At 55.1% G+C, this 115,343-nt stretch carries 84 protein-coding genes, 1 pseudogene and 3 riboswitches (1 of these 88 running past the window's edge); of the genes and pseudogenes, 24 read left to right on the top strand and 61 right to left on the bottom strand.

What is annotated here, in order from left to right:
• The 8 genes from NBH13_RS00420 to NBH13_RS00385 all read right to left on the bottom strand — a co-directional run.
• Window positions 1-39: the start of an acetylornithine transaminase gene (locus NBH13_RS00420; protein WP_250778502.1), read on the bottom strand. It extends 1,257 nt beyond the left edge of the window; 39 of the gene's 1,296 nt are visible here — the first part of the coding sequence; its start codon is at window positions 37-39; the stop codon falls past the left edge of the window.
• Window positions 29-985, bottom strand: a complete 957-nt coding sequence (gene argB, locus NBH13_RS00415; protein WP_065435325.1) for an acetylglutamate kinase — start codon at window positions 983-985, stop codon at window positions 29-31. Before argB ends, NBH13_RS00420 begins: the two co-directional genes overlap by 11 nt.
• 10 nt (window positions 986-995) lie before the next feature.
• Window positions 996-2,168, bottom strand: coding sequence for a bifunctional glutamate N-acetyltransferase/amino-acid acetyltransferase ArgJ (gene argJ / locus NBH13_RS00410; protein WP_250778500.1), 1,173 nt, complete (start codon window positions 2,166-2,168; stop codon window positions 996-998).
• Entirely contained in the window at window positions 2,165-3,259 is a 1,095-nt protein-coding gene (gene argC / locus NBH13_RS00405) for an N-acetyl-gamma-glutamyl-phosphate reductase (RefSeq protein WP_099571199.1), read from the bottom strand. The genes argJ and argC overlap by 4 nt, the downstream gene beginning before the upstream one ends.
• 146 nt (window positions 3,260-3,405) lie before the next feature.
• Window positions 3,406-4,134: a DUF4190 domain-containing protein gene (locus NBH13_RS00400; protein ID WP_180753691.1), complete on the bottom strand. Its 729-nt coding sequence runs from the start codon at window positions 4,132-4,134 to the stop codon at window positions 3,406-3,408.
• Between the two features lie 24 nt (window positions 4,135-4,158).
• Window positions 4,159-6,768: a phenylalanine--tRNA ligase subunit beta gene (gene pheT, locus NBH13_RS00395; RefSeq protein ID WP_099571201.1), complete on the bottom strand. Its 2,610-nt coding sequence runs from the start codon at window positions 6,766-6,768 to the stop codon at window positions 4,159-4,161.
• A 7-nt stretch (window positions 6,769-6,775) separates the two neighbouring features.
• On the bottom strand, window positions 6,776-7,843 hold the full coding sequence (gene pheS / locus NBH13_RS00390) for a phenylalanine--tRNA ligase subunit alpha (RefSeq protein WP_004222372.1): 1,068 nt from the start codon (window positions 7,841-7,843) through the stop codon (window positions 6,776-6,778).
• Window positions 7,844-7,908: 65 nt separating this feature from the next.
• Window positions 7,909-8,781, bottom strand: coding sequence for a TrmH family RNA methyltransferase (locus NBH13_RS00385; RefSeq protein ID WP_144170969.1), 873 nt, complete (start codon window positions 8,779-8,781; stop codon window positions 7,909-7,911).
• Between the two features lie 53 nt (window positions 8,782-8,834).
• On the opposite strand from NBH13_RS00385, the gene NBH13_RS00380 reads away from it, so the two are divergent.
• Together NBH13_RS00380 and NBH13_RS00375 are read left to right on the top strand one after the other, a co-directional pair.
• Window positions 8,835-9,200: an FtsX-like permease family protein gene (locus tag NBH13_RS00380; protein WP_250778498.1), complete on the top strand. Its 366-nt coding sequence runs from the start codon at window positions 8,835-8,837 to the stop codon at window positions 9,198-9,200.
• Between the two features lie 68 nt (window positions 9,201-9,268).
• Window positions 9,269-9,811, top strand: coding sequence for an LOG family protein (locus tag NBH13_RS00375; RefSeq protein WP_099571203.1), 543 nt, complete (start codon window positions 9,269-9,271; stop codon window positions 9,809-9,811).
• A 595-nt stretch (window positions 9,812-10,406) separates the two neighbouring features.
• Here NBH13_RS00375 and NBH13_RS00370 read toward each other — a convergent pair.
• Entirely contained in the window at window positions 10,407-10,586 is a 180-nt protein-coding gene (locus tag NBH13_RS00370; RefSeq protein WP_143433385.1) for a DUF8602 domain-containing protein, read from the bottom strand.
• A 386-nt stretch (window positions 10,587-10,972) separates the two neighbouring features.
• Between NBH13_RS00370 and NBH13_RS00365 the strand changes: the two genes are divergently transcribed.
• Both NBH13_RS00365 and NBH13_RS00360 read left to right on the top strand, forming a co-directional pair.
• Window positions 10,973-11,566 carry a uracil-DNA glycosylase family protein gene (locus NBH13_RS00365; RefSeq protein ID WP_144164414.1) on the top strand — a complete coding sequence of 198 codons (594 nt, stop codon included), beginning with the start codon at window positions 10,973-10,975 and terminating at the stop codon, window positions 11,564-11,566.
• 123 nt (window positions 11,567-11,689) lie between these two features.
• Window positions 11,690-12,235, top strand: a complete 546-nt coding sequence (locus tag NBH13_RS00360; RefSeq protein ID WP_250778496.1) for a DNA methyltransferase — start codon at window positions 11,690-11,692, stop codon at window positions 12,233-12,235.
• A gap of 150 nt (window positions 12,236-12,385) precedes the next feature.
• On the opposite strand, the gene glnA is transcribed toward NBH13_RS00360, so the two are convergent.
• The 4 genes from glnA to NBH13_RS00340 form a co-directional block, all read right to left on the bottom strand.
• Window positions 12,386-13,822: a type I glutamate--ammonia ligase gene (glnA, locus tag NBH13_RS00355; protein ID WP_055063452.1), complete on the bottom strand. Its 1,437-nt coding sequence runs from the start codon at window positions 13,820-13,822 to the stop codon at window positions 12,386-12,388.
• A gap of 334 nt (window positions 13,823-14,156) precedes the next feature.
• Window positions 14,157-14,939, bottom strand: a complete 783-nt coding sequence (locus NBH13_RS00350; protein ID WP_099571207.1) for a DUF4191 domain-containing protein — start codon at window positions 14,937-14,939, stop codon at window positions 14,157-14,159.
• Between the two features lie 103 nt (window positions 14,940-15,042).
• Window positions 15,043-16,524, bottom strand: coding sequence for an FAD-dependent oxidoreductase (locus NBH13_RS00345; RefSeq protein ID WP_250778495.1), 1,482 nt, complete (start codon window positions 16,522-16,524; stop codon window positions 15,043-15,045).
• Between the two features lie 111 nt (window positions 16,525-16,635).
• Complete coding sequence (locus tag NBH13_RS00340) at window positions 16,636-17,238, bottom strand: DUF3043 domain-containing protein (RefSeq protein WP_144164916.1); 603 nt, start codon at window positions 17,236-17,238, stop codon at window positions 16,636-16,638.
• A gap of 150 nt (window positions 17,239-17,388) precedes the next feature.
• On the opposite strand from NBH13_RS00340, the gene NBH13_RS00335 reads away from it, so the two are divergent.
• Window positions 17,389-18,756, top strand: a complete 1,368-nt coding sequence (locus tag NBH13_RS00335; RefSeq protein WP_099571210.1) for a dipeptidase — start codon at window positions 17,389-17,391, stop codon at window positions 18,754-18,756.
• A 128-nt stretch (window positions 18,757-18,884) separates the two neighbouring features.
• On the opposite strand, the gene NBH13_RS00330 is transcribed toward NBH13_RS00335, so the two are convergent.
• From NBH13_RS00330 to NBH13_RS00305, 6 genes are all read right to left on the bottom strand, one after another.
• Entirely contained in the window at window positions 18,885-19,727 is an 843-nt protein-coding gene (locus NBH13_RS00330) for an energy-coupling factor transporter transmembrane component T family protein (RefSeq protein WP_099571211.1), read from the bottom strand.
• Between the two features lies 1 nt (window position 19,728).
• Window positions 19,729-21,234 (bottom strand): ABC transporter ATP-binding protein, encoded by a 1,506-nt coding sequence (locus tag NBH13_RS00325; RefSeq protein WP_099571212.1) that lies wholly within the window; start codon window positions 21,232-21,234, stop codon window positions 19,729-19,731.
• A gap of 95 nt (window positions 21,235-21,329) precedes the next feature.
• Window positions 21,330-21,941, bottom strand: coding sequence for an ECF transporter S component (locus NBH13_RS00320; protein ID WP_099595108.1), 612 nt, complete (start codon window positions 21,939-21,941; stop codon window positions 21,330-21,332).
• Window positions 21,942-21,966: 25 nt separating this feature from the next.
• Window positions 21,967-22,069, bottom strand: a riboswitch (TPP riboswitch).
• Window positions 22,070-22,219: 150 nt separating this feature from the next.
• Window positions 22,220-23,341 carry an Mrp/NBP35 family ATP-binding protein gene (locus tag NBH13_RS00315; RefSeq protein ID WP_039198599.1) on the bottom strand — a complete coding sequence of 374 codons (1,122 nt, stop codon included), beginning with the start codon at window positions 23,339-23,341 and terminating at the stop codon, window positions 22,220-22,222.
• Between the two features lie 93 nt (window positions 23,342-23,434).
• Window positions 23,435-26,110 carry an NAD-dependent DNA ligase LigA gene (gene ligA, locus NBH13_RS00310; RefSeq protein WP_250778493.1) on the bottom strand — a complete coding sequence of 892 codons (2,676 nt, stop codon included), beginning with the start codon at window positions 26,108-26,110 and terminating at the stop codon, window positions 23,435-23,437.
• A 129-nt stretch (window positions 26,111-26,239) separates the two neighbouring features.
• Window positions 26,240-29,545, bottom strand: a complete 3,306-nt coding sequence (locus NBH13_RS00305; RefSeq protein ID WP_250778851.1) for a tetratricopeptide repeat protein — start codon at window positions 29,543-29,545, stop codon at window positions 26,240-26,242.
• Window positions 29,546-29,638: 93 nt separating this feature from the next.
• Between NBH13_RS00305 and NBH13_RS00300 the strand changes: the two genes are divergently transcribed.
• From NBH13_RS00300 to NBH13_RS00290, 3 genes are all read left to right on the top strand, one after another.
• Window positions 29,639-31,858, top strand: coding sequence for a hypothetical protein (locus tag NBH13_RS00300; RefSeq protein WP_250778491.1), 2,220 nt, complete (start codon window positions 29,639-29,641; stop codon window positions 31,856-31,858).
• A gap of 138 nt (window positions 31,859-31,996) precedes the next feature.
• On the top strand, window positions 31,997-33,658 hold the full coding sequence (locus tag NBH13_RS00295; RefSeq protein WP_144171431.1) for an aryl-sulfate sulfotransferase: 1,662 nt from the start codon (window positions 31,997-31,999) through the stop codon (window positions 33,656-33,658).
• A gap of 114 nt (window positions 33,659-33,772) precedes the next feature.
• Window positions 33,773-34,573, top strand: a complete 801-nt coding sequence (locus NBH13_RS00290; protein ID WP_186291083.1) for an ATP-binding cassette domain-containing protein — start codon at window positions 33,773-33,775, stop codon at window positions 34,571-34,573.
• Window positions 34,574-34,652: 79 nt separating this feature from the next.
• On the opposite strand, the gene NBH13_RS00285 is transcribed toward NBH13_RS00290, so the two are convergent.
• From NBH13_RS00285 to NBH13_RS00275, 3 genes are all read right to left on the bottom strand, one after another.
• Window positions 34,653-35,816: a pyridoxal phosphate-dependent aminotransferase gene (locus tag NBH13_RS00285; RefSeq protein ID WP_250778849.1), complete on the bottom strand. Its 1,164-nt coding sequence runs from the start codon at window positions 35,814-35,816 to the stop codon at window positions 34,653-34,655.
• Window positions 35,817-35,974: 158 nt separating this feature from the next.
• On the bottom strand, window positions 35,975-36,742 hold the full coding sequence (ppgK, locus tag NBH13_RS00280; RefSeq protein WP_003834570.1) for a polyphosphate--glucose phosphotransferase: 768 nt from the start codon (window positions 36,740-36,742) through the stop codon (window positions 35,975-35,977).
• 243 nt (window positions 36,743-36,985) lie between these two features.
• A complete protein-coding gene (locus NBH13_RS00275; protein ID WP_250778489.1) occupies window positions 36,986-37,999 on the bottom strand; it encodes a glycosyltransferase family 2 protein in 1,014 nt (337 codons plus the stop codon).
• A 116-nt stretch (window positions 38,000-38,115) separates the two neighbouring features.
• Window positions 38,116-38,226, top strand: a riboswitch (TPP riboswitch).
• 85 nt (window positions 38,227-38,311) lie between these two features.
• Here NBH13_RS00275 and tenA point away from each other — a divergent pair.
• Entirely contained in the window at window positions 38,312-38,986 is a 675-nt protein-coding gene (gene tenA / locus NBH13_RS00270) for a thiaminase II (protein ID WP_250778847.1), read from the top strand.
• A 125-nt stretch (window positions 38,987-39,111) separates the two neighbouring features.
• On the opposite strand, the gene NBH13_RS00265 is transcribed toward tenA, so the two are convergent.
• The 16 genes from NBH13_RS00265 to NBH13_RS00195 form a co-directional block, all read right to left on the bottom strand.
• On the bottom strand, window positions 39,112-39,417 hold the full coding sequence (locus NBH13_RS00265) for a YhbY family RNA-binding protein (RefSeq protein WP_022245108.1): 306 nt from the start codon (window positions 39,415-39,417) through the stop codon (window positions 39,112-39,114).
• A 31-nt stretch (window positions 39,418-39,448) separates the two neighbouring features.
• The gene (locus NBH13_RS00260) at window positions 39,449-39,634 is read right to left on the bottom strand and encodes a hypothetical protein (RefSeq protein ID WP_250778488.1); all 186 of its coding nucleotides are present in this window, start codon (window positions 39,632-39,634) and stop codon (window positions 39,449-39,451) included.
• 79 nt (window positions 39,635-39,713) lie between these two features.
• Window positions 39,714-42,098 carry an energy-coupling factor transporter ATPase gene (locus NBH13_RS00255; RefSeq protein WP_250778486.1) on the bottom strand — a complete coding sequence of 795 codons (2,385 nt, stop codon included), beginning with the start codon at window positions 42,096-42,098 and terminating at the stop codon, window positions 39,714-39,716.
• A gap of 77 nt (window positions 42,099-42,175) precedes the next feature.
• A complete protein-coding gene (locus NBH13_RS00250; protein ID WP_154035195.1) occupies window positions 42,176-42,820 on the bottom strand; it encodes an ECF transporter S component in 645 nt (214 codons plus the stop codon).
• A riboswitch (FMN riboswitch) is annotated at window positions 42,805-42,957 on the bottom strand. It overlaps the preceding gene by 16 nt.
• 214 nt (window positions 42,958-43,171) lie before the next feature.
• Window positions 43,172-46,891, bottom strand: a complete 3,720-nt coding sequence (locus tag NBH13_RS00245; protein ID WP_250778845.1) for a DEAD/DEAH box helicase — start codon at window positions 46,889-46,891, stop codon at window positions 43,172-43,174.
• Between the two features lie 412 nt (window positions 46,892-47,303).
• Window positions 47,304-48,029 carry a potassium channel family protein gene (locus tag NBH13_RS00240; RefSeq protein ID WP_033524046.1) on the bottom strand — a complete coding sequence of 242 codons (726 nt, stop codon included), beginning with the start codon at window positions 48,027-48,029 and terminating at the stop codon, window positions 47,304-47,306.
• A 55-nt stretch (window positions 48,030-48,084) separates the two neighbouring features.
• On the bottom strand, window positions 48,085-49,077 hold the full coding sequence (locus NBH13_RS00235; RefSeq protein WP_117501732.1) for a D-2-hydroxyacid dehydrogenase: 993 nt from the start codon (window positions 49,075-49,077) through the stop codon (window positions 48,085-48,087).
• A 53-nt stretch (window positions 49,078-49,130) separates the two neighbouring features.
• Window positions 49,131-49,610 carry a D-aminoacyl-tRNA deacylase gene (dtd, locus tag NBH13_RS00230; RefSeq protein WP_250778484.1) on the bottom strand — a complete coding sequence of 160 codons (480 nt, stop codon included), beginning with the start codon at window positions 49,608-49,610 and terminating at the stop codon, window positions 49,131-49,133.
• Window positions 49,611-49,627: 17 nt separating this feature from the next.
• Entirely contained in the window at window positions 49,628-50,287 is a 660-nt protein-coding gene (locus NBH13_RS00225; protein WP_270199680.1) for an alpha/beta fold hydrolase, read from the bottom strand.
• A gap of 109 nt (window positions 50,288-50,396) precedes the next feature.
• Window positions 50,397-50,525 (bottom strand): hypothetical protein, encoded by a 129-nt coding sequence (locus tag NBH13_RS08650; RefSeq protein WP_284702936.1) that lies wholly within the window; start codon window positions 50,523-50,525, stop codon window positions 50,397-50,399.
• 43 nt (window positions 50,526-50,568) lie between these two features.
• The gene (locus tag NBH13_RS00220; RefSeq protein ID WP_250778480.1) at window positions 50,569-50,760 is read right to left on the bottom strand and encodes a hypothetical protein; all 192 of its coding nucleotides are present in this window, start codon (window positions 50,758-50,760) and stop codon (window positions 50,569-50,571) included.
• A gap of 188 nt (window positions 50,761-50,948) precedes the next feature.
• Window positions 50,949-52,976: a GmrSD restriction endonuclease domain-containing protein gene (locus NBH13_RS00215; protein WP_250778479.1), complete on the bottom strand. Its 2,028-nt coding sequence runs from the start codon at window positions 52,974-52,976 to the stop codon at window positions 50,949-50,951.
• A gap of 15 nt (window positions 52,977-52,991) precedes the next feature.
• A complete protein-coding gene (locus NBH13_RS00210; protein WP_250778477.1) occupies window positions 52,992-55,496 on the bottom strand; it encodes a UvrD-helicase domain-containing protein in 2,505 nt (834 codons plus the stop codon).
• Window positions 55,496-62,026, bottom strand: coding sequence for a DEAD/DEAH box helicase (locus tag NBH13_RS00205; RefSeq protein WP_250778475.1), 6,531 nt, complete (start codon window positions 62,024-62,026; stop codon window positions 55,496-55,498). The genes NBH13_RS00210 and NBH13_RS00205 overlap by 1 nt, the downstream gene beginning before the upstream one ends.
• On the bottom strand, window positions 62,023-66,807 hold the full coding sequence (locus NBH13_RS00200) for an Eco57I restriction-modification methylase domain-containing protein (protein WP_250778473.1): 4,785 nt from the start codon (window positions 66,805-66,807) through the stop codon (window positions 62,023-62,025). Before NBH13_RS00200 ends, NBH13_RS00205 begins: the two co-directional genes overlap by 4 nt.
• An 11-nt stretch (window positions 66,808-66,818) precedes the next feature.
• Entirely contained in the window at window positions 66,819-69,833 is a 3,015-nt protein-coding gene (locus NBH13_RS00195; RefSeq protein ID WP_250778471.1) for a DEAD/DEAH box helicase, read from the bottom strand.
• A 212-nt stretch (window positions 69,834-70,045) separates the two neighbouring features.
• Between NBH13_RS00195 and NBH13_RS00190 the strand changes: the two genes are divergently transcribed.
• From NBH13_RS00190 to NBH13_RS00175, 4 genes are read left to right on the top strand one after another with little or no spacing between them, the layout of a single operon-like run.
• Window positions 70,046-71,605, top strand: coding sequence for a hypothetical protein (locus NBH13_RS00190; RefSeq protein WP_250778470.1), 1,560 nt, complete (start codon window positions 70,046-70,048; stop codon window positions 71,603-71,605).
• A 2-nt stretch (window positions 71,606-71,607) separates the two neighbouring features.
• Window positions 71,608-73,731, top strand: a complete 2,124-nt coding sequence (locus NBH13_RS00185; protein WP_250778468.1) for a hypothetical protein — start codon at window positions 71,608-71,610, stop codon at window positions 73,729-73,731.
• Window positions 73,721-74,722 (top strand): Druantia-type antiviral defence protein DruD, encoded by a 1,002-nt coding sequence (gene druD / locus NBH13_RS00180; protein ID WP_250778467.1) that lies wholly within the window; start codon window positions 73,721-73,723, stop codon window positions 74,720-74,722. Before NBH13_RS00185 ends, druD begins: the two co-directional genes overlap by 11 nt.
• Window positions 74,707-79,944 carry a DEAD/DEAH box helicase family protein gene (locus tag NBH13_RS00175; protein ID WP_250778465.1) on the top strand — a complete coding sequence of 1,746 codons (5,238 nt, stop codon included), beginning with the start codon at window positions 74,707-74,709 and terminating at the stop codon, window positions 79,942-79,944. Before druD ends, NBH13_RS00175 begins: the two co-directional genes overlap by 16 nt.
• 75 nt (window positions 79,945-80,019) lie before the next feature.
• Here the strand turns inward: NBH13_RS00175 and NBH13_RS00170 are convergent, their stop codons facing one another.
• Both NBH13_RS00170 and NBH13_RS00165 read right to left on the bottom strand, forming a co-directional pair.
• Complete coding sequence (locus tag NBH13_RS00170; RefSeq protein WP_250778463.1) at window positions 80,020-81,192, bottom strand: EcsC family protein; 1,173 nt, start codon at window positions 81,190-81,192, stop codon at window positions 80,020-80,022.
• Between the two features lie 885 nt (window positions 81,193-82,077).
• Window positions 82,078-82,278 carry a hypothetical protein gene (locus NBH13_RS00165; protein ID WP_080788621.1) on the bottom strand — a complete coding sequence of 67 codons (201 nt, stop codon included), beginning with the start codon at window positions 82,276-82,278 and terminating at the stop codon, window positions 82,078-82,080.
• A gap of 269 nt (window positions 82,279-82,547) precedes the next feature.
• On the opposite strand from NBH13_RS00165, the gene NBH13_RS00160 reads away from it, so the two are divergent.
• A complete protein-coding gene (locus tag NBH13_RS00160) occupies window positions 82,548-83,432 on the top strand; it encodes an Abi family protein (protein WP_250778461.1) in 885 nt (294 codons plus the stop codon).
• Between the two features lie 91 nt (window positions 83,433-83,523).
• Here NBH13_RS00160 and NBH13_RS00155 read toward each other — a convergent pair whose 3' ends face one another.
• Entirely contained in the window at window positions 83,524-83,916 is a 393-nt protein-coding gene (locus tag NBH13_RS00155) for a nucleotidyltransferase family protein (protein ID WP_250778459.1), read from the bottom strand.
• A gap of 769 nt (window positions 83,917-84,685) precedes the next feature.
• On the opposite strand from NBH13_RS00155, the gene NBH13_RS00150 reads away from it, so the two are divergent.
• A complete protein-coding gene (locus NBH13_RS00150; protein WP_250778458.1) occupies window positions 84,686-85,441 on the top strand; it encodes a metallophosphoesterase in 756 nt (251 codons plus the stop codon).
• A gap of 17 nt (window positions 85,442-85,458) precedes the next feature.
• On the opposite strand, the gene NBH13_RS00145 is transcribed toward NBH13_RS00150, so the two are convergent.
• Together NBH13_RS00145 and NBH13_RS00140 are read right to left on the bottom strand one after the other, a co-directional pair.
• Window positions 85,459-85,962, bottom strand: coding sequence for an ECF transporter S component (locus NBH13_RS00145; RefSeq protein ID WP_250778456.1), 504 nt, complete (start codon window positions 85,960-85,962; stop codon window positions 85,459-85,461).
• Window positions 85,962-86,114, bottom strand: a complete 153-nt coding sequence (locus NBH13_RS00140) for a hypothetical protein (protein WP_250778454.1) — start codon at window positions 86,112-86,114, stop codon at window positions 85,962-85,964. Before NBH13_RS00140 ends, NBH13_RS00145 begins: the two co-directional genes overlap by 1 nt.
• 509 nt (window positions 86,115-86,623) lie before the next feature.
• On the opposite strand from NBH13_RS00140, the gene NBH13_RS00135 reads away from it, so the two are divergent.
• Entirely contained in the window at window positions 86,624-86,947 is a 324-nt protein-coding gene (locus NBH13_RS00135) for a YdcF family protein (RefSeq protein ID WP_250778452.1), read from the top strand.
• A gap of 289 nt (window positions 86,948-87,236) precedes the next feature.
• Here the strand turns inward: NBH13_RS00135 and NBH13_RS00130 are convergent, their stop codons facing one another.
• Window positions 87,237-87,950 (bottom strand): GNAT family N-acetyltransferase, encoded by a 714-nt coding sequence (locus tag NBH13_RS00130; protein WP_250778444.1) that lies wholly within the window; start codon window positions 87,948-87,950, stop codon window positions 87,237-87,239.
• A gap of 262 nt (window positions 87,951-88,212) precedes the next feature.
• Between NBH13_RS00130 and NBH13_RS00125 the strand changes: the two genes are divergently transcribed.
• A complete protein-coding gene (locus tag NBH13_RS00125) occupies window positions 88,213-88,884 on the top strand; it encodes an ElyC/SanA/YdcF family protein (protein ID WP_502801752.1) in 672 nt (223 codons plus the stop codon).
• Between the two features lie 141 nt (window positions 88,885-89,025).
• Here the strand turns inward: NBH13_RS00125 and tig are convergent, their stop codons facing one another.
• From tig to NBH13_RS00070, 11 genes are all read right to left on the bottom strand, one after another.
• Window positions 89,026-90,387, bottom strand: a complete 1,362-nt coding sequence (gene tig, locus NBH13_RS00120; RefSeq protein ID WP_144171439.1) for a trigger factor — start codon at window positions 90,385-90,387, stop codon at window positions 89,026-89,028.
• Between the two features lie 52 nt (window positions 90,388-90,439).
• Window positions 90,440-91,732: an HRDC domain-containing protein gene (locus tag NBH13_RS00115; RefSeq protein WP_186291087.1), complete on the bottom strand. Its 1,293-nt coding sequence runs from the start codon at window positions 91,730-91,732 to the stop codon at window positions 90,440-90,442.
• A complete protein-coding gene (locus NBH13_RS00110; protein ID WP_250778440.1) occupies window positions 91,725-92,357 on the bottom strand; it encodes a DUF3000 family protein in 633 nt (210 codons plus the stop codon). Before NBH13_RS00110 ends, NBH13_RS00115 begins: the two co-directional genes overlap by 8 nt.
• Window positions 92,358-92,556: 199 nt before the next feature.
• On the bottom strand, window positions 92,557-93,438 hold the full coding sequence (gene pflA, locus NBH13_RS00105) for a pyruvate formate-lyase-activating protein (protein WP_250778438.1): 882 nt from the start codon (window positions 93,436-93,438) through the stop codon (window positions 92,557-92,559).
• A 119-nt stretch (window positions 93,439-93,557) separates the two neighbouring features.
• Window positions 93,558-95,933, bottom strand: a complete 2,376-nt coding sequence (gene pflB / locus NBH13_RS00100; protein ID WP_065441090.1) for a formate C-acetyltransferase — start codon at window positions 95,931-95,933, stop codon at window positions 93,558-93,560.
• 187 nt (window positions 95,934-96,120) lie between these two features.
• Window positions 96,121-96,315, bottom strand: coding sequence for a hypothetical protein (locus NBH13_RS00095; RefSeq protein ID WP_003834504.1), 195 nt, complete (start codon window positions 96,313-96,315; stop codon window positions 96,121-96,123).
• Between the two features lie 46 nt (window positions 96,316-96,361).
• Window positions 96,362-98,059, bottom strand: coding sequence for an NAD+ synthase (locus tag NBH13_RS00090; RefSeq protein WP_195523982.1), 1,698 nt, complete (start codon window positions 98,057-98,059; stop codon window positions 96,362-96,364).
• 153 nt (window positions 98,060-98,212) lie between these two features.
• Window positions 98,213-99,361, bottom strand: a complete 1,149-nt coding sequence (locus NBH13_RS00085; protein WP_250778436.1) for a M20 metallopeptidase family protein — start codon at window positions 99,359-99,361, stop codon at window positions 98,213-98,215.
• Between the two features lie 62 nt (window positions 99,362-99,423).
• Complete coding sequence (locus tag NBH13_RS00080) at window positions 99,424-100,116, bottom strand: methionine ABC transporter permease (protein ID WP_055063478.1); 693 nt, start codon at window positions 100,114-100,116, stop codon at window positions 99,424-99,426.
• Entirely contained in the window at window positions 100,113-101,261 is a 1,149-nt protein-coding gene (locus NBH13_RS00075) for a methionine ABC transporter ATP-binding protein (RefSeq protein ID WP_250778434.1), read from the bottom strand. Before NBH13_RS00075 ends, NBH13_RS00080 begins: the two co-directional genes overlap by 4 nt.
• A 109-nt stretch (window positions 101,262-101,370) precedes the next feature.
• Window positions 101,371-102,342, bottom strand: a complete 972-nt coding sequence (locus NBH13_RS00070; protein WP_250778432.1) for a MetQ/NlpA family ABC transporter substrate-binding protein — start codon at window positions 102,340-102,342, stop codon at window positions 101,371-101,373.
• Between the two features lie 310 nt (window positions 102,343-102,652).
• Here NBH13_RS00070 and NBH13_RS00065 point away from each other — a divergent pair, with 310 nt between their 5' ends.
• Together NBH13_RS00065 and NBH13_RS00060 are read left to right on the top strand one after the other, a co-directional pair.
• Entirely contained in the window at window positions 102,653-103,456 is an 804-nt protein-coding gene (locus tag NBH13_RS00065; protein ID WP_250778430.1) for a Cof-type HAD-IIB family hydrolase, read from the top strand.
• 120 nt (window positions 103,457-103,576) lie between these two features.
• Window positions 103,577-104,572, top strand: a complete 996-nt coding sequence (locus tag NBH13_RS00060) for an alpha/beta hydrolase (RefSeq protein WP_416795256.1) — start codon at window positions 103,577-103,579, stop codon at window positions 104,570-104,572.
• A gap of 149 nt (window positions 104,573-104,721) precedes the next feature.
• Here NBH13_RS00060 and NBH13_RS00055 read toward each other — a convergent pair whose 3' ends face one another.
• From NBH13_RS00055 to NBH13_RS00045, 3 genes and pseudogenes are all read right to left on the bottom strand, one after another.
• Window positions 104,722-107,526 carry an InlB B-repeat-containing protein gene (locus NBH13_RS00055; RefSeq protein WP_250778428.1) on the bottom strand — a complete coding sequence of 935 codons (2,805 nt, stop codon included), beginning with the start codon at window positions 107,524-107,526 and terminating at the stop codon, window positions 104,722-104,724.
• Window positions 107,527-107,663: 137 nt separating this feature from the next.
• Window positions 107,664-107,990 (bottom strand): hypothetical protein, encoded by a 327-nt coding sequence (locus tag NBH13_RS00050; RefSeq protein WP_195523989.1) that lies wholly within the window; start codon window positions 107,988-107,990, stop codon window positions 107,664-107,666.
• 253 nt (window positions 107,991-108,243) lie between these two features.
• A pseudogene (locus NBH13_RS00045) lies at window positions 108,244-108,602 on the bottom strand (oleate hydratase); the annotation flags it as partial.
• Window positions 108,603-108,790: 188 nt separating this feature from the next.
• On the opposite strand from NBH13_RS00045, the gene NBH13_RS08710 reads away from it, so the two are divergent.
• Window positions 108,791-108,991 (top strand): LPXTG cell wall anchor domain-containing protein, encoded by a 201-nt coding sequence (locus tag NBH13_RS08710; RefSeq protein ID WP_250778425.1) that lies wholly within the window; start codon window positions 108,791-108,793, stop codon window positions 108,989-108,991.
• 152 nt (window positions 108,992-109,143) lie between these two features.
• Here NBH13_RS08710 and NBH13_RS00035 read toward each other — a convergent pair whose 3' ends face one another.
• From NBH13_RS00035 to NBH13_RS00025, 3 genes are all read right to left on the bottom strand, one after another.
• Entirely contained in the window at window positions 109,144-110,523 is a 1,380-nt protein-coding gene (locus NBH13_RS00035; protein WP_250778423.1) for an MATE family efflux transporter, read from the bottom strand.
• Between the two features lie 513 nt (window positions 110,524-111,036).
• Window positions 111,037-111,696 carry a response regulator transcription factor gene (locus NBH13_RS00030; RefSeq protein WP_250778421.1) on the bottom strand — a complete coding sequence of 220 codons (660 nt, stop codon included), beginning with the start codon at window positions 111,694-111,696 and terminating at the stop codon, window positions 111,037-111,039.
• Entirely contained in the window at window positions 111,689-112,831 is a 1,143-nt protein-coding gene (locus NBH13_RS00025; RefSeq protein WP_250778419.1) for a sensor histidine kinase, read from the bottom strand. Before NBH13_RS00025 ends, NBH13_RS00030 begins: the two co-directional genes overlap by 8 nt.
• Window positions 112,832-113,211: 380 nt before the next feature.
• Between NBH13_RS00025 and NBH13_RS00020 the strand changes: the two genes are divergently transcribed.
• The 4 genes from NBH13_RS00020 (at window position 113,212) to NBH13_RS00005 (ending at window position 115,163) form a co-directional block, all read left to right on the top strand.
• The gene (locus NBH13_RS00020) at window positions 113,212-113,937 is read left to right on the top strand and encodes a DUF2599 domain-containing protein (protein WP_144090580.1); all 726 of its coding nucleotides are present in this window, start codon (window positions 113,212-113,214) and stop codon (window positions 113,935-113,937) included.
• Between the two features lie 15 nt (window positions 113,938-113,952).
• Window positions 113,953-114,306, top strand: a complete 354-nt coding sequence (locus tag NBH13_RS00015; protein ID WP_065447231.1) for a hypothetical protein — start codon at window positions 113,953-113,955, stop codon at window positions 114,304-114,306.
• Window positions 114,307-114,331: 25 nt separating this feature from the next.
• A complete protein-coding gene (locus NBH13_RS00010) occupies window positions 114,332-114,508 on the top strand; it encodes a hypothetical protein (protein WP_171842430.1) in 177 nt (58 codons plus the stop codon).
• 115 nt (window positions 114,509-114,623) lie between these two features.
• Entirely contained in the window at window positions 114,624-115,163 is a 540-nt protein-coding gene (locus NBH13_RS00005; RefSeq protein WP_099571252.1) for a peptidylprolyl isomerase, read from the top strand.
• Window positions 115,164-115,343 lie beyond the last annotated feature (180 nt).

Below are 115,343 nucleotides of genomic sequence, written 5' to 3'. Positions count from 1 at the left end.
GTCCTCACTGCCGAGGTTTTCCAATTGTTCAGTTGCCATACGAGCTCCTCATTTCAATACCGTCTTCGGGAACGACCATGGTTCCAATGCCATCTGTGGTGAAAATCTCATTCAGGATGGAATGCGGCTTGCGTCCGTCGATGATATGGGCGCGAGGCACACCTCCGTCGATGGCCCTGACGCAGGCCTCCATCTTGGGACGCATGCCGCTTTCCAAATCCGGCAGCATATCGCGTAGGTTCTCCACGCCGATGCGTCCGATCAAAGAGTCCTTGTCTGGCCAATCGGCGTACAAGCCATCCACATCAGTCAACACGACCAGCTTGCTGGCTCCAAGGGCGGCCGCAAGCGCCGCAGCCGCGGAATCGGCGTTCACATTCAACACTTCGGTAGCATCATCCTCATTTGGAGCCACCGAGGAAACAACAGGAATGCGTCCGGCATTGATCAGATCCTCAACCGCGGATGCGTCGACGCTCACCACGTCGCCGACCAAACCAATATCGGTTGGAGAGCCATTGATGATCGGCTTGCGCTGCATGGCGGAAAAGAGCGCACCATCCTCGCCGGAAAGACCGACTGCGAACGGGCCATGGGCGTTGATCAATCCGACAAGTTCACGGGAAACCTTGCCCGTCAAAACCATACGCACCACATCCATGGCCTCCGGCGTGGTGACCCTCAGACCTCCCTTGAATTCCGACTTAATGCCCAAAGCCTTAAGCATGTGCGAGATCTGCGGGCCTCCGCCATGCACCACAACCGGATGCAAGCCGACCTGTCGCAGAAACACCATATCTTCAGCGAAACAGGCTTTGAGATGATCGTCGATCATCGCATTGCCGCCATATTTGATGACGATGCGCTGTCCGGCGAATTCCTCAAGCCATGGCAGTGCCTCAATCAGCACTTCCGCCTTTTGGTCGGCGCGCAAATCGGTATGCACGTCAAAATGGAATCCAGGTCCTTTGAGTTCCTTGGTCATTACCGTTCAATCAGCTTTCGTAATCTGCATTAATGTGTACGTATTCGTGGGTCAAATCGTCAGTCCAGACAGTTGCTTCCGCATTTCCCGCATGCAAATCTATGTCGATGTGCACCTCGCGCGGAGTCATGTCGACTTCGGATCGGTCGCGTCCGGCTCCGCCGTTCTCACAGATACGCACGCCATTGACATCAACCGTGACTTTATTGGAATCGTATGGCGCGACTTCCGGCGGCACGGTGCCCAACGAGCTGACGATACGTCCCCAATTCGGGTCATTGCCGGAAATGGCGCATTTAAGCAGGTTGGACGCGGCCACCGCACGACCGCAGGCAAGCGCCGCATCCTCCGTGGTGGCGCCGATCACCTTGACACGGATGTCGTGGCTCGCGCCTTCGCCATCGCCGATGATCTGGCGTGCCAGAGACGCCGTGGCCTGCGCAACGAGATCGTTGAATTCGTCCGGATCGGGTTCGATGCCCGAAGCGCCGGATGCGAGCAGGAGCACCGTATCGTTGGTGGACATGCATCCATCCACATCGATGCGGTTGAACGACATCTCCACTCCGGCATTCAATGCCGCCTGCAACTGGCCGGCGCTCACCACGGCATCCGTAGTGATGACGCACAGCATGGTGGCCAACTGCGGGGCAATCATGCCCGACCCCTTGACCATACCTCCGATATGGAAGCCGTTGGAGCCTTCCAACTCAACGGTTTTCGGCTTGGTGTCGGTGGTCATGATGGCATGGGACGCATCCGCACCGGCCTGAGCGGTATCGGCAAGGGCCGCGAACGCTTTGTCTGCGCCAGAAAGCACATGGTCAAGAGGCAGAAGCTCACCGATCAGGCCCGTGGAGCAGACCGCGATATCACTGTCTTTGGCACCTACAAGCGCCGCGACCTTTTGGGCCGTGGCCTTGGACTGCTCATATCCCGGCTGGCCGGTGCATGCGTTTGCGCCTCCGGAATTAAGGATGACGGCTTTCACATGACCGTCGGCCACGATCTTGCGCGTCCACTGCACGGGAGCTGCGCAGAAACGGTTCGAAGTGAACACTCCGGCAGCCATATCCAGCGGACCGTTATTGACCACAAGAGCCAGATCCTTCTTACCTTCGACTGCGGAAATACCGGCTTCCACGCCAGCCGCGGAAAAACCTTGCGCAAACGTTACGCTCATGGCGCCACTCCAATCTTTGTCAGTCCTGCATCTTCAGGAAGTCCCAGTGCTACATTCAACGACTGCACCGCTTGTCCGGCCGTGCCACGGTTGAGGTTGTCAATTGCCGCGAAGGCCAGCAAACGACTTGCCTTGCGGTCGACGGCCACCTGAATATGGGCCGCGTTCGATCCGATGATGTTGGCGGTGGCCGGCATAACGCCTTCAGGCAAAACAATCATGAAATCCTGATCCGCATATGCGTCAGCCCAAACCTGCCTGATTTCAGCATCCGACATGCTCAATGCTTTATCGGTTAGTTTAGCGGAAACCGAGGCAAGAATGCCACGGGCCATTGGCGCAAGAATAGGAGTGAATCCCAGCGTGAACTCATTTGCCGCAGCTGCGTTCTTTCCTGCAGCATGGGCGAAGTTCTGCAAAATCTCAGGAATATGACGATGAGTGCCGCCGACAGAATACGGTAATGCGGAACCGAATGCCTCAGCTGCAAGCAAATTGACGCGCTTCAGATTCTTCCCTGCGCCGGAGTAACCGACCACCAGATCGGCAACAATATCCGTCGGCTCAACAAGCCCTTGGGCAATGCCCGGCTGCAGCGCCAATGTGGTTGCGGTCACATTGCATCCCGGACCGGCAATACGCGTGGTTCCTGGAATCACTTCACGTTGGCGCCGGTAAGAACCATCTTCGGATATGCCGGTAATAAGCTCAGGCATGCCGTAAGTCCAGTGCTCATAGAAGTCACCGCCGTAGAACTCATCCCATGCGGTTTTTTCCTCAAGCCTATGGTCGGCCCCCAAGTCCACCACCACGGCATTCGGATCAAGCTGCGAGGCCAATGCGCCGGATGCCCCATGAGGCAGAGCAAGAATGATGACATCATGCCCATTAAGAACTTCCGGAGTGGTGTCTTCCACCACAAGGTCGGCAAGTTGCGGAATATGTGGCATATGCTTGCCAAGCTTGTCCCCAACGGACGAATGCCCGGTCACGCACGTCACTTCGAAATATGGATGGGCCGCGAGGATACGGAGGGCCTCGCCTCCCGCATATCCGGTCGCGCCGGCCACGGCTACTGTGTATTTGGCCATAGTCACGTCTCTTTTCATTGACTCACTGAAAACACATTCAGCATACACTTTATGCACTATATTGCATAATTATGCATTCGTTTCGTGTCGCATAGTGGTCATTGCGTGACTATGACGATTATCAGAAGACAAGGAAACACGCCGAATCAGGCGGTGATCGACTCGTCTCCTTGGCCTGATCCCGCACCGCCAAGCATGTACTGCAAGGTCTCGTTATACAGGTCGGCGACGGATAGTCCATGCATCGCCAACCAAATCACGGCCAAAGTATACAGCACGTTGATGATCACCGCGGCGAGAGCCAAGCCATGCCCTTTCATGTGGAGCTTCTTGGTGCGCCACATCGAGATTGCGCCGACCAACGCAGGAAGGACCGGCACCGGCATCAGCACGGCAAACACGAGAGACATGATCGCATAGGCATCCCAATGGCCGTATGCGGGATTCTGCCGGGGATCGTTGAGATCCAGATTCGGCAGATAGGGCATATTGCCCTGCTGTGGATATTGGTTCGGATCATACGGATTTGACCCATACGGATTGGCGCCGTATGGATTCTGTTGTCCGTTCGCATTGTACGGAGGCATTGGCTGCTGCCCGTTTGGAGGGTATTGCCCCGTTTGATATTGCATATTCTGCTGCTGGACGGCATCCACAGGTTGCGGTTCAGGTTCAGGCGCGCCATACACGTACGGATCGTAGCCGGCTGGCAGCTGACTGCTCATCGCGCCATATTCGGGTTGGTTGATTTGACCATACTCCGGCTGTGAAGGCGCAGCGGCACCAGAAGATGACGAAACCGGAGCAGCATCAGCCGTCTCCTGACGTTCGTCGGTGTTGTTCGGCTGATACTGTTCCGGTTCGTTCATAATCATCCTCTGTTCTTGGGAAGGTCGAGATCAGGCGCGCAGCTGCGCACCCAGTTTGGACGCTTCATCCACAATACGCTTGCGGATAGCTTCGCTGTCTTCGGAGGCGAGAGTCTTATCCGAAGCACGGAATGTGACCGCGTAGGCCAAGGACTTCTCTCCTTCGCCCAGCTGGTCGCCGGTGTACACATCGAACAGCTCAATGCTTTCAAGACTGTTTCCGGCGGCTTCGACGATGACCTGCTTGAGTTCAGCGGCCGTAACGTCGGTGGACACCGTGAAAGCCAGATCCTGTTTGACCGGCGGGAAGGTGGAAATCGGCTTGGCCTGCACCGGCTTGCCGCTCAACGTGGCGAACAGCGCGGTCAAATCCAATTCGAAGGCCGCGGAATGGGCAGGGAAGCCCAACGCCTCGTTGACATGCGGGTGAAGCTCGCCGACCATGCCGACGAATACGTCACCGGCCATCACGCGGGCTGCACGGCCCGGATGCCATTGTGCCGACACATCTTCAGCCTTCGGCTGATCCAGTGTGAGAGCTGCGCCAATACGGTCGGAGATGCGCTGCACCGCCTCGACGGCGTCAGACCAATCCACTGCGCGGCGGTCGCCCAGCCAACCGGAGTCAACGGCGTTGCCGGTCAGAATGCCAGCAACGTGCATCGGCTGTTCCGGAAGACCGGCATCAAGCGCGGCAAGCTGCTCGTCCGTCGGCTTGACGGCACCCGGCAGCGCCGGAATCGCCGGAGCGTTCGGATTCCACAGATACACGTGGCCAATCTCATACAGCGACACATTCTCCACACCGCGACGCAGATTGCGCTGAACGGTCTGTGCCAGCGTTGGAATAATGTCACGACGCAGGAACGGACGATCACCGGCGAGCGGGTTGGCGATCTCCACGCTGATGTTCTTCGTCTCAGCGGCGTCCAACGCGAAGTTCTTGTAATCCTCATCGCCGACGAATGGATAGCTCAACGTTTCCACCATGCCGTATTCGGCAAGTTCATCGGCAACCTGACGCTTACGCAGCTGCTCAGCAGTCAGACCGACCCTGCCTTCGACCGGTGCCGGCGGCACGGTGACGGGAATCTCGTCATATCCGACAAGACGTGCCACTTCCTCAACCAGATCGCACGGCTCGTTCAAGTCGGGGCGCCAACTCGGAGGCACCACGGAAAACTCGCCGTTGCCGCCTCCTGCGACAGAGCAACCGATATCGGTAAGAATGTCGCTGATGGTGTTCACGTCCGTATCAAGTCCTGCCACACGAGCCACTTCCGAAGCTTTGAACAGGATCGGACGGCGGTTAGAGACGGTATTGAAGTCGGTCGGGTGCTCGCTCGGCTCGCCATTGCCGTACTTGACCATCAGTTCGGCCGCCATCTGGGCGGCTGCCGGCTGCAGCTGGTCGTCCACACCGCGTTCGAAACGACGGGAGGCTTCGGACGGAATCTTGTGACGGCGTGCGGAACGCGCGATCGACACCTGATCGAAGTGCGCGGATTCCAGCAGGATGTTCTTGGTCTCAGCGGTAACCTCGCCGTACAGACCACCCATGACGCCGGCGATGCCGAGCACACGGGAACCGCGCTCACCGTTCGGGGAATCGGTGATCAGCAGATCTTCGATGCTCAGATCATGGTCCTTGCCATCCAGTGTGGTGAGTTTCTCACCCTCATTGGCGCGGCGCACCACAATCGGTCCTTCGATCTTATCCAAATCGTAGGCGTGCATCGGCTGTCCCAAGTCGAGCATCACATAGTTGGTGATGTCTACAGCCAAGGAGATGGAACGCATGCCTGCACGGGCCAGACGGCGACGCATCCAGTTCGGCGTATGGCTGGCCGGATCGAAGCCCTTGACCGCGCGAGCGTAATAGCGATCGCATCCAACCACACCGTGAATCGGATTATTGTCGTCGACGATCACTTCGATATCGGTCTTGGTGCCTTCCGGCAGACCCTTAGTGATCGGCGCCTTCTCATTCAGAGCGACAGCAGGATCAGTGTAGGCGGCACCGGTGGAATGATGGTATTCGCGAGACACGCCACGGTATGAGAACGCGTAGCCGCGATCCGGAGTGATGTTAATCTCCAGCAGCGGCTCATCCAAGTGCAGCAGGTGCATGGCGTCGTCGCCCGGCTGGAGCTTCTCATACTCTTCCGGGGTGAAGCCGTACTTGCGCAACAGGATGATGCCATCATGGTTATCGCCCAAACCAAGCTCACGCTCGGAAGCGCACATTCCGTTGGAGATATGACCGTAGGTCTTACGCGGCTCGATCTTAAAATCGCCCGGAAGCACAGCGCCGGGAAGCGTCACGACGACCTTCTCGCCTGCGGCCATGTTCGGAGCGCCGCAGATGATGCCGCGCGGCACCTTGTTGCCGTTCTCATCGGTTTCGTTGTATTCGTCACCGACGTCGACATGGCACCAGTTGATGATCTTGCCGTTCTTCTGCGGTTCCGGAGTGGCATCGACCACGTAGCCGACGACAATCGGACCAACCAGCTGGGAGGTGTGAATCTCTTCCTCTTCGAGACCGACCTTCACCAGATCCTTGGCAAGCTGTTCGTACGTAAGACCTTCCGGAACCTCGACGTGGTCCTTGAGCCAATCAATGTCAACCATTGGCATGGGTCAATCACTCCCCCATCACAAACTGTTCGCTGAATCGCACGTCGCCTTCGACCAGGTCGTGCATGTCGTTGATGTCATGGCGCAGCAGCAGGGTACGCTCCACGCCGACGCCGAAGGCGAAGCCGGTGTAGACCTCGGGATCGAGGCCTGCGGACTTCAGCACGTTCGGGTTGACCATGCCGCAGCCGCCCCATTCAAGCCAGCCTGCGCCACCCTTCTTATCGGGGAACCACAGGTCGAGTTCGGCGCTCGGCTCGGTGAACGGGAAATAGCTCGGGCGCAGACGGGTCTTGGCTTCCGGACCGAACATGGCCACGGCAAGCTTATCGAGCACGCCCTTCAGATCGGCCATGGTCAGATGCTTGTCGACCGCAAGAGCCTCCACCTGGTGGAACACCGGCGTATGGGTGGCGTCGAGCTCATCGGTGCGGAACACACGGCCTGGGCATGCGATGTACAGCGGCACGCCACGGGTGAGCAGACCACGCACCTGATCGGAGGAGGTCTGGGTGCGCAGCACCATGTTGGATCCGACGAAGCCTGCGGCATCCTTGGCCTGATTGCCCTTGACGTAGAAGGTATCCTGCATCTGACGTGCCGGATGATCGGGACCGAAGTTCAGCGCGTCGAAGTCGTACCATTCGGTTTCCACTTCAGGACCGTCGGAAATCTGCCAGCCCATGGAGATGAAGAAGTCTTCGACATCCTCCATCAGCTTCGGCAACGGATGGCGCGCGCCAAGCGGCTTACGATTGACCGGAAGGGTCATGTCCACGGTTTCGGCGGCAAGCGCACGGGCCTCTTCCTCGGCTTTGACCTGCTGTTCCTTGGTGCCATACGCACGACCGAAATCGGCGCGCAGCTTGCCCATAATCTTGCCGGCGTCTTTCTTCTGGTCCTTCGGCAACGCGCCGATGGCCTTGCTGGCCTGCGTCATCGCGGATTCCGCTCCGGCGTACTGCGTCTTGATGGCTTTCAATTCCTCCATGCTGGAGGCGTTTTCGATTTTCGCGATGCCCTCGGCAACCGCATCGGTTACCGCTTGGGCGTCGAATACCGCACCTTCTGCCACGAGATACCTTTCTCATTTCCCGTTTGTTTTACGCGAAAAACGCGCAATTTCAACGTTTTCCGACTTTACATTCTTTCAACATGACTCGACATAGCCAAGCTCAGCAGCATTACCGCCGAACTGGTACCGAGGTTCAAGGATTCCGCTTTGCCATAGAGCGGTATGGACACGATCCTATCGGTTCGTTCCAAAACTTCCTTGGTCAATCCACGCGCCTCATTGCCAAACAACACCGCTTTGGCTCCGGCAAGCGTTTCCGGCGCGGCGATTACATCCGTCAGGGATTCCGGCTGTCGGGAATCCGTGCCATATACATCGGCCGCATACACTGCCAGCTCGTGAGTATCGCACCATGCAAAGAAGTCGTCTGTTCCCATGGCCAGAATCGGAAGGTGGAACAGTGATCCCGCAGTGGAGCGGATCACTTTCGGATTGAACACGTCCACGCAGTCGTCGACCAATACCACGGCAGAGCAGCCGGCCGCATCGGCGGAACGGATCACGGTTCCAGCGTTACCGGGATCGCGGACCTGCCAAAACGCGGCGACCATCGCATGTCCGTCGAAATCGTCTGGAACAGCGGATGAATCAAGGAAAGCCTGCATGTCTGCGACGGCAAGCACGCCTTGCGCGTCGGCGCTCATACGGTGCATCACCGCATGAGTGACCTTGTGCACATACACGCCGGATTGCATGGCCTTGCCCGCCATCTGCGCGACGACAGGTGTCACAAACGAGGCATCGGGCTGTGCTGACTCGACCTCAACGTAAAGGTCCTCGACAATCCCAGGATGGTATGTCAGCAGCTCACGCACCGACTGCGGGCCTTCCACCATGAAATGGCCGGACCGTTTCCGCCCTTTTCGATCGGCAAGTTCGGACACGCGGTGGACGCGCTCCGACTTGGTGTTCGCAATGACTTCGGATTTTATAGGCATACGCGTTAGCCTAACACCATTGCCGCAACGAATGCCCCGTTCATGTCGTGTTTTTGATTCAGAAAAGTGGAGAATCGCGAATCCAACCTGGTACGCTCAACAACCTGTCGAAGTTCGCGTTGACGCTGCTCATTGTGGTGCTGGTGGTCATCACATTGCTGAACGTACGTGAACGTAAGTATGAGATCGGCGTACTTACCGCGATCGGTGCGAACAAAGTCAAGGTTGCGGCGCAGTTCGGTCGCGATATGCAGGGTGTCGATGGACGCTTCGCTCCCCTTATTTCGCCCCATATTCGGCATGTCATGAATTTGGCAGGCCGAGTATGGGGCTTTTGCACATCCATGAAAGATATGCACAGCTTGCGAGTGTGTCTCACCGCTTTCGATTGGTTTGCGAACATCGGTTCGTTACACTGATTGTCTGACTTATTGTCTGATTACGGTTGGGCGCGCGACATCATCCCATGAATGTTGGAGGTACAAGCATGAACGTCACGGTGTATTTAGGAGCTCACGAAGGCAACAACCCCGTATACAAGCAGGCCGTGGCGGAGCTGGCCATATGGATTGCCGAGAACGGGCACCGTTTGGTGTATGGCGGTTCCAACGAGGGGCTGATGGCAGTCATCGCCGACACTGTGCTTGAGCATGGCGGCAAGGTGACCGGTATCGAAGCGCAGATGTTCGTGGACAAGGGTGTCGCGCATAAGAATCTGACCCAACTCACCATCGTGCCGAACATCACCGAACGACGCACGCGCATGATCGAGCTTGGCGACGTATTCATTGCATTCCCCGGGGGCACGGGAACGTTGGAGGAGATCAGCGAGGTCGTGTCCAAAGTCTGTCTTGACCAGTTGGCACAGCCTTGCATTTTCTATAATCTCAACGGTTTCTACGATGATATGAAGGCGCTGCTGCATCGCATGATCGACGATGGCTTCTCCACAGGGGAACGCCAGCATGGTATCTATTTCGCTTCGGATCTTGCCGAGATAGAGCATATTATCGCCATGCACAAGGCATAGGCGGCTCAGTCAGGCCGTTTTTATTCGACAGGTCTTTTTCAAGAAAACGGGGACGCCCAAACGACCCTCATAATCGGCCGGAATATCCTTCAACCGGCCCATCACAACCGGCATGCACCCACATGCCCCGCAGCGCATCCGGTCAACTCCGGGATGCTTTGTTTGCCGAACCTGCTGATCGGATGGAACCCGTATCCGTCGGCCACGCGAAGAATGGATTTGCGTTTTTATTGTCTGCATGTTTTACAGTTTCGTTACCATGAACATCCCGTTTGTCCTGCTGTACATTTTCCTCGGCGGCGTGTTCCTGTTCTCCGCCTATTCGCTCTGGGAGAAAGACAAAAACAATCGGAGGTAATGCAGAATGGACAGCAAGACACTTCTTTCCTTGAACCATTTAAGCGTCTGGTACACCGCAGATCACCCCTTACTTTCTGATTTTTCACTGGATTTAGGGGCAGCGGAAGATCAGTCATTTCGGTATTTCACATTCCGGGAATATCTAACGTATGTGGCGGCGTCCTATGGTGTCCCGCTGCCAGATCTGTCTGGCCTCATAAGGGGATTTCACTTTGAGAACTATGCCAATGTTCTTCTATCGGTCGCGGATCTTCTTCCACTGCCTGCCATAGCGCTTGCCCGCGGAGTGGCCGCGCGTGAAATGCTCGTACTGCCGCTCAGCTTCCTTGCGATGCTTCTCACAGTATTGCTCGCCGTCCTCGCAAAGGTTCGGGCAGTCGGGGTGGCGGCAGGGGCGTCTTGGTTTTCTCGGCATGCGTGCCGCCTCCTTTCGGACAATAGAAAAGCCCCGAAAGGATTACTCCTTTAGAGGCTTGAAACAGGCCGTCCGGACCGCGTTCTCCTTCTTTCGGCTTGTTATCTACGATGGGCGCCATGGGTGCTTATAGAGAGCGGTTCGCGGTAACGCTACGCTTGCAGGACGGTTGAAACCTGAGTATTTATTTAATCCAGTTAGACGTAGTGCTTTGTGATACACATTGGCAATAAAAATCTTGAAAGACGCTAAGCGGCTATGCGGGAATTACTACATGAGGATAATTTCCTACGATATACCCTGCAGCGCAAAGGCAAGGTATATTTGTGGGAAACGAGCAATCAATATGCATGAACGGCGCATGTCGCCAAGGAGATGGTTTCGACATGGACAAGGATTTCCTTGCGATTTTTAATGCCATAAAGGCTGATGGGGCGAATGCAGACTATACCAAGCGCGGCATCGATCCGCTCTACTCCGTCGGGGCTGGCGCTCGCATCGTGATTATCGGGCAGGCACCAGGCGCGGTGGCGGAAGAGACGCGCATCCCCTGGAACGACAAGTCAGGAGAGCGTCTGCGCGATTGGCTGGGTGTTTCTCGCGAGACGTTTTATGATCCTGAGCGGGTGGCGCTTCTCCCCATGGACTTTTATTTTCCGGGACATGGCAGGTCGGGCGATCTACCGCCGCGCAAGGGATTCGCCGAGCAGTGGCATCCTGCACTCTTGGCGCTCATGCCCAATGTTCGGCTCACTGTGCTTGTGGGCGCATATGCCGTCCGCAGGTACCTGCATCTCAAGAATTCGGACAGCCTTACAACCGTGGTGCGCGATTATGATGCCTATATCGGCCGGGGATTCTTCCCTTTGGTACATCCGTCGCCGCGCAACCAGCTATGGATGAGCAGGAATCCTTGGTTCGAGGCCGAGACCTTGCCTGCACTCAAGGCACAGGTCAACGCGGCGCTTGAACAGAGGTAAGTGGTTACGAAATCATCTGTGACGATAACTTCCAGCCATACAAGGAGGTTCATTCATGCAGAGAAGGACGTTGGGGACTCGTGAGGCGCTTGAAGGCATCCTCGAAGATGCCGCGACGCCAAGGTGGCGAGAGCGTTCGCGAGTGACTATGGCTATGACCTCGTCAGTCTTCTGCTGACCGGTGATGAATGCTCGTATGTGATGGGAAACCCGCCGTTCATCGGCCATCAGCAGCACACGCAGCAGATCAAGGATGATATGGAACTGGTGTGCGGCAAGGCCGGAGGCTCGCTGGATTATGTGGCTGGATGGTATTTTAAAGCTATTGATTTCCTTGACGGGAATCCCTCCGCGCAATTCGCGTTCGTATCCCCGAATAGCATCACACAAAGCCAGCAAGTCGCCCCGCTATTCAAGCATGTGATCGAACGAGGGTGGCGTATCCGGTTCGCTCACCGTACGTTCTGCTGGGACGCTCAGACTACGGACAATGCGAACGTGCATGTCGTCATTGTCGGATTCGACAGAGGCACAAACGCTCCTGCGTTGTATGAATACGACGACATTAACGGTGAACCTGTGGAAGCACGTCCGGCTCATATCAACGGTTATTTATTGGATGCGTCTGATGTGTTCGTGGAGGCGAGGAGTCAGAAGACCGGTCCGTAAGGTCTTTGCCGTCCCAGATGGAAGAAATTCTGTAGGAATAAGGAGAGCCTCCCCAATTTGGAGAGGCTCTCCTTATAACCAATCTGGCTACCTTCTGATTACCCTTGGAGTCCAAAACAGCTTGATTTCAAGGGAAACTGGGTATAGGCCTCAGATGTGGAAATACAGCTCGTACTCCAGCGGGGTCGGAGCCAGACGAGCCTGGTCGATTTCGCCGCGCTTGATGCCGATCCAGGTTTCGATCAGGTCATCGGTGAAGACGTCGCCTGCGGTGAGGAAGTCGTGATCTTCCTCAAGGGCGTCCATGGCCTCGGCCAGGGAGCTCGGAACCTGCTTGATGCCTGCATGCTCTTCCGGCGGCAGCTCGTACAGATCCTTGTCGACCGGCTCCGGCGGTTCGATGTGGTTCAGGATGCCGTCCAGGCCTGCCATCAGCTGTGCGGAGAAGGCGAGGAACGGGTTGCAGGACGGATCCGGAGCGCGGAACTCGATGCGCTTTGCAGCCGGGGAGGTGCCGGCCAGCGGAATACGGATGGCGGCGGAACGGTTACGTGCGGAGTACACCAGGTTGACCGGCGCTTCGAAGCCCGGAACCAGACGGTGGTAGGAGTTCAGAGACGGGTTAGTGAAAGCAAGCACAGAGGAGGAGTGCTTGATCAAGCCGCCGATGTACCAGCGGGCGAGGTCGGACAGGCCACCGTAGTTCTTCTCATCGTAGAACAGCGGCTTGCCATCCTTCCACAGGGACTGGTGGCAGTGCATGCCAGTACCGTTGTCGCCTGCGATCGGCTTCGGCATGAAGGTTGCGGCCTTGCCTGCCAGAGCGGCGGTCTCGTGAACGACGTACTTGTACTTCATCAGGTCATCGCCTGCGTGCTGCAGGGAGTTGAAGCGGTAGTTGATCTCCTGCTGGCCAGCGCCGGCGACCTCGTGGTGGGAACGCTCGAGGATCAGGCCGACCTTCTGCAGGTTGGCGACCATGTCGTCGCGCAGATCCTGAGTGTGGTCGATCGGCGGAACCGGGAAGTAGCCGCGCTTGACGCGGTTCTTGAATGCGATGTTCGGGGTGCCGTCGTCTTCGGTGTCGATGCCGGAGTTCCACGGAGCTTCAATGGAGTCGACCTCGTAGAAGGAGCGCTGCATGCTGTTCTCGAAGCGCACCTTGTCGAAGATGAAGAACTCAGCTTCCGGAGCGAAGGAAGCGGTGTCGGCGATGCCGGTGGACTTCAGGTAGGCCTCGGCCTTGCCTGCGACCTGACGCGGATCGCGAGAGTACGGCTCGTCAGTCAGCGGGTCGACGATGGAGAAGGCCACGTCGAGGGTCTTGTGCTTGCGGAACGGATCGACGAATGCGGTGGAAACGTCCGGCACCAACTTCATATCGGACTCGTTGATGGCCTGGAAGCCTTCCACGGAGGAGCCATCGAACGGCATGCCGTCGGTGAAGGCATCCTTCAGGAATTCGCTTGCCGGCACGGTGAAGTGCTGCTGAACACCGATCAGATCAGTGAAGCGAACGGAGACATACTCGATGCCTTCCTTGTTGATAAGGGCCTCAGCATCAGCCTTGGTTTCAAGTGCAGTCACGGGACCGCTCCTTTCGAATAAGTAACTTACAGGCTCTTAGTCTAAGAACGCGCGTTTCGCTCACTCGCCAATTGGGTTACGAGAATGTTTCGTAATGACATATTCGAAGGATGATTTCGCGGAAAACTGGGATTCAATTGTTACGAACACGCATATTCGCCTGCGCAAAACCGTTCAATTTGCGGACACTCGTGTCGTCACACCGTCCGTAACGCCAGTTCTTTTCCAGGCAACACCCTTACGTAGGCTCGTGGAACGATGAAATAAAAAAGAACCTCGATTGACATGCCAATCGAGGTTCCTGCACGTTATATCGGATTATCAGTCCTAGGCATCAGCGGCCGCGCATGGCACGACGGCTGACACGCTGCGGATGCATCGGGTCGACACCCTTCGGAATGCCCATGCCGTTCTTCATCTGCAGAGTGCGCAGACGCTCGTTGAGAATGCTCAACTCGGTTTTGGTGAGCACGAAACGGCTCTTCGGATGGATGGCAGCCACCAGCTTGTTCTTGTGGTGGGTCGGCAGGTAGCTCTTGCAGTCGAGCACGGTCTTACGCAGGTTCTTCAGGCTCGTCTGGTTCTTGCCCTGGCCGACGTAGATGCGGTAAACAGGAATATCGGATCCGGCGGTCACGCCCTTGATGTTCTGTTCCTGACGATCCATGGCACGCTTGACACGGCCGTATTCGCCTTCACCCAACAGATAAATACCATTGTAGCCGGTACCGCGCCAGATGGCGTCCTTGGTCTTCGGATCAACCCACACCGGTTCCTGCGGAAAGTTGAAGCCAGCCTTGTTGACGTTGCCGAGCACGCTGATGGCAGCTCCATGACGGCCTTCAAGCTTGGCGTATCCAACCTTGTCGGCACGGTTGGTGAGCATCATGGTGGCGAACAGCAAGCCAAGCATGACGGCCAGGATCATGGACGTGACCCATCCGATCACCGACCACTTGAATACGATGCCAAGCACCACGAATACGATGATCGGCGCCACGAACACGCCTCCGCACAGCCACGGAAGAGCCTTGTCTTCGGCATGGGTGTACTTGAAGATCTGAATGACCTGTTTGATGGTGCTCTGCTTCTTCTTTGGCTCTTCTTTGTCTGCCATCGACTTCCTCACTTGGTTATGCGGTTACTCACACTGGAACGGTAGTTTATCAGGAACCATGCCATATCGCATGATTGCCGCCGTTTCCCTTGATTGACGGTGATTATCGGGTGTGCAAAGGCCTGCCATCCGCTTTGAGCAGCGCCTCTCCGAACGTTTCACTGAACGTGGGATGCGGGTGGATGAGCCTCGCCGCGTCGGCAAGCGGCACATGATTGCCGACCAGCTGTTCGGCTTCCGCGATCAGATCGCTGGCTATCGGACTAACGATGTGCACGCCAAGCACAAGAGGAATATCGGGAGCGTCAGCCATCGCACCGCTGACGATGGTCATGGATCCGCCCTCTCCACTCATGAGCATACGCGAGTTGGACAGCATCGGATATGCGGTTTCCTGCGGATCAACAATGGTATCACGGGCTTTCGCTTCGCCGAGCGTAAGCCCGACGCTTGCCGCCTCGGGGAAGGAAAACACGACTTGCGGCACGGTTTCGTCGGCAACAGGTTTAGGATCAAGTCCCGCGATGGTTTCGGCGATGGCGATGCCCTGCTCGAACGCACGGTGCGCCAAGGCATGCCCCGGCGTGATATCTCCCAAAGCCCATATGCCTTCCACGTTCGTACGCCCGTACACATCGGTCAGAACATAGCCACGTTCATCCAATGCGATGCCGTTGGATGCGAACCAGTCGACATCGGTGTTCGGCATGCGGCCAATGGCAGCAAGCACCACTTCGCCATACGCGGTGCGCTCCTCACCGCCATCACCCTGCCTGTAATGCACGGTGGCCCCCAAGTTCGTGCCGGTGTCCACATGATTTACCGACGTGTGCGTCACCACATTCACGCCACGGCGTTTGAGCTCACGCGTCAACGTCATCGAAGCCCGCTTCTCCCAAGACGACAGCACGCGATCCTTGCGAATGAGCAAGGTCACCTCGCATCCCGACGCATTCCACAATGATGCGAATTCCAACGCCACCGCGCCAGCGCCGACAATCACCGCGCTGGATGGGAACGTGTCCAATTCCAGAGCCTGCGTCGAATCAATCAACGCTCCGGAAAACGGATCGTCAGGCAACGGCATCGGGCGCGAACCAGTCGCAAGAACAATATCGTCTCCTGCGATCGTCAGTTCCGACCCTACAGGTTCCTCTATTCCCGCCTTGATGGAACGCAAAACCTGCGTCCCTCCCCCGGACGGCGCAACATGCACCTCATGACCATTTTGCAGCTGTGCCTCGCCATGGAACACGGTGACGCCACGGTGCGACAGCAATCCCGCCAATCCTTTCGTCATCGTCTTCACCGTGGACGTACGGAAGTCACGCAACCTGCCGAAGTCAATGCTCTGCAATGCGGCATTGATGCCCATACGCTCCGCCTGACGTACGTTCTCCACGCTATGCGCGGCCGTCAGCAACGCCTTCGATGGAATGCATCCACGATTGAGGCAAGTGCCTCCCAAGGTGTTGTCACGCTCGACCATTGCCACCGTTTTGCCAAGTTGAGCAGCGCGTAGTGCCGTGGAATATCCGCCCGGTCCCGTTCCGATGATGACGATGTCGAAATGCTGTTCAGTCATGTCTGTCCTCGTTGATTCGTGCGTTACAACTGGTTACATGGTAATGGAAAAGCCGCCGGTTTTCGCCGACGGCTTGAAAAAACGATGGCCGCGATTCCCGGCAGGAGCCGATCACTCCGGCCAGTGTCCACGCTTCGGATAGCGCGGCTTCGGCAGACGCCAACGACGCATCTGGATGGCACGACTCCACGCATAGGAGCCGGAACGCATGCCCTTGGCCACGGACTGCTCGCCGAACTTCTCGATAAGCTTCTTCTTGAGCTTGCGCCACATGATCACCACGTCAATGATCACCGCGAACAGGTACACATACATGAGCACCATCAACGGCAATGCCAGCGCAGGCCACTGATATGTTACGAAAATCGAACCGATTAGAATGACGAACGCAACCGGAATGAAGAACTCACCGAGGTTAAAACGAGCGTCGACGTAGTCACGGATGTAAATGCGCCATGGCAGACGCTCTGCCTTTGGCATGTGGTTGATGTCGCCCTTCTGCATGGCATCGTACTCAGCGTTCTCACGCTCGCGCATACGCGCCTTGGCGGCCTTACGGCTCGCCTCACGATCCTTGGGAACCAACGGGCGAAGATTCTGCGCCTGAGCATCCTTGCGCTTCGGCGTCGGACGACCCTTGCCGGAAGTGGTTTCCGCAACCTTGGTCTCGACAGGCTCCTGCGTCGTCTCTTCCTTCTTGTTAAACAAACTCATGCCTATAGAGCGTAAAGTGACGTATCGACGCTTTAGCCCTGCCCTGTCAACAATTGGACGTGCCGATTGAGACCGATACAATGGTCATTCGTTACACGCATATGATCACGCTGCGTTGTTGTATGGCAGCACGTCTTTGTAAGGAGCAATATGGCAGCTTTACCTGTCGAAGAAGTTCGATCACGGGTCGAAGCGGATTTTGACCGCATCGTCAACGTGCTTAACAAGAAAATCGCATTACAGTCCATTTCGGCAAAAGGCATCACCGCGGATCATATGAAACGATCCGCCGAATTTGTGGCCGAAGAGCTCAGCAAGGTCGGCGTAAACGCCCAAGTGGTGCAGTCCCACAATCCCGATGGCACGCCAGGCGCATGGGAAGTCATCGGATCGAAATTCGTCAACGCCGACGCACCGACCGTGCTTCTGTACGCTCATCACGACGTACAGCCGGTACCCGACGCAACCGCGTGGAACACCGACCCGTTCGTCGGCACTGTAATCGACACCCGCCTGTACGGGCGAGGCGCGGCCGACGATGGCGGCGGCATCGCCATCCATTCAGGCGCATTGCAGGCCCTCGGCGACGATCTGAAAGTCAACATCAAAGTCTTCATCGAAGGCGAAGAGGAAATGGGCTCACCAAGCTTCATTCCCTTCATCGAAGAGCACAAAGACGAATTCGACTCCGATGTGATCATCGTCGCCGACTCAGGCAACTGGTCCGCGGAAATCCCCTCCCTTACCACATCACTTCGCGGCAACACCGACATCGACGTACATGTCAAGGCATTGCACCATCCGGTGCATTCCGGCCAGTACGGCGGACCGATCCTCGATGCGAACACGCTCGCAGCCATGCTGATCGCATCCATGTATGACGAACACGGCGATCTGGCGGTACCGGGCGTCGCCTCAGAAGAGCCAGTCGGCGGACTGCAGAGAGACATGGACGAGACAACCGTGCGTGCGGATGCCGGCATCGTCGGTTCCTACCGTCTGGCCGGCACCGGTTCTTTGGCCGCACGCCTGTGGACCAAACCAAGCGTGACCGTCATCGGTTTTGATGCGCATCCAGTGGAAGGATCCTTCAATGTGATCTCCCCTGAAACAACGTTCCGCCTCAGCCTACGCACCGCTCCGAACCAGCGTCCGGAAGAGGCCCAGGAGGCACTCGCCGCATTCATGGTCGAGCACGCCCCATTCGGCGCCGAAGTGTGGGTAGACAAGCTCGACAATGGCATGGGCTGGGCCATGGATCCGAATGCCGAAGCCACCAAGGACGCCATGGAAGCCATGGAAGAGGCTTTTGGCGTGGCTCCTGTCAACAAGGGCGAAGGCGGTTCGATTCCGTTCATTCCGGAATTGCAGCGTATTTTCCCAAAGGCCCAAGTCTTGGTTACCGGACCGGAGGATCCGAAGGCCAATGCGCATAGCCCGAACGAGTCCATCAGCCTGCCAAGTCTGAAAAACAATGTGATCACCGAAGCGCTGTTGCTTGACAAGCTTGCCAAGTAGCGGATGCCACGCTTTTTATAATAAAAAAAAATACAAAAAAGGACGTTCCATTCCATACAACGAATGAAACGTCCTTTTTGCAATCGCCGCAAATCCAACAATCTCTCGCTATGAGATCATGAGTTCGATCAATTGCCGGTACCGGTAAAAGCCCAATGCCAGTAACCCGTGAAGTAAGCACAAGACAACGCAATCACCGGCACCGCCACACAAATCGCATAAAACAGCCAGTCGACGGCATGCAAACGTGATTCCCGGGCCTGGCTACGTGGAGCATCCGCTCCGAAAGCACGCGCCTCCATGGCGGTGGCAAGCTTCGTGCCGCGTCGAATCGACACAACCAATAGGCTGAACGCCTGAGAAAACACGCGCTTGATGGCACTACCGTCACCCAGTCCACGAGAGCGGCGGGATTGTCCAAGCGCATACCAATCATTCTGCAGCAACGTGAACATGCGCATACCAGCCAAACCGCCATATACGAATCGCGACGGCAAATGCAAAATCTGCACCAAGCCATCGGCCAGATCGGTCGGGTCAAGGCCAAGCGCGAGAATCACGCCGGGAACGGCAATGGCTGCCACACGTAGGAACGTAGCCAACGCCAAATACAACGATCCCTGCGAAATCACAATGACATTGCCAAGATTGACCAGCACGGCACCGGAGGTTTTGCCATACAATGCCACGGAAATGAAACTTCCCGAAGCTGCGATCCATACCGGCCAGGTTTTACGAAGCACCGTCCATGGAGCGACGCCTCCAATCCAGAGCAGCAACATCTCCAACACGAACGCCACCGATGCGGAAACCACGTCCAACGTCACGAACATGGGAATGCACAATATCAGCGCGCCGATGAAACGACTGACCGGATTGATCTTCGCGACAAACCATGACGGAGACGCCGGCCTGGCGTCATCATGACGTTCCTTATGCGGCACCACGCTGATGGTTTCCAACTGTTCCATCTCACTCCCCCTCGCTTACGAGAATGCGACGCGCTCCCAACGCTTCGATCAACGGTTCGTCATGAGTGACCATGATGACGGAACAGCCCTCATCGCGTACGCCCGCTATCAACCTGACCATTTCCGTCCATGTGGTGAAATCCTGACCGAAAGTCGGCTCATCCATCACCAACACCTTCGGCGCCGCGGCAAGCATGGACGCCACGGAAAGACGACGCTTCTCACCGCCGGATAACGTGAATGGATTGGCTGGGGCGAACCGTTTGAGGTTCAACCGTTCCAGCATCATATCGGCGATGGCGTAGGCCTCGTCATCGGTTTTTCCCATGGATTTAGGGCCGACCGCCACTTCGTCGCGCACACTGGATGCAACGAACTGGTGTTCCGGCTCTTGGAACACCATGCCGATTCGCCCAAGAAGATCCCTGCTTTTCCACGTGAAGACGTTGTTCTCCCTATGTGCGGGAACCATGCTTTCATCCATACTTACCCGCCCGGAAATCGGTTTGAGCAAGCCAGCCAAAGTCAAAGCAAGCGTGGATTTTCCCACACCGTTTTTGCCGGTCAGGGCAGTAATCTCGCCGGCATGGAACGCGAGGTTCACATGCTCGCCAAGCGCGAATTCACGTCCGAAGCTGAGATCCTCGGTTCGCAGAACAACCTTTCCCGATGACTGCTTGGATTCGGGAATATGGCTTTCAATGGTGCGCCCCGGAACCCAGGCACCGCCTTTTGCCAACACCGTCGCCATGCTGCCGAACACTTCCTCAGGAGTGCCATCGGCGATGACTCCGCTGACATGCGAATCGGCTTCCGGCTTGCCAAGCACAATGACGCGATCCACCAAATCAAGCCATACGTCAATGTGATGCTCCACCACCACCAAGGTTTCATGGGTTCGGTCAAGCACATCACGTACCGCATCATGCACCTCCTTGACGCCTTCCGGATCAAGGTTGGCGGTCGGCTCGTCAAACAACAGCAATCCGGGGTGCATGGCGAGCACGCCAGCCAAAGCCAGACGTTGACGCTGCCCGCCAGAAAGCCTGCGCGTGGAGCGATCAAGTTTCATATAGCCAAGTCCAACAATGTCGAGTGAGGAACGGACCCTGCTCCAAATCTCATCTTTTGGCAGATTCAGATTTTCACAGCCAAAAGCGGTATCGTCTCCCACACGTTCCAGAATCGTCTGTGCATCGGGATCCTGCAATACCAATCCTGATCGCCCACGCGAATGGCGGGCATCCGTTCCGTCGATCAGCAGCTCACCTTCGAGTTCACCTTCATCATCACCGCCGAGCACGCCGGCAAGACCGGCCATCAACGTCGATTTTCCGGCACCGGAAGCACCCAACAGCAACACACGCTCCCCCGGCTGTATGGTGAAGTCCACATGCCTTAACGCAAAATCCTTACGTGAAGCATGTCGCCATCCCCAATCGCGTGCGACCACCCCGGCTGCGGAAAACGATTTTTCTGCATCAGTACCCATGAATCGTTCTTTCATTCCTTTTGCATTTGGCGTTCGTAAGGCGAACACGCATCAAAGAAGTCCCGTATCCACCCACCGTGAATGCGATACGGGACTTCACAAACGAATCGTCAGACCAGAGTCTGCGCACGACCGGATTCGAAACGGTCAAGCACGCCTGTTTTGGCGATGGCCTGCTGCAGCAGATACATCAGGACTCCAGCCACCAAAGCGCCGGAAATAACGGAAGTGACGCAGTTGACGGCAATACGCAAGCCTGCCCAGGCGGGGTTTACGGTCCAGTTGTAGAGGAAGCATCCCAAACCGGCGAGGGTGCCGGAAATGGTGGCCGACAGCAAATCCCAACGCTTGTACGCGAAAATCGCAAAGCCGATTTCGGCAGTAAGACCTTGGCAGATGCCAATGATCAGGGAACCGCCGATGCCCCAGGGATTGCCCATGGCGAGTTCTATAGCGGCAGCAAGGGTTTCGGCGAACAGCGCAGCACCAGGCTTTCGCACAATAAGGGCGGCCAGAGGTCCTGCAAATAGCCAGATGCCGTTCAGTAGGCCTTCGAAGCCAGGCGTCACCGCTTCGAACAGCGTGATCGGAGCCGCGCAGATAACATCCCAGCCCCAGAAAATCACACCAGCTGCAACCGCGACGATGGCGGCCACAACGATATCAACGACTCGCCATTTGTTGTTGTGCTTCTTCACCGCGGAAGATTCATTTACGGTCATGAATGTGCCTTTCTTTATGTCAAGGCACGGGAAAAGAGAGACGTCCGTGCGCCGGCATTACCCGGTATACGTTCATACGGTCGAAGCGTTTGCTTCCTCTCAGCCATACGGCCCCCGTGTCTGCGCTTGATACTACACAAGGCACAAGATTTCCACAAGGGCTGTTTCATTTTCGCTTCGTTTCCGGCATAGAACACGCTCGGATTTTTGCAATGGCCTGTCTTCACGGGTTTCCCTCCCGTACTGAATGCAGCACGGAAACACGGTTCCATAGAGTTTTACAGAGGTCTGCACATCAATGATTCAGCTAGGTTCCTGAATGTCTCGCCAATACCGTCGGCACGTAACGAGCCATCCTCATTCAGCACGGCCGGGCGTCCGTCCTCACCAGTCTCCCGCAATTCCGGTTCCAGTGGAAGCTGAGCGAGCAAAGGAACGTCATAGCCGAGGCTTTCGGTCAGCTGTTCCGATACGCGCGTACCACCGCCTTCGCCGAAAATCCGCAGACGTTCACCCTTATGCTCGTAATAGCTCATGTTCTCTACGACGCCGCGCACTTTCATCGGCACCTGCAGCGCCACCAAGCCGGAGCGTACTGCGATGTCGGATGCGGACGGCTGCGGCGTGGTGATCACCACCAGTTCCGCATTCGGCAGGGCCTGGGCCACGGAAATCGCCATATCGCCGGTGCCCGGAGCCAAGTCAAGCAGAAGCACGTCGGGCTCGCCCCACCACACATCCGAAAGGAATTGTTCGAGCGAACGCTGCAGTCGCGGCCCTCTCCAAAGGATCGCACGATCGGCGCCCGCGAACATGCCGATGGAAATCAGTTTCACCCCCCAAGCGGTGACGGGCATGAGCATACCATTCAGATTGGTGGGTTGCGCATGCACGCCGAACAGTCGCGGCAGCGAGAACCCGTAGATGTCGGCGTCAATGGCGGCCGTATCATAACCGAGCGCCGCGAAAGTGGCGGCAAGATTCGCGGTGACGGACGATTTGCCGACACCGCCTTTGCCGGATGCTATGGCGAAAATACGGGTTTTGATGCCCGGCTTATTAAAGGGGTTCTGCTTGCGATCGGCTTTGAGACCTGCAACGAGTTGGGTGAGCTTGTCTTGGCTCATGGATCCGACTTCGATACGCGGCAGCAGCGTCGCATCCGGGTAGGATGCCACCGCTCCGTTGATTTGGTTGGTGATGGTCTGCGATAATGGGCAGCCTTCCACCGTCAGCTCGACTTCCACACGGACTTCGTAAGTGTTCGTTTTGCCTTCCACCGGTATCGCATCGATGGCTGCGATCATGCCCAGATCGGTCACGGACCGCCCCAGCTCGGGATCGATCACTTTGCTGAGTCGCTCATAGATGCGCGCTTCAATGGTACGCTCGTCGGTCATGGTTCCTCCTTTAGCCGCGTACCAGACTAGCGTCTGGAGGCGCGGCATGCCAGAGCCTTCTTGCGATTACGTTGCCAGCTTGACGTTCCGACGTCACACCGTTCCGTTTTCCAGCAGTATTTTGAACTGGTCCTCGTTTAACATGGGAACGCCTAATTCCTCTGCCTTGGCGGCCTTGGCGCCGGCGTTTTCGCCAACGACCACCCAATCGGTTTTCTTGCTGACGGATCCTGAGGCTCTTCCACCGCGAGAGATAATCGCTTCTTTGGCGGAGTCACGCGAGAAATCAATCAACGAACCGGTGACGACCACTGTCTTGCCTTCAAGTGTCTGTGGTAGTTCACTGATTTCAGCTTGCTCCACGCCAACTCCAGCAGCCTTCCATGCTTCCAACACCGTGCCGCGCCAATCGCCTGGTTCCTTGGCCGATGTGAACCACGTGACCACCGATTCCGCAATCTCCGGACCGATGCCGTCTATCTGAGACAGTTCGTCCACACTGGCGCGTTCGATGGCGTCAAGCGATCCGAACGTATTGGCGATAACACGTGCCGTGGGCGGTCCGAGGCGCCGGATCGACAGGGCTACAAGCACACGCCATAAGTCGGCGTGGCGTGCCTTGTCCATTTCGTCAAGCATTTTCCTTGTGTTTTCCGCAGGGCGTATATATACCGGCTGCACGCTGGATGCTCCGGAACGCGATACTTTGGTTTCCTCTCGGATCACCATGGCATCCTCAGGCACGTCATATCCGGGATATTCCGCGGATTCATCGACTTCGTCCTTACGCTTTCTCGCCGCTGTCGGAGTCGTCCAAAACGCCGGGACCTGATGCCATAGGCCTGATCCGCCGATACGTTTGCGCGTTTTTTTCGGCTTACCATTCTTGCCGACGGTTTCGTGGATTTCGATGATTGGCGCTTCTCGCCATACGCGAACATCCTGCAGGTCGGAGGCTGTCAGCGAGAACAGGCCGGCCTCACTGGACAACACCGGCGTTTGCCGGGCCGGCAGTTCCAGCCCTTCCACCGGCTCGTACGGTTCGGGCTCCTGCCCCGGTGCCACCACGATTTCGGTGATGTTCGGCGCGTAGGTCGCCACCGAATCGGGGCGATCCTCTTCCGGATTCGTCAACGCGATGGCCGATTGGTCACCCAGATGTTCGATATCGAACGCCTTTCTGGATGCCAGGTTGATGATGCGTTCGGTTAACTGTGCCGGGCAGGATTCCACGTTAGGACAGCGGATGTCCTTGTCCCCCTCTTTGGCTGGAGCGAGTTGTGCCCCACAGCTCGGGCAATGCGAAGGCATCACGAAACGGCGCAGCTGGTCTTCGCACCCTTCCCTACGCTCCAACACTGGACCTACAAGTTCGGGAATCACATCGCCTGCCTTGCGCACCACAACGGTGTCGCCGATAAGCACGCCTTTACGTTCCACCTCGAACGGATTATGCAAAGTGGTTCTCGACACCGTTGAACCCGCAACATATACGGGCTTCAGAATGGCCACCGGCGTCACGCGGCCGGTACGCCCCACTTGCACGGTGATGTCGAGCAACTCCGTATTGACTTCCTCCGGCGGATACTTGTAGGCGATGGCCCAACGTGGCGCACGCGAGGTCGCACCCAGCGACCGCTGCAACCCCAGATCGTCCACTTTCACGACGATGCCGTCGAGCGCATGCTCGATGTCACCGCGATGCTCACCGTAATAGTCGATCATGTCGAGGATTTGGCTGAATGTGGTGACTTCACGATTGTGCGGAGAGACCGGTATACCCCACTTCTTGTATAGCTCGTACGCCTCGGATTGGTTGTTGACGATATCGTGGCCGTCGCCTCGTTTGACGCCCCATTGGAGCGTGCCGATACCGTGCGCGTAGAAACTAAGCCTTCTGGTGGAGGTGATGCGCGGGTCCTTCTGACGCAGGCTTCCTGCGGCCGCGTTGCGCGGATTGGCGAAAGGCGCGCGTCCCGCATCCTCGCTTTCCCTGTTGAGCGTGTTGAAATCATCCCATCGCATGAAAACCTCGCCGCGAATCTCCACGAATTCAGGAATATCCTCCTCTGGCCCGGCAAGATTCTGTGGAATGGTGGAGATGGTGCGCACATTGAGTGTGATATCTTCGCCAGTCACACCGTCGCCTCTGGTCAGGCCCTGTTCAAGCACGCCATTACGGTAAATGAGATTGAGCGCAAGTCCGTCAATCTTCACTTCGCAGGTCATTGGCAGGGGCTTCGTATCCGACCAATCAAGACCTCGGATGACACTGTCATACCATTCGCGCAATTCCTCAAGCGAAAAGACATCGTCAAGACTCATCATGCGTGACGGATGACGCACTGATGCGAAATCGTTGGAGAAGGTGCCCCCAACACGATGCGTCGGCGATTGCGTGGAGTCAAGGGATGGAAACTGCGCTTCCAAAGCCTGTAAGCAGCGCATTCTCGCATCGTAGGCCGCATCAGACGAGACCGGCGCATCATCGATATAGTATGCGATCTGATCGGATTCCACCCATGCTGCCACTCGCGCCCACAATCGTGCCGCGGCCTCGGCGCTCATCGATGAAACGTCGATCCTGTCCAGTCGCATGGCATCCGCATCTGTCGGCTGCAATGCGGCGATCCACTGTTCGCTTCCCGGTGCATATGAGGCGGCTCCCTCGTCTGCCGACACGGGCGTCGACGTGCCCATGGCGCCGCCATCCGTTTCGGGAGCGTCAAAATCCCATGCGAGCTGTTCGGAATCGTCATGCCTTGTCATTGTCACTACCTTGTCAACATTTTTCGATGTGCTTTCAGTGCTGTCGGTCGGCGACGCTTCGAACAGTATCGCACAAATGTTCGACTAACGTGCCGTCGACGCTGAATTGTTCGCCCCGGATGGTGCCGGTCAGTTGTTCAACGACCTCAGGAACTGCATCTGCACCACATCGGCACCGTCGCGCTCCTCGTCATCCATCCTTGAAGCGGCAACCGAAAGCGTACGTGCCGGCACGAACATGCCCTCGTCCACGCAGACTCGCGCGGCCTTGCGTACCAAGGATGCAACCTGTGTGTTGGGCCATACCGGCAGTCCAGCCTGCGTAAGCACATGCATGGCTTCCGACACATTGGTAGGCACCGGAATGCACTGCGACTGCGCACGTCCGATCAATTCCTGAAGCTCACCCTCCAACATGGCGATACGCGCCGGTGCGATCTCCTCGCTCATGATATATGCGGCGGCCGCGATGTCGAAGTGATCGCACATCCATTCCGCGTAGGCAAGCCTATAGTAGGCGAACGATGCGTCCTCACGGTCAAGTGCGACATGCAACGCGTTGAGACATGCGGCTCTGGCTGGATCCCAATCCTCGGAGCGTGCCAACTGCACCGCCAGTTTGAGGTGCGAGAGCGGATAGGCCGGCGCGTATCGCACCATCGCATTGAGATGCGGCAACGCGGCCTTCACGCCTTTGACCTGTGCGAGCACGTCGGCGAGTTCCATATGCGCGTAGAACAGATTATCCGGAATCAGCACGGTCCGTTCGCCTTCCGTGGCGAACATGCGATTGTAGATGACGCGTTCCGCATACGAGTTGAAATACCGCGGCACGCCCGGATTCGAAGCGAACAGTTGGTCCATTCGTTCCAACGCCGCTTCAGCCAGTTCCACGCTTTGGTCGACCTGTCCGGAAAACAGCAGGTCTCTCGCCTTGATGCGTTCCGCGTCAAGCTCGTCGGCCACGCGGAATGAGAAATCCGGCGTGTCCTTGCCATCGATAAGAGCGCTCGTCACTTGCGGAGCCAAGACCGTTAACTCAGGGTCGGCGATGGCGTTGATGATGTCCATGGCCTGCTTCGCTTTGGCTACCGACTCCAGAAGGGGATCCTGCGCGATCCTATGGAATTCACCAACCGCGCGCTGCAGCAGGTCCACACGCTGGATGGACAGCCCCGACATGTCGCGGCAGCCGAACAGTTGCGCCGTATTATGGTCGAATGTAACATCGGAAAGCTCGGGCTCCTCTTGGCTTCCCGCCGGAGAGAAACGGCTGTCACGCAGGTTGAGCGCGGCATCCACTGGTTTCAATGCGCCAAGACCATCCACATCCATTTCCGCGTCGAACATGCGGTACGTACCTGTCGGGTCAGACAGTCCGCACTCACCCAACCGTTCCATGAACTCGCCTCTGGTAAAGGTGACCGTCACCAAATTGCGCACGGTCGGATTCTTGCGAAGCTGGCTCAACGGATCGTCGCCATCCCCGTCGAAATCGTTATAGCCAATCAAACCAGCATCAAGACCGTCATGCGTGAAATGCTCGGAATCGCCCTCCTCTCCGGTGGACTCGTTTGCAGCTTCGTCAGGAACCGCAAACGTCATCTCGTCGAAGTCGATATCCTTTATCAAATCCTCGAACTGTCTGTTCAGCGAATCGTCCGCATCATCACCGTCACCGCCATCGACACCCAAGTCAGCGGTTTTCGGCGTCACCGGCCGAGACGGATCCCCATGGAAATCGCCGTCTTTCGGATCGGCTTTGGATCCGGAAACGCCCATATCTCCGGTACGGATTCGTTCGAACGCGGCCAATGCCTCGCTCATCAGCTCGCTGATGGCGGAATCCTGCTCGGCCACGGCCTCTTCCAAACCAATCGAATCGATATGCATCGATACGCGCTGGATGCCTGGATCGGCACCGAAACTCAACGCAGCCATCATCAGTCCGACACGCAGATTGTAGTCCGCGCTCATGCGAGCGCGTTCGGCGTCCGTCATATCCACCCATGCATGGCGTGCCGCATCGTATCTGGTGGACGGCATCATGGAAACGCCTGCGGAAGTGAAGCCGATCGCCATATTGCCGTCCTTGAGGCTGCATCGGAAATCCACGTCGAAACGGTACGGAAGGCGCATGCTGCGTAGCAGCCGAGACATTGTCTGGCGGTACACCCATTCCGAACCGCCTTCGCTGCCGAAGGCGACGCTGTCCGTGCCGACCGTCGTGTTTTCGGCAATGGAACGCCTGGTTTCCGAGGCAATGTCCATCAAACGCATGACGGCCTGCACGCCATCATCCTGTTGGGAGTCGAGGATTGCGCCGAATTCGTCATCCGGTTTCAATGCGATCAACGCCGGATTTTCCAGCAGCGCCATGTCGATCTGCGCCGCTTCGGCCCGTGTCACGGTATCTTCCGTGGGGAGCTTGCCGATACGGGCGTTGCGTTCCAACCATGAGCTGACTGCGGCGAAACGGTTGAGATTGCCTTCGATGTTCAACGCACGCAACGATGCTGAGAACGGCAACGTGGAATCCCATGCGAAGAAGTAGCAGCCGGAATAGCTGGACGTGTACAGGTGCAGCGGTTCCGCGCCATGCACGGACTCAAGGCCTTGGTCTTTGTCGAGCGCCCCGGCCTCGCGCATGAGGTCGGCGAAATAATCCTCGAGTCCGGAGGCGCGCATGCCGTGCGAGCGGGCACTCATCGTATCTCTGATGGATCGGCGGATCGCGCCCATAGGCGCTTCTCTGTTGAGTCTGCGGAAGATGTTGCCAGTGCCGAATCCTACGAGTAGTCCGTTCATTTGCGGCAGCATGTAGGCCGCGAAGAACGCGATGGTGATGGCGTCACGGTATTCCAGGTCGAATCGCATGGCTTCCGGCAGGTTGGCGCGCATCTGTTCGAGCGTGTAGCGGTTGCCGACTTTGAGCCAGGATGCGAGCCACATCATGCGTCCTCCGGGCATGCGCCCTACGACACCGCCTTGTGATGCGCGTACCATTTTTGGCGTGCCGTTCGCAGCATGCCCGAATCGTGGGCCGTCCGGCAGAGTGAGGGTCTCCTCTTTGACGAAGATGAAGCGTGGATCCAGTTCCTGCACGTCCATTTCGGGATCGGTGCCTGCGAAGACGCGCGCTTTGCTGTCGGCGAGCGCGATTTGTGCGAAGTGGTTGGTGTCGGTGAATAGGCCGATGGAGAAGGCTTTGCCTTGGGTTTGCGGTAGTTGTGCCCAGCCGAGTTGGAGTGTGTTTGGTACGCCTTCGAAGCCTTTGATGATGTGCCGTTTGATGAGTGGGTTGAGTTTGATGGCGTTGCGGGTGAGTTCGGCGACGATGTCGTCTGGCGTGTTGAGGGCTTTGCCGAAGGGGTTGGTGTCGGTGGTGTTGTGGGGGTGTTTGTTGTGGTTGATGAGTTGTCGTACCCCTTGCATGGCGTGGTTGAGCATGGTCCGTCCTTGGTGTGGATGGTGTGCTGATGGCGATGCTGGTGTGAGGTGTGACATGTGGGCTATTCTTTCAATTCAATGCGACATGCAGCCTTTAGAATAATATTTGTGGTTTTTTCGAAACAGCGTTTTCAGGCGCGTCATCGTGTGCGCGCAGCTATTGTAGTCGCTTTTGTTGTGGTGGCGTTGGTTGAGTGCGTGTTGTGTAATGTGCCTTTTTTCCAGTCGTTGGCGGCGTCGGGTGATTCGGCGGCTGCGTATAACACGTTGGGGCCGGGGCTTGAGCGTCGTGATGATGGGTTGTTGGAGGTTACTGATCCGACGCAGGCGTATTTGCAGGTGGCGGCGGATGGTTCGTCGGATTATGTGCGTGTTGTTCCTGTTTCTGATGAGGTGTTGCAGGGGGCTGAGCGGCAGGGTGAGCGCGTGTTGCGTACGGTGCGTGTGCGTCCTGATGCTGATCGTAGGGCGTGTGAGCTTACTTCGGTGTCGTTGGATTCGTCTCGTTCATTGTATGTGAGGGCTGCGGCTGGTCGTACGGTGCGTGTGCAGGTGGTGGAGCCGAAGGGGTCTTTGATTCCGTTTGAGGCGGTGCGTGCGAATGTGCGTGTGCCTTTTTCGGTGAGTCCGCTGCGTGTGGCGTTGTTGGTGTTGGTGATGGTGTTGGTGGCGTTGTGGCGTCCGGGTTCGCGCTTGTGGAAGGTGCCGTTGGATACGTCGAGTGTGCGTCAGCGGGTGGCGTTGGGCGTGTTGCTGACGGTTCCTGGGTTGGTGACTGCTGCGGTGGTGGTGTGGCAGTTGGTGTATGCCGTGCCGTTGAGCTTTCATACGGATGGCATGTATACGTATGATTACGATCAGTATGATCATGTGGCTCGGGCGTTGCTTGATGGTCATGCGTGGCTTGATTTGGATGTGCCCCAGGGGTTGCGTGATGCGGATGATCCGTATGATGTGGCGACCCGGCAGCAGTTGCTTGCCGATGGCGTGAGTCCTGTGTATTGGGATTATGCGTTTTTCAATGGACGTTGGTATTCGTATTTTGGTGTGGTGCCGGCGTTGCTGTTGTTTGTGCCGTATCGTGCAATAACGTCGTTGTGGGATGATGGTGGTCTGATGATGCCGTCGGGCGCTGCGGTGCCGTTGCTGATGTTTGGTTTTTTGGTGTTCGCGTGCCTGTTGACGATTCGTGTGATCAAGCGTGTGCGTCCGCATGTTTCGGTGGCTGCGGTCAGCATGTTGTGCGTGTTTGTGTTGTTGGCGTCGAATGCTCCGTATTTGTGGTATCGGACGAATTTCTATTCGGTGCCGATCGCGGCGTCTTTGTTGTTGAGCACGTTGGGCTTGTGGCTATGGTTGGGAGCCGAACGTCCATCCACGGCCTACGCTGGCGAGGACGGCGAGGGGAATGCGGTCGGATTGTTATCGCTGCCTCGTTTGGCTGCCGGTTCGGTGTGCATTGCCGCAAATGTGGGTTGTCGTCCGTCGTTTGTGGTGGTGGCGTTCGCCGCGTTTCCTTTGTTCTGGCCGCAGATTCGTGCGATTGCCAAACAGTTGCGTGATGGCGTGTTCGCTTCCGGTAAGCATGGGCGTGCCTGCGCCATGTTGCATGCGTTGCGTGCGCCTTTGGCCGTGCTGGTATCCGCATTGGTTGTGGTGGTGCCGTTGTTCGCCTATAACATGGTGCGTTTCTCCTCGCCATTCGATTTCGGTTCGTCGTATCAGCTGACGGTCACGGATATGACGAGTTACCATCAATCGTGGTCGAATTTCATTTGGACGGTCGCATACTATCTGTTTTTGCCGTTGCGTTGGACGAATATGTTCCCGTTCCTTGCCGTCGAACCCGCCCCGTTGAAGGATTGGGGGTTCACGGAGGCGATGCCTGGAGGCTTGTTCGTCATGGCACCTCTCGCATTGGCTTCGCTGGCATGCCCATTCCTGCGCCGGCATATGCACGCTCGTGACCATGCCGGCATGTGGCGCACGCTGACGACATTCCTGCTGTTGGGTTTGCTGATTGTGGCGCTTGACGCGCGGCTGGGTGGTCTTGGATGGCGTTACATCGCCGATTTCGGTTGGCTGTTCGCCTTGGCTTCGTTGCCTCTGCTGCTCATTGCGCTGGATTGCGATCGTCCGCGGCTGCGCTGGCTGTTGCGCGTACTGGTGCTGGCGCTGCTGCTGTTCATGTTGGCGGTGACAGTGTTGTCGTTGTTCCTATATGGTCGCGACGACGAAATGATACGCAATGATCCCGGTTTGTTCCACGACGTGCAGTCGTGGTTCACCCTGATATGAGGCACGGCGTTTTCAGGGTTATTTCAGGGTTTTGTTACGATCCGTCCAATAAAATCGCCGGTTTGTTCCGAGTTTTGCGGATAACAGTGGTGTCGTAACTGTTCGCTATGAGATGAACCCTTGTTGGAGACATCAGTTATGAAATCGCTTCCACTTCTGTCGAACCATCCTCGTGTCAGACGCTGGACCGCGGCCGTCGTCGCATTGGCCATCGCATTGGGCGTCTGTCTCGTCAGCTACGACAACGTCGATGCGGCCATCAGACAAAACAGGATCGAACGGCTGAACGCACGTATCGAGAATGTGTACACGGTCGACTATCAGGATATGGCCGACGACAAGCTCGAGCAGGGAAAAAGCAAGTTCGCCGCCACGGAAGACGACATGTTCGTCACCGAGAATCCGTATGGCACCAACACCACGTCGCTGTATGTGTATTTCACTACCGACGACGCGGTTGCCGTCTCCTATACCGTGCATGCAGACGGCTACACGGATTTCACCCGTGACGCCTACCAGCAATCGCAATACAGCAAAACCCATGAATTCCAGCTACTCGGCCTTATTCCCGGCGAGAAGAACACCATCACCATCACGTTGACCGACGCCGATGGCAAATCCCGTACACATGTCTTCGAACATAAGGGCGCTTACCTTCTTGGCAATGAGGAAGTGCAGCTGGAGCAGACCGTCGCAGCCGATTCCGGCGAAGATCTGGGCGATGGCCTGTATGCCATTCTCGGCAACGATTCCGACGAACAGGACTTCATGTTCTATTACGATACGAACGGCGTGCTGCGCGGCGAGATTCCCGTGCTCTACTATCGTTCGCATCGTCTGCTGTTCGACGATGACGGACTCATGTGGTTCTCCGCTTCCACGCACCATATGGTGGCGATGAACCGTCTCGGCAAGTTGGAGAAGATCTATGATCTTGGATCCGACTATATTCTGCACCACGATTACGCGATGGATTCCAATGGAGACATCGTGCTGTTGGCCACCGAGATAGGCCGCGATGACAATGCCGTGCAAGATCAGGTCATCAAGCTCAGCACCTCCACCGGCAGTGTGACGAGCTTGGTGGATTTCGGTGAACTGTTCGCCGACTATAAGGGCTCCACCACGCATGCGGGAACCGACGAGTCGGATTCGAGCGCCAAGAATCGTTGGGATTGGCTGCATTGCAACACCATCCAACTGTTGGATGATGGTTCCGCGTTGTTCTCCGCACGCGAAACGTCCACCATCATCAAGGTGGATGATATGGAATCGGATCCGACGCTCGACTATATGATCGGCGAGCCGTCCGTGTGGGCAGGCACCGATGAGGTCAGCAGCTTCCTGACGAAAAACGGAGATTTTTCCGATACCGGCGGACAGCATTCCATCACATACGTCGCCGATGATTCGCTGCCTGACGGCCAATATTACCTGTACATGTTCGACAATAATTTCGGCACTTCACTGACGCGTCCTGATTTTGACTGGACGGTGATTGACGGCATCTCGACCGAACTGTCTTCCGACACGGCGGAGTCGCAGTATCGCAAGTATCTGGTCGACGAGAATGCAAGCACGTATACGGAAGTGTCGTCGTTCGACGTGCCGTATTCACCGTATGTCAGTTCCGCACAGGAATTGGACAACGGCCAGATTCTCATCGATTCGGGCATGAAGGGCCTGTTCGGCCAGTACGACGAGGATGGCGATCTGTTGGTGCAGTTCCATATGACGTTGAACAGCGCATACATCTATCGTGTGTACAAGCACGATTTCTCGGGATTCTATTTCGCCTGACGCGTAGGCATTCGCGAATCTTAACGGGACTGGAATCTGAACTCCTTGTAGGGGTTTGGGTTTCTGTCCCCGTTTCGTATGTGGCGGGTTCGGCACGCCCGTAGAATGGGCAGCATGGGTTTTTTCGATTCGTTGTTCTCATCCAAGCGTCCCGAAGTGGCGCATGATGTCACGTTCACACTCGACCAGGCTGGCCACACGTATGAGGATGGCAATGTCGGTTTGAAGCCGACGTCGTTGACGATCACTCCGGAAAGCAAGCGTGTGGCCGTGATCGGGTTGAATGGTTCTGGTAAGACCACGCTATTGCAGTTGTTGGATGGCGCGTTGACAGCGACGTCCGGTTCGGTACGCATCGGCGCGAATGGCGTTGTATGCGATCCGTCGGTGAAGCGTGATCTGAAACGTATCGAGTCGATGATCGGTCGTGTTCGCCGCGAGGAGATTCCGAACAGTTATTACAAGGCGGATTCCATTCGTGAGGCGATTGATGAGCCGTTGAAGAAGCATAAGGTGCCGGAAAGCGAACGTCAGGCGATTATCGGCAATCTGTTCGCGCATTTTGATTTGGCTGCGGTCGCGCGCAAGCCTGCTTCCGCGTTGGATAGCGAGAAGCGCCATCTGCTGGCGATCGCTTCCGCATTGAGCTTCTCTCCCGCGGTGATTGTTGCCGACGAGCCGACCAAGGGTTTGGATGAGGTGGCGTCCGCGCATGTGGCGAAGGCCTTGTTCAGTTACGACAAGCAAGTGGTGTTCGCCACGCATGACACGGAACTGATCACTCGTGCGGAATATGCGATCGACCGCACACTGGTGGTCGACGACCATCAGGTTGTGTTCGACGGTGATCCACATGAGGCTGTCGCCTTTTACACAGATCTCATCCGAGCCAAATACGAGGCTTCCAAAGCCTGATTCATATTCCGATCGATCGTATTGTCCGAATGGCGTCGTTGTGCCGCTTTTGGCGTTAATTGCGGCACAACGGCACGATTCAAGCGATCATTGTGTTGACGGTGTCAAGCACCACTTGCACATTATGCCGGAATTCGTCGGATTCCGGCAGTAGCGAAATCGCAAGATAGCCGTTCGACGTCATATCAAAGAAGTAACCGGGTTGGCCTGAAATTCCATGGCGTTCGATCATGTCCAATACCAACTCGTTCTCGTCAAGTACGCTCGGCACGCGCAACAGCACGTTCCATCCGCCCTCGGCACGCAACACACTGACCATGCCGTTTTCGTCGGCGTCCAGCATGGCATGCAATGCGGTGAGATTGGCTTGCACGCGGTTTTTTATGCGCGTAGTCTGCGCTGGAGCCGTCTGCAGCATGAGGGGAATCTGTTTGGCGATGATTTCGCTCATCGGCAGATAGTCGTCGGCGATCACGTCGAGCCGGCGCTTGGCTTCTTCCACCTCTCCTGCCGGACCGGACACTTGGATCCAACCGACTTTGGCATGCGGCGCAGCCAAAGTTTTCGAAAACCCGTCCAATGCGAAAGTCAACGCACCCTTCTCCCCCGCAAGACGCGCGTTGCCGTCGAACGGTTCCAGATCGTAATCGTAGAACACTTCGTCGGCAATGATGGCCACCTCATGGTCGTGGCAAAGCCGCACGATGGCTTCACGTTCCGATGGTTTGACATATGAGCCAGTCGGATTATTGGGGTTAATGAGCACCAGTGCTCGGATACGTTCGCCTTCTTCACTTTCGAGTGCTTCGCGAAGCTCGGCCACGTCGATATACCAGGATCCGTCGAATCGCTGCTGGTATTCGATCATGTCGATGCATTCGAGTCGTGCAATCGATTCGATGAGCGGATAGCCGGGTTTCGGCGCGAGCACGGCATCGCCGGCATCGCACAGGAGCTTGATCAGCCACGAGTACGCTTCGGACGTTGAGCTCAGTATGTACAGGTCTTCGACGGCAACATCATTGCCTTGCCCTTGAAGGAATGCGGCCAGCGCTTCGCGCGCATACTGTTGGCCGCGTGGCTCGGCGCCGTATATGTCTGGCAGAAATTCCGGCGCGAGCGCATGCTTGGTTGGATTGGAGTCGTTGAGTTTGCCGAGCGTGATGCCGTTTGTTTTGGCTTCCGCTTCCGCTTTGGCGATGAAATTGGGCTCGCTGATATCGACTCTGGAGGAAAAACGCATGGTCTCCACCATACTCCTTGGGTTGCGCAAGTCGTTGCGTCAAGCAAGATGGTATGCTTTCGCCTCACAATCATTAATGAAATGGCGAGAGCCGCCCGACGATGAAATCGGACGGCTCTCGCTTATATGAAGGTTGGGAACCTTAATGGTTCACGGAATCACTTCTGCTTGGTGCTTGCGTAGTACGCGGCACCGATGATGCCAGCCTCATTGTGCAACTTGGCTGCAACGATCGGGGTCTTGATGTCGATGTACGGCAGGAACTTCTCGGACACGCGGGACACGCCGCCGCCGACGACGAACAGCTGCGGATCCAAGTAGAACTCCATCAGGGAATAGTACTTGGTCAGTCGCTTGGCCCACTTCTTGTAGCCCATATCAAGCTTTTCACGGATGGAGGATGCCGCATACTTTTCGGCGTCGCCCTTGCCCTTGAGCAGTTCCAGATGCCCAAGCTCGGTGTTCGGAATGAGTTCGCCGTTGAAGATTAGCGCGGTGCCGATACCGGTGCCCAGCGTGGTGGCGACAACCAGACCGTCCTGGCCCTTGGCTGCGCCGAACTGCTGTTCGGCAAGGCCGGCTGCGTCAGCGTCGTTCACCACGGTGACCGGACGGCCGCAAGCTTCGGAGAACACTTCGGTGACGTCCACGCCGACCCAGGACTGGTCCAGATTGGCCATGTAGCCGAGCTTCTCACCCACGTGGATCGGAGCCGGGAAGGCGATGCCAACCGGAGCGGATTCGGGAACCTCGAAATGCTCGAGCTGCTGGCGAACGATTTCACCAACGGCCTTCGGGGTGGAAACTTCCGGGGTAAGGATCTTCAGACGCGGTTCGGCAAACTCGCCCTTTTCGAGGTTAACCGGGGCTGCCTTAATGCCAGAGCCACCAATGTCAACGCCAAACGCCTGTGCAGTTTCAATCATCTTCGACCTCTCCTATCAAGGTACATAGTGGGTGTTATCGAACCGGTAAGCGCCATAGTAACTCGCCCCATGCCCCAAAACGCGCCGGAAAAGCACAAATGGTGAATACGATTGCATAATTTTTCGCAATGAAATGATTTATTCTGCAACTTTTTTTCTGCAAACGATTCGCCCCATGTCAATTCAACGCATCGACATGGGGCGAATAGTAAGAAAATGACCGTCTGAAAACGGTGCGACCCATCACTTGAGCGGCGGCATCGGCTTCCAATCCGGATCATGCAGCAGCTTGCGAGAATCCCACCAACCCTTGGCGATCTGCACCAAGCCGGTCTTCACATGCTCTCGGTCCACCATCACCAGACGGATGACTTCCTTGGCGGCGGTCAGCAGCGTACCCAGACCGAACATCAGCGGACGGTAATCGCCGAACGCCATGAAATAGCGCGCCATGTAGCCTCGGTTACGCATGATGTGGTAACGGTTCATGTCGGAGGTGGAGTTGAGCTGGCGTACGCCGGCGATATCCCAATTGCCGATTTCACGAGTGCGGCGCAGAATCACGTCGGGCACCACGATCGGGTTGGTGACTTTGCTGGCGCGATAGCCGTACATCGTGTCGTCCCAGTAGATGAAGAAACGCGGATCCGGCAAGCCGATCTGTTCGACGATGTTGCGGCGGAATAGCCCTCCTTCGAAACATAGGGTATCCATCACGCGGTAGCCGGGGCGTCCGAATGCGGCCGGAGCGATCGGATTGGGGATGCCGAGGGGAATGATGAAATCGTATTGCCAGTAGAACGGACCGCCATCATAGTCGTATCGACTGCCCTGGATCACATCATGACTGCCGGTCCACTTGGCGAGTCGTTCGATGGCTTCAGGCATCACGGCCACATCGTCGTCCATCACCCAGAACCATTCGGCTCCCAGCTCATATGCCTTCTTCACACCCGCGGAGAAGCCGCCTGCGCCGCCGAGGTTGTCGGATTGCGGCGCGTACACCACGCGACTTTCGTTGCCCGACTGGTCGGCGATGGTATTGCCCCACTGCGCGGTGACCGCTTCACGGAAATCGTCGACCATGCCTTGGGTCACGTCGCTGTGCTCGTTGTCCACGACGATGATGCGCCACGGCGCCACAGTGAGTTTTTCGATGGACTCGAACAGGGTGGCGAGCAGCTGCTGACGCTTGTACGTCACCACGACGATAGCCAGCTTTCCGATGGTGTTCTTCGCAACTTGCTTTTCAGTCATGCGTTCCATTCTTGCACTCGCCCTCAACCGAACATCGACGGCGTTCGCATCGTGCGGCACGATTCCATTCTGCGAACAGGTCCTTGCACATTTCGGGCGGCTTTGCCATAATGTACGGCGTAATGCAGGGGAACCCGTGTTTGTCGGGTTGAGATGGGCCAAGTGAGGTCTGAACCCTTTGAACCTGATGGCTAACACCAGCGTAGGGAGGCATGTCTAGTGACTGCTGTGACATCAAAAACCGATTTCGATTATGCGTTCGACGCCACCAAAGGCATCCAACGCAACAATCTTCCGCCGTTCGCGCAGCGCATGCGCAAGGCCGCTGACCTGGTTTGGGAGGAAGGCTACCAGCAGCCGTTCATCCGCGAGCTTGGCGAAGGTACACTGCAACGCGAACGTTTCGCCTTCTATCTGCTGCAGGATTTTCGTTATGTGAACGATTACGCCAGAGTGCACGCTCTGGGATTGGCTAAAACCACCGACCCTGAAATCATGGCGTTCATGCTCAAGGTGCAAAACGGCGCCCTGCAGGTGGAGACCGAAGTGCACCGTTCCTACTTGGCCAGCTATGGCATCACCGAAGAGCAGATGAACAATGTACGTCAGTCGGCCTTCGCGCGCGCCTACACGTCGAATATCCTTTCCATCGCCTACGGCAAGGACATTCTCGACATTCTTGTGGCCGTGCTGCCGTGCGCCTGGGTGTATGCGGATTATGGCTACCGTCTTGCCGCCGAGTTTGCCGACACGCTTGACGACAATCCGTACAAAAGCTGGGTCGACATGTATAAGACCGACGAATTCTGGCAGGATTCCGTATGGCTGCTCGATCATATCGAAAAGCTGGTAGCCGACGTGAGCGAGGAGCGCAAGCGCGAGCTGATTGACATTTTCGTGACCGGCGTGGAGAACGAGTACATGTTCTGGGCCAGCGCGTACGACATGCAGTACACGTGGAAGTCCGAATGGAATCAGGAGCGCTGACACCGCTCCATCGCATGTCTTCTTGACTTCCGATTGTTTATTTTCATTGCAATAGGGCGGATGCCTTCTGATTGGTTTTCAGAAAGCACCCGCCCTGTTATGTTTGGTCGCGTCAGTTTCCCGCTTTATTCGCGTACGAGACGAATATGCTCCACGTCATCGCGGTGGGAGCGGCGATAGAGCACGAAACGGTTGCCGATAACCTGTACGAGTTCCGCATTCAGTTCTTCGGCCAACCCCTCGCCTGCTTCCTTAGCCGTCAGTCCGGATCCATCGAGCACAGAGCATTTGATGAGCTCACGCTTTTCGATGGTCTCGTCCGCCTGCTTGATGGCGTTTTCGCTCAAATCGTTCTTGCCGACCTGGATGAGCGGATTGAGCTTGGTGGCCAGGCCGCGCAACTGCTTGACCTGCTTCTTGGTTAATGCCATAACTTGTTCCATTCCTATCTATGATGCTTGCTTAAGAGTAGCGTGAGGGCAGTAAAACCTTGCATATCACTCCTCCCGCGCCTTTGATGGCGTTCACACCGTTTTCGATGTTCCTGCGCGTGTTCAGACGTGCTTCTTCGGCGATTTCGTTTTCCAATGCGATCAATGGAGTGCCATGCCCGTCCGGGATGGCCAGCAGTGTCCCCGACGCGGGCATACGCGGTCCCGCCATCTTCCCCGCTGCAATTACGTCAAGCAATGCGACGCTCTCATAGCGGTACACCAGTGGATAATGCTCAGCATAGTCCAGCGATCAGAGCCAACGCGGCAATGTACGACACACCCACACCGACTACGGCGATGTCACGTTTGGCGATCCGCATGATTCGCCAGTGCGTGCGCATGATGCCTTCCTCGTAACATCGTGCGTCGAGTGCAAGGCTGAGATTATCGGCATGGCGTATCGCTCCTGCGAATACCGGAATGATAATGGCGGTCATCGCTTTGATCCGCTGCACGAATGTTCCCGTTTCAATGCTGCCGCCTCGGACTGATTGCGCATCCACAATGGCTTTCGCTTCGCTTCCCAACGTGGGCAGGAACCGCAATGCGAGGCTCATCACCAACGCGATCTCCTGCGCATGCATGCCTAATTTTGCGAAAGGTTTGAGCAACGCTTCGAATGCGTCGGTGATGGCCGTGGGCGTGGTGGTGGCAAGGAATACCGCTCCGACGATAATGACCACGACGAATCTGCAGGCGTACAGTATGGCGATACGCACACCGTCGTCGGTGATTGGAATCGGCCCGATGTTCGTAAGAACGTTGCCGGATCGGACGAAGAATATATTGAGCAGTCCGCAGAACACGAACAATGCGAGGAACACGTGAACCGATTTGAACAGTTGTTTCACGCCGATGCCTGATATCGCAACGATCATGCCGGTCAGCAGTGCGGCCACAAGCAACTGCCAGAAGGATCTGATGGCGAACGCGGAGAACATGATCGCCAACGCACTCACCATCTTCACGCGCGGGTCAAGCCGTTCCATAAAACTGCGGTTTTCACGGACGTCTCCCTTTGCACGTCCGGAGTCAATCGCGTGCGGATTCTTCGAACCTGCCGTTTCGGAAGTGCCATTGGCTTCGATATTTCGAGTAGCGACATTACCGTTTTGTCTGCGATCAAGCGCGATCACTCGATCTGCGAGCACGTCGATTTCCGTTTGTGAATGGGAAATGATGAGTACGGTGACGCCTTGTGCGTGGAGGGTTTGGATGAGATCGTGCACGCGGGTTGTAGCCGCCTCGTCAAGTCCTGCGGTCGGCTCGTCCATAATAAGGATCTGCGGTTGGCATGCGATGACGCCCGCTATGGCGGCAAGTCGTTGTTGTCCGCCGGAAAGGTCGAATGGCGAACGATCGGCAAGATGCTCGATATGCAGCAGCGTCATGGCTTGATTGACGCGTTCGGATACCTGCGTTTCGTCAAGATGTTGGTTGCGTGGTCCGTAGGCGATATCCTCGGCTACGGTTTCGGCGAAAAGCTGACGTTCGGGATGTTGCATGACGTAGCCGATGGTGGCGTGCAGTTTCTCACGGTCCGCACGTTTGAGCGACTGCATATTGCCGTTGGTGCGTTGGCGTGCGACAGGAATGGTATTGATGGTGATGTTGCCGGATTGCGGCTGGTCAAGCGCGCAGAGAAGACGCGCGAGGGTGGTTTTGCCTGCACCGTTATGCCCTGTGATGGCCACGGTTTCGCCCGCATTGATGGTTATGGAAAGCTTATCGAGCACAGGCTTGTTACTGTTTGGATATTGGTATGTCAGATTACGGATTTCAATGATTGGTACAGCCGATGCTGGCTTTGATGCGCCATTTGCGATATTGGATTTGGCAATTGGGTTGTCTTCTTGCGCTGTGTCTGATTCGTCCATTTCCGGAATACTTGCAGTATCACCGTGAGCGCTTTGCACGATACTCCCGTTATCTAGGCGAATGATGCGGTCAGCATTGGCGAATTCGTCACGATGGTGGGTGACGAGAATGATGGTTGTGCCGTGCTGCTGCAATTCGTCAAGAATATGCATGATGTCGGCGCGGCCTTGCGGATCGAGCATGGCGGTAGGCTCGTCGAGCACGAGGATTTCAGGATTCATGGCAAGCATGCCGGCGATGGCGACGCGCTGTTGCTGACCTCCGCTCATTCGCGCGGGATCGGCTTCTCGCTGTTCGCTCATGTCAACTGCGTCAAGTGACATGGCGATCCGCATATCGATATCATCATGCGCAATGGCAAGGTTTTCCGGACCGAAGGCAACATCATCCTCGGTAATGGTGGTGACGATCTGATCTTCCGGATGTTGGAAAACCGCCCCGATACCATGCCGGGCGCTGCGGTAAGCGTCAGCGTGCGCACCGCTTTCATCGAATACGTTGTTTCCCAACAACGTGACATGTCCGGCATCGGGTGCGGCAAGCCCTGCAATGATGCGTGAAAGTGTGGATTTTCCTGATCCGTTTGGGCCTGCCAAGCATACACGTTCTCCTTGGCGGATGGTCAGGTTCACACCGTCGAGCGCCCAGGTCGCGCCGGCGTCATACGTGAAACGAATATCACGCAATTCGACCGCAACGATGTTCGTGTCGCTATCAGGATTCATGGAATCGTCTTTCATAAACGGAAGGAACCTTCCATACGTCGAAAGGTTCCTTCCTATTCATCAATATGCGGAATCGATATGGTGAACGAGGCTCAGCGGTTCAACAGGTTGGAGATCGGCTTGTAGATCAGGAAGGTGATCACGCCATGGATGGTGAATTTCAACGCGTTGAACGGCAAAAGCGCCGGCACGATCAATGCCACGACCTGTGCGGTGGTCATGTGCGCGTAGAACGGCGTGACGATCAGGTTGCCCACAATCGCCACCACCAAAGCCACGATAGCACCGACGATGATGCCGATGACCGCGCCCTTGCGGGTCTTGTTCCTGCGGTAGATCAGTGCTGCCGGCACGGATAGCGCCAAAGCCACGAGTACGGCCATAAGCGTGCCCCATGGGTTGGTGAACAGGTGCGGCAGGAAACCGAGCACGCTGACGATTGCCGCCGCTGCTGGACCGTAGGCGAAACCTGCTACCAGGCTGACAATGCCGGACGGATCATATTTCAGCCATTCCACGCCTGGCATGATGGGAAAGTCTACGAAGCTGACGGCCATCGACAGCGCCACGAACAGCGCATACATGGCGATGCGTTTGGTGGACCAGCGTCCGGAATCGGCCACGCCTGTGGAATGCGCGTTGTCGGGACGCGTCATGCTTTCGCTGGCGATTTCGGCGGTGTTGTTTTGGGTATTATTTGGTGAGGATACACTCATGTTGAGCCCCGTTTCTTCCATCCGGACTTTGACCGTTGGCCCCGGATTCTCACCGGATCAGCCGCTTTCGCGGGTCGCGGGCTTCGGCATGGGACTGTTATGAACGTCAGTCGTACCGTTACCGCCAGTAAGGATTTTCACCTTCCCTGAAACTTGCATGGCAACATATACTCTTATCTTCGAAAATATGCAAATCGCGTCTCACTGGCGTCTATTATCATCAAGCATCATCTTTCGAATCCGGAAACCATGATCTTAGCCTTATGTGCCTTTGCCTATGGCATGAACGTCGCCTCATGGTGCGTTGCCGCACGGTGTGGCCTGTTGCTTTCGTAGCATGTGCGTTCAAGCAAACGGCAGGTACGTTGATTGTTATGCCAGCAGGTCGAGTAGGTCGTCTTTGCTGAGCGTGCCGACGCCTCCGGATGCGGTACAGTCGGTGAACTGTTGGGCGAGTTCGCTTTTCTTCTCCTGAAGTTTGAGGATGCGTTCCTCGATGGTGTCTTTGGCTACGATTTGGTACACGTTCACATCCTGCGTCTGACCGATACGATGCGCACGATCGGTGGCCTGGTTCTGCGCGGCGGCGTTCCACCAAGGGTCGGCGTGCACCACTACGGATGCGCCCACAAGGTTCAGTCCCGTGTTGCCCGCCTTGAGCGAGATGAGAAATACGGGAACATCGTTGCCGTTGAATTCGTCTACCAGTTCCACACGGCGTTTCTTCGGTGTCTCGCCGGTGATGGTGTAGAAGTTCACGCCATGCTCAGCCAAACGTGTACCAATCAGGTCAAGGAATGAAGTGAACTGCGAGAATACAAGCACTTTCTTGCCTTCGTCCATGCACGTGGATACGAGTTCGCAAATGGCGTCAAGCTTGGCGGAAGCATTTTTCGCATCCGCATAGACGAGTCTCGGATCGCAGCAGATTTCGCGTAGCAACGTGAATTCGGCAAGAATGCGGATTTTCTTGGCATTGAAGTCGGCATCCTTGGTTTTGGTAAGGGTGGCGCGCAACCGTTGCTCATGTGCCGCATAGAGTTTGCGCTGTTCGCCTTCCAATTTGACGGTGAGCACGTTTTCGAACTTGTCGGGCAGATCGGTAAGCACGTCTTTTTTCAGACGTCGTTTAATGAACAGTCCGACCAAAGCCTGCAGTTTGTCGGCCATGACGGAATGTTCCGAACCGGGTGCCATGATCGGCTGTTCGTATTTTTCTCGGAACTTCGTGTAGGTTCCGAGCAATCCGGGCATGAGGAAGTCGAATATGCTCCACAGTTCGCTCAACCGGTTTTCGATGGGGGTTCCCGTCAATGCGAACCGGTGTTCGGCGGTGATTTGCTTGACGGCTTTGGCTAGTTTGGTGGCATGGTTTTTGATGTATTGAGCTTCGTCAAGTGCCATTAATGCAAATCGGCAGTCGGCATAATCATCCACGTCTCGACGCAGCAAATCATAAGAGGTGATCACCACATCGGTTTGCTGCGTTTCGTTGGTCTCAGTCGAATTGTTCCATTGCTGCGCCACGGTTGCGATGAGTTTGCGCCGTTGTGCTTTCGTGCCTGCCACGACTTCGATGGTAAGATCCTGCGTGAACTTCTCGCATTCGGCAGCCCAGTTGTATACCAGGGATGCCGGGCAGACAATCAACGCTGGACCGCTCCCCTTGCGAGCTTCCACCAGTGACAGCAATTGCACGGATTTGCCCAAACCCATTTCGTCGGCGAGAATGCCACCGAAGCCTTTGTCCCACAAGGTGGAAAGCCATTGGAAGCCTTCCACCTGGTATGGGCGCAGTACGTTCTTGAGGTTGCTGGGCACTTCATATCGTTTCGGGTCGATGATTTTCACATCGTTGACATAGTCGACGAACGATTCGCTTTTGCCATCGTCATCAACTTGAGCATCCAAGAGGAACGCCTGATATCCAGGAATGGTGATTCTTCCGGAATCAAGCTGTTGCTCATCAAGGTCAAGATCTGTGGCAATCTGATCAAGTTCATGCAGATCGGCGTTCTTCAGATCTACGAACGTACCGTCCCTGAAGCGATGGTAGCGGCGGTTCCTGCGGTAAGAATTCAGCAACGCACCGACCTCGTTCATCGGCACTTCGTTGGCTATCGGCGAAATCTCAACCAGATTCGAGTCGATGGACAGTCCGACCTTCACTGTAGGGCTGCTTGGCATCATCATGCCGTCGAACGCGGCCGTGGAGAACACCTGCCCGACCGAGCGCAAAATATCCACGCCTTCGGTGAGCAAGAGCAGAATCGTCTGTTCGTCTTCCTCACGAACCCGCGCCACGTCAATGGAACTCCATGTCGGGAAAAGCTGGCGAACCACCTGCACCGCGAATGATTCGCGAGCCGTATCTCGTTTGATGAGCGCCGCTTTCGACCGCGAATCCGGATTAATCACGCCTCGTAGTGCTTTAGCGGTCGGCACCAACTGGAACACGAAATCACCGTATCGTGCCACAGCCTCACAGGTGATGCCCTGCAGATCACGGTCCAAGTAGAATTCAATCTGGCAGTCGACTCCCATCCGTTCGGCGACTTCCTGCGGAATATCGAAGCCAATGCCCGCCTCGGTAAGTTTTGGCAGTATTGTTCGTGCGAACATGGGCCAGTCGTTGTCTGCGATGAACACACCATCGCTAACGTTCGACGCGCACAACGTCATCAACGCGTCCACTGCGGGAAGGATGCTGTCGGTGCAACGGAAGAATCCGCTCACTGGCATCATGTGGGAATCCGTCGGAGTGCCGTTATGTTCGGCACTCATGAGATACACACCCCGCTGCCCGACAATCCGATCCGTGATGGTACGGTTCGACGTGATACGCACGCCCGACGAAGCGCCTTCCTTCACATATTCGGCGATGAATCGAAATTGCGGATTGCCATCGAATATGGCGATAGTATGCGATCTGGGCTCCCCTGGCGTGGTCACTTCGACATAGTCCGGAGCGGTATCATCCGTATGGGCGAAATCATCCGGAGTGAGCTGCCGCGCCCTCTCACGTTCCTCATGCTTGGGAGCTTCCACCGGCCCACGTGCTATCAGCACGTCTTCGATGTAGTCCTGTTGCGATTCCGCTCCGAACAGGTTCAGCAGATCGCACAATTCCCCATCGGTAAGCATGATTTCACGTTCGATACGCACGTCTGGCGCGTAATAGTAGTTGTTCTGCAGCTGTGCGGCGACACGTGATCCAACAACACCTTGCAGGAATCGGAACAGCTGCAGCGAGAACGGTTCGAGCATATCCGGAGTGTGGGTGAACGAGAGTTTCTGCCCGTATGACACGTATGCTTCGTCGTGCATGTCGGCTACGAATTTGGAAATGCTTTTGATGATATAACTTGCGTCGCCGCAGCCGATTTTCAACGTCAGGCTCCACAGCTCACGGTTCATGATCAGCGTGGGCTCCAGACGCACACTTCCCGGTTTCACTATGATGGAACCGCTCTTGCGTTTTGTTTTCGCGGCCTCTTGCGTAATGACGCCTCGTTGCTCGTCGGCGAGACGGCTTTTCGCGTCGACGATGCGCTTGAGCACGTCAAGCTGCGCGCTTTGACCGGTATTGTCATTCTTCGCATCCAGCGCACGCATATAGTCGGAGAGGATATGCGAGGTCACGCCACTTCGCTTGAATCCGTGGAACCGTTCGGGCTGGTCAAGAAACAGCAGCAGCATTGCGGCGACATGCTTACACATGCCGGTATAGCGGCGTCCCCCAGCCGAATCCGAATCGAACTCGTCATCGTCCTGCACGTGACCGAACGTTGATCCTGAACCGAAATCATCATAATCGTCGACGTAATCATATTCATCGTCATCATCGTCGAAACTGCGATAATTTGGATTGTTGCGGTAGCTGGGTGAATATGCTGACGAATACGTGCCATAACCGTGCTGCGAACCGTTGAACGCGGGGCAGGAGCAATACCTGGCCAAGAAAAGCTCATCATGCAAATCAAGCGTGGCCTGCACATCATACCTGCTGGAGGGCGATGTGCTTCCACGTACGACGGCACATAGGGTGATCCGGTCGGATTCCGGATCGTTCAGGCAGGTCAGGGCGCTCATTTTGCCCTGCCATTGGTTGCGGATTCCGCGTGCGCGTTGCAGTACCGGCGTGCTGCATTCGCTGCGTAGTTCGTCGGAAAGCCATGGCAAAGTATCCGCCAACTGAACCCCAATCGTTCGCACATTTGTTCTTATGAAAGAGTATCAGCACAGCGGAACAGGAAAGCCGTGGCTGCAATCCCAGCCACGGCTTCGCTCCATACCGGTTATATCAGCGGCAACGCTTGGTGAGCGGCTGCCATGGATCGAGTTCCACCGGTTCGGATTCCAGCAGCGCGAGGGTGGCGTCGTCACAATTCGATGATGTCCGTATTGTCCGGATTGCTGGCCGTGGGGTTGGTTGTCGGCTTATCGGTTGGATCCGCGTTGGCCGTGGAACCGACCGATAATACCGTTGCAGGCATGAGAACCGCTATAACCTGCGCAGCTGCGCAATATCATCGCGCAGCTGGTTGACGGTGTCCGTCAGTTCCCGCACATTGTGGCGCAACTGTTCCGTTTCCGATTCCGCCTCATCCGCGCGCTTGTCGGTCTCGTCACGAACACGGTCGACGATCCATGAAGCCAGCGTCGCGGTGACGATGCCAATCAGGGCAACGCCGGTTATCATCAGTCCGATGGCGATGCATCTTCCCTGCCATGTCACCGGGGACAAATCGCCATAGCCGACTGTGGTGACGGTCACGAACGACCACCATATCGCTTCACCGAAATCGGTGATGGAAGCGCCTGGAACCCCACGTTCCACATCCAATTCGGCAAGGGCGCCGATATACATCAGTAGTGTCACGCTGCAGCATGTGTACAGTGTGATGCGCCCACGCACCGCCATGCCACCGGTACGATTAAGCACGTTGAGCACTGCCACCAGACGCAGCAGTCTCAACGGCCTGAAGACGGGCAATGCGATGGACACCAGCATCAGCAGATTGTCTTTGAACCAAGTTTTCTTATCTTCTGCCAGCAGGATCGAAACGACGCAGTCGGCGATGAACACCATCCAGATGATGTTGATCACCATTTCACACAACAGGATATGCGTCCTCGCCAGAACTTCCCACGAATACGCGAACAGGAACACCAACGCCAATGCCGTCATAAACCATTCCGTCGCACGACGCCATTTGTTCAATGTCATACCCTTTCCTTTCTTCCCGACTGCCATCATACGGGTCTCCCCGCACGCGCGACCGTCAGCTTTTGATGGGCATGCGATTGTCGAGCGACTGACCGTTGGCGTAGCAGCGGACGTTGCCTAATGCAATGGAGATGATACTGCGTTCGGTGATCTCAAGATGGTTGCCTCCCGCCACATGTGGGGTGATGAGGCATTTCGGCTCGCACCACAGCGGTGAGTCGGCCGGCAGCGGTTCCGGTTCGGTCACATCGAGCGCGGCGCCATGGATTCGTCCTTCCGCGAGCGCGTCGGCAAGCGCCTGACTTTCAATGGCGTCGCCGCGGCCCGCGTTGATGATGATGGCGTCAGGTTTGAGAGATGCGATGCGTTCCGCATTGAGCAGGTGGTACGTTGTCGGAGTGGATGGTACGCACATGGCGATCACATCGGCGTATTGCAGCACGTCGTCGAGGGAATCGAAACCGACCATATAATCGACGCCCGGCGCTTCGACGGCGGGATTACGGCGAATGCCAATGGTTGTCATTCCGACGTTTTTGCAGAGTCGTGCGAAGTGTGATCCGATGTCACCGGTTCCGATGACGAGCGCCGTTTTTCCGTTGGGGCTGACGGCGCGGCCCGCGTCTTGCCACATGGCATTCGGGTTGCTTGCCGCATAGATGTGCAGGTTCTTCATGATGGCCCACATCATGGCGAACATGTGTTCGGAGACGCTTTGTCCGTAGGCTCCGGTGGCATTGGTGAGCATGGATCCGGGCTGTAGGATGCCGGGTCGCTGGTATTTGTCGACTCCGGCACTCCAAGTTTGCAGCCATTCGAGTTTGGGGCATTGCGCGCATTCCTCGGGCGCGATGTTGCCGATGACCGCGGTGGCTTTGGCTTTGAGCTCCTCCGGTACTGCGGCGGTCCAGCTCATGCTTCCCCGTTGGGTCGAATCGCCGACGAATTCCTGTGGTATGTCTTTCGCAGCACGTATGAATTGCGCGCGTTCGGATTCGGTCAACGGCAGGCAGTTGACGATCAATTTGCGGTCGTTCCATATTCCCATGCGTTTTACCCTATGACAATCGTCGGATATAGGGTTTCACGTTGGGTTCTGGGTCAGACGCCGAGTTCGTCGGTGTCAAAGATGATGGTGACTGGACCGTCGTTGGCGAGCCGCACGCGCATGTGGGAGCCGAATCGTCCTTCTTTTACTTCGAGTCCTTGTGCGCGCAGGGCGTCGTTGAATCCGTGCCATGTCTGTTCGGCGTGCGCGGGCGCTCCGGCTTTCACGAAGCTTGGGCGGCTGCCTTTGCGCACGTTCGCGTATAGCGTGAATTGGGAGATGGACAGCACACTACCGTTCACGTCGTGGATGGAACGGTTCATTTTGCCGTTCTCGTCTTCGAAGACGCGTAGGTTGGCGATTTTGCGGGCGAGCCAGTCGATTTGTTTCGCTCCGTCCGTGTCTTCCACTCCGACGAGCAGCACATAGCCGATGCCTATATGCTGTGGTTCGAATGTGGTGTCGACTTCTCCGCTTGTCTCGTCGACCACGTCGACGGATCCTTCGCTGACCTTCTGCAATACGATGCGCATATTCCGTCCCGTTCTTTTCAGCCGGCGTAGTCGACGATGGCCTGCGTGACCTGTTTCAGGTAGTCGAGCGACGTCTGCCAATCGTCCGGCACTTCGATGGAATGGTTGGCACCAGCGTACGTGCGCACATGGTCGGTGAGCAGATGCGCTTTGGCGTCATCGTAGTATGGGTCGGCGTCACCTGCGCAGATTAGTGGCATAGGGCTGCTGGCAGTTCCTGGCAGCGGCGCGGGAATGACCGACTTGTGCTTGTCGAATGGCGGCGGATTGAGTACCGGGGTGAGCAGCACCACGCGCAATCCTAGTTTTGCGGAATGCGGATATGAGAGTGTGGAGAGCGATTTGGTGACGACCAGCAACTGCGGCTCCTCACCCGATTCGGCAGCATGTTCGAGCGCCGCCTTGCGCCACTCGTCGACCACGCGTTCCATGCAGGCGATCATTTCCGGAAACTCGACGCTTTCCGTCAGTTTCAGGTCGAGCCGGTCCACGAACCATCCGTTGGCCGCAAGCGCCTGCGCTGCCCAGTACAGCAGCGGTCGGTCTACGGTGTATCCAATGCCCGGCATGATGAGCACGTGCTTGCCGGTTTCGGTGTTCTTCACACGGTTCTTACCCCATGGCGTGACCGCCGGTGTGACGTTTTTCGTTGTTGGTTGCGTGCCGTTCTTGCCCATGCTGTGTTTGATTCGCCTTTTCGTGTGTTCCGTCCGTCTTGGCCGGTCGTTGTGGCCGGCGTCATTTCCCATATTGCATGCTAGACGGCGCCGGCTACAATCGTTTCCGTCAGTTCACCATGCATTGGTTGTTGTGGATTTTCGTGGCCATGTCGTTCGTTTCGGCGTCGTAGATGTTCCAGTTAGGTTTTCTCATCCCATATTTCATGACGGCCTCTTTTCGGATGACTGCGTTCATTGTATGAAGTATTGAACGCACAGCAGTCGAAACGACCAAAACATCAGCCGAGCAGCTCATACATATTGCGCATGGCGAGCAGTCCGTCTGTCATCCATTGGTAGGCGTCCGTCATATCGCCGGAGAAATCCACATCATGCCGTACCCAAAGATGCCGGTTTTTCTTGTCGGCTTCCGGCTCGTTCCACATCACCTCGCCCAGATTTGCCAGTATCCGTTCAACGGAATCCCTCATGGTGTAGAGCTTCGCGTACTGGAACGTGTCGGTGAAGTACAGGTCGACGTAATATAGCCGCCACGGATATTCAGCGTCCCATCTGGGTGGCAGATTTCCGAACCCACGTCGACAAAATCAGCCCGTGTTGCGGCATATTCGTACAATCCATTCCAGAAACTACGCCGCAGCGAGATATTACTGCCGACTCACCGCAATTCGTTCAAAGTTCTGCCGTCCGCGACTTTCCACACTGTCCACCCGTTGACCTGCTTGTCCTCGCCGGTTTCGAGCATTCTGGCACGGCGAAACGCGCCGGATGGACTGTCGAATATCTCGCCGTTGGCCAAGCGGATGCGATAGTCTTCGGTTACGGTAGCCGTGGCGGTTACGCCAGCGTAACAGCTTTCCAGCACATCTCCGGCCGCGAGGACTCCGCGTCTGCACAAATCAGCGAAATCAACGGCATTCTGTTCACGTTCCCCTTGGCGCGCGTTCCGATTATGCAAAGTCCACATAACCTGTTCCCCCGCCGTGGGCCGTACCCACACCTGCAGTGCGAGATCGGCAAGTCTGGCTCCGCGCTGCGCGATCTTCTGTTCATCCCATTGCAAAGCATCATGCAGTTCCGCGGAAATGGATAGGTATTCGCTATCGTATCCGCCGACCGCACGGTTCTTCTTCTGTTCGAACGTTCCGTCGGAAAGCTCCGAATTGTATGCGGTCAGCGTCAGATTACCCAGACTGTTCACCAATAGCGGGAATCGGTCGAGGTCTGCGAGCATATTGCGCCATTCGGCGTGCGCAATGGCGTTCTGCGGCATGATGTGTTCGATGGTGTATTCGCTGAAGGACCGCGGATCCTTGGGGTGGTTATAGTTCTCCAAGCCGGCAAGCAGATACTTGCATCGCCAGGCCGGCCGGTACAGGTTCTCGCCGAGCAACGCCTGTCTGAATTCACTGTCCGCAGGCATGCGTGTGGCTTTGGCGGTCTCGGTGATGAGTAGTGCGGCGAAGGTTTCGGCCAAATCATCTTCAGCCGAATCAAGTCTGACGATCAGCGACGGAACGAGCTTGTTCAATCCGTTGCTGGATACCGAGCAGATCATTCTGCGGAACAGATACGATTCAAGATCCGCAAGCATGCGCAGCAGTCCATCACAACTTACGCGATCACGCTTCCATGCCGCGAACATGTACATAACCAACGGGTCCGTAACCGTGCTGACCAGTTTTTGAATTGATTCGAGACGGCGGTCCACGTTCATATCGCCGCTGCCAGCGGCGGCAACGCCTTTGATAGCGGCATAGTATTTGGCGTATTCCAGCATGTTCGCCAGAAGATTACGCGTGCGTTCCATGCGCAGCAAGGAACTGTCGGCCGCGAAACGTTTGAATTCCGCGTACATGACGCGGCCTTTGAGCACGGGCTTTTTCAATGTAACGACCATCCAGTCGTGCAGGAATGCATCGAATGAGAGGTTGCCGAGAACACGTTCCATGGGCAGCCAATAGTCTTCGTATAAGGTTTTCTGCTCGGCCATGGAGCACCCCATGAGCATGTAGTTGCGTACCAGGTCGGAAGTCTCCAGATCAAGCCCGGTGGAATTCATTGATTCGAATACCAGTTGCGGTTCGTCACGATCTTGGTCCAAGGTGACAGACACGACTTCGAGACGCTGCAGACCGTTCCACACCACGTTCGCATCATCGATTGCGGCGACCAGTGAACGGAACAGATCGAGGTTCGTTTCCAGCCGGGAACCCATATTGGCATGGTCCGGCCGATCTGGGGCGATCGCATGGTCGCACATGCTGTGCAGCACTTCCCTATCGTCGCCGGAAAGCGTCAGCTTGTAGCGGCCTTCGCCGGTTGCGTACTTGTCGACAATATAGCCACGGTCGATAAGCATGTCTGTGGAGAATCGCAGGTTCTCAGGGTGTTCGCGAGCATATTCGGCCAGTGCGATAAGCAGCAGAGTCACCGAGGTGAGGCGCTGCTGGCCGTCGATGAGCAGACACCGGCTGACACCATCCGGACCGATGCCGCCGTCCTGCATCCACACGATCGATCCGGTGAAATGCGTTCTCTCAGGATGCCTGCCAGCCGTTACGATGTCGGCCCACAATTGCCGGCACTGCGTCTCGCCCCATGAGTATCTGCGCTGATACACCGGAACCACGAACCGAAGCGAACCGGTCAATAAGTCCAGCAGGATTTTCTTTCCAGCGTCCATGGTGCTCCTCTTCCCTTACCTCACATGCGCCGAGACGCCAGTCAGCAGCACACCCTTTTTGGCACGTGTCATAGCCACATAAATGAGACTTCGTTCCTCCCTGTAGATGTCATTCAACGCAGCCGGATCGGCACCGGCAGATTGCAACGCGGGCTTCGGCGGGCATACACCATCGTTCACATCGACTACCACCACATAGTCGAATTCCAGACCTTTGACTCGATGCATGGTGGCGATGCGAATTCCTTGCCTTTGCCTGTTTTCTGCATCCCTATCAAGCCGGTACACGCCATACGGCAAGCCGTCATCAAGCGTCTTATACCACTGGTCGATGCAGTAGCGACTTCTTGCCACCACACACACATTACGCGGATCCACACGCCCGCCGTCGGACTCATCGCTGGCCGCGTCTTCCGCCGTGCCGCACAATCCATAAATCCATTCCCTAACGGCATCCATCTCATCTGACTGGGATGCAAACCGCAGCGCTTCGGGAACGGGACCGCTCATCAACGATCTGCTATCGCCGGTCGGACTCTCCCCTCCGTCCAGGTCATCGAACGTTGTGGCCGGTGAAGCATCTTCGATACCATGAACAGCCGCGAACACTGAATCCGCGACATCGGCGCCGGAACTACGGAAAATGGAGTCGGCTGCGCTACGAATCTGTTCGGTGGTGCGATAGTTGATCCGCAATTTGCGGGCACGCCCCTGGATTCGGATGCCGCATTTCGATAGCACCGCGATATGCCCGTAGATGCGCTGCTGTGCATCGCCGACGATGAAGATATCATTGTCTCCCTCATCCACCAGAGCACGAATCACACGGTATGCCGGCGTGGAGAAGTCCTGCCCTTCATCGACCACCACATGCGCATATTTCCTTGGCATATCGCCCTGTGTGAGCAATGACACAACGTTCTGCATGGCCGTGTCCACATCGTACGCGTTGTTTGCCTGCATGATACGACGATACGTTTCCACAACCTGCCATACGGCCAGCTTCTGGGCTCGGTTCAATCTCGTACCGCGCCCCTTGCGCAGCACGCGCATGTAATCGGCAGCATTCCGCACCTGTTGCGGCACAATTACCTGGCTGAGCTCACTTTTGAAGAAGGAAACCGTGAGTTTCGGATCGTTCACGCCGATGGACGCGATAGCCTTACGCCACGCGGCGTCAAGATCGTTGCCATAGTCGGAGATACCGTCATACCAAATCTCACCGGAATAGCCATGCCCCGTCAGCAGATCTTTTACGAGCTTGTCGAGATTGACCACGTCGATGGTATTGAATTCGTCTGGCGTGCAGATGAGTTTCAGGTTCGATGCAATATCGGTGGCAAGATTACGCGAGTATGTGGTGAACAGCACTTTCTGACGGCTACCGCTTCTCAGCAGTCTTGCAGCGAGACGTTTCGCGCGATGCATGGCCACCACGGTCTTTCCCGTACCGGCACCGCCGAGCAGGCGGAACGGACCATGGTAATCATGTTCCACATAAAGACGCTGCGATGGATGCAGGAACACACGCCACTGTTCCAGCGGCGCATCCAGAATACGTTTGAGATCCGCTTCTCCCTGCACGACCACGAAAGACTGCTGTGATGCATAGCTTGATAGAGCGGCACGGAAGTCCCCCGGATCGGTCTCTTCGCCAGAATCGATGGACGAGGCGGGTATCTGCTGTTCCAGCCCCAGCCTGTCGCTGGTCTGGCCTTCAGTCTCATCAAGTAGACCGAAGACCTCGGACTTGGGAAGTCCTTCAGCGACGAAAGTGAGGTACGCGAAGGCATCCTTCGGGAGTTTGGACCCCCACCGTTCAAACGCTTCCCATGTTTTTCTCGTGCACATGACCGGCACGTACATGTCAGGCACACCGAACCGGCGCATGTCATTGTCCGTCAATGCCCGGTAAGTGTCGGGAAGCGGACCGGTATGAGGTTCGGAGGCTTGCCGTGGTGCCTGCTGCGGCGTCTTGGACGCCACGGCTGAAGTCGCACTAGCTGAAGCTGTTCCGTGATTCGTGCCGTAATGGTCTTCCATGGGAGGAGAAACGGATTCCGGTACAGCGGAATCCGGTTGGGGCACATTTGCGGCAACGCTCCCCCATCCAACTTCGTTTTGGAGATCGTCACGTATTGCCGCGTCGATTTCCTCTTGAGGAGCCATATCGTACAGCTGGATGGCCCTCGTATTCGGGTTGACGCTGATTCGCTTTGTTTCCGCCCATTTGTAGGCGTCATCGTGGTCTCCAACGTACAGCAAAACGTACACGTTGCTGCTTTTCTGGAAAGCGATGATGGCGCGATATCGCTGGTCGATGCGCGCGGAATACAGTTTTTCGTCCGCCGCATTGGCGATTCGTTCCAGATTGATTCCAGATGATCGAGGATTCGCCTGGAATTTTGTCAGAAACGTCGTGGCATGTTTCTGCGCTTTCTTAGGCAGCTCGAGCAGGCTGCGCATGAGATCGCTGCCGAGTGCGACCACGGGTTTGTTCATCGTACGTATATCTGCCATCAGCGTTCCATGCCTTCCGTCAGTGAAGCGAACACCTTGTCAAGGTCATCGTTGTTTTCCGTAATGATAGTCCAGCCGCGCTTGACGAATTCGTCGGCGTTCTCTCGGTCGGATTGCAAGTCGTAGGACGGGAAAAACACGATCTTCCCATCCTCCCATGCGAGCTCTGCCTGAGCAATGATTTCCTCGTTCTCGTCCAGCAGCTCATATCCGAGTGCATCCGGTGCCGGTATGTCAGACTCAATAAACCGTTTGACGGCCTCCTTGGTTTCATCCGCGCAATACACGTAGGTCGGATCCGCCAGAATATCGTTCCATTCGGAATCATTGTCTTTCTGCAGATCAGGAGCGTTCCGCAGGCCGTTGCGAAGCGGCTCGTACATGGATTCGTCACGTAGCGCAGCATCACCGATAGCATGGAAGTATTCCGAGAATTGCATCACGTTCGCAAAATGCCAGAAGGCTGCCCACTGCGTTTTGAACGCCTCTGCCTCGTTCTCGTCCAAAGCATCCAACGGATTATAATCATCGTTCTTTGCTTTCGCGGCATCACGTTGAATGTCCGAGAACACCATGCCGACGTGGGGTTCGGTGGTCCGCATATCCTCTCCAATGCACAAACCGGATTGGAATTTCAGTCTCGTGCAGTTCGAAGGATTCCAGGACGAGCAAATCATGAATGTCGATTCGTTCTCGCCGTGCAACGCTTCATTCCGATGCAGCATATCCACGGCCTGAGGTTCAACGTTCTTGTTTCGCGGATTCAGAGCATAGCTCATTGCCAGCGCTTGGATGGCGAATATCCGTTCGGCATCCGGTTCCGCGAGATAATATTCCAGCATGGCCATTGCCGAAACTTCGCTGGGGTTGAATTCGTCAGTCCTCTTGCCAATCGTGCTCTTGTAAGCCACCGGAGACGGCATGGACTTGGGTGCCAGCATCGGATCGGCGAGCTGCGCCGCATCCTTGCCCTGCACGTATCCGATCACATCGTCATAATCCAAAGACCATATGCGATAGCCTGCCTGACGAAGCGCTTCCCTCTTCAGGGAATCCTGGGCGACGATGCCTGCATGGTATTGCAGACCATCGGTGAAGATGGCAACCGGCTTTCTTCCGTCATGTTCGACCACGTCACCGGATTCGTCGATATTGCTGACCGTCAGCACGAAATCAGGCTTGCAGGGAATCGCGACCCCATCGGCCGGCCCCAACGCGACTTGTGGCTCGACGCTCCACACGCTTCCGTTCACGGTGATGGAATATCCGGGTTTGCTATTGATGAATTCGTCCTTGACGATGGCACGACGTCCCTTGGCATCGTCGGATTCCGCGAAGGGATGGGCATGCATGCACCGGAGAGCTTCGATGAACTGCTGTTCGAGTCCACTGTCGAACAGTTTGTTCGTGTTGATCTTCGAAACGGTCTTCACACGACTGCGTTTGTTGGACGGGTCGAGGATGCCCGTGAGCATCGCCAGCGCGGTCTTACGGGAAATAAGTTTCAGGTCCTGGCTTTGTCTGTATGCATACAGGCATCTGTAGCACCCGTCGCCGCCGTTCTTTGCACATTCGCAATGCTTCATGACTTCCTTTGACCTGGAAAACACCTCGAACATCGTATCCGGATCGGACAGCTGCTTAAGATAGCCAGTTCCTCCGGGCACTGTGTCGTATAGTGCAAGATAGGTTTTGCGCAGTCCGGAGTTATCCGGCAACGGCTCGTTCATGAGTGTCGCCTGTAGATGTTCCACATTGCCGAAGCGTTCACGCAGCCCAAGCATCACTGCGGCGGTCAACGACTCCGCAGCACCGTCCGCACCTTGGGCATCGGCAAGCCCTGGCACGAGCATACGTAGCACTTCCGATTTGACCTCACGGTATAGGAACAGGCACGTGCCGTTCCGCTCCGATTGCTCCAACTGCTGTTCCTGCGCCTTCTTGCGTTCCGGACAGAAGTAGGCGTGCCGTGATTCGCGCTCGCCGAGCAACGCGCCGCATTTCAGGCACACGTTGAAACCGTTACGTATCTCCTTGCTACCGGCGATTTCCACCGAGGCTCCCCTATCAGAAACCTGTCCGAAGTTGATTTCACGGACTGTACCCTGCGGCGTGTAATCGAATCCGAAGTTCGTGATTCCCTTGAACTGCCATCCCGATTGGATGTCCGCCGGATCGATGTCCACCATCGTATTCTTCAGGAACTGAGTCTTGGGTCTGCTGTCGGAGGTGTCCTCAATCAGGCTTTCGCTGTAGGTCTCATCGGATATGACGGTGTCGATGCGCAGCATCGGCCTTTTCTGGCCGTTATCGGCCCACTGCATTGACCCACAGGAGGGACAGCTGGCGAGGTTCTCGGTGCTGGAGGCGGGTTCCGCGTGCGAACAGTTCGGGCATAGGCGCCACATTGCCAGTTCGTCGTCGGCACCGCCTTTCGAACATAGCACGCGGCTGATTTTGTATTTGCGTCCGCCCGCGAAGAACGTGTTTCCCGGCGCCAGTTCCGTGATGGCCGTGGCCGCCGGGCGCACGAAATCACGCGTGGCCTTCCCCCTGCGTTTCGTCTTGTCCTGCGCGGCAGGCTCGATTCCGTGTGCCGCATCGGACGGTTCCTTGTCCTCTTTGAGGATGGTGTGGAGGGTCACACCGGTTTCCGGGAACGCATAATTGGGCAGGATGCCTTCGTCGGAAAGGTAGTTGAACGTGTTGGTGTTGAGAATGCTTGTGACGATGCGGCCAAGATTGTGAATCTCATCTTCGCATTCGCGCTGCTGCTCTTCGAACGATGAGTCGGAGGGCTTCTTCTTGAGCTCGTCGAGCAGCTGCCTCGCAGCACTTTTCTGCGATTCCAGCGTTCTGACGGTATCGTTGGTTTTTTGGAACACATCGTAGACGCGTCTGGCCATGGTGCTGCCATCTTCCGTACCGCGTACGAATCCGTCGAGCTGCGTTCGGAGTTCCTCGGAGAATGAGAACATTCTTCCGAATCCGTCGAGCAGTTCGCCGGAATGTTGGCCTGTCCAGTTCAGGAAATTCACCGGGAACCCGCTGGAGCCGCTGCCGTTGACATTATCCAAACAGTTTTTCAATTTGTCGGGTACCACATCGGCCGGTTCGCTGCCGGCATCCAGCATGGCATGCACCCAACGATCCAATGCGTAGGCGGTGAGCTGACGCTCCAACACTGCGGTCGCGTCGAGGAAGATGTGCGGCGGGTTCACCGCGCCTCCAAGCATATCTTTCGGCCGCTGGTAGAAGTACGTGTCGTGTTCCTTGGTATTGGCCACCGCCAGCACCAGGGAGTTGCCGTCACGTCGCCCTGCACGACCGGCACGCTGGATGTACTGGGCTTGGGCAGGCGGAATTGACGAGAGAATCACTGTGGAGAGGTCTCCGATATCGATGCCCATCTCCAGGGTTGGCGTACAGGCGAGCACGTTCACGTCGCCGGGCTTGCGGTTCTTGCGCTTGAATTCCTCTTCGACCTTGGCACGGTCATCGCCATTGAGCAGCCCCGTGTGTTCGGCAGCGTGGATGCGATCGGCTGGCTCCCCGCAGTACAGCTTGCCATAGTAGCGCAATTCCAGGGCTTCGGCTTCGGGAGTGCCGGAGACCAGTCTGCCCGGGCATTTGCGGATACGGCAACGTGCTCCGTTCCACGCGTCAAGGTTCTGCGTGGCGCACGAATAGCTCCGTCCACACGTGTCGCAGATCAACTGCGTTACCTTGCCGCTGACCGTGCAGCCGGACTCGTTGAGCCCGTACACGGTGCGTTCCATTTTCATGCTTGGATAACGTTGCTGCGTGATGAATTCTGCTGCTATGCACTCTTCGAGCACGATTCCCAACAGCTCGTGGTGGATGTCGCCTTCAAGGGCGCCGTCGGTGAGGTATCGGTCGACGATCTGACGGTATGACGGCGAATTCAGGGTATTGAAAACGCCTTTGCGCACTGGCTCCTTGTCCGACAGGAAGTAGGGCATGCCATCCGCGTACATGCCGGGCATCCATTTGATGTTCGTGTTGGAGAGCAGGAACTTGTTGCCATCATTCTGCAGGAACTGGTCATAGGTCACGTCGAAGAACGCGCCTTTCATACGCAACTGGTCGAGGAACGCCATGATCAGTCGGAGCCAGTCGGCCTCCATGATGGAATTCTCGTGCAGTCCGATCTCGTTATGGCAACGTTCGGCAACGGTCTGTGCCACACGTTTCAGGAGAATCTGGTCGAATGCTATTGCGGCGCAGCCGGATTTCTCCAACGTACGTCCGGTACGGGAGCGCATGCCGAATTCCAGCAGCGATTCCAGTCGGAGTCTGCGCTCGATCCAATCGAGCAGTTGACGGCGACCGGGCCCTGCGGGATTGCCTTGCAACACGGCTTCGTATTCGCGCATCCATGTCATGTTCGGCGCGATGAATCGCACGATGTATTCGTTGTCGTCCGGATAGCGGCGATGGTAGTAGTCGTTCTGGCTGTTGAGATATTCGGCGAGGGAGACGCCGTCCTTGTGTTCCTCGCGCATGTAGTCCATGGCGGAGTTGCGCAGGGCGAATCGCCAGGTGCGGGAGTTGAACACGCTGGCTCGGTAGGAGGCGTCCTGCACACTGTCGGAGAACACGATGGCCTTGCTGTCGTCGTTGAAGGAGTCTCCGGAAAGTTGGGTGAGCATCACACTGACCTGCGTGGTGGTTCTCACACCGACCATGGCAATGTCCTGTTCGCTGCCGCAGAACGGACACTGATAGTGTTTGCGGTTGCCGGATACAAGCTCCATGCCCCTAGCGACCATGGGTATGCGCTGCTCTCCACAGGCCGGGCATTCACGTTCCGTGGATTCGAAACGTTCTACGACCTGTTCCTTCATGCATGCATTGCAGAACCAGACCATGGCTCCGTTGTCGGCATGCGGGTCAAGAACATAATCCATGGTGCAGGGTTGCAAAGTCGCCAACGCATTGTCGGCATGGTAGGCGAAATACTCGTTGTAGAACGTTCGAGGGTCACCCATACTAATACCGCCGTCTTTGCCGGCAAGTCCGATCCATGCGGTTCCTCCGCAATCACGGCAGTTGATCACCGGCATGCGGGTCTTGAGGTCGTCTTTGGACAGTTCGACGACCGGACGGTAGTCGATGCTCCCTTCCTGCGGAGTGATGTTGGCAACCACGCGGCCAAGTTCCTTGACCCATAGTTGCACCTGTACGTTCAGGAACGGACGTGCGTGCTCCTCCGAACCGGTGCGCGCGTGGGAGACGAGCGCTATCAGCGCGTCCACACAGGCCTTCTGCTGGCGTGGGTGCAAGGCGTTGAACCTTGCATCCATGATGGCGAGCCTGTCCAGCAGTTTGCGATCGATTTGCTGAGGTTCGTCGCAGATAAGCGAGGACAGGCTGGCCAGGAACCTTGAATGACGCAGGGATTCGGCGAGCCAGATGCGTGCCTTGTCTGTGGAGATCGGCTCTGTGGGGGCGTCGTCAAGCCACGCTTGGGCCGCATGGGCAAGGTATTCGTCGGGGTCGACGTCCTCTTCGAGTTCGATGAGCCGGTCGGCCTGCGCGGCAGTAGGCATGGTGTCGTCATAGTCGCTGGTGACGAAGAATTCGTCAATGCGAAGACGATCCTCGGTCACCACGGATTCCGGTGTGAACGTGGTGTTGAAGATTTGGCTGGCATACTCACAGACGTCACGTACTGTCTCTTCGGTGCCCATGGTGGCCGACGTGCCGACGAAGCACATGTCGTCGCTGGTGGTGTTCAGCCTGTCGGTGAGCCTGCGCAGCAGGCAGGCCAGGTCGGTGCCCTGCGCGCCGTCGAAGGTGTGCAATTCGTCCACGACGAAGTATTTGAGCGTGTCCGGATCGTTGTTGTCCCAAATCCGGGAGTCTTTGGGGCGTACCAGCAGGTAGTCGAGCATCTTGTAGTTGGTGAGCAGGATGTCCGGCGGGTTTTTGAGCAGCTCATCGTGGCTGGTCACGATGTTGGTGGCGGTCATGGCGTGGTTGTCCTTGTCGCTACCGCCTTGGCTCATCTGGCCCACATACATGCCCGCGGTCACGTTGTTGCGCAGTTCCGGACTGTCGTGGATGAGTTCGGCCAATCGCTTCGCCTGGTCGGTGGCGAGAGCGTTCATCGGGTAGACGAGGATGGCCTTGATGCCCTTGCGGCCCAGCCTACGCTGCCGGTAACAGTAGTCGAGAATCGGGTACAGGAAGCATTCAGTCTTGCCTGATCCGGTGCCGGTGGCCACCAGTGTGGATTCACCGGCGGAGATGCGTTCGAATGCGCGCATCTGGTGCGCATATGGCCGGTACGTGGGGTGCAGGCATGGGAACGGGAATTCCGCATGTTTGCCGACCACACGAAACGGCAGTTTGACCGATACGAACGGCTCCTGGGAAAGCATGCCCTCCTGATGGGCGAGTTTGCGGATGGAGCCGCGGAACGGCTTGTTAGTCATGGGGAACGTGGTCTCCACGTAATCGGCGAGTCCGGACTGGATGTGCCGTGCAAGCACCATGGGAATCATTTGTTATCTCCATACTTCTGCGTGAAGAACTTCCACGCGGTTTTGTAATCCTCTACGCGATCGCATTTGTCGAACGGCGCCACGTATTCGATGGTTCGCTCACGTGGCCCACCCGGCTGGGTGTCGTCCATGATGGTGCGGGTGAACACCTTGCCCGCAGGCGCATTCTTGATCTTCTCGAAATCAGGACGTTTGAAAGTCAGATCACCATAGTTCTTCTTGGAGAACACGATACGACCATTCGCGTCGTACCAAGTGTCATCCTCGTAGCCACTCAGCACGGTGAAGGTCAGGCGGTAGATGTCGATGAGCTCGTCCAGGGTGATGCCGAGCGCCATGGATGCCAGCACGTCCAGCTCCACCAACGCCTGCCGGCGTTCATAGTCCGTACGCAATGGCGTATGCCAATCCCACTCGTCCGTCAATGAGGTGAACGTATCGGCGGTAAGTCGAGGATCATCCTTCGCCCAGCTCATAGACGTGTACGACTCCTCCCAGCAGGATTGCCACAAATCCGCATACGACTTGGTCAGACAGTTGAGCAGCAGACCGCGGAGACGAATTTCGGGAGCAAGGTTCGTCTCAGGGACTGGCAAACAAGCAAGCGAACTCTTATTAATATGGGGCTTGCCGATGCAGCGAATATAAAAATCATAAGGAATCGATGCTTGCATGCCGCACATAAAAGCGAGCAACGCATAGCGCTCGGGGTGCACACCATAGCCTGCTATGGTGTGCACCCAGGCTGCGCCTGGGTGAACACAAGCAGCAATTAGGCTTCTTTCATTGGAGAGGCTTACAAATTCACGATTGCAAATACGATATACAGCAGAGAACAATGTCCCATCCGGCATATGAGCAGTCTTTTCACGATAATGTTGCTCAGAGCATTTTCTTGCATATTTCGTTCGCGCAAAATATGCTTCATTAATTCCCATAACATCTACAGGGGTGTAGTCCTCAGCAGATGTACAGGTGCTGTTTGCAGATTGCGCGATTGGATTCGCTACACCCAGCATCGGACTTGTGTATATTAAATCTTCTGACGAAAATGCAACCTCATCTTTCAAAATTCCATTTTTACGTGAAATAGTTTCGTTCCACATGCTTGAGAAAGTTATTTCGTCACCAAAATCTTTGAGGAAAAACTTGCTCCGAGCAACTTTCTCCAAAAAAGTCAAAGCTTGTCGATTTTGCACTACCGCCAAAGGAGCATGTCCAATTGAAGTGCCACGTTCCATCGAAAACAGTCGATCAAACGAATCTAATTCGTTTAAACCTATTTCAATGAAGCGATCTTGTTTACTATTCCGCTTTGTTTCAGATGGTTGATGCTGCTGAATAATTTCCTCAAGCTCTTTCACATTTGTTAAATTCCAAATTGAAACAAAAGTACTTGTTGCTTCATTCTTGTATACATTGAGACTAAATTCGGTTTTACTATCAATGGAGAACAGTGCCTCCCGATTGATAAAATGATAATGTTGCGTCAAACGTGGATATAACGCATCACGAAGATGCGTAGCCTTCACATCAGCAAAAAGCACATCAGGATGTATAAAAGCGCTCACGCCGCCATGTCGACACGTATAATCCCAAGCATTCGGGAGAAAACAACGAAATAAGTTAGTCCGCCCCTGCAAGAGGGGGTAATTGCCTATTGCACCATAAAACGCAAGGGATCCGGCAATACCCTCATACTCTTGAAGAAACACTTCCCGCATGTGTTTATTAGCTAGCAATTCGCTCATTCGTCTATTCAAATCCGAAGCTGTGAGCTTATGTATTGCAAAGCAGGGATTTACATCGGAGATAGCGTCGGCCTCTTTCCACTGCACATTCACCCACGGCGGATTACCCACCATAAAGTCGAAGCCGCCGTCCTTGAACACGTCGGCGAATTCGAGCTCCCAGTGGAAGAAACGCTGCTTCTTGGCGACTTCCTTCACCAAGCGAAGCCTTTGCGCAGGTTCCCCATCACCTTTGCACAGCTCATCGAGATTCACAGCATGGTCATACATGTAGTCGCGTTCATGACTATCGTCCATGGTGTCCATAAGCGTGGGCTGATCGTTATCCATCGGAATCAGCGTGAATCCCTCTTCCTGTGGAACCTCGCCGGTAAGAATCAGCGACATTTCCGTGAGGTACTGCGATCTTGTGGGGAGCAGATTAGCCTGATCGATGGGCCAGAACCACAGCGAGCACCAATAGTCCATGGCGAGTTTCAAACGAGCGTATTCACTGGCGTTCTCGGCCTTTTCCGAGTGGTAGGCGATGCGGAGCATCTCATCCTTTTCACGGATGGTGAGGTTGTTGCCGCGGAAATAGTCGTTTTCGATGCCGAGCAAGCCCTGCCCCCGCTTCTGCTGGCTTTCCAAAGTCTTCGCGGTCTTTTTGGAAACGTTCGCATCAAAACCGTAGATGATCAGATCGTCCTGGGTCGCCTTCTCCAATTGCCTGCGCGCCTTGATCTGCCCACGCCACAATTCGTCGATGGTCTTCGACAACGACCTCATCAGACCAATCTCCGTCTGGGAATAAGGCTTCTTGGCGAAATTCTTCTTCCAAGCCTTGATGGTTTCCAGATGTTCGGATTCGATGCTTTTGACGGTCTTGTCGTCATACTTGCACATGTCCGGATCCCCGGTCAGGAACTGGTAGATGCGCTTGGCGGACGACGAGCTCTGGTTGAACCCGATGTGCTTGGGCTCGACCTCATACCAGTGGCGGTTTTTGGTCTTGCTGGTCAGATCCGACTCCAGATATCCGACACGGCGGCCGCCAATCAACGAATTGCCGCATTGCAGCTGAGTGCCGAACCATGGTACGAAGGATCCTTCGCAGATGGTGTTGAGCCATAGGGACACTTCTCCTAGCTCCACTGCCACGGGGTTCAGGTCGATGCCGTAGATGTTGTGGTCGGCGATGTACATCTTGACCTTCTGCAGCTCGGCCTGCCGGCGTTCCGCGGGGATCGCCGCCCGTTGGCCTTCCTCGGCGACCCGTTCCTTCTCCCTGAGGTTCAAATACATGGTGGCCAGCTGGTTGATGGTCTCGTTCAGGAAGGTCGCGGAGCCCATGGCCGGTTCGCAGATTTTCAGATCCAGAATGTCGGTGGCCTGGTGGATACGTGGCTCGATCTCCTTGAGCGCATACTTCACCAGGCATTGTGCGAGACTGTCCGGCGTGTAGAAGGAGGCCGACGTTTCGCGCTCCCTGCCTGCGAGCCGGTAAATGAACGTACCCGGCTCGTAGGTCCGCAGTTCACCGGCATGCGGGCTCTTGTCCGGGTAGCGGACGCGTTCGTCCTCCGAATAGTTGACGAGTTCTCGTTCCGGCACGAAGTAGCCGACTTTCAATGGATCGTAGGAATCCTTGGCTCGCTTGACCTCATAGAGCTTCTCCTTGGCGATGAAACCACGATAGGACAGCAATGCCTCATACACGGCACCCATCTGGCTGATGCCCAGGGCCGCGTAGGAGATGCGCTGCCTGCGCTTGGTCCCCTTACCCGCCTTGGTAACGCTCATCAGATCGATAATGCGCAGCATCACGCTGTCGCGGAGCGTGGTATGTTCGATCAGCGCGGTTCGTTCCGGGTCGAAGATGTGCGCCTTGAGCGGCGGCACCATGAACACCGCATTGGTGGCTTCCTCGCTGGACAATCCCCTGAACTGTTTGTCCGTCTTCGGATATCCGTTGAACACCAGATCATCGAGTCGACGCAACGTGTCCGCCAGATAGGTGGAATCACCAGCCTCATCCATGCGGCCACGCATCTGTTCCGCAATATCTCGCAAGCTGTCCAGCGAATAGCCGGTACGGTAGATGTCGGATTTCATCGGCGCATAGCCGAGCGACGGCTTTGCTTCAATGAACAGGAGGAACAGCAGACGGTACATGTATCGCAACGCCTGCACTGTCAGGTCGCCCGCGTCGATTTCGTCGATGCTCCGCCCCTTGTTGCAGGTCCAGTCGTGGATGACCTCGTTGCCAAGTATCTCCACGCATTCACGTAACGCGGAACGCAGATTGTCAGACACCTCAACCGCGTTCTTCGCAGACGTGTCATCAAACGTGTCAAGCAGACTGTCACCTTTGTTCGGGCAGAGACTATCACGACGTAACAGCACAGCCATCGCCGTATACACATGATCCTGATGCCGGCTGAAGATCTCGTCCAGGTCAAACAGCATGCATTTCTTGTCATTCCATTTACGGCGGTCGATCAACGCTATCTGATGCAACCCCATGAGAAGAATCCACCGTGCCGGCTCGTCGAAATCGGCAAGCAGCATACGTGCATATTCCTCACAGGAGGTGTCGTCCTTGCCAGAGCCGTCTTCGATGGGGCTTTCCAGAACGCCTGCCTCCGCATTATCGGACAGGCTCATCAGAACTTGCAAGCGCGGAGCCCCATCGGAATCATTGACCTGATAGTAGACAGGAACAGACTTCCCTGAAATCCGGTCGGGCAATCCCTCGTCTTTGGCTTGATTCCCCTCCTGCGTATAGCCGAGTGCGGCGAGCATGCCGTCGATGAAAATCCGTACCCGTTCAGCTGGAAACAGATCGTTCTCGTTGTTGTTGATGACTTCGGTGAACGACTGGCGCATGTCCTTCAGCAGTCGCGCTGGGCGTTTCTCAGGAGGAAGCTGTTTCCAAGGTGCGGAGGCATTCTTCACTTCATCCGGGAAGTATTCCTTCATGTAGTACGGCGTGTAGAAGTCGTTGACCGCCTCGATGCCCGGGAATGTCTCGTTCAGTTCCTTCGCCATGGTCTCCCCCTCTATTCCTTACCTACGAATGCGGCCGCAATGCGGATCACCGGCTCACCGGAAGCGTCCAATGTGTCCTGAACCCAGTCGGCATATTGTTCGAGCATCCGATCAACCTGTTTTGTGTTTTCCTTGGTGTTTTTGCCTTGGGATTGCAACAGTGCCTTGCGTGTATGGGACCAATGCTCGATGCGGTCCATTTGCTGAGTCACTTCTTCATCTGCCTGCGCACGATATTGTTCACCGCAATCGCTGAGCATGCTCTTGCCGCGCGATACCGCATCCTCCAACAGCAGTTGTGCCGCATCTATCTGTTCGGAGCTGGCCGCGGAATCCTCTCGATTCACATAACGACGTTCAGTGGTTCCCGGAATCAAGTTCCCACGATATCCGGTGATACGCCACACTTCCTCAAGTGGCAGTATGCCCATGCATTCGCCATCGAGATACCGTACACCGAACCATTCATCGATCACCGGGGATGCATGCCTGTTGGCGACCATGCCGTTCATCAGCATAATCGTCTCATCCGCATGCAGGTTTCCGTTGGTCACGCCAATAATCGGGGCCTCGTCACGTTGGTACAGCAGTGAGGAAGCCTTCAACCCGACCCATTCCGTGATTGGATTCAATTCCCACAGGTATTGGACCCGACTCCATGACTCGTCGTTGATACGGGCCAGCAGACCGTTGGCTTGGTCTTCGCAGTATTTCGCGTCATCACTCCATTCAGCGATGTTGCCTCGCAACACCTGCGTGTTCGGCACACGTCTGCGCAGCCACGCGTGCAACGGGCTATCCCCTTGGAACTCCACCGCGAATCCATGAGCATCACGCAACTGACGTTTCGATTTAAGACCAGCCGACTGCCGGAACTCCTCGCAGGAGAGCCCCTCATCCACATACTCGTAATCCGACATCAGCGTAGAGGAATCGACTATGCCGCCATCGTCGGCGTTCCCAGTCACGCTCTCCCCTGCGGACTCGTTTTCCTCAGTGCTCGTAGTATCGGAACCATCCAGCGTAGTGAGGTTGAAAAAACTCAATGGATCGAAAACATCGTCATCCGCCACAGTCTCAACGTCTCCGGAACGTTCGTCCGAATGATCGATGTCCTCATCGGGAATACAAAGTCTGGCCGCGAAATTCTCCGCTGATTCGCCGGATTCAATCGCTTCGCGGGTGAAATCTTCCTCCTGATCGACGTCGAATTTGCCCATGAGCAAGGACGGATCGCCGATATCCTTACGCGCCTGGTCTTCCTTCTGCTGCAGAATCTCGAGGATATGCGTGTCACCTTGAATCTTTGCATTACGCGAGTTAATCATCATGAAACGAATATCAGGCTGTTTGCGCTGCCCATAACGGTCGATGCGTCCGTTACGCTGCTGGAACACCATCAACGACCATGGAGTGTCGAAATGGATGAGTCTGTGGCTCAGATAGTGCAGGTTCAGACCTTCAGAGGCCACGTCGGAGGCCACAAGAATGCGTACAGGCGAGGACTTCGTACCGAAATCCTCGACGATTTTCTGCTGCTCCACATCGCTCATGCCGCCATCCATGGAGACGATAGCCTTCTTCGGCAGTTTGAGATCCTGCCGCAAACGCTCCTTAAGATAGTTCTTCGTCTCGATGCGTTCCGTGAAGATCACGATACGGTCATCGGCATCTTCGCCGTTATGCCAACCGTAATCGGCACTGCGCAGAAGCTGTAGCAGTCTCTGGTATCGGGAAAACTGCATCGGACCGATTTCCTCCAAAGCGGCCTTGAGCCCTTCAAGCCTGTCGATGTCTCCGGTCTGATCGGACGCATCTTTTTTGGCAAGCCGCTTCACTCGCTCGTCGATGGTCTTAATGCACGCTGCCGGCGATGAAAACAGACTCTTCTCAAGCATCGTCTTGAACAAGAAGGAATTGCTTCTCTTCTGATGCATATCCATGACGAGTTTCATATCGGTCAGATAATCGAACGCCTCTTCCTCGGCCGCGGTGGCCATGCATTTCTCCTGCGTCACCTTGCGCTCCGGGAAGCTGCCCGATACTTCGGCCATCACGTCCTTCTTGAAACGGCGGACGTACAGGTGTTCGACATCCTGCTTGTCGTACTGTTCCGGATCGGGCAGAGTGGTTGGGTCGAGCATGTTCATCAACGAAGCGAAACTACGGGCACGGCCGTCATGAGGCGTGGCGGACAGCATAATCAACGTATCGGAACGGGAAGCAAGGCGTTTGGCGAGCTTGGCGCGCTGTGCGCTGCGACCGTTGGCGGCACGGTCGGCGACATTCTGAGCCTCGTCGATCACGATGATGTCCCAATACGAGGCATCGAGTGCCGCGCCATATTGGATGTCCCTCTTCAACGTATCAATGGAGATGATCACCTTGTCGTAGTAGGAGAACGGGTTGGCGTTCGCGGGAATCTCGGAACGAATCTGCTGGATACGTGAGGAATCCAAGCTGATCAGTGGAATGGTGAATCGCTCCCACATCTCCTTCTGGAACTGAACCATCATGCTTTTCGCCGTTACCACGAGAATGCGGCGGCCTTTGCGGCGCTTGATGAGCTCCGACATCAGGATGCCTGCCTCCAAGGTCTTGCCAAGACCGACGGCATCGGCGATGAGGATTCGCTGGCGCGGTTGGGCGAGCGCCTTCTTCGCCGGAACGAGCTGGTACGGCAGGGAGTCCATGGCGGCCTTGTTGCCGACATGAATCCTCGCATCAGTCGGCGCTGTGGCGCGCAGCAGACTCTCGATAAACAAGTGCGATTTTGCGGCCCTTGCCGAGGTGTCGGGAATAAAACGCGTCTTCACTGGATCGACAGGCGTGATCGTGTCCAAATCATCAAGGAACGTGGCCGTCATATCCCGCACCAGAGCGGAGATGCCGGTGCACGAGACGGCGTGATTCCCGAGGCTGTTCGGCTCGACCTTATCCACGAGCCATTCCTGGCCGCGAACCAGAACCCTCATGCCCGGAGAGAGCAATTCTCGTTCCGAATGCGCGCCATGCTTCATCGCCATGTGCTCCCCCATATGCTCTTAATCCCAATGTTTTCGCATATATTGTATGCCATTAGGGGTGGAAACCCTCTGCTTTTCCTCATTCTTTTCGTCCAATTCCGGAAACACACCCTTTAGAAATCTGACAAAATCTTTCCACCCGTTCCTACAATGAAAAGGTCAGTGAGGACATGACCATTCAGCGTTCATCATCAACCACAGGAGATTAAACGATGGATCGGGCGAAGACATTAAAAGATGGCAGAGAGATAACTGTCTTCGCGCATGATCTCAGCAGTAAGGGGAGAAAGCGCGTCACTCATGGCGCCCGTTTCAAGTGCCCTTACTGTGGTCGTCCAGTTGATCTCGCCGCATTGGATTCCACGAAAGTCACAACTTATTTCAAGCATCACCGAAATGATGAACTGGCCAAATTCTGTGATGAGTATGTCAGCAGTAACGGATCCGGAAACCTCCTCATGAGGAATCCTGTCGTTCCCATCTTCCTTGATCTCGAAGGCGAATCCACAAAACGGTACGTGCTGAAGACGGGACTGTATGGAATCGGAAAAAGACTGCGCAGCGATCTCAAAAAGACCACAGAGGCTTACATGTCAGTCAATGGGCGAACATACCCGTTATGGCAGATGGCAGCTGAGTCTTTGAGGATTCCCATTCGGAAACTTCCAACGCTGGAACTAAGCAATGAGATAACGGTAATGGCTCCTGAATCCATACGCAGAAGAATAGGAGAAGCCGAAGATTGCAGATCCGGCATGGTATTCACCAGTGACTATGACAGCGCTCCGCCAAATCATGCCAACCATATCGGAATCCGAATCCGACGTGGAAATGACGTGTATGTGGGACGACGTTATTATCTTGTAATCGATTCAAGGGAGCCGAAACTGTCCAAATCGGTTGCCACATCCTTCGATACGGCGAAAAAAGTCGGAGTCCTTACAGCAAACAGCTGTTTCACTGTTTGGCGTGTGTCTGTTGCCGCGTCATCCTCCAAAAGAGAGACCGCTGCGAATATGTTCGCCCATTTCGGCTGCCGTCTTACCGACAAGGAAAGAACAGTCGATTTGCTTTGGCCTCCATCTCTCACCTCCAATGGAATCGATCAGCCATTGTTCGAGAACACATCCGTCATATATCACGAACCCGAGGGAACCGGCAGCCACAAGGATAATGGAACCGTTCAACTCACGCATCCCGCAGAAATCTATGCGCTGGGAGACGACTACATATCTCCATTCGGATATATTGGAACAGGCAAACATGAACGCCCAATTTATGAATTGGACACCGGTTTTTTGGTGTCCCGACCGGATGAATTCCACACATGGCGAATGATCAGCCAAGATCAAATCGATTTGTCAGCATTTTCGGCATCGGAGTGCGACGAAACGTCGGTGATCCTGGCATCAGATGACAAGCCGAATCTGACTTGCTCATTCCCTGTGAACGTGGAAATACGTTCGAGGACAGGGAACGTCCAGACCGAGAGCCTTCTTACAAGCGAGGAAACGCTTCCTACGAAGCGGAAGGATCTGGTTCTGGTTGCATCGGCAAGGAAGGCATTCCCAAGGTCTTTCCTGCTATGCGTAAACAATGCCGATATGACAGTGAAGTCAGCGTCCTGCCCCGTCACTGGGCTTGATTCGAAGTCACGACTGCGAGAAGTAAGTCACGGCATGTCAATTGCAATGAGACGTGCCGGCATCACAACCAGGGAAAATAGCGCATCAAAAAACAAAATACTAATCCAAGCAAGGAGAGGGGAATAAAAATGGCATGGGGACAAGAGTACATAAGAGAATCAATCTGCATGGTTCGATACAACCATGACGGCACAGTCAACAATTATCTCCGTCTTGCCGACTATGATTCCCAAGCGCAGGATATCCCTTTCCTGTGGCTGGATCCCGGTCGTTGGATCGATAAGAACGATCCGGATGACCCAGCAACGCTGTATTCGATGAGCATCACTAGCAATAGTGAACGTTTCAGCAGCGATTTCGTACGCCTGAGGTGGAGGCCTAACCCCTCAAAACCAGACAGACCGACTGTAATTGATCCTTTTGATTTCCATAATTCGTCCTATGACACCAATCCGCGTGGCCTCATCGAGGTGGTCTATCTGACAGACAACAACGCCGCGCTTTCTGAGATGCTTTCTGTCGGATTCGAATACCAAGGCAGACCAGCAGAGCGTATTCTCCTCGTATACAAGCGCCACAAGAAAAACATGCTGGAAGCGACTATGCTCCAGAGCAGCAAATTTGAATTCCAGAATGGAAGAGCGAAGCTGCGCAAATACATGCATGACGGAAAAGTGACGGCACCCTGCTTCATCATCAATGAAGACGACGTGCTGGTACTGCCTAGACAGTTCGGAGAAAAGACCGCACGGATGCTTTATTCAAAAGCCACTCTTCCGGATTCCAAAGGCACCATACCCATCAGGCCTTTTGAGGATTATGCTGACGACTATCTGAAATGGTATTGCGACCAATCCGGCTTCAATTATTCCAAAGACGAGCGTCAAAGAATCGCAGCGTTGTTCAAGGAGACCATCAGCTCACCAACCACACTGGAAACCTATGCAGGAAGACCTCTCAATGAGCACGATGAACAGCTCTACTCGCGCGTAGTACAAAGGCTGATACATGCTGATGATGATTTGATGAATCGGATCATCATCCACGTATTAGCGGCAGACGAAAGCTTCCATCGTAAATGTCTTGAAGTTGTTCTTACAAGCAAGGACCAGGAAATCGAGGAAAAGAACAAGACCCTCCAGCAAATCGAGAATCGTATACGCGAAAAGAACATTATGCTTTCTTCGCTAAAACAACGAGAAGCTGACGACGAAGCCAAACATTCGAAGTCTGTTGAGGAGCTTTCCCAACTCGACCAACAGATAAAGATGACGCGTCGAAATGAGGACGAGGTTCTGAAAGAACTGGAAAAAAACGTTGCTCTGAAAATCGGGCTACGAAGTGTCGTTCGGAACATGCCAACGGCCACCGACAGCCCAATCGGTTCGATTCCCCTCCCCTGCCCTTTGTCTGGCGCATCAAAGAAAGCAGAACCGGGAGTAGAAGCGGGCGGCACGCTCATCGACAATCTCGAGGATTCCGGTATATACGCAATCGGGGAAATCAGCACGGAAAAATTATCAGACGGATTACTGGCAACAATGGCAGCGACCAGATTCCTTGCCATGGATTCATCATTCTGCTGCAGCATTGCCAATTCGTTGTCGTTCACGATATCCGGCAAACCCGCTTACCATGTCGCAGTGCCAATTGATTGGACCAACGCCGACACCGTGTTGGAGAAGGCAAATCAAGTAGACTGCACAGTCTTGGTGATAGACAATATCATCGACACCATGAACGAAGGACTTCTATTCTCCCTCGTGCGATCGGGAACCGATCAGACCATCGTCTTCCCCATCGGAGCGAGAGGAAACCTCAAGCTCCTCGCGCCGGAATTATGGGAACGTATCTTCTATGTACCGACCGATGGATTCATGCAGGATCCATCGGATGAGATGCTGGCCCAATACAAAGCAAAAGACTTGTCCGATATTGAGCAGGTCGAATTCAAGCCCAAGAACAAGGAATCATTGGACGAAAATCTTCAAGACACGCTGCCAAATAACGCGCTCGTGCTTCCATGCAAGATACTCGAGGCATTTCGACGTAACAGCGCCAAAACAGATGAGCAGCAAAAAAGAAAAGGAATGAGCGATTTCCAGCAATGGACAATCGATCATCTGCTCATTCTGGTCTATGCCTTCGCCGGACCGAGAGAAATGATGATCTTCGCCAAAAACATAGATGAGACGAATCGAGCCGAACGGCTTCTCAGAAGAATCGACAAGGACGCAGCCAATGAAGCATGACGACTTGCTCAATATTATGGCCGCGGATCTTGGAATGAGTCGATATCGAAATGAATCGGATAAATCGTTCGGCATCAGAACGGTTTATTCCGCTTCAAGATTCTGGATCGAAGCCTTTTGTCTGGACGATGGACGGATGGGGGCTGATGGATGCCAGCCCGGCATCATTTCAGGAAAACTGAACCTTTGGCTCGACAGAATCTCATCCATATATCCGTTCATAGGACAATGGATTAACAGCCAACGGCACTATACGCCATTTTCCAAACTCCTCTACAACAGACTCATCATGGTCGGTGACATCATCTCCGAGAACAACGGCGGAACATACAGATGTTCCTCCCGCCATACGATTCAAATCGACAATGGCTTGAAGGCGCTCTTAGGCGTTTACGATACGACAGGCAACGACACGTCTCTGCCGATTTCGGGAATGATGCTCTCGAAACGCGACCAAGCTGAACCACAGATCAAACGTAACCCGGAATGGTGGAATCTGCCACGAGAATACTATGCCTGGTCGTCTTGCTCCGACGAGGGAATCAACGAATACGCCGACCCATCCCGAAAGAGCGTCAGAGACTGTTGGATTCCGAAACCCGTTTTACCGGATGGAATCGGTCTTGGAAGGAGACAGGAAGCCCATAAATACACATACTTCCTTTTGCATAACCATCAGGACACTATCGAAGCGAGAATCATCGACGACTATCGATGGCCGTCGCTGTACACGCATCTGAGGAACATCGTGGGCAATCCCTATTGGGCGGACGTGGAAAAACTGGATGATGCCCATTACAGGATTGAAGCGCCTTTCAGCCTACTTCCGCCCGAAACATCCAGATGGCTTGATTTCATGACATGGCCTGAGAAAACCCCCGATGATTGCGTATTCCGAATCATCCGCACCGAATTATTGAAAACCGCCACGGATATGCTTGAATCCTGCGGAATCAAAGTAAGGAACAGCAAAACATGCCAGTCCAACTGAGTATCGCCGACGCCGAGAAAGCCATCTCGAATAGACTCATCGAATACATCGAGACCGAATACTTCGGCAAGACACGGGAGCTTCTTTCCAGATGCAAGGAAACACTCGCCGCCCCTGGAACACTGTTCCAGAAACCGTATCTGGAGGCGGCGAAAGCCTATCAGCTTGCCGAAGGAGGTATCGGCAATGCCAAGATTCCGGAACGAATCAAAATCCTTCTCCAGACTATGGCGGAGAAAGACAAGGGCGTGTTCGCCAAACCCTATAGTCACCAAATCGAATCCCTCGAATCATTCTGGAACGGCTATGATGTCCTGGTCTCCACGGGAACCGGTTCCGGAAAAACGGAATGCTTCATGTGGCCGCTCGTATCCAAAATGGCGGGAGAGGCAATAGGATTGACCGGCGACCGTCAGTCGTGGGAAGGAAGCCGGGCGGTTAGAGCATTGATTCTGTATCCGATGAACGCTCTTGTATCAGACCAGGTCGGCCGTCTGCGCAAAATGGTCGGCGACAAGCAAGGAAGCTTCCTTGACATATGGAAAAGTGCCGTCGGGGATGTACGACGCCCCCAATTCGGCATGTATACCGGCAGGACACCTTACGCAGGTGACGCAAGGAGCAAGCGACGCGACAAGGAATATGCCGAAACACTGCGGCGCGATTTTTGTGAACTCAGTGAGGAGGACAGGCTTCATCTGTCAGAAACGGGACGTTTCCCGGAAAAGCAGGATATTCTCGCCTATGCCGATGTGATCGCGGAAGGTAGGGACGGATGGAGTCCACTGGATGCTGAGATGCTGATGCGTTTTGAAATGCAACGGCATACGCCGGACATTCTGGTGACCAACTACTCCATGCTGCAGTACATGCTTATACGATCCACGGAAAACGGTATCTGGAAGAATACCGCGAAATGGTTGGAACGGAATCCGAAGGAGCGAATGCTGCTCGTTCTCGATGAGGCGCATATGTATAAAGGCGCTGCTGGAGGCGAGGTCGCCCTGCTGCTGAAGCGCCTTGCTGCAAAGCTCGGTGTCGGGATGGATCGTTTCCAGTTCATACTGACTTCCGCTTCCATTCCCGAGGATCATGAGCCGGTCGCACGATTCTTCGAGGACATGGCTGGCAGATCAGCTTCAAAACTGCGCATCATCACAGGCAGGGAGCAGAAAGTCATCTGCGGTCCCCGAGTCCTTTCCGCGAAGGACATTGTAGCCGCCGCTGGAACCAGTGATGGGCCGGATACGTCGATGACATGTCTCCGACGATTCTTGTCGGGAATCGGACGACCTGTTCCGAATGACATGGATGAACAAACGATACGAGAACTGGCCGGAGACGAGCTCCAGAAGATTGAGCAATTCGGAATGTTGGAGGAGATTCTCCGCCAGAGAACAATGACTTTGGACGAGATCGCGGAAGAGATCTTCAACGACGAGCCCGATGCCGCCAACGCGACCGACATCCTGCTGAACATCGCCGCATTGGCCTTGAACGATGGACGGCCGCTCTTGCCGACGCGCATGCATCTCTTCATCAGAGGAATCCAGTCGCTCACGATCTGTGCCGATCCTGGATGTCCTCATGTGGAGAAAAGAGATGATCTGCCGCTTGGCAAGGCGTTCATCAACAAATCGGCTGGGCGCTGCCTCTGCGGCGCGAAGACCTACGAGCTGGCCACCGATCGTACCTGCGGCGCTTTGTTCCTTAGAGGTTATGCCAACCCCAGTGAAGACGGCTTCTTCTTCTGGAACGAAAAACCTGTCGGAAACAGTGAAATCAAAGAACTCATCATCATGCCGATAGCGGAGGATTCCCGCCCTGACGATGTCAAAACAGGATGGCTCAATACGATATCCGGCAAGATATACCGTGACGATCATCACGGACAACCGCATTTCTCACATGTGGCCTTCTCTTTCGACCAACCCCAAAACATGGATGGCAAAAGGATGCAGTTCACCACCTGCCCGAAATGCAATGGCCGTCTTTCAGTCAGCGATTTCACGACCAAAGGCAACGAACCGTTCTACAATGTCGTCGCCGAACAATTCTCGTTGCAAGAGCCTTCAAGTGACCCGGAAAAGCTACGAAGGAATCCGAACGCCGGAAAGAAAGTGATCCTCTTCTCCGATAGCAGACAAGCCGCCGCCAGAATAGCGCTCGACCTGACCGAATCCTCCGATAAGGACCTGATGCGCAAGCTGTTGTGCCGGGCGGCATACGACCTGTACCAGCAGTACGAAGACGAGGCAACGGTCAGTGCGATTTACCCGATGTTCCTGAAAACCGTTTCGGAACATAAATCACGCATCTTCTATGGAGATGATCGCACAGTCGTAATGGATCAAATCAAAAGCGACCAGAGACGTTTCGACAATCCACACCGTTTCCTGAGAATTCTAAGAAGCAGCGACAGCAATGTGCCGGAAGAGTATCAGCGCCTTCTTTTGGCACTAGTCTGCGACCATTATCGGTCCCTCAGCGACATGGCCATCGGATGGATAGATCCTTTTGATGAAGATATATTCGACATTAGCGAGGAACTTGACAAGAGCGGAATTACTGAAGACGAGTTCAAGGCTATTTTCTACGCGTGGAGTGAATATCTGCTCATCCACAACGCCGCTTTGGACTCAAATATCAAATGGTCCACACGAGATAAGGCAATGCCTTTCTCCAGAGAATATGGCATAGACCATGACAATATTTTCAAAGGACAGACTCAGGGAAAGAGATCGTTGTACGAGTTCTTGAAAAAACGTTTCGATGCTGATGAAATGACGCATCTCACGAATGCACTAAATCATTTCCTTGAGACATCAGCGAAAGATATTCGATACAAATATCTGAATCCGCACCGCCTCACATTGAGAATCGAACCGAATACCCAATGGAAAGTATGCAGTCGCTGCGGCAAAAACGCACCATATGATCTATGGGGCAAATGCCCTCATTGCCGGCAAGGCGACATGCATGAACTCGCGGATTTCAGTTCCGTTGCGTTCTGGCGCGATCCAATAGTCAAGATTCTCCAAGGTGATGACGATTCCCTACGCGCAAGAATCAACACTGAGGAACATACAGCCCAGCTGTCCCATAAGGATGGTCAGAGCGAAAGCTGGTCCACCACCGAGGAATACGAGATGCGGTTCCAAGATATTTATACGTCCGATAACGAAGAGCCCGTGGATGTTCTCTCCTGTACGACGACGATGGAAGTCGGTATAGATATCGGATCCCTTACCGCAGTGGCGCTTCGCAACATTCCACCGATGCGTGAGAACTACCAGCAAAGAGCGGGACGCGCGGGTCGTCGTGGCTCTTCGATATCCACTATCGTGACATATGTCGATGCCAGGCCATTCGACAACCACTACTTCGAACACCCGGATCATATTGTTCGAGGAGAGTTGAGAGAGCCACACATCGATGTGGATAATGAGAAGCTAATCAGACGGCATCTGGCGACCATCCTGCTCACCGATTTCAGCACCGAACATGGATTCTCAATGGAGAACATCACCATTGAGGATTTCTTCGAAAGCTATTGGAAGGAATGGAATTCCTTCCTCAAATCGTACGATTTCGGCACCATCGTCCAGCAACAGATAATCCCACAGAATTGGAAGCTGGATCCCGATGGATTCCGTCGGGCCCTATCTGTGGAATTGAACAATCTTAAAGAAGATTTCGGGAAATACAGAGAAAATTATCTGTCCGCAGATAATAAAACCTGCAAAAGTCTTTTGGACAGCCTCCTTGAAGCAGCCATACTTCCAACGTATTCCTTCCCTCGTAACGTCACCGGATTCGATATCGAGGATTCATCCGATGCCAAAACACTCGAGCAACGTCCGGAACGGTCACTCGACATGGCCATCAGCGAATACGCCCCAGGACGGGAACTCATTGTGAATAAGAAACGGTACATTTCTGGCGGGATCTACTCGCATTCGTCAAGATTCGCTAAAAAACAGGGAGAATCTTTCGAACCAGCAAGAAAATATTTCAATAATAAGGACTATCACAACGAGGTACTTCTCTGCACAAACCCGACCTGTGGATGGTTCGGATACGAAAAAGAATTGAGAGAACCTGACCGCTGCCCATTCTGCAAAGAACCCGGACTTGAACACAAGCCATTCCTCAAACCATGGGGATTCGCGCCAAAGGACGGAAAGCCTTCCCCATCAGCAAGCGAGCGCTCCGAACTATTCTTTGCGGAACCACCCTTCTATTCCGCAACGCCTTCCGAAGAGATGACGGATGCCGGTTATGCTCATATCAAGTACAGCGAAAGGCATGACTGCTCCCTTATGGTCATTAATAAAGGGCCGAATAGCGAGGGATTCACGATTTGTTCCCGGTGCGGAGCCGCTTTCCCGACAACGGATTCAGCAGGTATAGCTAAGCGTATCAAGGCGCCTTATACTAAGACTCCGCAGAACCGGCAGCCTGACTGCACGCATGACTTTGACAGCGGAATATATATCGGAGACGTGTTCAATACGGATATGATCATATTCGCCCTCCGCTTAGACCCGAGCGAGGTGAGTGTCGGTCAAGCGAATAGATGGCTGAAACGGGCTCGCGTATCACTTGCCGAAGCGATGCGTCTCGCCGCCGTCGACCTGTTGGACATCGATTTCAATGAATTATGCGTCGGCAGCCGCTCACGTCTTGATGGAAGTGGTGAATCCGCGTTCGCAGACGTGTTTCTTTTCGATTCTCTCTCCAGTGGAGCCGGATACTCGTCCGCCCTTTCCAAAGGGCATAATCTCGAGAAACTCTTCGGCAAGACTAGAGGCATACTCACCAGTTGCGATTGCGAAGATGCATGCTTCTCCTGTCTGAAGCATTACTATAACAAGCAATTCCACAATCAGCTCGATCGTCACGCAGCACTTGATTTGCTTGACTATGCGATGAATGGGACTGTGAGAAATCACGTGTCTGATGGTGATGCACGGGATGCCTTTGCTTCGCTTGCAGAAGTGATCCAGGATGACGTAAGGGCGGTATGTTCATTCAAAAGCGACAAGATGACTTTCATGCTGGATGGCAAAGAGACTACTCTCACTTGCCTTCCGGATATGAAACCCAAAGTATCCGCGTCAGCAGTAAATGAATATTGGCAGTACGAGTTGAAGCACAACGTTCCAGGAATTGTCGAAACACTCATCAAAGAACGATCAGGCGATTCCACGTTGTTTTGATTCCTTCAATCGGTAAACGTCCTTCTTGTGAAGGTTGCATCGCATTCTACACGACGCAACCTTCACAAGAAGGAATCATTTGCGCCATCGTCTTGCTTCTGCGCGCAGTTCCTGCTCGTTGAAAGTTTCACCGCAACAATCTGCCAGACGCCGCAGCACATCAATCTCTTGGCTTGTGATCTTGCCATCGACCGCTGCCATAACAGTACATGCACGATAAATCGGAGCAGCGTCACTAACTTGACTCAGCATGCTCCAGATTTTGGAATAATCCACTTCTACCGTGTTGCGTATTTCAGCTAACGTCTCAGCTGAGACACCTGACTCGCTACTGATCAAAGTCAGATAATGAAACAATGTATATTCAGCCTCATCCGGCTGTGCACCATTTGCGGCAATAATCATCCAAGCAGCCCATAATAATTCATCCAAGCAATGCTCCGAAGCATTCACCATGCGCTTTGCGGATTCAATCATCTTGGCCTCTTTACGCATGATTTCACGGGCTTTATTTGCCGTTACCTTCGTCATCCAATAATTCACACCCGTAGACAGCGGTATGCTCACCACCGGAATTGAAATTTTGATGATGTTGCGCCGCAATAAATACTTGCCGATAACCGGAAGGCTCTTGGCTGCGACAAGTCTGGGACCTGAAAAAATCGCTTTTACCACTGGTCGAACCACAGCCGGGACCCCTTTTAGAACAGCATTACCGGCATCCTCTCCAACCTGTATGGCAAAAGCTATTCTGATCAGTTTCCACAAATCTTCAGGATCTTCCAAATCCAGCGGAACGCCATATAAAACTGCAATATCATATGCCAAACGAAGCTGCAGCTGAGAAGCATAAACCAAATCCACACCGAATGCAGTAAGACCAGCCGGCACAGTAGCAGGGGAAGCACCACCAGCTGATCCTAAGGTCGCAATAACAACTGTGGAATACGCCGCTGCAGTCAAAGACCCCTCTATCCCCGCATATTTAGCCGCTAATTTTATTCGGGCTTGGACAATTGCATCAGGAGGAAGGTTGGGATATTTTCCCCTAAAATAGTCAGCATTCACCTTCTGGACATACTTATCAAGAGAGAAGGTCAGCAACTTCGCAAACCATTCTCCATTTTTGAATTCATCAATATTGATGCCCTTGACGAAATTCTTAATATCCGCAATTTGATTTTGAACCGCCTTACGTGTGTCCTTGTCACTTTTCGCTTCCTCAAACAGCGAATCATCGGAAGTCATAGAGCCAACCCTCTTCATTTGTATTTCTTTGTCTTCCCATCAAAGTGTAGCCTGTTCCACTTTCCATCCATTGAATCCGAGTTAGCCATGTTCTCCCTACTCTGATAAGACGCACTACGCTTAACGCCCATGGTATCTGCTCACTTACTTGTTCGATGGATGATATGCGAACAATGCGCATTTACCATAAGCCATGTTTTCTTCGCGAGCGCGAGGGACTTCCAGCAGATAGATTCTGCGTTCAAGTCAACGAATCAATCAAGGCCACTCGCGCATTTGTGCGCATTTGCACGTATTTGCACGCACAAATGCGCGCACTCAGATCTTGATCACATACTTCGTCATTCGTACGGCATGTTCAATCGCCAAGGAAACCAACGATGCTCCCATGAAACTCCTTGGCAGTAAAACGCACAACGAGATATTGAATCGGGGAATACGCAAGCTGCAATCGCGTCATTGTAATCCGAATCGCGTCGCAATCGCGTCATAATCGCGTCATCAAAATCCGAATCCCGTCATAATCCCGTCATGATCGGGTAGTGTCCGAAAAACATGGCTGTAATGAAAAGATTCCTCCAACACCATGAGCCAGCAGATGCCACACTGTTACGGCATGCTTCAAGTTACAATTAGCTCTTATGACTTCGACGGATAGAAGTGCAACGAAAACACTGGATGAACTTATGCAGCATCTGTGCGATAGCGGCATCGCGTGTTCTGGCGAATTGCAAAAAGAGAATTGAAAAACCGTCCTATCGACGTGCGGCATTCGTTTTCATGCTAGGTTAACAATTTAATTGCGGTGGAAGCCTTCGGGCGACACCTAGGAGGAGCCGATGCGTCGCCTTCTCCTTTTTAATATCTCCAACCCATCGGGGTTTTTCAGTCATCTATCTCAATCGCATGAATCGTGACTTCGTCGTCTTCCGAGGACTTAGCTTTTCTGAATTCCGGGCGGAGTTCCATACCGGTCTCATCGAACTCACCATTTAGATTGCGCACGAGCACATCGGCCAATCGACCACTCGAGTTCTTGGCCATGTTCTCCTCACTCTGATAAGACGCACTGTGTTTAATGCCCATGGTATCTGCTCCTTCATTCGTTCGATGGATGATATGCGGCATGTTCAAATCGCCAAAGAATGTACAGTCCTATCCAAGGCTACGTTTACGTCCTGAAATGCGGTGGGTCTCTTCTTCTCTGTAACAACGGTGGAGCATTCCTTGAGACACGCTCGAATCGGCCAAGCGAACCAACTATGCTATCGTAATTAATAACAGTAGCCTCCAAGCCTCTTAACAATGCTCAAATCCGGGGGCTCTTTTTTTATCAAGCCACGCAAGGATAAGTCATGACGAAGCAGCCAAAAACAATACAAGAGATGATGACGCTTCTAGTCGAAGAACGAGGCTTGGATATCACCGGATTCTCCGATTTCAGTACCGTCCTTCTTGATTGCAACTATTACAGATTGTCCGGCTACTTCCGAGCCTTTCAGATTGATCCTTCCCATGGCAATAATCGCTTTCGAAACGGAACACACATTAGAGATTTCATGATCCCCTATTTAATGGATGAACAGCTACGTCTACTCATCCTTCGTGGAACATCATCCTTAGAACAAACGCTTCGGGCTCATTTCGCTTACTACCTTGCTCAAAACGGAGGAGCCTACTCCTACACGGAACTCAGCTCATATAAGACAATCAAATATTCCGATGGCACCGAAGCCAGAGAAGTTCTAATTGAGAACATTCACAAATGGCTTGAACGTTCCAGCGAAGTATGCATTCGCCATTATCGGAATAACAACGAGCCTATTCCCATATGGGCGGCGGTCGAGGCGATGCCCTTTGACACTCTCTCAAAAATGATTTCATTGCATACCAACACAACAGCTGTTGACGAACTCAATCAGTCGCTTTCTCTAGGGAAAAATCGTCAACGTGCTGCGCAAATCATTCACAGCATGGTGTATCTACGCAACATTTGCTCGCACCATTGCCGTCTTTGGAACAGGGAGATTGTCCTTCCTCCCCCAGTCCTTGATGCCACAGCTGAGCGCTATGGCTCATATGCTTATGAAGACCGCTCCGTCTGGAAATCTCTTATTGTTCTCATGGATTTAATCGATGGAATAAAAAAGAATTCCACATATTCATCCATGCTTATAAAGCAAGCTGAGTCGAATGATGACTATTTCTGGGGATTATGCCATCCTAAACGGTGGCATTAGACACAGCCACCTGACCAATATTTGTCAGCTCCCCGAATCTCATTGTCATGAGAAAGCCCAGTATCGAAGGAAATGATAAATATGACACACCTCAGATAATGCGGAACATCGGATTGGAGGTTATGGAATTGACGAATATCACACGCTGCATTTCAGCCAGTCTGTCCTGCAGTTCAATGGTAATGTATCGTTTTTTCACCAAGTCGATCTCCCGACCAAAAGTCGATGCAAGATCATCACGCAAAGCCCACTCATCAATCATTGGATTGGCGGTGTCGTCAAACTGATAGATGAAATCGATATCCGAATCCGCATGTCCCTCCCCTCGAGCCATGGAACCGAACAGGTACAGTTCATTGACATGATGCCGCAGCGCGATAGGACGAGCAATCTCCGCTATCTGCTGAGGCGTGGTGTCCCGCGAAATCGCGTCAAGCGCATCCTGATAACGCCGGGTAAAAGCCTGTGTCGGATTCCCCCTCACCGCGCGCGAGACAGCACAGGAGCGGTCACGCCCATGGATTCCGCCACGCTTTTCTGTGAGAAACCTAATCGCTTGCGCTTTTCGTTAAGCTCATGTATTGTTCCCATACCGATATGTTAGCTTACAAGCTAATTACCGTCTAGAGCGTCAAACAGGGACGAACTTTATCCGTAATAATCCTCATCGCAAGCCATTGGCAAAGACCGAGGCTTCTCGCTCACTTTCGAACCCATCTGATGAACATGCACCTGATTAGCGCCCCCAGATATTCGTTAAAGGATACGACAAAACATACGCGGTGTATCAGCTGCGGAAACATCAGTTTTTTGTTTTTTCACGGAATTCCTCTGATTAGCCTCCATCAGTATGCATGCCCCGCAATGCTTCAGCCCCTCACAGCCCCACATGCGCCGCATGATCGCGGGCCGCACTCTCCTCATCCAAACTGATGGGCGGGAAACCGCTCGGACTATTGCGCTTCCTGGTAAATCGATCTTGCCGCGTCGTGTAATTATTCACTGATATCTACCGGATAAATCAAGCCGGCCCAGCCCGTCTTCACTACTTGATTTTCGCTACTTGTCTTATTTGTGGCAGCCGAACGCCGAAACCCGAAGTATGAGCGTTGGAATTCCAACGCTCATACTCGCCATAATCGCCAAACAGTGCCACAAACAAGCCAACAAGCATTTTGGGGAAGGCTTTTCGCGTAATGTTGCGCTCTATCATTGATAAAGGCATCCAGCAATCGCATACCGTAAGGAACCACATGCGCTATTTCACTTCGGACACGCATTTCGGCCACCCTCTGGTCACCGCACTGCGCGGATTCCTGAACAATGGCAGGCTCCGCGCCGAATACCGTGATGTCTGGCAGACGCAGGGGCGTGCCGCCGCGCACACATGGATCAAACAATATGTGCGCGACAATCAGACGTCATTCAAAGCAATCTGCGACATCACACGCCATGAGAACACCATCATCGGCAACATCAACGAGACCGTCGGGCGTGATGACGAGCTATGGATTCTCGGCGATCTCTCCTACCGTTGCACCGTCGAGCACACGCTCGACTGCCTGCGCCGCATCAACTGCCGCCATCTGCACCTGATCATCGGCAACCACGACCGCAACTTCCGTCTCCGATCCAATGACGCGCTATACGAGAACGTGTTCGAGACCATCGACGACTACCGTGAAATCGACATGGAACTTCCCGTCCTCGACGGAACCGGCAAGCCGACGGCCGCAACCACACGGCAGACCATAGGCATGAGCCACTTTCCCAGACTCTCGGCATTGGCCGAAGAACACGGCAACTGGCCGGAAAACTGGAACAAGTTCGCCGATGTGGCGCCTACCACCGAAGGTTGGCTGCTCTACGGCCACACGCATCAAGGCATTCCAGACGGCACCGATCCGCTCAGCGTGAACGTGGGGCTCGACGCATGGGATTTCAAGCCAGTCAGCGAACAACAGATCCTCGCCTGGTTCACATTCCGGCACGCCGACCAATCAAAGTAAATTCCCTCGAGCATGCGTCATCGTCCGGAGACAAAGCGGGTGAGGACTCCCGACTTGGCCAAGGCTCGGTAGAGGATCCACGAGCCGAACCCGGCGAATACGATCGCGCTCAGCAGCTCGCATGCCGTGCCGATAAGGCCGCGCGGGCTGAAGAACGAAAACGCCTGGTAGTAGAAGAACAACAGGTAGAAGTTGTATACGATGCCGATCGCCACGGATGACAGCAATGTGACGCCAAGCGTCCAACGGCGGTAGCGGAACACCGCGAACACCGTTTCGGCGGCGAGCGCCTGCACGAGCGCGATCACTACCAGACTCACACTGTATTTCGTGCCGAGCACCACTTCCACGAACGAGGCGACTAACAGCACGTAGGCCGACGCGCCCGGTTTGCGTACGATCAACAAGCCCAGTGTGGCGGGGAAATAGAACAATGCGTGCAGCAGTGCCGCGGAGCCTGGAAGTATCAGAGTCAGTAAAGGAAACAAGCCATAGGACATGCCATCGAACACCCAGAACATCAGCCGGACATTACGCCGACGGCCGCTCCGACGGCGATGTCGACGACACGCCATTTCAGGGATCTGCGTGTTTCCTCCGTTGTTTGCGGAGCATGCTTCAGCATCGGGATGCGTGGTTTTTGGGTAATCGTTTCAGAGGATGGCTCTGCCATGATGAATCCTTGCCTTGGTTGACGCCGCGCACCGTGAATTGGAGATCGCGGCGGTCGCCGTGGGCCGTTCCTCGACCTGCGCGGCCCGGGCAGGAACGACGGATGTCATTACGAGCGATTCATGCCATGTAAAGCAGGGACTTCACATTCCGAAAGGAACGCGAAGGAATCGTCTCATCATCCACAATATGACGGTCTTATCCGTTATCGCATTTATTCTTAGACAGGGATTGAGTGGTGGACTTAAGAAAAAGGCAACACGCATTAAGAGGTTGGCATGAAGACGATGGGACAACGGTTGGGAGTCGTTCTGTGCATTGCATTGGCTCTATTGTCGGCGTTCTATGCGTTCGTCGTGCGGAGAGTTCATTCCGGCACCAGCTTTTGGATGATCTGGCTGGTCATCGCAATCATTCTCATCCTACTCGCGATCTGCAGCGACCGACTGGTGATCAAATGTTCCCCGTCTCGTACAGAATGTCATTATTGCTCTGATCTTTATCGGCATTGTGGCGTTCGGCACTGTGGAGGGGTGCATCATCAGCAGAATGGACGAGCACGCCGATCCTAATCTCGACTATGTGGTGGTGCTTGGAGCGCAGGTGCGCAAATCAAGTCCGAGCAAAGTGCTGCGGTATCGTCTTGACACCGCAATCGACCATCTGAACGAAAATCCGGGCACCACTTACATCGTCTCCGGTGGCAAAGGGCCGAATGAACCGGTCGCGGAAGCGCAGGGCATGACCAACTACCTTGAATCGTACGGCATCAAGAAAAACCGCATCATCAAAGAGATGAAGTCGAAGACCACGCAGGAAAAACATCTCGAATAGTCGTGCTCTGATTACAAAGCCCAATGCCACAATCGGCATCGTGACCAATTCCACATGTTCCGCGCATTGCAGATCGCGCATAAAAACGGACTAATCGGAGCTGAGGGCATTGCCGCCAACTCACCTCGCGAAATGCTGCCAAACAATATGCTCCGCGAATTTTTCGCGGAAATTAAGTTCCTGTTTTCGCGACCGAACACTCCTCTACCAATGCCCGCAGCAGGTGTTCGTCACGTTTGCGGATAATCTCCCGTCCCGTCTCGCCTTTCACAGTGATGGGCAAAAATGTTCAGCAGCGCCCCTCGTACAGGAAGAAGGAAAGCGAACCGTCTTCCAAACCGCCCTGAGTAAAGGAATCCCTACGTATGGTACATTCCGCTTTACGCGTCAAACCACGGTAATCATAAAAACCGTAATCACAGGTAGTGTCAGTGAAGAGGAAATACTCGTTCATTCCAGCATCACGAAACACGTCAAGCATGTGGTTGAACAGCTTACGACCGACGCCCATGCCCCGCGCTTCCGGGGAAACCACGAACAGCGTTACCTCAGCCTGATAGCTTTTGCCGGCATCTCGCTTCAACACTTCATCGGCCTGCAAAATCGCAATCTGATCGGCAAGTCCTCGACGGCCATCCTTGCTTGCCAACAAGGGCAACGCCAAGCAATTTCGCACAATAGCATGACGTATCCTCTGCGCTGTGGTAACACGGGATCTCAACGAGCCCAATACCACGCCAAGCACCCGACCATCACGTTCAGCGACCGTAGCCTCGGTGGTGCGGGAAAGAAAATCATGCATGTCGATTGCCGCAAGTCGGTGCATATTGCGCAGACGAATCGCCTTGCGCAGCTTATACTTACGCAACCCGCGCTCATCGTTCGGAACGTTCCCATTATCATCCGACTCATCATCCACATACCAAGCCTGACGGACAAGCTCTTCAAGCGCGGGAAAATCCGTGCGACGCATCGGTCGGAGCATAATCATTTCTGAAGTCATGCTCCCCCATCCTAGCCGCAGCCATACCAAAACTCCGCTCACGGATGACATAATGCGCATGGTATTGAAATAACAGGAATGCGTAGGATTTGTTGGCATTGGCATGTGAAGCTTGGGGGTCTGGGGGTCACAAGTTTAGGATGAGACAGGATTGCGTGTGACGCGCAATGAATGAGAGGTTCATATGGCAACGTTGGTTAGACGAATTGCGGGCGCGCTATGCATAGTGCTCGCCGCGGTATGTGTTTGTTACTCTTTCGCAGTGAGTAACACGCATTCCGGCACAGTATTCTGGATTGTCTGGCTAGCATTCGCGGCGCTGTTCGCCGTGCTTGGATTCGGAGTGCTCTTCCAATGGTGGGCGATGCTGCCAAGACTGGTCAGAGGTGTGGCGATCGCAGTCGCATGCGTCGGTCTGGTCGCATTCGGCACGGTGGAAGGTTGCATTGTCAGCAAAATGCATACGCAAGGTGAACCAAATCTCGATTATGTGGTGGTGCTTGGAGCTCAGGTGCGCAAGTCCGGGCCAAGCCTTGTGCTTCGTTACCGTCTTGACAAGGCTATTGAGTATTTGGACGCGAACCCGAATACCACATGCATAGTCTCCGGTGGAAAGGGACCGAACGAGCCGTTCCCCGAAGCCCAAGGCATGGCTGATTATCTTAAAGAACATGGCATTGACGAGCAGCGCATTCTTGAAGAGCCGGATTCGAAGACCACTGAGGAAAACATTGTCAACAGCAAGAAGCTGATCAGTGACGATAATGCTTCCGTAGGGGTAATCACCAACAATTTCCACATGTTCCGCGCGTTGCAGATTGCCGACAAATATGGTTTGGACAACGCCCAAGGCATTGCGGCCGGTTCCCCTCAGGATATGCTTGTCAACAACATGGTTCGCGAGTTTTTTGCTGAGATTAAATTCCTGCTGTAACTCATGTTTCGGCAGTCTCTGTCTTGCCCTGTTTAAGGATGCCGAAACCGAATAAATAAATTGAGGGGTGGAATCCCATATGGATTTCACCCCTCAACGCTTTAGAAAGATGACTCTCGCGAGTCAGGCATTAAGCGAAGCTCACTCTTCGGAAGCAAGTTCGTCAGCCACAGCGGCGGCTGCGGAAGCAGCTTCAACGCTCTCGGCTTCTTCATCTTCAGCGGCTTCGCCAAGGAAGGCGCTCAGGTCCAGGGTTTCACCCTCGGACTTGAAGGTCACGGCACGCATGCCGGCGAGCAGGCCCTTGGAACGGCCGACTTCCTGCACTGCGGAGCCGAGCTGGCCGTTGCGCATGATGGCCTGGATGAAGGCGTTCGGATCCATGCCGTACTGCTGGGCGATGGAAGCGAGGAAGTTGAACACGTCGGCCTGGGAGACCTTGACATCCAGCTTCTCGGAGAGCACGTCGAGCACCATCTGGTCGCGCAGTTCCTTTTCGACAGTTTCTTCGGCTTCTGCCTTCTGCTCCTTGGTGGCGTTGGCCGGATCAGCGGTCACACCCTTGAGCTGCTGCTCAACCATTTCAGCCTTGACGCCCTTCGGCACCGGAATCTCCAGGCCTTCTTCGAGCTTTGCGATGAAAGCGTCGCGGGCTGCGGTAGCCTGACGGCCTTCGGCATCCTGGGAAGCGGCCTTCTTGAGATCTTCCTTCAGCTCGTCGAGGGTATCGAACTCAGATGCTTCGGAAGCGAAGTCATCGTCGAGCTCCGGCAGCTCTTCAGCCTTAACGGAGTTGACCTTGACCTTGATCTGAGCCTTCTCGCCCTCGTGGTCGCCAGCTTCCAGCGTGCCTTCGAAGGTGGTCTCTTCGCCGGCAGACAGGCCTTCGAGAGCCTCATCCAGACCGTCGAGCATGGTTTCGGAGCCGAGCTCGTAGCTCACGCCTTCCTGGGAGTCGACCACTTCACCGTTGATTTCGGCGGTCAGGTCGATGTTGGCGTAGTCGCCCTTGGCGGCCGGACGGTCCACACCCACGAGGGTGCCGAAACGCTGGCGCAGGGCTTCCAGACGGTTGTTGATGTCTTCGTCGGTGATTTCAGCCTTGGCGACCTCAATCTCCATGCCGTCGATTGCCGGCAGCTCGATGTCCGGGCGGCGCTCAACGGTGGCCACAAACTTCAGCTTGGTCTCGTCCTTAGCGGATTCCGGCACTTCCTGAACGTCGATTTCCGGCTGGGCCATCGGGTGGATGCCCTTTTCTTCGAGAGCCTTGGAGTACAGCTCCGGCACACCGTTGTTCACGGCTTCGCCAGCAACGGCACCGAAACCGATGCGCTGGTCGATAATCTTGCCGGGCACGTGGCCCTTACGGAAGCCAGGCACGTTCACCTGCTTGGCGATTTCCTTGCGAGCATTGTCGAGATACGGGTTGAACTCTTCCGGATCAACGGTGATGGTGAGCTTCACCTTGGTCGGCTCAAGATTCCTGACGCTGATTTTCACGCTTGCGCTCCTGAAAAATACGGTTCTTCACATTTCTGCCGTTAGGCAACCTCTACATGATAGCGCGACTCACGGACTCTGCAACCAGCGCGACCTGCCACGCCCTCGCGCCCTGGTCGGTGAGGAATTGCGCAACGTCACGTTTTTGCGGTTCGTCGGTCCAACACAGGTTGCGCAGATACTGCGGTTTGATGATGACGTCCGCAGGGGTACGCGTGTCTTCCGCTATCTGCGCCACCATCTTGCGTGCCTTGTCAAGCGTTGCGAGACGTTCCGGATAACGTTCCCTCCAGACTCGCGTCGCCCGTGGAGCGGACGTGGTCTGTGCTTCCTGATTTTGAGGATTGTTGTCTATGACCGGCCATTCGCTTTCCGGCAGATCAAGCGCCTGTTGGATTATTCTCTTCCACATGCTTGGCTTGATTTTACGTTGGATCGGCGCGTAACGTTCGAACATTTTCTCCTGTTCGGCACCGGCCTGGATGCGCACACGCTCGTTGATGGAACGAACCGCTCTGAATTGCGCCGCATTGTGCGGTTTGCGCTCCGCCACTTCAATGATGGTGCTGTCGGCAAGCAGCAATGTGGGTGCGATATCGTATTCGCGAGCCAGTTCGTCTCGTTTGAGCCACAGGGCTTTTGCCACGGCCAGAGCCTGGCGGTCCTTCATGATCTCGGTGATATGCGAGATGCGCAACCATGGGATGGGATGCTCTTTGCGCGGCGCGGTTCCTTCGCGCAGCGCGTAATCGAATTCTTCCTCGGCCCATTCGATCTTGCCTTGCTTTTGCAACTCGGCGCGCATGGTCGATTCGAGTTCGATCAGCAGTTCAACGTCCAGCGCCGCATAATTACGCCAGTCACGCGGCAATGGACGATATGACCAATCAGCTGCGGAATGCTCTTTCGCAAGCGTCAATCCCAGATAATGTTCGGTGACAGCGGCCAATCCGAAACGTTTGAGACCCAGCAGCCGCGCGGCGATTTCCGTATCAAACAAACGTTTCGGCTGCAATCCCAAATCAGCGAATCCCGGCAAATCCTGCAACGAATCATGCAGAATCCATACCGCGTCGCCTACGGCAGCATTGAAATCGTTCCAATTAACACCTTCGGCAGCCAATGCCTGTGGGTCAAGCAAACCTATGCCGGCACCGTCCCTTTTGAACTGCACCAACCAATCGTCATGACCGTATCGGAAACCGGATGCTCGCTCCGCATCCGCAGCCAAAGACCCATGCGAAGACGCCAATGCGCTGCAGTACTCGCGGAATGCCGGTAGGGTGTCGATCACATCGGGCACGCCCTCACGCGGCTCGGCCTGCAACCTTGGCTCGTCAGTCAACGGGATAATCCTCCTCGGATTGCGTCATGGACCGGAGGAACCTAGCCCACGCGCCCACTTGGGCGCCCGCGTCAAGGCCTCCATCGGCATAGTCTAGTGGCGTCCAAGACACACGAATCTCACACCCGGTTTCGGGAGCGTCGGACTGAGTGCCAAACGTCGTGCTTTTCGTGACTGTGACGGTTCCCGAAACATGTTCGACATCGTACGAGCCGACACGGTCCATCATCGCATCCCAATACATGGACGGTGTCAGACAATCGCCTTCGCCTCCAGACAACGGCAACGCGGCGAAAGCGACGCAACGCCAATGAGAATGCCAGTCATTTCGGTATTTGTGCGAATACAACACCATGATCCAGCCTGTGGAACGCGCCTCGTCGCATTGCATCTCAACTCCAATGCCGAAACTCGCCATGGCGCACGGCACTGGAATCTCACGATACGACACGCTTGGTAATCGAGGCATGCGTTCTACGGAAAGCACGGCGTCCCATACCTTGTCTGGCACGCCGGAGGGTCGGGTCAACATTTGTTCAGGAGGGGCTGCGCAGGCGCACGATCCCCTATCTGTGGTGCGCGCTTCGTCGAGTGCACCCTGAGGAAAAGCATAGATGTCCGCCATGATTCAAGACTACGGCCGTGACACCGTTTTCATGGTATTTCACAGCATTTCGCCACGCGTCGAATGTGAAGATTTTTCCGCGTGGCGAATGCTGGTTTCATAAACTGCGCAAGAATCCCCTGTTCTTCGATCGCTGAGGTGCTTTCATATGGTTGATTTGCCTAAGCATCGCCGTCACGGGATGTGCGTGGTCTCCTGTTTAGTAGACGGTAAAGCCGTGCGATTGGAATTGTTCCACCACACGCTGTTTCATTGCCTCGGACGGCCCTTTCTGGTCTTCCAACGGGTAGGGAATGTTGAGCATGTGCCATTTTGGACGGCCAAGCTGGTGGAATCCAAGCACATCGATATGTTCCACTGCGTCGCCGAACGACTCGCAGATCTTCGCCACATTCTCAACGTTTTCCTCGGATGAGGTGAGTCCGGGCACAAGCACGAAACGCACCCAGATCTTCTTGCCGGCCTTGGCCAGACGCTGTCCGAAATCGATGGTCGGTTGCAGAATGCCGCCAGTCACCTTCTTGTAGGTTTCCTCATCGCCGGATTTAACGTCGAGCAGGCACAAGTCGATGTCGTCCAGCATGTCGTCGGTGTAACTTGCGCCAAGGAATCCGGAAGTATCGAGGCAGGTGTGCACGCCCATCTCCTTGGCCGCACGGAACACGCGGGAAACAAACGCCGGTTGCATCATGGATTCGCCGCCCGAAAAGGTGATACCGCCATGCGTCGCCTTGAAAAGATCCATATAGCGTTCGATCTTTTTGACCATGGCCTCGTAATAGACGGGCTTGCCGTCACGCATTTTCCACGTATCCGGATTCTGGCAATACTGGCAACGCAATGGGCAGCCACTCATGAAGACGGTCATGCGTGTTCCCGGACCGTCGACGGACGTGTTGATGTCCCAGGAATGCACGAAGCCGATATCACCGCTTTTCAGCGCGTTGATGCGGTCACGCCGGTCCAGTCCGATCGGCGATTCGAAGCCTGACAACCCTCCCATAAGCGTTTGGTTGACGTAGTTTTGCGATTCTCTGAGCATATGCCTTGTTGTGGAGCGAAAATGTACGTTCTCAGACATCGGTGTCCTTTCGTTGTATCTCTCCAATGGTTTCCCCACATTGTACAGGGAAAACCAAGGGGCGAAGCTTTCACGCTCCGCCCCTTGCACTCTACCGCTTCACACGGTGCCGTTCAGTCTCAGTCGACGACGGCGCCCTGGTGGAACGTACGGGAGATCACGTCGAGCTGCTGCTCCTTGGTGAGCTTGACGAAGTTCACCGCGTAGCCGGAGACGCGCACGGTCAGGTGCGGGTACTTTTCCGGATGCTCGACGGCATCCTCGAGCTGTTCCTTGCGCAGCACGTTGATGTTGGCGTGGTACAGACCGTGGCCGTTGCCGGCGTCCAGAATGCCCACGAGGTTGCCGATGCGCTCATCCTCGTCGCGGCCCAAGCCATCAGGGGTGATGGTGTTGGTCAGCGAGATGCCGTCAAGAGCGTCGTTGTAGTCGATCTTGCCGACGGAGAACATGGAAGGCAGCATGCCATGGGAGTCCATGCCGTTCTCCGGGTTTGCGCCCGGAGCATACGGGGTGCCCTTCTTGTGGCCGGACGGGAAGGCGCCGGTGGCCTTGCCGTATTCCACGTTGGAGGTGATGGTCAGGATGGACTGGGTCGGGACCGCTCCGCGGTACACCGGCAGGCGCTTGACCTGGCCCATGACGGTAGAGACAACCCACTTGGCGATCTCGTCGGCGCGATCATCATCGTTGCCGTACAGCGGGAACTCACCCTCGGTACGGTAGCCGACGATCAGATCGTCATCAGCGCCTTCGACGTACTCGTCCTCATGGCCCGGAGTGGTCTTGGCGTCCTTGTTGTAGATCGGGTAGACCTTGGCGTACTTGCATGCGGACAGGGAGTCGGCTGCGATGGACAGGCCGGACATACCGCAACCGAGGGTACGGTACACTTCCTTGTCATGCAGAGCCATCTCGATGGACTCGTATGCATACTTATCGTGCATGTAATGGATGATGTTCAGAGCCATCACGTAGGTCTCGGACAGCCATTCGAGAGCCTTCTCGTAGTTGGCCTTGACCTTCTCGTAATCCAAGGAGCCGTCGGCTTCCGGCTGAATCGGCTCGATAACGCCCTTGTCGATGACCTGCATGCCGGTCATTTCGTCACGGCCGCCGTTGATGGCGTACAGCAGAGCCTTGGCGGAGTTCACACGAGCTGCGAAGAACTGCATCTGCTTGCCCACGCGCATCGGGGAAACGCAGCATGCGATTGCAGCGTCATCGCCCCAGTGGGAGCGGATTTCCTTGTCGGACTCGTACTGGATTGCCGAGGTGTCGATGGAGATCTTGGCGCAGAAGCGCTTGTAGGCTTCCGGCAGCTTCGGATCCCAGAAGATGGTGATGTTCGGCTCCGGACCAGGTCCAAGGTGCTCGAGAGTCAGGGTGTTGAGCAGACGGAACGAAGTCTTGGTGACCATGGTGCGGCCGTCGTCGCCGAAGCCTGCGTCGGACCAAGTCGCCCAGTACGGATCGCCGGAGAAGATCGCGTCGTAATCCTGGGTACGCAGGAAGCGCACGATGCGCAGCTTCATGACCAGGTTGTCGATGATTTCCTGAGCGTCGGTCTCGGTGATCTTGCCGGACTTCAGGTCGCGCTCGAAGTACACGTCGAAGAAGGTGGAGACGCGGCCGAACGACATTGCAGCGCCGTCCTGGCTCTTGACGGAAGCGAGGTAGCCCATGTAGGTCCACTGCACTGCTTCCTGAGCGGTCTGCGCTGGGCGGGACAGGTCAAGACCATACTCGTTACCGAGGTTGATCAGCTGCTTCAGGGCCTTGATCTGTTCGTCATGCTCTTCGCGGAAGCGGATCCAGTGCTCGATCTCCGGCTCGGTGAAGTCGTTGCGGTACGGCACGGAATCCTTGTCGCGCTGCTTGAACTTGATCAGGGCGTTCACACCGTACAGTGCCACACGACGGTAATCGCCGATGATGCGGCCGCGGCCGTAGGCATCCGGCAGGCCGGTGAGAATCTTGTTGTGGCGGGCGACCTTAATCTGCTTGGTGTACACGCCGAAAACACCGTCATTGTGGGTCTTGCGGTACTTGGTGAAGATCTTCTTGATTTCCGGATCCGGCTCCTTGCCGGCTTCCTTGATGGCCTGCTCGACCATACGCCAACCGCCGTTCGGCATCATGGCGCGCTTGCAAGGAACGTCGGTCTGCAGACCGACAACCACATTGTCGACTTCCGGAGAGTCGATGTAGCCGGCGCCGAATGCGTCGATGCCAGCAGGGGTGTGGGTGTCGACGTCGTAGACGCGCTGCTTGCGCTCTACTGCCAGATAGTTGTCATCGAGGTACTGCCACAGGTGCTTGGTCTTCTCGGTGGCGTCAGCCAGGAAAGACTCATCGCCCTCATAAGGCGTATAGTTCTTCTGAATAAAGTCACGGACATCAATGTCCTTCTGCCAGTTGCCCTCAGCGAAGCCTTCCCAAGCCTTAGCCTGAAGCTCTTCCGGGGAGACTGCCGTCGCATCAACTGCTGCCATTTCCACTCCTTCTGGGTGTTGGTTTGGCGACGCATCGTTACGTCGTCGCTAGTTATCGATTCTAGCTGCATAAACCTGTATAGAACCTGAGTTTACGAGGAAATAAAAGTGACATATGTCACACTTGCGAAGTATAAAAAATCGCGGTGCCGTAATCCGGACACCGCGATTTCATATATCGAATCAACTACTTTTCATCGGAAGACCAGCGTTTCCATTCGCGATCCTGTTCTTCCCATTTGATGTTGCGTTCCTGTACGATCTTCCATGCATCGAGCGCGTCTTCCCTGGTTTTGTATGGTCCCATACGATGGCTCGCCGGTGAGATCATACCCAGTTCAGGCTGTTCGGTGACCGTATTGAAATACCATTGCTTTTCCATATCACTCCTTACGAAGCGTGTAACGAAACAATAGTTCGTCGCTGTTTTATTCGCGGAACGCGTTGGTGATCGGCAAGCGGCGATCACGACCGAACGCCAATGCCGTCACTTTCGGACCAAGCGGGTACTGACGTCGCTTCCACTCGGCGCGATCCACCAATCGCATAACCGTGTCGACGGTGTTCTCATCGAAGCCGTCGGCCAGAAGATCCTCGCGACCATGCGCATGTTCAATGTACATTGCCAACACCTGATCGAGCAGCTCATATTCCGGCAGCGAATCGGAGTCTTTCTGCCCCGGGCGAAGTTCGGCGGATGGAGCCTTTTCAATCGAATTGACGGGAATCATCACGCCGTCCGGCAACGGCGTTCCCGCAGACCCCTGCTCGTTGCCCACGATATGCAATCCGCCAATGCCCATGCCTTCGGCGGCAGCCTTGTTGCGCCAGCGGGAGATCTCCCACACACGGGTCTTGAGCAGATCCTTGATCGGAGCGTATCCGCCGACCGCATCGCCGTAAATCGTGGAATAACCGCAGGCGAGCTCCGACTTGTTGCCCGTGGCGACAGCCAGAAGCCCCTTGGAATTCGAATATGCCATGACAATCACGCCGCGAATACGCGCCTGCAGGTTCTCAGCGGCCACACCTTCAAGATCGAGCTGCTTCTGGAAGGAGACGAACAGCGGTTCGATGGGCTGAATGTCGTAGTGCGCTCCAATATTCTTCGCCAGATCGGCGGCATCATCCTTCGAACCGTCAGACGAGTACATGCTCGGCATGGAAATGCCATACACGTTAGCTCCTCCCACGGCGTCCGCGGCCATGGCCGCCACCAATGCGGAGTCGATGCCGCCGGAAAGGCCAAGGCACACGCCCTTGAAATGGTTCTTGGCCATATAATCCTTCAAGCCAAGCACGCAGGCGGTGTACACCTCTTCGTCCGGATCGGGCTTGGCTGCGATAGATCCAGCTTTCTGGCGTTCGGCAGTGGTGTCGAGGTCGAAGAAGCTCAGATCCTCCATGAACATCGGCGAACGTTCCAGCAGCGTGCCATCGGCATCGACCACGAAGCTGCCACCGTCAAACACCAGATCGTCTTGGCCTCCCACCTGGTTGAGATAGATCATCGGCGCGTTCACTTCGGCCGCACGGCGTACCGCAAGGTCGATGCGGGTGTCGGTTTTGCCTTCCTCATATGGCGAACCGTTCATGGTGAGCAGCAGATCGATGTTCTGCTTGGCGAGTTCCTCCACTGGACCGCCATCCTGCCAGATGTCTTCGCAAATGGCCACGCCGATGCGTGCACCGTTCACGTCGAGCACCATGGATTTGTTGCCGGGGCTGAAAATGCGGAATTCGTCGAACACACCGTAGTTGGGCAGAAAGTGCTTGTCGTAGCCGGCCCAAACCACGCCGCCATGCAATACGACGAGTCGGTTGCGCGGCTTGGATGTCTCGCGATCAGTGCCGACCGTGCCGACCACCACAAACAGGTCGCCAAGCCCATCGGCAGCCAGTTCGGCGGCAAGCCAGTTGGCTTTGTTCCACGCGGATTTACGGAAAGTGGCCCGCAATGCGAGGTCTTCAATCGGATATCCGGTAAGCGTCATTTCAGGAAAGACCACGACTTGTGCGCTGTTGCTGGAAGCGAGATGCGCATAGCGCATGACTTTGTCTGCGTTGGAGTCGAGATCTCCCACGCAAGTGTCGATTTGGGCGAGGGCGAAACGAATGTCTGTCATAGTTAACTAGTGTATTGCGATTTGCGTATCAGATATGCAAACGGCACGCATATGGCGAGAAAAACCACATGCGTGCCGAATGATCATCGTGCATATCGCATATATCTTCAGCTATCTTCGATCACAGGAGAATTGGGCCGAAGATCGACCAGCCTACGCAAGTTCGTTCAACACGGTAAACGCTGCGTTGGCATAGAATTCCACGCCTGCCTGCAATGATTCGTCCAATCCCACAAAATTCGGGCTATGCCAATCAGGACATCCTTCCTCACCATTGGATCCGATAAAGGCGAACACGGGCAATGTGACTTTGGCGTATTCGCAGAAGTCCTCCCCCGCCATCGACGGATAGATCGGCTCAAGCTGCGCATACTCGCGCACGCCATCGGCCACGATCTTCGACAGTCCCTCGTCGGAGACCAGCGGATCCTGGAAATCGTCCCAGTCGATGTCGGCGGTGATCCCGTAGCCAGCCGCGATGGCGTTGACCTGTTCCTTGAAGCGTTCACCTACCATGATGCCGTCTGACTTGTGGAAGTAACGCACGGTACCTTGGAAACTTGCCTTGGCCGGCACCACATTCCATACATGACCGCCATGCAGTTCGGTGATGGAAAGCACCAATGGATGGAATGGCGACACATTACGGCTCACGATGGTCTGCAACGCGAGAATCATCGTGGCGAGCGCTTCGATAGGACCGGTGCCCTTGTGCGGGTAGCCGGCATGCGTGCCCGTAGCGTGGAGCGTGACATGGAATTTCACGCATCCGGCCATCATGGGGTCAGGGCCGATGGCAATCTGCCCGGGCGCATAGTTGGGGTTGTTGTGCGCGCCGATGATGGCGGAGACATCGGCCAGCAGTCCCGCGTCGATCATGGCGCGTGCGCCGGTGCCTGTTTCTTCGGACGGCTGGAACAGCAGTTTGATGGATCCCTTGATTTGTTTGCGGTGTTTGGCAAGCCAGAATGCCGCTCCCAGCAGATATGACATGTGCAGGTCATGGCCGCAGCCGTGCATGACTCCATCGTTGACCGAGGAGAATGGCAATCCCGTGTCTTCCTGAATGGGAAGACCGTCGATGTCGGCGCGCAATGCGATGCGCGGTCCGGGTTGTTCTCCGCGAATCAGCCCGACCACACCCGATTCGAGCGGATTGTTCAGGATTTCGATGTCGTGCGCTCTGAGCAGTTGCTCAATGTAGGCGCTTGTTTTGAATTCCTTGAAGCTGCGCTCCGGATGTGCGTGCAGGTAATGGCGGATTTCGATGAGTTCCGGCGTAATTTCGACATGTTCAGTCATCTTGCGTGAATCCCCCTTGGTTGCTTCTCTCCATTAAGATTAAGCGGCTTTCACCGTTGCTGTCAGCGTTTCAGCAGGTGCTTCGCGATGGCATTGGCGACGCCCTGCACCACCTGAACAAGTACAATCATAATGATTACCGCCGTCCAAGTCACAGTCTGGTCGAATTTCTGGTATCCGTAAGCGATGGCGAAATTACCAAGACCGCCGCCGCCGATGTATCCGGCCATGGCCGACATGTCGAGCACGCCGATGAACAGGAACGCGTAGGCGAGAATCAGCGGCGCGAGCGCCTCCGGAATAAGCACGGTTCGCACGATGGTGAATTTCGAAGCTCCCATGGCCCGTGCTGCTTCGATCACACCGGAGTCGACGGGAACCAGATTCTGTTCGACAAGCCTGGATGTGGCCATGGTGCACATGATGATCATCGGAAAGATCGCGGCGGCCGTACCGATGGAGGTGCCGATGACTTTGATGGTCAGCGGCTGCATGGCTGCGAGGAAGATAATGAACGGTATCGGTCGGATGATGTTCACGATCACGTCGAGGATGCGGTAAACGACCGCGTTTTCGAACAGGTTGCCAGGACGCGTTCCGTAGAGTACCACGCCGAGGACCAGTCCGAGAATACCGCCCACGATCATGGTGACGAGCACCATTTCCAAGGTTTGCCCGATGGATTCAAACAGGAGCGGTCGTAGTACCGTCCAGTCGCTACGGCTTGCAAGCGTTACGCCTTCAATCTGTGTCATGCCTGCTCCTGTCCGGCCTTGATAAGGGCCTGTTCATATGGTGTCGGCTGTGCCGCGGTACCGAAATCGACGATATCGCTGTTTTGCGCCAGTTCGTTCAGGAACGATTCGACATTGTCTCCGCCGAATTCGTAGGTGATCGCTCCGATGGCCACGCCGTTGACAGTGTCGATACCGCCGTACAGCAGGCTGCTTCGCACGCCGTGTTTGGCGATAAGTTGTGAGATGTTCTGCCCGGATGCCGCGATGACGGTACCGTCTTCACGCTCTTCGACGTCATGCTGTCGAATAAGCACTGTGACGATGTGTCCGAGATTTTCCTCATGCATGGTGCTGATGCGCGACTCTTCAGGAATACCACTGATGGCGGTGGAGATGAATCGCTTGGTCACCGGCTGTCGCGGGGCCGCGAACACGTCGTAAACGCTACCGGATTCCACTACTTTGCCGGCGCTCATCACCGCCACGCGATTAGCGATCTGCTGCACGACGTTCATCTGGTGGGTGATGAGCACGATGGTGATGCCCATTTCCTCATTGACTCGCTTGAGCAGCGACAATACTTCCGTAGTGGTTTCCGGATCCAGAGCGCTGGTCGCCTCGTCGGCAAGCAGGATCTTAGGATTCGTGGCCAATGCCCTGGCGATGCCGACGCGCTGCTTCTGTCCGCCGGAAAGCTGCGACGGATATTTGTTCGCATGGTCGCTTAAGCCTACGAAGTCAAGCAATTGCGCCACGCGCTTGTCCTGATAATCCTTGCGCCAATGGTCGAGCTGCAACGGATAGGCGATGTTCTGCGCCACTGTTTTGGTGGAGAACAGGTTGAACTGCTGGAAGATCATGCCGATTTTCTGTCGAATCGGACGAAGCTTGGATTCGCTGAGCGACGACACTTCGGTGCCAAGTACCGTGACCGTACCCGATGTCGGCTTCTCCAAAGCATTGATCAGGCGCACCAATGTGGATTTGCCGGCTCCGGAATAGCCGATGATGCCGAAAATGTCACCTTCATTGATGGTGAGGCTCACATCGTCGACGGCGCGAGCAACGGTCGTGCCGCGTTTGCCGCCGTCAGTGCCGCTGCCACGCTGCCGGAACTCCTTGACCACATGGTCGAATGTGATGATCGGTGTGTGTTCTGTCATACTGCCGCTTTCATTAATGGTTTTTCAACCCTTGACCATACAACCACGCCTGACGTTGGTCGCACATACAGGAAAGCCCCCTCCTTGGAGGGAGCTTTCCGAAAAGGACTTACTCGGCGTCCTTGGCTTCCTGTTCGATCGTCTTCAGGTAATCCTGAAGTTCGGATGTGCTGAACTTGTCGGCCAGAACCGCAGTGCCGCCGGAATTCTCCTGCAGCTTGTCAAGCACGCTCGTGGTCTGGAAGATCTTAACGACCTTCTTGTAGACCTCGTTGTTCACGTCGGCCTTGCGAGTGGCAAAGATGTTGATGTACGGACGGGCTTCTTCGGATTCAGCGTCATCCTGATAGATGGCGTCGGTGGCCTTCAAACCAGCGTCGGCGACATAATCGTTGTTGATGACGCCTGCCGCGACCTGCGGGTCCTTCAGGGAGTTGGCGACCTGCTCCGCCTTCAGCGGGGTGACCTTGACCTTGGATTTGGATTCGTCGATGTCCTGCGGAGTAGAGAACGGCGTCCAATCGCCCTTCATCGTCACCAGACCTGCAGCCTTGAGCACGCCGATGGCACGGGCCTGATTGGTCTCGTCGTTCGGAATCGGAATGGTGCTGCCCTCAGGAATCTCGTCGATGCTCTTGTACTTGGTGGAATACACACCGAGCGGGTAGATTGCCACACCGCCGATCGGCTGCAGCTCCTTGTTGTTCTGCACATTGTAGTTGGCCAGGTACAGCAGGTGCTGGAACTCGTTGAGGTCAAGCTCACCGGAGTCGACGGCCGGATTCTCGGAAGTGTAATCCTGGAAATCAACGATATCGACGTACAGGTTCTGCTTTTCGGCCTGCTTCTTGAATTCCACCCACTGCGGATCGGTGGCGCCCACCACGCCGATCTTCACCGGGTTGGCCTCGGTTCCCTTCTCCGCAGTCTTGTCGGATCCGTTGAACGCACGAACTCCAAAGAACGCTCCGACCGCGACCAATGCGACCACCACGACGGCGATGATGATGTTACGTACCGTGTGATTGACTCGGACCGGTTCTTCCGGCAATCCTGCCGGCTGCTGATTTGCTTCTGCCATGATGAATCCTCTCTTCTTCCTCATTGCTTTGCATGGTTTCCAACGTGTCTTCGATGAGCTGCATGCCATCGTGTCGTGTCCAACCATACGCGACGCTTCCGTTGCAATACGCCGAAACCTAAGAACTGCCTTATCGGAATTCGTTATAGCGGGTGTTCAATCGCAATGATTCCAGCATTTTCATCAATCCTCCGAAATGCACGGAATCATGCACGATGGTGACATGAACGGGTGTGTCGGCGATCATGTCCGCTCCCTACACTGAAACAAGCGAGCAATTACGAAATCACATATTTGGAAGGTGTTTTCCATGACCGCAATCGACATCAAAGCGGCGTTTTTCGACATTGACGGAACGTTGACGAGCTTCACCACGCACGTCGTGCCACAATCCACCATTGACGCGTTGCACGCGCTGCAATCCAATGGCGTCAAGATTTTCATATGCACCGGTCGCCCTCCCGCTCAAATGAATGTCGTGTTGGATACTATTCCCGTCGATTTCGATGGCATTGTCGGGTTCAATGGCCAGTACTGCATTGACGGCAGCGGATTTTTGGAAAAGCAGACGCTTGACGCAACCGATGTGGCCACGATCGTACGTTGGCTGGATGAGCATGAGGATATCGTCGCCTGCATCGGCGAAGAGGATTACGTGTATTTCAACCACAGCAACGATCAGATGCGCCGCACGTGGGCAAGCCTGGGTAAGACCGCACCGGACGTATTCTTTGACGATCCGCATGTACGCACGGCGGAACATGAGACGTTCCAGATGAGCCCGTATATCAGTCGTGATCAGGAGGCTGAATTGCTGTCGCTGCTGCCAAATACGCGCGGTGTGCGCTGGCATCCGGATTTCGTTGATCTGATTCCCGCTGACGGCGGCAAGGATCGTGGCATCCAACGTTTTCTCGACCATTATGGCTGGTCGAAGGAGCAGGCGATTTCGTTCGGCGATGGCGGCAATGACGTGGATATGCTGCGCTTTACCGGCATCGGCGTGGCGATGGGCAACGCCACCGAAGAGCCGAAGGCGGTGGCCGATTACATTACCGATGACGTTGATCATAATGGCATTTGGAATGCTCTCAAGCATTTCGACATCATCTGACGATGTACTGTTGACCGTATTTCTTTTCGCCGCAAATACTGGATGCGTGTAACGTTACGGGTTTCCCACAGCATTGTTTTTACAATAGAAAAATCGACAATATCGGGAATCGAGGAAGATATGATTGGTATATCGCGTCCACACGCCGCCACCGCAGCCATAACCGTGGGAACAATGGTAGCGGCTGCTGCCGGAGTGACCGCCATCGCCGCAAATGTTTTATTCCGTTTTGCCATTGATACGCAGTGGAAGCATTCCATGTTTCATCAGGCGATCATTGCTCCGGATCGTGACGAGCAAATGACCATTGGAGAGGCCGGAGAAGCATGCGCATGGTTCGACGAGGCCAAGCAACCGGTGGAAATCACCAGTAGGGATGGTTTGAATCTTCATGGATGGTGGTTTGACCCGGATTCTTCCGCACCGCGTGAGCATTGTTATGCGATCTGCGTGCACGGCTATACCAGCAAGCCGTTGGAGTCGGCGAAATGGGGTCGTCGTTTCGCGCAGATGGGATTCACCGTGTTCATTCCTGCGCAACGCGGGCATGAGCTGAGTGAAGGTCGTTATGTTGGTATGGGTTGGCTCGAACACTATGATCTGTTGGACTGGATTAGCTATATCAACAGTATCGACGATCAGGCGCGTATTCTGCTGTACGGCGGTTCCATGGGAGCGTCCGCTGTGATGATGGCCACGGGCGATGCTGAGCTGCCTGGCAATGTTGTGTCGGCCATTGCGGAAAGCGGTTTCACTTCGGCACGTTACGAGTTCATGGACACTGCTCGGAGTATGTTCCACATGCCTAAGTTCTTTGCCGCAGCATGTGTGGATGCGGCAAGCTTGGTATGCAAGGCGCACGCCGGATACAGTTTCTCGGATGCTTCGTGTGTGGAGTCGCTTTCCCACACAACGATTCCCATGCTGTTCATTCACGGTGGCGACGACAATATGGTCAATGCCAAGTATTTGGACATGAATTATGATGCTTGTGCCAGTGCGGATAAGCGTAAGCTGCTGGTTCCCGGTGCCGATCATTTGGTGAGTTCCGCTGTTGATCCGGAAACGTATTGGAATACCGTTAAGGGATTTGTGACAGATACGTTCGATCGTTAGTTCGACAAGTTCAGGGTTCCATTCAACACCACAATGTAATACTCACTGATATACGGTAAGGGCTTCGGTTAGTTCAGAAATATCTTTTGAACTAACCGAAGCCCTTACTTGTTGGCTCTAGCCATTACGCCTGAGGCGCGCGTCTAGTGTCAGGCGCGCTTCTTCTTCAGCATCAGCGCACCAGCGCCCACAATGAGTGCAGCAACGCCTGCGACTACGAAGCCCATGACCGAAGAACCGGTGGAAGCGATCTTGCCGTTCTTCTTCTTAGCGACAGTTTCCGTCTTCTTCGAATCTTCCTTCTTCGGATCGGACGGCACGGTCTTGAAGTTGGCCTTCACGTACACTGCGCTACTTGGCATGGTAAAGGTGCCGTCTTCAGCGATTTCCACATTGCCGCTGGTCACGGTCCAACCGTCGAAGGCATAGCCCTTATCGGCGGTGGCGGTCAGGGTGACTTTCGTGCCCGGAGCAACGTTCTCCGTGTAATCCGCAGAAGCCTTGCCACCCTTGCCGGCCTTGACATTCACGGAATACACCGTGTTGGCCACACGCCACAGCTGGGTGCCGTAGAACGGGTTGGCGGTACCGATCATCATGTAATTGTCGGTGTTGCAGAAGATGCGCAGACCATGGTTGAACGGGTCGCCGAAGCCTTCATCGGTCACGGTGCTCACGGAAACACCGTTTTCACCGTTGTCGACGATTTCGAACAGGTTGAAACCACGCTTGGACTGGGACAGGTACGGCAGCGCTTTGAAGTATGCCTTCATGTTTTCCTTGGAGGTCAGCTTCACAAGGGTGTCGTACAGCTTCTTCATGCTGTCCGGAATCTGCGGTGCGTTCGGCACGACGGCCATGAACTCGTCCACGATCTCGCCATAGGTGTCGGAGAAGTCTTCGGATGCCTTGCTGCCCAGCTCGTCGCCAAGCATGTCGAGTCCGTTGTTGACGTCCAGCAGGGTGGCTGCGGTGTTGACGTCGGTCAGGCTTCCCGGCACGATGCTGCCATCCTTGATGCCGGCAACCAGATCGTTCTTCTGATCCTTGGTCAGGGTGAACGAATCAGCGGTGGAACCTTCAACGTCGGTCAGGGACGGATGGGAGGCTGCGGCGCGCTGGTTGGCCTGCTTCACTGCCCAGTCGACCAGTGCTTCAGGATCGTCGGAAGACGGTGCTTCGGACTGTGCTTCTGCATCAGCTTCGTCATCGTTCAATGCGACGGCGTTGGCGTCACTGGAGTTGTTGCGGTTCATCACCAGTTCGAGGAACGTACGCAGATAGTGGATGGTGTCGTTCCATTCCTTATCGCTCATGTGCAGAATGTCGCCGTTGGTGAACTGGGCCACCGGCTCGAGCAGCGTGGTGGTGTTCATGGTAGACAGATACATCTTGCCTTCGTGGGTGATGGTCTGCCAGGTGTACTGGTTCATGTGGTTGCCGTAACCACTGCCCAGCCCGGTCAGGCTCTTGCCGAAGGTCTCGTTTTCGTCGCCAACGACCATCGTGATGTTCTCGTTCTTGTCCATGCGGTACAGGTTGATGGACTGTTCGAGGTTGGTGGCCTGGGTCACGAATTCGGAGTTGGTCACGAAGCCCTGCAGTGCGCTGGAGACGTCATTGTAGTCGCCAATATACAGGTAGTCGCCGTAAACCTGCAGCGTGCAGGCGCCGGCGCTCACGCGGCTTGCGTCAAGACCGTAGGTGTACTTGGCACCATTGGACTTGTCGCCAGCCAGCGGACGCCACGTCCAGTCGGCCTTGTTGGTCGGATCACCATTGTTCTCGCCCACGTAGATGGCGTAGGAACGCATGGTGCCGGTTTCGTCGCTCCTCGTATCCGTGCTGCCGGTGCAGATCACCACGTACAGCTTGCCGTTGAACTCCTGCACCTGGTAGATACCGCCACCGCCGTTGACGTCGGAACGGTGAATGGCAGGCAGGTTATCGAAGTCCGCCATGTCTGCGATGACCTTGTAGGAGCCCTTGATGGACGGGGTCTTGGAAGCCACCAAGTAGGCGGCTCCCTTGCCATCGGAAGTCGGCTTAAGGTCGCCGGCGATCAGCGTGTCGTCACCGAACGAGCCGATGGCACGGGTGGAGGTGAAGACGTTCTGCTTGACCAGTTCACGCCACTGATCCGCATTCTCCATGCTTTCGTACACAGGGGTGAGCTTGTCGCCGTTGGTCGGATCGATCTCATAAATGCACGGGAAGCCGTTCTGGTAGGCGATGGCGGTCTGGATTTCAGTCTGGGTGAGATCCTTGTTGTTGGTATCCATGACCATGCCTTCGAAATACAGCTTGTCACCCATGCGGAACGCGCTGCGGAAGGTCGGGATGATGCCAGTGCCACCCTCAATGCCTGCGCTTTGAGACATGAGGATCTTGCTTTCGCCGGTCTTCACGTTGAACTTGAACAGCATGCCGCCGGCGCTCTTGCCGTCCGGCTCGCCCAAGTACATGTGGCCGGAGTACATGGTCTGAATCAGAGCGGTGGCCTCATCGGTGGTCATGCCCATGTTGGATGCGAAACCACGCGAAAGGATGTTCTGCACGCCAAGACCGCCGTACATGGTGCCCACATACACCCAATCGCCGTACGAGGCGGCAGCGTAGCTGTAGGACTGGCCGCGGTCGCCCTGGTCCTGGTCTTCTTCGGTGATGGCGCCATTGCCGATGTAGTCGACCACGCCGTCAGCCGTCTGCAGTCCATTGGACGGATGGCTGACCTTCTCGAACGTCATACCGTTGCCGTTCTGAGAAGTGTACGTATTGACGATCTTCTTGCCGAGATCGTTCGCAGTATCGTCTGCGAACGCCGTCGTGGCCGTGCCGCACAGCGCGATTGCAGAAGCGGCGATTACCGCCGTGATCTTCTTGCCAAAGCTATGCGTGTTTTTAGCTGGAGTTTTACCTCCTATTGCGCCGGGGAAACGACTTGATGGTTTCATGATAAATTCCTCTTTCATATAGTGTTCCCACAGAAAATTATTACATAAGCATGAGAAAACTTTAACTATTCCTACACATTAACAAAAGATGCCCATTAACCCCCTTAAGTAAGAGCTACGTCTTGCGAACACTCACATCAATCAAAATAAACGGCTTTGAGAATGTGCACAGACCATGAAAAGGCACAATCGAATCCATATTCGATCGTGCCAAAAGTTTTTGAACGCTTCACGAATCCTTTGACTTCAACGTCAGATTGCACAGATTCCGGAGAAACAGCTCCAGCTAGCAGTGCGGAATCATCTTGCGTTTCTTCGCCAGACTCGTTCCGAACCGCCGATGGCACAGTGGTGGTAATGTTGCTATCCACTTCCCGTTGCGGAATGCCGCACCCAGCAAGTGGCAATAATACGGCGCCCGTCAACGCGAAAGCCAAAGAACGCCCACGCATCGTGCCTTCCATATATCAGTTTTGCAGTATCCAGATTCATCTATAGAACGGCAAACGTATCAAAGTATGTGTCTCAAATACGACGAATCTGCATTATCGTCAATCATAAAAAGAAATTCACGGATAACAGTTGATGGCATTCAGCATGCGGTCCATCATCTTAGGCAGTTCGAACGGCTTGATCTGAGGCAGGTCGGAACGTTCGATCCAATCTTTGCCCGGCACCGAACCAATAGAGCATCTCCTTGAGAATCTCCTCACCCGAGCATTGGTTCATCGGCTTCTTCACATATTCGCCCGGATCATTGGAGTGCGGACCGTACACCCACAACACCTGCCGTCGTCCAACTGATCCGGATCGACCGGCTGCAGCGCCGCGTTGAATCTCATGAACCATGATGATTTGACGAATGTGGTCACGCCTGCTTTGCCAGTCGGATTACCGGTTTTCTCTTCGATATAACGGAAAAGCTCCGGATAGTCGCGAATAGTGATGGTGGCGCTCACCCAATTGGCTTTCACCAGGTCGCACACGAATTTCTCCGGATGCCCGAAATCCTCGCTCTTAGCCGCCAGCTTCTCCCATAGCGTGAAGCTGGCGCATTCGGTAGTGCTGCAGTTCATGACGGGCGCTTCGGTCATACTGCCGCGAATGGAGTTCTAGGTCATGGATCCGTTGGTGAAGTAGACCATATCTTGCTGTCCGACTGGCTGAACGGTTTCCTCACCGTCTTTGACGATACGCATTCCTCAATGGTCGCGAAACCGGCAGCACCGGTTCTGTGGTGGTGTTCTACAACCAGGGTGCACGCGTGCGTTTCACTGTGGCTATCAAGGACAGCACGCCGAACGCACCGAAGAAGGATGATGACAAGCAGAATACGAAGCCTGCCGCACACAAGAAGGCAAACACTGCCAACACCGGTTCCAACGTAATCGGCGTTGTTGCGGTGGTCGCTGTTCTGGTTGTTGCAGCAGGGGCATTGTTCGTGTTCAAGCGCAAGCGTTCCTGAATTGCCAGAGCCTGTTCTTAGGATTCATTCCTAAGTTCGTTCGCATATAACAATCCCGCATGATCCGGTTCGCCGGAATCATGTGGGATTTTTATTTCGTAAGAATCGCATATCTTGCATCATTCAAGCTGCCGTTACTGCTGTCACTACTGTCAGCGTTCGATATGCAACCATGTGGAAGTTCTGATACGGAAACCATTGAACACTGCGCGCAATCCTACAAATAGCAGATTCACGGCAAGCCACAGCAACGCCATACGAAGCGCAGAAGAAGCCTGCATCGCATCGCATATCCATCCAATCGCAGCAAGGCAAGGCACATATATTACAGCTGTCGCCGTACACGTCAATGCAAGATAACGGTAATCCCCTGCCCCAATCAAAATGCCATCAACAGCCCACATCCAACCAGCCAACGGCAATGTCACGCCAACAACCATCATACCGATGGTGATCAGATGCTGAATCTCAGTAGACTGCGAAAACAGCGGGGACGCACACCATCCGGCAATCATCAAACCAATACCGATTACCGTTCCTCCGCATAATCCTGCCCTGCCAGCGATTCTCGTCAAACGCATGGCTTCATCCTCTTGACGGGCACCAATCTGCGCGGCAACCAACGTCTGACCGGCAATACCAATGGCATCAAGCATGTTCAACACGAAATTCCAACTGGAATTCACCACCTGATACGCAGCCAACACTTCCACGCCCATATGCGTAGCCAGCACCACATTCGCCACCAGGCATGCACGCAACGCAAGCGTGCGCAAGAACAACACCGCACCATCGCCAGCACTGTTCAACACTCCTGACAAACGCGGCCGTAAACGGGCACCTTCCGCACGAGTCCACAACATCGCAGGAACAATAAGCAACACTGCCATGAACCATTGCGAAATCAGCGTGGCCACTCCAGACCCAAACACACCCCAACCGAATCCGAGAATAAACAGCAAATCCAGCAATGTATTGAGTATCGCACCCAGCGTAGCAGCTACCAACGTGATGCGAACCTTCTGCAGTCCGCGGAAAATACCGTTGGCCGCATACACCAGCAACATGCCGGGAATACCGAACACCACGGCACGCACGTAGTCAACCGCATTGTGCAAGACGCTCCCCTGCGCCCCCATGGCCATGCACAACGGGCGTGCAATAACGAACAGCATCACAGACACCACCACGCCAATGATTCCAGCCAACCACAGGCCATCAATGCCTGCTTCCAAGCCTTCTCTCCGCTTGCCGGCGCCCAAAAGACGTCCCACCTGCGATGTGGTGCTATATGCAAGGAACACGCATAGCCCCACAACAGTGAGCACGATGGTTGACCCGACCGACAGACCGGCGAGCGCTTGCCCGCCAATATGCCCGACGATGGCGGTATCGATGAGTACGAATGCTGGTTCGGCGATAAGTTGCCCGAATGTTGGTATGGCTAGTGTGAGAATGGTGCCGATAGTGGTGCATGATGCGTTGTTTGCGGTATCTGTTTCGTGAGTATTCTGCGAAGTTGATGTGATCATAATCGTAAGCGTCTGGCGTGTTAGGAACTGCATGTGCAGTGTAAGGTCACGTGTTTCATCATCGCCGTTGATTGCTCAGATTTTGGCTATGTCTGTTTTGCGCTGTTGAGAATGTCGTTGAAGGTTTTTCGCTTATTGTCTGCATGAAAACATAGTCGAATCCGCCTCTACGGAGATGATAGATTCGACTATGTTGAAGTACAGATTGATTTCACCGTCAAGACCTTTGCGACCGCGGCTCTCTGTGCCGTTCCCGCAATTAGGAGTAGCTATGCGGAACAAGCGTTTTTCCTGGAAACGCGCCTTCGTCTCTCTCGCCATTTCGCTCGTCGTCTGTCTGCCCCATCATCGTTGTCATGGCAATCGTAACGAAACAGGAGCTTCCCGAATTGTTCCTGAGATATCTCCCCGCCGAGACATCCGTACTGATCGTCCTCGCAGCAGCCATAGGATTCACGAACATGCGGAATACCTAAGTTCATCCCGCACCGGAGACCAGGTCAGGAACAGAAGTCAGTATCCGGCCTTGATGGCTGTGATGGTGAGCTCGCCGCGGTTAGTGTATCCGAGTGTGGTGAAGATCTCGGATATGTAGGAGCGCACGGTGGCTTCGCTCAGACCGAGCCGTTTGGCGATGGTCTCGTTCGGCAGCGCCTGGATGAGCAGATCAAACGTGGTGCGCAGATAGCCCGGAAGGCGTTCCACCCTCTCGCGGAAGGCGTCATATTTGGGATCGTTCTTCCCGGAGTTCAGATAGCTGTCGGCGAGGATACCGGTCGGGCGCGGTCCAAACACCGAGTATCCCGCGTGCGCTTGTCTAATCAGTTGGGCGAGTTGCGCGGAGGGGATGTCCTTGGTCAAGAACCCGCGCACGTTCAGAGCCAGCGACCTGGCGAGCGATTCCTCATGCTCGAACACGGTGAGCATCACCACCACGACCGACGGATACAGCCTCGCCATCTCCTTGGCAGCCGCCAGCCCGTCGAGGACGGGCATGTCCACGTCCAACAGGGCCACGTCCACGGCCCGTCTGGAAAGCTCGCGCAGAGCCATGCTGCCGTTCTCGGCGACGGCAACCACGTCGATGCCGTCTTGGCGGTCCAGCAGGCCTGCGAGCCCCTCACGGACGATCACGTCGTCGTCGGCAAGCAGGACGCGGATTGGTTCACTCATCAGCAGCCCCTTCCCCTTGGATTTTCGGATCCGGTATGGACGCGTTGACGATCCACCGTCCGGAACGCGAGACGAAGGACAACCGTCCTCCCTCGGACTCGATCCGCGACTTCAGGTTCGCAAGGCCGAAGCCTCCCGTTAGCGCGCCGTCCGAAGAGCTCCCGCTGATGTCGTTGGCCATCGTCAGCGACAGTCCCCCACCGTCGATCTCCGCGAACAGGTCTACCGTCGTCCCCCTCCGCGCGTATTTCAAAGCGTTCGCGGCGGTCTCGCTCACGAACAGTGATCCCGTGAGAATCGTCTGCCTCGAAATCTCGCCGTCGATGTCGCCCGGCATATGCGCATCCAACTCGAGTGCCCCTGATCGCAGCATCAGTCTGGATTCCTCCACGGCGGCCGCGAGACTCGGCGCTGCGGCGTCGAGGCTGAGTTCCGAGATCATAGGCCTGAGACGGCGTGAGGAATCGTGCGCGAGATCGACTATCGGAGCGATCTCGCCGGACAGGTCCGGGTGCGCGGCGGCGAGGCTCTCCAATGAGATGGAGATGCGGGCGAGGTCCCTGGCAATCGTGTCGTGCAATCCGGCGGCGAGCTTGGCCCGGACGGATTCCACGGCCCTGACCGTCCCCATCCGGGATTCCTCCAGCTCCCGCCGGGACAGTTCGGCCCCGTCCATGAACTTCCTGACCGCGAAGCCGACGACAACCGCGACGGAGGACAGCAAAACATCGCTGGCCATGCGGGCAAGCACGCTCCCGTTCTGCCAGAACATCAGCAGAACGTAGCCAGCGAGTAGCAGCGCAGCCTGAGCCGTGCGGTGACGGATGATCCACACAGCTGCAACCAGAAATACGCCAAGCACAGGAAATGCAAGCGAAGAGCTAAACGCCCCCATCGCGGCGAACACGGCTACATACAGCAAATCCCCTGTGATACCCAGCCAAGGTGCCACGGACAATAGGGCACACAGCGCGGCAAGTATCAGAATGTCGTGAGTTCCCAGCGGAGCTGAAATCGCATGGAAGACGACCTCCAGAACCACGATAGACACCGACATAAACAGATATGACAGCCTAAACCCACGCGGATACGGACGCACGGCGTCCAAAAAAAACGACGATGGTGATCTCATCATTGCTTCCTGCAGATATCCAAACTCGGGAATAACTTGCACAGCAGATTGTCGTAACCGAGCACGGTCGCACGGGAAGACAAGTCCTGGTCCGGTTGGATAACGGAGGCATCGGCGGCGGGCGCTGCAGTCCCCCACCCCAGCGCGCATGCCGTAAGCAACACCGCAATCCGATAAGCCATGGTCCTTCTTCTTCGCATAACCGTCCTCCATTCCCCTCAATCATGAATAAATGCCTTATTTACCAGATGCTACACGGCGAAAACATATTCCGACACCGACGAACATCAGGGTCGAATCCCGTCACCAGTCAGTGCCGAACTACCCATATTCCATGATTCACTAAAGATATCTCTGCATCACAGCGTTCGAGAGGAGATGCCATGGAAAAGGTACCACTCTTATTGGCTGCGGAACCACACCATGAGCAGCCGAAATCTCTTGATGCAAAACGATATCCCTCTACAAAATCAGTTCACTGTTTCGAATGGTATGCGATTTCCAAAACCGAAGTTGCAATCAGGGAAGGAATCATAATGGAAAAACAAGCATTGGCAACATTGGCGACGATCACAGCAATCAGCGTCGCAATCATCACCCCGACCTCCGCACTGGCAGACGGCATGAAATACAATCAGGCAGTATATGAGGAAATAGGGATGGATAGATCGGAAGTGATTGATTGGGTCCAGGATCCGAAGCGGAATGTATACGGGAAAACCGAGGATGAGACGATGCAATATCTCATTGCGTCGACAAAGGAAGAACAAACGTCCAACATCCGAATGGATACAACAGCCGCACGCGGTTCATGGTCCAATCAATGGTTTGCTAAGGGAGGCTGGATTGCACGTAATGGCATGTGGTCGTTATCCTTACAACCCACTTGGTGGGCAGCAACGGCTACACCGACAAGATACTATTACGCAGAATCAGCATGGGCAACGGTCCCTCCCCAGTTTAGCTCGAGTCGTCATTGGACGGCCTATCCAACAGCTTCAAAAATGATGAAGGAACAATTCGACTGCCATGTCAGGTATGGCAATCTCAAAACACCGTATAACCTCGAACCATCCAGAACATCGATAAGCCAAATTACCTGCAACTGAAGTAAGGACGGAATCATGCGTAGCGAGTTCCCCGGTCTGTTGTATTGCACGGGTGCATTAATCGCAGTGGCCTCTTGGTCTCTTTTTATGTTCTCGAAAAAAGTTCATCGGGAAGGCCGAACGGTATCCATCCTGCGGCTGTCCGTCATTTGGATACCGTTCCTCGTGAGTTCGGCGCTGGCTCTCGCATCGTATCCGGTTTTTGAAATGTACTCAGGATCCATGGAGCCGGATGTTATCGATTTCTACAGTCAGCCGTTCATACGGCTACTGCCGGCAGCGACCTGCATAGTGAATCTGTGCGTATCGACATGCTGCTCCATGGCCCTTGTCAGCAAGCGCAGAAAAACCGAGCATCGAAACATCTGAATCACAGCGTTCGAGAGGAGATGCCATGGAAAAACCGCTGCTTCTGCTGGCCTTGGTGCCGCTGGCCGTCGGACTGGTCCTGATATCCGTCGCAATCGGATCCAAAAAACTGGGAAGACACGCAAAAGGACTCTTTTTGCGTGTTTTCTCGGCGCTCATGGTTATTGCCGGCGCGTTGATCATCGCGAGCCAACTCGCATGACATCTCACGTTGCGGCTCGGCTTCCCGGCTATCGGCCGCGGACATTCCACGGCTCTCTGCGTCATTACCGCAATCGCACCATCGCCGGTCTCAAGCCCATGAGACACTTGGAGCCATGACTACAGTTATCATGCACACCACTGAAGGCGACATCAAGATCGACCTGTTCGACGACAAGACCCCGGAAACCGTGGCCAACTTCCTCGGCCTCGCCACCGGCGAAAAGGAATGGGCCGACCCATTCACCGGCCAGCCGAGCCACAAGCCGTTCTACGATGGTCTGACCTTCCACCGCATCATCAAGGATTTCATGATTCAGGGCGGCTGCCCGCTGGGCACCGGCACCGGCGGTCCGGGTTACAACTTCGATGATGAAATCGTTCCTGGTCTGACCTTCGATCGCCCGTACCTGCTGGCCATGGCGAATGCCGGCCTGCGCCGCGGCATGGACGGCAAGATCCACGGCACCAACGGCTCCCAGTTCTTCATCACCACCGTGCCGACCGAATGGCTCAACGGCCATCACACCATCTTCGGCGAAGTCGCGGATGACGAGTCCAAGGCCGTTGTCGACAAGCTCGATTCCGTGGCAACCGATCGTTCCGACGCTCCGCTCGAGCCGGTCGGCATCACTTCCATCGAAGTGTTGAAGTAAGTTTCGCATCAACAAGCTTCATAGCAAAATAATGAAAAGCCCCTCACTTTGAACCGCACTGAACCGCACCCCGATTGTTGGACTGAAGAAATTCAGATTCGATGATCGGAGGTGCGGTTCTTTCGTATGCGTGAGGATCGAAGGAGACGTTACGACGACGGGTTCCGCCGCGAGGCGCTG

The organism is Bifidobacterium intestinale (assembly GCF_023656765.1).
GTDB classification, from domain to species: domain Bacteria; phylum Actinomycetota; class Actinomycetes; order Actinomycetales; family Bifidobacteriaceae; genus Bifidobacterium; species Bifidobacterium hominis.
Note: the sequence above shows the minus strand (reverse complement) of the source record. Positions and strands in the feature narration are given on the sequence as shown.

Bases quoted from the DNA above. Each gene is read 5' to 3' on its own strand.
- NBH13_RS00215 (WP_250778479.1), bottom strand. From the start codon at position 52,976: ATGGACGCTGGAAAGAAAATCCTGCTGGACTTATTGACCGGTTCGCTT.
- NBH13_RS00265 (WP_022245108.1), bottom strand. From the start codon at position 39,417: ATGGCATTAACCAAGAAGCAGGTCAAGCAGTTGCGCGGCCTGGCCACC.
- NBH13_RS00335 (WP_099571210.1), top strand. From the start codon at position 17,389: ATGGCAGCTTTACCTGTCGAAGAAGTTCGATCACGGGTCGAAGCGGAT.
- NBH13_RS00025 (WP_250778419.1), bottom strand. From the start codon at position 112,831: ATGATGAGATCACCATCGTCGTTTTTTTTGGACGCCGTGCGTCCGTAT.
- argB (WP_065435325.1), bottom strand. From the start codon at position 985: ATGACCAAGGAACTCAAAGGACCTGGATTCCATTTTGACGTGCATACC.
- tenA (WP_250778847.1), top strand. From the start codon at position 38,312: ATGCGCAAGGCCGCTGACCTGGTTTGGGAGGAAGGCTACCAGCAGCCG.
- NBH13_RS00285 (WP_250778849.1), bottom strand. From the start codon at position 35,816: ATGCGTTTTTCCTCCAGAGTCGATATCAGCGAGCCCAATTTCATCGCC.
- NBH13_RS00205 (WP_250778475.1), bottom strand. From the start codon at position 62,026: ATGATTCCCATGGTGCTTGCACGGCACATCCAGTCCGGACTCGCCGAT.
- NBH13_RS00190 (WP_250778470.1), top strand. From the start codon at position 70,046: ATGGATCGGGCGAAGACATTAAAAGATGGCAGAGAGATAACTGTCTTC.
- NBH13_RS00130 (WP_250778444.1), bottom strand. From the start codon at position 87,950: ATGACTTCAGAAATGATTATGCTCCGACCGATGCGTCGCACGGATTTT.
- NBH13_RS00060 (WP_416795256.1), top strand. From the start codon at position 103,577: ATGATTGGTATATCGCGTCCACACGCCGCCACCGCAGCCATAACCGTG.
- NBH13_RS00385 (WP_144170969.1), bottom strand. From the start codon at position 8,781: ATGCCTATAAAATCCGAAGTCATTGCGAACACCAAGTCGGAGCGCGTC.
- NBH13_RS00005 (WP_099571252.1), top strand. From the start codon at position 114,624: ATGACTACAGTTATCATGCACACCACTGAAGGCGACATCAAGATCGAC.
- NBH13_RS00090 (WP_195523982.1), bottom strand. From the start codon at position 98,059: ATGACAGACATTCGTTTCGCCCTCGCCCAAATCGACACTTGCGTGGGA.
- NBH13_RS00320 (WP_099595108.1), bottom strand. From the start codon at position 21,941: ATGACCGTAAATGAATCTTCCGCGGTGAAGAAGCACAACAACAAATGG.
- NBH13_RS00295 (WP_144171431.1), top strand. From the start codon at position 31,997: ATGAAATCGCTTCCACTTCTGTCGAACCATCCTCGTGTCAGACGCTGG.
- NBH13_RS00110 (WP_250778440.1), bottom strand. From the start codon at position 92,357: ATGGCGGACATCTATGCTTTTCCTCAGGGTGCACTCGACGAAGCGCGC.
- NBH13_RS00010 (WP_171842430.1), top strand. From the start codon at position 114,332: ATGGAAAAACCGCTGCTTCTGCTGGCCTTGGTGCCGCTGGCCGTCGGA.
- NBH13_RS00160 (WP_250778461.1), top strand. From the start codon at position 82,548: ATGACGAAGCAGCCAAAAACAATACAAGAGATGATGACGCTTCTAGTC.
- ppgK (WP_003834570.1), bottom strand. From the start codon at position 36,742: ATGATTGAAACTGCACAGGCGTTTGGCGTTGACATTGGTGGCTCTGGC.
- NBH13_RS00085 (WP_250778436.1), bottom strand. From the start codon at position 99,361: ATGACTGAACATGTCGAAATTACGCCGGAACTCATCGAAATCCGCCAT.
- NBH13_RS08650 (WP_284702936.1), bottom strand. From the start codon at position 50,525: ATGAACGCAGTCATCCGAAAAGAGGCCGTCATGAAATATGGGATGAGA.
- NBH13_RS00350 (WP_099571207.1), bottom strand. From the start codon at position 14,939: ATGGCAGACAAAGAAGAGCCAAAGAAGAAGCAGAGCACCATCAAACAG.
- NBH13_RS00245 (WP_250778845.1), bottom strand. From the start codon at position 46,891: ATGAGCGCCCTGACCTGCCTGAACGATCCGGAATCCGACCGGATCACC.
- dtd (WP_250778484.1), bottom strand. From the start codon at position 49,610: ATGCGCATCGTATTGCAGAAGGTCAGCGAAGGATCCGTCGACGTGGTC.
- pflB (WP_065441090.1), bottom strand. From the start codon at position 95,933: ATGGCAGCAGTTGATGCGACGGCAGTCTCCCCGGAAGAGCTTCAGGCT.
- NBH13_RS00275 (WP_250778489.1), bottom strand. From the start codon at position 37,999: ATGACTGAAAAGCAAGTTGCGAAGAACACCATCGGAAAGCTGGCTATC.
- NBH13_RS00345 (WP_250778495.1), bottom strand. From the start codon at position 16,524: ATGACTGAACAGCATTTCGACATCGTCATCATCGGAACGGGACCGGGC.
- NBH13_RS00400 (WP_180753691.1), bottom strand. From the start codon at position 4,134: ATGATTATGAACGAACCGGAACAGTATCAGCCGAACAACACCGACGAA.
- NBH13_RS00300 (WP_250778491.1), top strand. From the start codon at position 29,639: ATGCGACATGCAGCCTTTAGAATAATATTTGTGGTTTTTTCGAAACAG.
- druD (WP_250778467.1), top strand. From the start codon at position 73,721: ATGAAGCATGACGACTTGCTCAATATTATGGCCGCGGATCTTGGAATG.
- NBH13_RS00035 (WP_250778423.1), bottom strand. From the start codon at position 110,523: ATGATCACATCAACTTCGCAGAATACTCACGAAACAGATACCGCAAAC.
- NBH13_RS00055 (WP_250778428.1), bottom strand. From the start codon at position 107,526: ATGAAACCATCAAGTCGTTTCCCCGGCGCAATAGGAGGTAAAACTCCA.
- NBH13_RS00020 (WP_144090580.1), top strand. From the start codon at position 113,212: ATGGAAAAGGTACCACTCTTATTGGCTGCGGAACCACACCATGAGCAG.
- NBH13_RS00140 (WP_250778454.1), bottom strand. From the start codon at position 86,114: ATGGCAGAGCCATCCTCTGAAACGATTACCCAAAAACCACGCATCCCG.
- NBH13_RS00095 (WP_003834504.1), bottom strand. From the start codon at position 96,315: ATGGAAAAGCAATGGTATTTCAATACGGTCACCGAACAGCCTGAACTG.
- pflA (WP_250778438.1), bottom strand. From the start codon at position 93,438: ATGTCTGAGAACGTACATTTTCGCTCCACAACAAGGCATATGCTCAGA.
- NBH13_RS00330 (WP_099571211.1), bottom strand. From the start codon at position 19,727: ATGGAACAGTTGGAAACCATCAGCGTGGTGCCGCATAAGGAACGTCAT.
- pheT (WP_099571201.1), bottom strand. From the start codon at position 6,768: ATGCCAATGGTTGACATTGATTGGCTCAAGGACCACGTCGAGGTTCCG.
- NBH13_RS00290 (WP_186291083.1), top strand. From the start codon at position 33,773: ATGGGTTTTTTCGATTCGTTGTTCTCATCCAAGCGTCCCGAAGTGGCG.
- NBH13_RS00365 (WP_144164414.1), top strand. From the start codon at position 10,973: ATGGACAAGGATTTCCTTGCGATTTTTAATGCCATAAAGGCTGATGGG.
- NBH13_RS00375 (WP_099571203.1), top strand. From the start codon at position 9,269: ATGAACGTCACGGTGTATTTAGGAGCTCACGAAGGCAACAACCCCGTA.
- NBH13_RS00075 (WP_250778434.1), bottom strand. From the start codon at position 101,261: ATGACAGAACACACACCGATCATCACATTCGACCATGTGGTCAAGGAG.
- argC (WP_099571199.1), bottom strand. From the start codon at position 3,259: ATGGCCAAATACACAGTAGCCGTGGCCGGCGCGACCGGATATGCGGGA.
- NBH13_RS00220 (WP_250778480.1), bottom strand. From the start codon at position 50,760: ATGAGGGATTCCGTTGAACGGATACTGGCAAATCTGGGCGAGGTGATG.
- NBH13_RS00195 (WP_250778471.1), bottom strand. From the start codon at position 69,833: ATGGCGATGAAGCATGGCGCGCATTCGGAACGAGAATTGCTCTCTCCG.
- NBH13_RS00260 (WP_250778488.1), bottom strand. From the start codon at position 39,634: ATGCCCGCGTCGGGGACACTGCTGGCCATCCCGGACGGGCATGGCACT.
- NBH13_RS00170 (WP_250778463.1), bottom strand. From the start codon at position 81,192: ATGACTTCCGATGATTCGCTGTTTGAGGAAGCGAAAAGTGACAAGGAC.
- NBH13_RS00145 (WP_250778456.1), bottom strand. From the start codon at position 85,962: ATGTTCTGGGTGTTCGATGGCATGTCCTATGGCTTGTTTCCTTTACTG.
- NBH13_RS00015 (WP_065447231.1), top strand. From the start codon at position 113,953: ATGCGTAGCGAGTTCCCCGGTCTGTTGTATTGCACGGGTGCATTAATC.
- NBH13_RS00315 (WP_039198599.1), bottom strand. From the start codon at position 23,341: ATGACCGACGAGCGTACCATTGAAGCGCGCATCTATGAGCGACTCAGC.
- NBH13_RS00070 (WP_250778432.1), bottom strand. From the start codon at position 102,342: ATGGCAGAAGCAAATCAGCAGCCGGCAGGATTGCCGGAAGAACCGGTC.
- NBH13_RS00175 (WP_250778465.1), top strand. From the start codon at position 74,707: ATGCCAGTCCAACTGAGTATCGCCGACGCCGAGAAAGCCATCTCGAAT.
- NBH13_RS00165 (WP_080788621.1), bottom strand. From the start codon at position 82,278: ATGGGCATTAAACACAGTGCGTCTTATCAGAGTGAGGAGAACATGGCC.
- NBH13_RS00340 (WP_144164916.1), bottom strand. From the start codon at position 17,238: ATGAGTTTGTTTAACAAGAAGGAAGAGACGACGCAGGAGCCTGTCGAG.
- NBH13_RS00250 (WP_154035195.1), bottom strand. From the start codon at position 42,820: ATGGAAGAAACGGGGCTCAACATGAGTGTATCCTCACCAAATAATACC.
- NBH13_RS00255 (WP_250778486.1), bottom strand. From the start codon at position 42,098: ATGAAAGACGATTCCATGAATCCTGATAGCGACACGAACATCGTTGCG.
- NBH13_RS00325 (WP_099571212.1), bottom strand. From the start codon at position 21,234: ATGAAAGAACGATTCATGGGTACTGATGCAGAAAAATCGTTTTCCGCA.
- NBH13_RS00370 (WP_143433385.1), bottom strand. From the start codon at position 10,586: ATGCCGAGAAAACCAAGACGCCCCTGCCGCCACCCCGACTGCCCGAAC.
- NBH13_RS00030 (WP_250778421.1), bottom strand. From the start codon at position 111,696: ATGAGTGAACCAATCCGCGTCCTGCTTGCCGACGACGACGTGATCGTC.
- NBH13_RS00305 (WP_250778851.1), bottom strand. From the start codon at position 29,545: ATGCAAGGGGTACGACAACTCATCAACCACAACAAACACCCCCACAAC.
- NBH13_RS00200 (WP_250778473.1), bottom strand. From the start codon at position 66,807: ATGGCGAAGGAACTGAACGAGACATTCCCGGGCATCGAGGCGGTCAAC.
- NBH13_RS00080 (WP_055063478.1), bottom strand. From the start codon at position 100,116: ATGACACAGATTGAAGGCGTAACGCTTGCAAGCCGTAGCGACTGGACG.
- NBH13_RS00225 (WP_270199680.1), bottom strand. From the start codon at position 50,287: ATGGGCAAGAACGGCACGCAACCAACAACGAAAAACGTCACACCGGCG.
- NBH13_RS00050 (WP_195523989.1), bottom strand. From the start codon at position 107,990: ATGGAAGGCACGATGCGTGGGCGTTCTTTGGCTTTCGCGTTGACGGGC.
- ligA (WP_250778493.1), bottom strand. From the start codon at position 26,110: ATGACAAGGCATGACGATTCCGAACAGCTCGCATGGGATTTTGACGCT.
- NBH13_RS00235 (WP_117501732.1), bottom strand. From the start codon at position 49,077: ATGGGAATATGGAACGACCGCAAATTGATCGTCAACTGCCTGCCGTTG.
- NBH13_RS00065 (WP_250778430.1), top strand. From the start codon at position 102,653: ATGACCGCAATCGACATCAAAGCGGCGTTTTTCGACATTGACGGAACG.
- NBH13_RS00210 (WP_250778477.1), bottom strand. From the start codon at position 55,496: ATGGCAGATATACGTACGATGAACAAACCCGTGGTCGCACTCGGCAGC.
- NBH13_RS00185 (WP_250778468.1), top strand. From the start codon at position 71,608: ATGGCATGGGGACAAGAGTACATAAGAGAATCAATCTGCATGGTTCGA.
- NBH13_RS00240 (WP_033524046.1), bottom strand. From the start codon at position 48,029: ATGACATTGAACAAATGGCGTCGTGCGACGGAATGGTTTATGACGGCA.
- argJ (WP_250778500.1), bottom strand. From the start codon at position 2,168: ATGAGCGTAACGTTTGCGCAAGGTTTTTCCGCGGCTGGCGTGGAAGCC.
- NBH13_RS00150 (WP_250778458.1), top strand. From the start codon at position 84,686: ATGCGCTATTTCACTTCGGACACGCATTTCGGCCACCCTCTGGTCACC.